Raw genomic sequence first — 106176 nt, 5'->3', positions numbered from 1 at the left:
GCAAGCCGTCGCTCGGCTTGACCCGCCGCCGTGCGCTTCATCGCGCAGCTTGAGGTATGCAATCTTGTCGTGTATTTAATTCCGTTTGCATCCCTAGCGTTCAAGGTTCTGCAAACGCAAAAAGGCCAGACATCCGCCTGGCCTTCTCAACTTCTTATGCCTGCCACGCCAGTACATCCGTGGTCGCGGCTAGCTGAAGATTAGGCGGCCTGCAGCTGGCCGGCGGACATCTTGCCCGACTTGTTGTCGCGTTCCAGCTCGAAGGAGATCTTCTGGCCTTCGACGAGATCGCGCATACCGGCGCGTTCGACGGCCGAGATGTGGACGAAGACGTCCGCGCCGCCGTTGTCAGGCTGAATGAAGCCGAAGCCCTTGGTGGAATTGAACCATTTTACTGTGCCGGTGGTCATGACGAACCCTTTCATAGCAACATTGTGTTCCGTCGAACGACGCCCGACGGTTGTTTCGACTTTTGAGAGGGGGAAGTTCGTCCAGAGGCGCGAGGCGCCATAAACAAATATCGGCAAACAAAGTATCGATGAGCCTTGATACACGCCCGGCCGTCTCGCGTCAACTTTTTGTTTGTGTTCTTTTTGTGTGCGTCCTTTGGTTGTGTTTGTCGGCGGGGCACTTCTACGGCGAGGTTTTGGCCGTCCGGCGTGCCCGGCAGGGCGCGCGCGTCTCTGCGGAGATTGAGGCGGCCGGGAATGCCGCGGATGCACGGTCATGTGCCGTAGGCCGATAGCCTCTCATCCGCCTGCCGGCACCTTCTCCCCGTGAACGGGGAGAAGGGACAAGCGGCACCGCCGCGGCCATCCCCTCTCCCCGTTTACGGGGAGAGGGTCAGGGTGAGGGGCAAGGGCGTGCTCCGTATGCGGAAGAGAACCCTCTTGTTTCCTGTTTCATGAAAGGTGCGAACGGCAAGAAGGCCAGGAAGCCTTACCGCTTCAGGCTTCCCAAAATCCCCCGCACGATGGCGCGGCCGACCGAGGTGGCGACCGAGCGGGCGGCACTCTTCATCGCCGCCTCGATCACCGTTTCGCGCTGATAGCCCGAAGTCCGGCGCGTCGTGGGCTTCGCCGTGCGGTCGTCCTCTTCCTTGTCGCCGAAGCCCGGCAGCGACCAGCGGCCGGCGGCCGAATCCTTTTCCTCGCCGCGGGCCTCGCGTTCCTCTTCGGCGCGCCTTGCGGCCTCGGCCTCGGCCGCCTTCTGCTCGCGGGCCGCCAGGATCTCATAGGCCGATTCCCGGTCGAGATCCTTGTCATACACCCCGGCGACCGGGCTCACATTGATCACCGCGCGGCGCTCGGCCTCGCTGATCGGCCCGGGGCGGCTGGCCGGCGGGCGCACCAGCGTGCGCTCGACGATCGAGGGAATGCCCTTGGCCTGCAGCGTCGAGACCAGCGCCTCGCCGGTGCCGAGCATGGTGATCGCGGTCTCGCAGTCGAAGGCCGGGTTGGGGCGAAACGTGGTCGCCGCCGTCTTCACCGCCTTCTGCTCGCGCGGCGTATAGGCGCGGAGCGCATGCTGGATGCGGTTGCCCATCTGCGCCAGCACGGTGTCGGGCACGTCGAGCGGGTTCTGCGTGACGAAATAGACGCCGACGCCCTTGGAACGGATGAGGCGCACGACCTGCTCGATGCGCTCGATCAGCACTTTTGGCGCGTCGTTGAACAAAAGATGCGCTTCGTCGAAGAAGAAGACCAGCTTCGGCTTGTCCGGATCGCCCACCTCCGGCAGTTCCTCGAACAGCTCCGACAGCAGCCACAGAAGGAAGGTCGAATAGAGCCGCGGGTTCATCATCAGCTTGTCGGCGGCCAGCACCGAGATCGCCCCGCGCCCGTCATTGGTGGTGCGCATGATGTCGGTGACGGCGAGCGCCGGTTCGCCGAAGAAATGTTCCGCGCCCTGCTGTTCCAGCACCAGAAGCCCGCGCTGCAGCGAGCCGACCGAGGACTTGGAGATGAGGCCGAACTGGTTGGACAGCTCGCCCGCATGCTCGCCCATGTAGTTCAGCAGCGCCTGCAGGTCTTTCAGGTCGAGCAGCGGCAGGCCGCCCTGGTCGGCGATCTTGAAGGCGATGTTCAGGACACCCTCCTGCGCCTCCGAAGCATCCATCAGCCGCGACAGCAAAAGCGGGCCCATCTCGGCGACGGTGGTGCGCACGCGGTGGCCCTGCTCGCCGTAGAGATCCCAGAAGATCACCGGGAATTCCTGGTAGGCGAAATCGTCAAAACCGATCTGCTTGGCGCGCTGGTCGACCCAGTCCTTCGGCTGTCCCATCGCGGCGATGCCGGAGAGATCGCCCTTGATGTCGGCGCAGAACACCGGCACGCCGGCATTGGAAAAGCTCTCGGCGAGCACCTGCAGCGTCACCGTCTTGCCGGTGCCGGTGGCGCCGGTGACGATGCCGTGGCGGTTGCCGTATTTGAGGTCGAGATATTCGCCCTTGTTGAGGCTGTCGTCGGGATTGCGGCTGGTACCGATATAGAGCTTTCCGTCTTCGAGCATGCGCCTCGTTCCCGTCCCATGTTTCGGCGACCGGGCCGATCGGCAAATTGCGCGCGCCCCGTCATTCCCTGAATCGTCACCTTGCTGTTATAAGGATAGTGTGAAACATCGACAACAGCCTGCGGGCCGCGCGACCCGCGTCGGGCTTGGGCCATTCGGCCGCGGACAAATTCGGCCGGCGGCGGCCTTGGCCGCTTGAGTTCAGCGAAAACTTGAATTACGTTGACGTTAACGTCAATTTCACGCCAGGAGGCTCATCATGAACGAACTCGTAACCCGCATCGCCGACAAGGTCGGCATCGAACCGGCCCTCGCTGAAAAGTCCGTCGGTATGATGCTGGGCTTCCTGCAGCGCGAAGCGGCCGACGGCCCGGTCGCCAGGATGATCGAATCCGTGCCCGGCGCGCTCGACCTCGTCGCCAAGTACAATGGCGAAGGCGAAGGCAAGGGCCTGCTCGGCGGCCTGATGAGCGCGCTCGGCGGCGGCGGCATCATGGGTCTCGGCCAGCAGCTGATGGCCCAGGGCCTCGGCATGGGCGAAATCTCCAAGCTCGCCAAGGAAACCATGGCCGCTGCCCGCGAATATGCCGGCGACGAAGTCGTCGACGAAGTCGTCGCCTCGGTCCCGGGGTTGTCGCAGTTCGTCTGAGACGGGCGGAAGGATTGGATTTGAAGAAGCCGCCGGAGTGATCCGGCGGTTTTTTTGTGCGTGGGGGGGAGTGGACGCCGCAATGGCGTCGTTCAATGAATATGGCTTGTCTGATTGGCGCCCTTGGCTCGATCATCAAACATGATGTAGATGGATTCCGGAAAATGATGGATTTCGACAAGCGTCTCACTTCAGTTCCGCCGGGCTGGAACGACCGTCTGCATTTTTTCAAGTACATGAGCGCGGCTACCGCTAAAATCGTCCTTGAAAATCGCACATTGAGGTGGTCCGCGCCGAAAAAATTGAACGATCCATTCGATATTCAGTTCAACATGGAGATAAGGGCCGCCCCACACGAAGTGAAGGAAAAGGCCCTTGATCTTCTCTGGCAGGTTCACGATGGGAGGCTTGAACCTAGCCTTGATAATCCTTTGGGGGCCGTTTTTGGCCTTCTTCGCCAATACAACATTCCTTTGTCTAAGGAAGACATTGTAAAAGAGTTTGGGGCGGCGTTTGATGAAGGTTTCGATCGAATGCTGGCAAAGCTTCCAGAAGTCCATGAGGAGGCCGCACGCATTGTCGAAGACAACAAGATACTTTGCCTTACAACCCGTCCACATAACCACCTTATGTGGTCGCATTACGCAGACGCACATCAAGGCGTAGTCCTGAGATTTAGATCCATACCCGCTCTCAACGCGCCGTATGGAATGGCTAAGCCGGTTCAATACGTTGACGAAATTCCGCCTTTGCTGGATGAAGAGCAATTGGCAAAGTTGTTTGCGGGGGTCTTTTCACTTCAGGATGCAGGAATACTAGACCGAACGATCTATACAAAGTCACGGCACTGGGAGTACGAGGAGGAATGGAGGATCAGCGCCGGTGCAGGAAGAAACCCTGGAGCGCAATTTGAAGATTGTCCATTTGGCAAAAACGAGCTTGACGGCGTTATTTTCGGACTGAGAACGAGCGCGGAGGATCGCGCGCAGATACTTGCGTTGGCCGCCGAATACCCAAATGTTGAGATGATGCAGATCCAACGGGAGGCATCGAGTTTCAAATTGCAGGTTTCGCAATTGGCCTAATCTGTATTCGTCAGGCGTTCGCTGTGACGGATTTTGCCTGCAAGAAAGTGGCGACGGTGGACTGGTTCACAAGCTGAGGAGGGTGCGGAAAGTGGCAAACGATTGCCAAGGAATAACGTGTTTTTTTGACAGCGCGAGTATCGGTGCATTTTCTTCAGTAGTGACAGCATTTGCTACAATTGCGCTGCTCTATGTGACTCGGGTCCTCGCACAAGAAACGAAAGTCCTTTCACGAGCAACGTCGCAAGCACATGTCACAGCTACCATCGAGCCAAATGCTTGGGGCGTGACATATGTTGATATCTTCGTGACGAACTCGGGAAATGCCGTCGCATACGACATCCAACTCCAATTTGACCCGCCTTTGCCTCATTCCCAGGGCCATCGGCGGGACCTATCGGCACCGTTGCATCGCATCAGCATCCTTAAGCCAGGACAGACCCTGCAAAGTAACCTCGCCGCCTTCTCGGACGTGAGCAAGCAAGAGTACTTAGTCAGTATCAGTTGGAAGGGAAATCCTAAAGATACCAAACGAGAAACCTTTTCGTACCAGCTGTCAATGCGTGACTATGAAGGCGTCTCATATCTGGGGGCAAGAAGCCCTGCCGTTATGATGGCGGAGCAGATTAAGAAAATTCGAGAGGACTGGAAAGGCGTCCCATCGGGTCATAGCAGGATAAAGGTCGATGCATTTTCACGCCAGGAGCGCGATGAGGAAGCACGAGCACAAGCAGAGTGGATCGAGCAGGTTAGACGAGAGAGCGAGGGAACAGACGGATCCGATGGCCCTTAACGCCAAAGCTTCAGGTTTACGCGTAAGGTAAGGGGGTCTCGTACGGTGGGAGGTTCATCTGGCTTCCAAAGAACATAAGCCACAAAGGCTTTCACTACCGCCGTCGGCCGGTGCAAGAACTGTTCGGCGTGCTGCTCCAAACCGCCACCCTTCAAGCCCTCCGGTCCGCACCTTTCGGCCGCCCAACCCGCACCGCCGCCGCGTCCAGCTTTTCGCGCCACGGGGCTACGCTGACGTCAGGCGCGTCGTCCTGATCCTGCCACGCGTTCGGTTGAGGTTTGCTCTTCTCGGTCATCGGCGTCTCCCACTCCCAACACCAGAATGACAACCTTCGCCGTCGCAATCAAGGCCCTCAATCCCCCTCCGGCGCAGACGCCCCACACCCCTCCAGCCTCCCGCTCCCTCTCGCCGCTCAGCGCGGGCGGGGCAGGCAAGTGGCGAGGAAGCCTGCGACGTCGGTGACCGCGCGGTTGTTGCGCAGGTCGGCGTGATAGGTGACGAAGGCGTCGCGGTCGATGTGCTGGGCCGCGTCGCCGAGCGGGCAGAGTCCGTAGAGTTCGCCGAGGAATTCCGGCAGGGCGGCGATCCCGAGGCCGGCGGCCGCGGCCGCGCATTGCACGCCGAGATCATTGGTCGTGAGCACGATCTCCCGCGCGCCGGCAATGCCCTTCATCCAGTGCTGTTGCGGCGTGTCTCTCAGCGTCTCGTCGAAGGCGATGAAGCCATGGTCTTCCGGCGCGCGGCCTTCGGCATAGGATCGCGCCGCATAGAGCCGGTAACGCATCGTGCCCGCCTTGCGGATCACCAGCGTCGGATCGGTGGGCCGGCTGAGCCTGAGTGCCACGTCCGCCTCGCGCCGGACCAGAGAGACATGGCGCGCCTCGGCCAGCAGCCTAAAGCGGATCTGCGGATGCTCGGCCTGGAAGGCCGGTATGCGGGGCGTGACGAGCGTGAGCGCGATCATCGGCGGGGCGCTGACGGATACCTCGACCATCCGCGCCGCATCGGCCGGTATCGTGCCGCGTTCGAGGGCGAACACTTCCGCCTCCATGCGCCGGGCGTGGTCGGCGATGCGTGTGCCCTCGGCCGTCAGCAGGTAGCGGCGTGGCCGGCGATCAACCAGCCGTGCGTTGACGCGCGCCTCGAGCGCCGCGATCCGCCGCGCCACGGTCGCATGGTCGACCTTCAGCCGCCGCGCCGCCGCCGAAAGCGAGCCCTCGTCGGCCAGGGCCACGAAGAAGCGCAGGTCGTCCCAATCCAGCATCGTGCATTTCCGCGCAATTGATGTGCTCTATTGGGGAATAGCGCGCATCTGGCCCGTCAGGCAAGAGATCGTCATCGACAGGAGACAGACAGGAGCCTGACACAATGACCGATCGACCATCATCGCCCGCCCGCCTGCGGCGCATCGTTCGCCTGACCATGGCCGAAGGCCGGGGCGGCGAGGCACGCCTGGCCCTGCTTGAACTGCGCAAGGCCACCCTCCCGGAGCCGGGCTGCGCGGAGTTCGAATTCTTTCAATCCCTGGCGGACGAGCGCGCCTTCGTGTTGATCGAGGACTTCGCCGACGAGGCGGCGCTGGCGCTGCATATGGAACAGCCCCATACCCGCGCCTTTTTCGCCCTCGGCCTGCTCCAGAGCGCAGAGCCGGTTGCGAAGGAGTGGCTCGCATGACGCACATTTCCCCCGCAGCTCCCGGCGCTCGCAAGGCGCGTCCGTTCAGGCTTTCCAGGCTCCCGGCGAAAAGCCGTTTCGTCGTCACGCCGATGATCCTATCGTTCCTGATGTCCGGCGTCGTCGCCTCGATCGCCACCATCCGCGCGCTGGGGCTCGCGCCGGATCTCGCATCCAGCATCCTGAAGGCCTGGGCCATGTCCTATGTGGTGGCTTTCCCCTCCGCCCTGGTGGTCATGCCGATCGTCCGCTGGATCGTCGATCGCCTGGTCGAGGCGCCGCAGGCAAAGGGCTGACCGGCACGTTCATCGAGGGAGCCGCCGCAGAGAGCCGGCGGCTCGCTTGTGCGGCGGCCCCCTCAATCCCACGCCGGCGCCAGATGCCCCGGGTTGACGATCCGCCCGTCCGGCCTCGCGAGCGCCGAAATGGCGTCCATTTCCTCGGCGTCGAGCGAGAAGTCGAAGACGGCGAAATTTTCCGCGAGCCGGCTTTCGGTCGCGGTCTTGGTCAGCGCCGCCACGCTCTGCTGCTGGATGAGCCAGCGTAAGCCCACCTGGGCCGCCGTCTTGCCGTGGCGCGCGCCGATGTCCTGCAGCAGTTCGTCCTTCGGCACGCGGCCGTCGGCCATGGCGTAATAGGCCGTCACCGACAGGCCGTAGGAGCGGGCGGCGATCAGCACCGCGGTCTGGTCGAGATAGGGATGATATTCGATCTGGTTGGTGACGATCGGCGCCTTCGACAGGCGCACGGCCTCGCCCATCAGCGCGCAATTATAGTTGGACACGCCGATATGGCGCACCTTGCCGGCATCGACCAGCGCGTTCAAGCCCTCGATCTGTTCCTCGAGCGGCACCGGGCTTTTCGGCCAGTGCAGGAGCAGCAGGTCGACGTGGTCGGTCTCCAGCTTCTTCAGGCTCTCGTCGACCGAGGGTCCCATGGCGCCTCGGGAAAACTTGTCGACCCACACCTTGGTGGTGAGGAAGATGTCGCCGCGCGCGAGCCCTGAGCGGGCGATCGCCTCGCCGACCGCGGCCTCGTTGCCGTAGATCTGCGCGGTGTCGATATGGCGAAAGCCGGTCTTCAGGGCGAGCGGCAGGATCCTGAGCACGTCGGCGGCGGGCATGCGGAAGGTGCCGAAGCCGAGCGCCGGGATATGCGCGCCGTTGGCGGTGACATATTTCATGGGAGAACTCCTTTTCTGCGCTGGCGCGGCGGCGGGGCCCGGGGCCGCGGCTCGATCGATACCCCTCTAACATGACCCTTTTGCCGCCCGCTGCAAGCCGGCGGATCGTCACGCCGGTCGATTGCCGCCGCCGGCCTTGGCTGCTAGCGTGGCCTCGCAAAAACGAGGCACCCATGCGCAGCACCAAGGTCATCCACGTCGTCAATTGCCATGCCGAAGGGGAGGTGGGCGACGTCATCGTCGGCGGCGTCGCGCCCCCGCCGGGCGAAACCCTGTGGGAGCAGTCGCGCTTCATCGCCAGCGACCAGACCTTGCGCAATTTCGTGCTGAACGAGCCGCGCGGCGGCGTCTTTCGCCATGTGAACCTGCTGGTGCCGGCCAGGGATCCGCGCGCCCAGATGGGTTGGATCATCATGGAGCCGGAAGACACGCCGCCCATGTCCGGCTCCAATTCCATCTGCGTCGCCACCGTGCTGCTGGACTCAGGCATCCTGCCGATGACCGAGCCGGTGACGAAACTGGTGCTCGAGGCGCCGGGCGGCGTGGTGGAAGTGACCGCCCAGTGCCGCAACGGCAAGGCCGAGCGCATCACGGTGCGCAACCTGCCGTCCTTTGCCGATCGGCTCGGCGCCGTGATCGAGGTGGAAGGGGTGGGCACGCTCACCGTCGACACCGCCTTCGGCGGCGACAGTTTCGTCATTGCCGACGGACGCGCCCTTGGCTTCTCGATCGCCCCCGACGAGGCGCGCGACATCGCCGTCATGGGCATGAAGATCACCGACGCCGCCAACCGGCAGCTCGGCTTTTCCCATCCCGATCCCGATCGCAACTGGAACCACATCTCGTTCTGTCAGATCACCGCGCCAGTGGTGATGGAAAACGGGGTGGCGACCGGGGCCAATGCGGTGGCCATCAAGCCCGGCAAGATCGACCGCTCGCCGACCGGCACCGGCTGTTCGGCCCGCATGGCCGTGCTCCATGCCCGGGGCGAACTGAAGGTCGGCGACCGCTTCGTCGGCCGCTCGATCATGGGCTCCGAATTCCATTGCGCCATCGAGGCGGACACCGAGATCGGCGGCCGGCCGGCGATCGTGCCGACCATTTCCGGCCGCGCCTGGATCACCGGCACCCAGCAGCTGATGCTCGATCCGGACGATCCGTGGCCGGCCGGCTACCGCCTGTCGGACACCTGGCCGAAGCTTTGAAAGTTGAACCCGAAACGGGAGGCATGGACATGACGAAGCAAGAACGGCCGGCCTGCATTGCCCATTGGCGTGAGGTCGAGGGGCCGGACGATGGGCACTACGACGGTGACGACGAACTGATGGCGATCGGCGCGCCGCTGGCCCGCCGCTTTGGCCTGACCCGGCTCGGCATCCATCACGAGCGCCTGCCGCCCGGCCGCCGCACCTCCTATCCCCATGCCGAAAGCGCCGAGGAGGAGTTCGTCTATGTGCTGACCGGCACGCCGGATGTCTGGCTCGACGGCGCGCTGCACCGGCTGAAACCCGGCGATGCCGTCGGCTTCCCGGCCGGCACCGGCCAGTGCCACAGCTTTCTCAACAATACCGACGAAGAGGTGACGCTGCTGGTGGTCGGCGAAACGGCCAAGCCGGAAAACCGCATCTACTATCCGAAGAACCGCGACCTCGAGACGAAGCGCCGCGACTGGTGGCACGACTGGCCGGAGCGACAGATCGGCGACCATGACGGGCTGTCCGATGCGCGAAGGGCCGAGCGGGCGAAGCAAAAGGACGACTGACGGGCCGCGGGCCCTGCCGGACCGTTCGAGGTGCGCGGGTTCGGGCGTCCACCCTCAGTCGCGGATGACGATCCCGGCCTCGATCGCCGCGGCGATGAAAGCCTTGCGCGCATCCTCGTCCTTCTTCTTGCCGGCGACTACGTCCATGCAGACGAGCAGCGCCTTGTCGAGCGCCGGGCCGTCCTCGGTCGGCCAGTCCTCGATCATCGCCCAGGAGGCGGCTTCGGTGCTGTCGATCGTCACGTCCTCGCCCTCTTCGCCGAGCGCGAGGGTGACGGGCTGTGTCCAGGGCTTGCTCATCGGCGGAAGCTTTCAAAAATTCGGTTGGCGTCGGCGCGCCGTCATGGGTCGGGATTGCCTTCTAGCGAAGTTACGCCTTCACCGCCACGACAAACAGACGGGGAAACCGAAGCAGCACCCGCCCGTCGGCCATCGGCGGATAGGCTTTTTTGAGGCGGGCGGTGTAGTCGGCGAGGAAGGCCGGCGCATGCTCATCGCCCGCGCCGTCGAGATAGGGGCGAAGGCCGGTGCCCTTCACCCATTCGACGATCGCCTCGGCATCGGCCATCGGATGGTAGTAGACCGTGTGCCAGACATCGACGCGCGCGGCCTTCGGCGACAGCCGTTCGAGATAGGCGGCGGGCGAGGAGAGGCGCGCGCGTCGCAGCCTGCCGCCGGCAAAGGCCGGCGCCCAGGGACCGGCGGCCCCGGTCTCCTCCATCAGGAGATGCGTCGGCTCGTCGAGATTGTCGGGCATCTGCACGGCCAGCACCCCGCCCGGCGCCAGATGGTCGATCAGGCTCTCCATCAGCGACAGATGATCCGGCAGCCATTGCAGCACCGCATTGGCATAGAGCAGATCGGCCGGCGCCTCGGGCCGCCAGGTGGAAAGGTCGGCCTTCACGAAAGGCGTGCCCGGCAGGCGCGCCCGCGCCTTGTCCAGCATGTCGACATCGCTGTCGAGGCCGGTGACCGCCCCCGTGCCGAAGCGCGCGATCAGCAGTTCGGTCGAATTGCCCGGCCCGCAACCGAGATCGTAGACACGCTCTGCGGTTTGAAGCGGCACCTGCGCCAGGAGGTCGCGCGCCGGCCGTGTCCGCTCTTCCTCGAATTTCAGATATTGCGTCGCCGACCAGGCCATGGCGCGGTCCTTCGTCAGAGGCTTTCGAGACTCCGCAGGATCAGGTCTGGACCGTGATCGGCATATTCGTCGGGCAGGTCGAGACGGTTGATCCACACCGTGCGGAAGCCGAATTTCTGCGCGCCGGCCACGTCCCAGCGGTTCGACGACTGGAAGGACACCGCATCCGGATAGAGCCGATAGGCGGTCGTCACCATGTCGTAGACTTGCGGCGCGGTCTTGTAGGCGCGGATGTCGTCGACGGAGAACACGTCGTCGAGGATCACGTCGAGCGCCGCATTCTTCACCGCCGCCTTCAGCATGTCCGGCGAGCCGTTGGAGAGGATGGCCAGTTTCGCGCCGCGGCTCTTCAGATCCTTCAGCACGGCCGGCACTTCCGGATAGCAGTCGAGCGTCCAGTAGGCGGAAAGCAAATCGGCGCGCAGGCTCCGCTCGACGCTGGGGAAGCGCGCGAGCGTGTAGTCCAGCGCCTCTTCGGTCAGCTGCCAGAAGTCGCGATAGCTGCCCATCAGCGTGCGCACCCAGGAGTATTCCAGCTGCTTGGCGCGCCACATCTCGGAAAAGCGCTGATGCTCGGCCCCCGCCCGCTCGGCATGGCGGCGCACCGCCGCATGCACGTCGAACAGCGTGCCATAGGCATCAAAGACATAAGCTGCGGTGGACATCGCGCCTCCCTTAATCGCATTCCCCGCAGTGATAGGACGCGGGCGGCGGCGCGGCAAGGGCGCCCTTCGGCTCGGTTCAGCGCGCCTGCGCCTCTTCGGCCCTGAGCCCCGCCACGTCGTGGTCGATCTCGGTCAGCGCCCGGTCGAGATGGCCCTCGAACACCAGCGTCGCCTCTTCCGGCACGATGGTGATCTGAGGCTGGCCGTAGATGCGCACATGCAGCGATTGCGACAGCCCTTCGTCGAGGCCGCGGCGTAAGAGGTCGATGTAACGCGTGCCGTGGCCGGTGATGACGATCGGCATGTTCTCGTAGAGGCTCAGGACCCGCGAAAGCCCCTGGCCGAGCGCCAGGCCCGCCTGGCGGAAGGCATATTCCGACATCCTGTGTCCCTGCCGCGCGCGGGCGGCGATCTTGTCCATTTCGGCCAGCGGCACGAACTTCGCCGGGATCGTGTCGGGCGGCACTTCGAAGGCGGTCCGGAGGATGCCGTAGAAGCCGGCCGAGGCCTCGACGCAGCCGATCGAGCCGCAGCGACAGAGCTTGCCATCGGAGGCGTTGAGCATATGGCCGAAGTTCGGGGCGCTGACCTCCAACTCGCCCGAATGCCCGCGCCGGGCGATGCCGAGCCCGATCGAATGGCCGAGCGACAGGGTGGCGAGCGCATGGAACGGCCGGTCCTCATCCTTGTCGGCGCGAAGACCCAGCGCATGGGCGACCAGCAGCGTCTCGTTGTTGAGGCGGATGCGGGTCTGCGGCGAAACCGCAAGCGCGGTGGAAAAATCGATCTCCTCGCGGCCGAACACCGGCGACCAGAGGAGGCGCGATCCGCCGGCATCGACCATGCCCTTGGAACTGATCGACACCGCGGCGATACGCTCGGGCGAAAGCCGCGAGCGGCTCGCCATGCGCGTCAGCGCGTCGCGGAAGCCGGCGATGAAACCCTGGCCCGAAGCGGCGACATGGTCGCGTGGCTCCTCGAACCGGTCGATCAGCGTGCCGGTATAATCGGCCAGCGAATATTGAACGCTGTCGGACGAGATGCGTGCGGCGATCAGATAGCTGAAATCGCGCCTGCGCCCGAACAGTACGCGCGGCCGTCCGCGCCCGCCGGTGGCCGGCTGCTCGTGCCGTTCCAGCGCGCCGATTCGCTCCAGATCGGCGGTGATCGCCGAGACGGTGGCCGAGGCAAGTCCGGTGGCGGCAGCGATGTCGGTATGGGCAAGGGACCCCTGGCGGCGAAGGGCGGACAGCACCAGCGCGCTGTTTTGCTGACGCACCATTTCGGTGCTCGATTTCGTCAGCATGGCAGGCGTCCGTTCATCGTGGTCCTTCTCGATATGCCCTTCACAAAGATCACCGGATTGGCAGCTTTGCAAGCCGCGAGGAGCCATGTTGACAGCCCCGGATTCTTCTGACATTTATTTTCTCGACTGTCGAGAAAAACCATCGGCCACTCGGTCGGGGCAAGGCAGTATTCTTCGACGGGCCGCTTTAGGGGGTGAACGGGAGGTTCGCCGGCGTGCCGCGTCTTTCAAAGGGAGGCTTTTATGAAATCCGTCTTGAAGCTGATGGCGTGCGCCGCCGTCATCACCAGCCTGCATACCGTCGCCAACGCCAAGGACCTCGTGGTCGGCGTGTCCTGGTCGAACTTCCAGGAAGAGCGCTGGAAGACCGACGAAGCCGCCATCAAGGCAGCGCTCGAGGCCTCCGGCGACAAGTATATTTCCGCCGACGCCCAGTCCTCCGCCGCCAAGCAGCTGACCGACGTCGAGAGCCTGATCGCTCAGGGCGCCAATGCCATCATCGTTCTGGCCCAGGACAGCGAAGCCATCGGCCCGGCGATCGAAAAGGCTGCCGCCGAAGGCATCCCGGTCGTCGGCTATGACCGCCTGATCGAAAACCCGGCCGCCTTCTACATCACCTTCGACAACAAGGAAGTCGGCCGCATGCAGGCCCGCGAAGTGTTTAAGGCCAAGCCGGAAGGCAATTATGTCTTCATCAAGGGCTCGTCCTCCGACCCGAACGCGGACTTCCTGTTCGCGGGCCAGATGGAAGTGCTGAAGGAAGCGGTCGACGCCGGCAAGATCAAGAATGTCGGCGAAGCCTATACCGACGGCTGGAAGCCGGAAAATGCCCAGAAGAACATGGAGCAGTTCCTGACCGCCAACGACAACAAAGTCGACGCGGTCGTCGCCTCGAACGACGGCACCGCCGGCGGCGTGGTCGCGGCGCTCACCGCGCAGGGCCTTGCCGGCTCCGTTCCGGTCTCTGGCCAGGATGCGGACTTTGCGGCGCTGAACCGCGTTGCGCTCGGCACCCAGACCGTATCCGTCTGGAAGGACAGCCGTGAACTCGGCAAGCGTGCAGCCGAAATCGCCGTCGAACTCGCCGGCGGCAAGAAGCTGAACGAGATCGAAGGCGTGACCACCTTTGCCGGCGGTCCGAAGGGCGTCGAAATGCAGTCGGTCTTCCTCGCACCGCTGCCGATCACCAAGGACAACCTGAACGTCGTCATCGATGCCGGCTGGATCACCAAGGAAGCCGCCTGCCAGGGCGTCCCCGCGGGTTCCGTCGCAGCCTGCAATTGACACAGGCCTGACCTGACGGCCTCATGAACCTTGATGCGTCGCGACCCGGACAGGGTCGCGGCGTCTCTTCGGATCGGAGGGAGGCCCGGCCGCCATTGCCGCACATGCTGCGGCGGCGCGCCATCGCAAGGGATTACGAAAAGTGGGAGAACGGCACGGCATGGCCGATATCACGAATACCACGCAGGCCGCGCGCGCCGGCGCGGGCGAAAACCCGGTAAAGCGCTTTTTCCGCGCCACCGAGATCGACACCCGCCTGCTCGGCATGATCGGCGCCATGCTGATCATCTGGATCGGCTTCAACATCATTTCCGGCGGTCTGTTCCTGACCCCGCGCAACCTGTGGAACCTGTCGGTGCAGACCGCTTCCGTCGCCGTCATGGCGACCGGCATGGTGCTCGTCATCGTCACCCGCAACATCGACCTCTCGGTCGGTTCGGTGCTCGGTTTCGTCGGCATGTTCATGGGCGTGCTGCAGGCCGAACTCCTGCCGCAGATCCTCGGCTTCGACCATCCGCTGACCTGGGTCATCGCGCTTGCCGCCGGCCTCGTCCTCGGCGCGTCGATCGGCGCGCTGCACGGCGTCATCATCGCCTTCCTCAACGTTCCGTCCTTCATCGTCACGCTCGGCGGCCTGCTGGTCTGGCGCGGCGCCACATGGTTCGTCACCTCGGGCCGCACGGTCGCCCCGATGGATGCCACCTTCCGCCTGATGGGCGGCGGCACCGACGGCTCGATCGGCGCGACCGCCAGCTGGATCGTCGGCGTCATCGCCTGCCTCGCCATCGTCGCGACGCTCGTCAATTCGCGCAAGCAGCGCCGCCGCTTCGGCTTTCCGCTGCGCCCGCTCTGGGCCGAATATTTCCTCACCGGCGTCAGCTGCTTCCTGGTCCTGGCGACCGTCTATGTCTTCAACAACTACCCCTGGCCGGTGGCGATCGCCCGCAAGTTCGCCGATGCCAACGGCATTGCCTGGCCCGATGGTGGCCTGTTTATCTCGCACGGCATCGCCATTCCGGTGCTGATCGCCATTGGCGTCGGCATCGTCATGACCTTCATCTCGACCCGCCTGCGCTTCGGCCGCTACGTCTTCGCCATCGGCGGCAATCCGGAGGCCGCCGAACTCGCCGGCATCAAGACCCGCTGGGTCACCGTCAAGATCTTCGCGCTGATGGGCATGCTCTGCGCCATCGCCGCCGCGATCTCCACCGCCCGCCTCAACGCCGCGACCAATGCGCAGGGCGAACTCGACGAACTCTACACCATCGCCGCGGCCGTCATCGGCGGCACCTCGCTCTCGGGCGGCATGGGCACGGTCGCCGGCGCCATGCTCGGCGCGCTCGTCATGCAGTCGCTGCAGTCGGGCATGGTGCTCGTCGGCATCGACACGCCGTTCCAGCGCATCGTCGTCGGCGTCGTTCTCGTCGTCGCCGTCTGGCTCGACACGATCTACCGCGCGCGGGCGAGATAAGAGGATTTCATCATGACTGACAAACGCACTCCGCTCGTGGAAATGAACAATGTTTCCATCTCGTTCGGCGGCATTCACGCGGTCGAGAACGCCTCGGTCGATCTCTATCCCGGCGAGGTCGTCGCCCTGCTCGGCCACAACGGCGCCGGCAAGTCGACGCTGATCAAGATCCTGTCGGGCGCCTATCGCCGCGACGCCGGCGAGATCCTGATCGACGGCGAACCGGCCGACATCAACAATCCGCGCGACGCCAAGAAATACGGCATCGAGACGATCTACCAGACGCTCGCCGTCGCCGACAATGTCGACGCCGCCGCCAATCTCTATCTCGGCCGGGAACTCCGCACCGCCTGGGGCACGCTCGACGATGTGGCGATGGAGGCGAAGGCCCGCGAGGTGATGGGACGGCTCAACCCCAACTTCCGCCGCTTCAAGGAGCCGGTGAAGGCCCTGTCCGGCGGCCAGCGCCAGTCGGTGGCGATCGCCCGCGCCATCCTGTTCGATGCCCGCATCCTGATCATGGACGAGCCGACGGCAGCGCTAGGCCCCCAGGAAACCGCCCAGGTCGGCGAACTGATCCAGCAGCTGAAGCGCGAAGGCATCGGCATCTTCCTGATCAGCCACGACATCCACGACGTCTTCGACCTCGCCGACCGCGTCTTCGTCATGAAGAACGGCAAGGTGGTCGGCCAGGCGCGGACGCAGGATGTCACCAAGGACGAAGTGCTCGGCATGATCATCCTCGGCAAATGCCCCCCGGGCGCGATCCCGGGTCCGGGGGCGATGCAGGTGGCGTGAGGTCTCCTCTCCCCTTGCGGGAGAGGAAGCAATTTCAGCATCTTAGCGTCAGCTAAGTGCTAGAAATTGCAGGTGAGGGGGTGTGTCTGCACCACTATGCCTTCCCCCTCACCAACAAAATCTACGACTTGGCTCCGCCAAGATCGTGTTTTTGTAACCTCTCCCACAAGGGGAGAGGTGGGGCGTGTGACTGGCTCGGCCCCCTCAGAACCGCGTGATCACGCTGATGCCGAGGTCAGTCGCCCGGTCCATGGCGACGAGTGCGGGCACGGCCTCTTCCAGTGAGATTTCCCGGCCGATCAGCCGTTTCGGGTCGAGCTTGCCGGCAGCCGTCATGCCGAGCATCGCGTCGTAGCGCCAGGCCTGCATGCCGTGGCTGCCGTAGATCTCCAGCTCGTGGCCGATCACCTGCGCCATCGGGATCTGCGGCGTCGCATGCGCGCCGAGCATCAGGCCGACCTGCACGTGGCGGCCGCGGCGGCGCAGATTCTGGATCGAGTTGAAGCAGGTGACGGGCGAGCCGAGCGCATCGATCGAGACATGGGCGCCGCCATTCGTGATCTCGCGCACCGCGCCGGCGACATCGTCGGTCTCGCGCGCGTTGATCGCGGCGACCGCCCCGAGCTTTCGGGCGAAGGCGAGCTTCTCCGCCGATATGTCGATCGCGATCGGATGGGCGCCAAGCGCTGCGGCGATCATGATCGCCGAGAGCCCGACGCCGCCGCAGCCGTGCACCGCCACCCATTCGCCGCCCTTGACCCGCGCCTGGTCGGCGACCGCGCGGAAGGAGGTGGCAAAGCGGCAGCCGAGGCTGGCGGCGGTGGCGAAATCCATCTCGTCCGGCAGGTGGACGAGGTTCTGGTCGGCATAGTCGATCGCCACGTATTCGGCGAACGAGCCCCAATGGGTGAAGCCCGGCTGGAACTGCGCCTCGCAGACCTGCTGGTTGCCGGAGCGGCATTCGCCGCAGCGGCCGCAGCCGGAGACGAAGGGCACGGTCACCCGGTCGCCGACCTTGTAGCGCATCACCCCGCGGCCGGTCGCAGCGATCACGCCGGCGAGCTCGTGCCCCGGCACATGCGGCAGGCGGATGTCGGGGTCGTGGCCCATCCAGCCGTGCCAGTCGCTGCGGCAGAGCCCGGACGCCTCGACCTTGATGACGACTCCGTTCTCCGTCGGCGTCGGGTCGGGTACGACCCGGATCTCCGGCGTCTTCTCGAAGGCCTCGTAGTACATGGCTCTCATCGGTCGTCTCCCACGCAGATTTGGCCGCAACCTACCGCAGGGTACGGCGATTGGGGTATGAGAATTTTTGATCGACTTATTCACCCCAGTGCTGCTTTTTCCGGATAAAGCGGAGGGAGCGAAATACAGGAAACGAGGAGAAGCCGATGGCTGTCGATACTTCCGCCCGCACCACCACCTGGACCTATGTCGATGGAGAATGGATCTCGGGCAATCCGCCGCTGATCGGCCCCGTCTCGCATGCCATGTGGCTGGGCTCGACCGTGTTCGACGGTGCGCGCTGGTTCGACGGCATCGCGCCGGATCTCGACGCCCACTGCCGCCGCGTCAACCGCTCGGCGGCCAATATGGGCATGAAGGCGACCGTTTCGGCCGAGGAGATCGAGCGGCTGACCTGGGAAGGCATCAAGAAGTTCGACGGCAGGACGGCAATCTACATCAAGCCGATGTACTGGGCCGAACACGGCCAGGCGGGCTCGGTCGTCGCCCCCGATCCGGCCTCGACCCGCTTTGCGCTCTGCCTGTTCGAGGCGCCGATGCACACCGCAAAACCGCATTCGCTGACGCTCTCGCCCTATCGCCGGCCAACCCCGGAATGCGCCATGACCGACGCCAAGACCGGCAGCCTCTACCCGAATTCCGGCCGCATGATCGTCGAGGCGCGTGCCCGCGGCTTCGACAACGCGCTGGTGCGCGACATGAACGGCAATATCGCCGAGACTGCCTCCTCGAACGTCTTCATGGTGAAGGACGGCGTGGTCTTCACGCCGGCCGCCAACCGCACCTTCCTCGCCGGCATCACCCGCGCCCGGGTGATCGGGCTTCTGCGCGAGGCGGGCTACGAGGTGCGCGAAGTCACGCTGTCGATCGAGGACTTCATGGACGCCGACGAGATCTTCACCTCGGGCAACTATTCCAAAGTCGCGCCGGTCAACAGGCTCGACAGCCGCGAACTGCAGGAGGGCCCGGTCGCCCGCAAGGCGCTGGAACTCTACATGGACTGGGCACGCAGCACCCGGGTCGGCTGACGCTCCGTCTGCCGACGTTCCCTTACAATACGATTGCCGGGTGTCGCGGCCTCTGTCGCGCACCTCTTCTCCCCAGCGGGGAGAAGTGCCGAGCGAATGCGAGGCGATGAGGGGGCCGAGTGCGCGGCCATCAAGTGGCTTCGCCCCCCTCATCCGGCGCTACGCGCCACCTTCTCCCCGACGGGGAGAAGAGTTCCCGCCACCTGCGCCTTCCCATCTCCCCACCTGCGGCGAAGCGCCTCTTTCCATAATAGTGAAATATTCATACATATGAAGGAACGTTGTTTCGCTGGAGGCCGCCATGGCCCTTATCACCGTTCTCGGCTCCGGTTTCGGGGCGCTCACCACCATCCGTGAACTGCGCCGCAACGGCGTCGAGGATGAAATCACGGTGATCTCGCCACGCGACGAGCTGCATTACCTGCCGAGCTCGATCTGGCTGCCGGCCGGCCTGCGCAAGGGCGCCGAGCTGAAGATCCCGCTGGCCAATTTCTTCGCGGAACATCGCGTGCGCCACGTCAAGGCCTCGGTCACCGGGCTTTCCGCCGATGGCCGGGTGGTGAAGACCGAGACCGCCGAGTTTCGCAACGACCAGCTGGTGATCGCCACCGGCGCACGCTTTATCCGCAAGCTGCCCGGCATCGAACATGCGCTGATCCCCTGCGAGGGGATCGCCGTCGGCGAGGAGATCGCCCGCCGGCTTGAGGCCATGACGGGCGGCACGATCGCCGTCGGTTTTGCCACCAACCCCAACGAACAGGGCGCCGTGCGCGGCGGGCCGATGTTCGAATTTCTCTTCATCATCGACAGCCTCTTGCGCCGCCAGGCAAGGCGCGAGCGCTTCAAGCTGATCTTCTTCAATCCGTCGCCGAGGCCCGGCCAGCGGCTCGGCGACAAGGCGGTCGACGGCCTGTTGCAGGAAATGGCCAGGCGCGGCATCGAGACGAGGCTTGGCCACAAGATGGTCCGGCTCGACGCCGACAAGGTGGTGACCGAGGGCGGCGAATTTGCCGCCGATCTGATCCTCTTCATGCCGGGCCTCACCGGCCCCGCATGGCTCGCCAATGCCGACCTGCCGCTGTCGCCGGGCGGCATGATCGCGGCCGATGAAAAATGCAGGGTCAAGGATCGTGACGGCGTCTGGGTGGTCGGCGACAGCGGCAGCTTTCCCGGCCCCGACTGGCTGCCGAAACAGGCGCACCAGGCCGACCTCCAGGCCAAGGCCGCGGCAAGGAACATCGCCGCGGTGCTGAAGGGCAGGGCGCCGGACACCGATTTCAAGGCGGAACTGATCTGCATCGTCGACATGCTCGACACGGCCATGCTGGTCTATCGCAGCGAGACGCGCAGCTTCCTCGGGCCGAAGATGAAGATCTTCCACTGGCTGAAGCGCTATTTCGAGCGCCATTACCTGCGCGTCTATCGTTAGTATCCTCAACGCGATTGCGGCTTGATCGGATGCCGCAGCCTCTCTATCTCTCGAAGGATCGTTTCCGATTTCCTCGAAGAAGGAAGGCCTCCCCTTGTCCGTTTTCGCCAATTTGCCGAAGCCCGCCGTCGCGCCGAAAAAGCCCGTCTCCGATACCCGCCACGGCATCACCCGCACCGACGACTATGCCTGGATGCGCGCCGAAAACTGGCAGGCCATGTTCAAGGACCCGACCCTGCTCGACGCGGAGCTGCGCCGCCATCTCGAGGCCGAGAACGCCTATATGGAAGCGGCCATGGCCGACACGAAAGAGCTGCGGAAACAGCTCTTCGCCGAGATGAAGGGCCGCATCAAGGAAGACGACAGTTCGATCCCGATGAAGGACGGCCCCTTCGCCTATGGCACCGCCTTCGTCACCGGCGGCGAGCAGCCGCGCTATTTCCGCATTCCCCGCGATGCCGACCACAAGGACGAGAGCCAGCGCCATCTGCTGCTCGACGGCGACAAGGAAGCCACCGGCAAGGACTATTTCCGCCTCGCCGGCATCGACCACACGACCGACCATGCCTTGGGTCTCTGGGGCTATGACGACAAGGGCTCTGAATACTTCACCCTGCGCATCCGCGATCTCTCGACCGGCGAGGATCTTCCCGACGTGATCGAGAACACCGGCGGCGGCGGCGCCTGGGCGCCGGACGGCAAGAGCTTCTTCTATACGCTGCAGGACGAGAACCACCGCCCCTCCAAGGTCTTCCACCACGTGGTCGGCCAGCCGCAATCGGAAGACCGGCTGGTCTACGAGGAGAAGGATCCGGGCTATTTCATGGGCGTCGGCGGTTCGCTGCTCGACGATTTCATCTATCTCGACATCCACGACCACGAGACCTCGGAATACCGCATCCTCTCGACCAAGGATTTGACCGCCGAGCCCATGCTGGTTGCCGAGCGGGTCGAGGGCATCGAATATTCGCTGACCGAGGGCGGCGACGTCTTCTACATCCTCACCAATGACGGCGACGCCAAGGACTTCAAGATCGTCGAAACCCCGGTGACGGCACCTGGCAAGGAAAACTGGAAGGAAGTGGTCGCCCACGTTCCGGGCCGCCTGATCCTCAACCACATGGCCTTCGCCCGCCATCTCATCTGGCTGCAGCGCCGCAACGGCCTGCCGGAAATCATGATCCGCGACCGGGTGAGCGGCGAGGAGCATTCGATCGCCTTTGCCGAGGAAGCCTATGCACTCGGCCTCCAGGGCGCTGCCGAATACGACACCGACGTCATCCGCTTCTCCTATTCGTCGATGACGACGCCCACCCAGCTCTTCGATTACAACATGGCGACCCGCGAGCGCGTTCTGCTGAAGACCCAGGAAGTGCCCTCGGGCCATAATCCCGACGACTATGTCACCCGCCGCGTCTTTGCGCCGTCCCATGACGGAGTGGACGTGCCCGTCACGCTGCTCTACCGCAAGGACACGCCCCTCGACGGCTCGGCCCCCTGCCTGCTTTATGGCTACGGCGCCTATGGCATCTCGATCGCCGCCGGCTTCAACACCAATTGCCTGTCGCTCGCCGACCGCGGCTTCGTCTATGCCATCGCCCATATCCGCGGCGGCAAGGACAAGGGTTTTGCATGGTACGAAGACGGCAAGATGGAAAAGAAGGAAAACACCTTCAAGGACTTCATCGCTGCCGCCGACCATCTGGTGAAGCAAGGCTTCACGTCTCACGACCGCATCATCGCCGAAGGCGGCTCGGCCGGCGGCATGCTGATGGGCGCGGTCGCCAACATGGCGCCGGAAAAATTCGCCGGCATCATCGCCGCCGTGCCCTTCGTCGATGTGCTGAACACCATGCTCGACGACACGCTGCCGCTCACCCCGCCGGAATGGGGCGAGTGGGGCAATCCGATCGAGTCGCTCGAGGAATACAACTGGATCGCCGCCTACAGCCCTTACGACAATGTCGGGCAAAAGCCCTATCCGCCGATCCTCGCACTCTCCGGCCTCACCGACCCGCGCGTGACCTATTGGGAACCGACCAAGTGGATCGCCAGGCTGCGCGAAAAGGCCCCCGACGCCGGCCCCTATCTGCTCAAGACCAACATGGCCGCCGGCCACGGCGGCAAGTCCGGCCGCTTCCAGCGCCTGGAGGAGATCGCCTTCGAATATGCGTTTGCGGTGAAGGTGGCGGGCAAGATGTGAGGGGGCGTTCGTTTCTCTGAGCCATTGCCCCTCCACCGTCTCGCGCTAAGTCTGTAACGGCGGCGGCGCGCCGCCTTCCGCCCGGAGAGGAGAGACGATGCCCGCCTATGTCGCCCTGATCCGCGCCGTCAATGTCGGCGGCACCGGGAAACTGCCGATGGCGGAGCTGAAGGCGCTCGCCGAAGGCCTCGGCTTCGCCGAGGTCTCCACCTATATCCAGTCCGGCAACCTGATCTTCCGCGACGGCGACGACCCGGCGGTGATCGCCGCGCGGCTCGACGCGGCGCTCGGCGCCCGCCTCGGCAAGGCCCCCGGCGTCTTCGTCCGCACGCCGGCGGAACTCAGGGCCGTCCTCGACGGCAATCCCTTCGCGGCAATGGCGCCGGAGCGCGTGCTCGTCAGCTTCTTCGGCGAGCCGCCCGGCGACGACGCCCTGCACGGTTTCCTCGCCCCCGACGGCGAGGAGGCGGTGGTGCGCGGCCGGGAAATCTACGTGTACTACCCGATCGGCTCCGGCCGCTCGAAGATCAAGCTCCCGGCGCTGAAGGCCGGCACCTCGCGCAACATCAACACCGTCGCCCGGCTCGCCGAAACTGCAGGCGGGATCGAGGGGAGGTGAGCGTCTTTGCCCGCATGGTGGTTCCAGCGGCTCGAAGAGATTGCGTCTGGATTTGCGTTGCGGTGAAGGTTGCGGACAAGATGTGAAAGGGGCGGAATGACATTCGCTGGAGAACGAGACTATCCGTACAGACGGCGGACGAAGGCGCACTACCGTCTCTGTAGACACGGGGGTGCAGCGAGAACGCTCTGAACGCACCGGAAATCTTGTTCCGTCATTTTTCTTGCACGCTATGGTGCTAAATAATATGTGCGTACAATCGAAAATTCGACGGGATACCCAATGGAAAGCAATCAGAGTTTCGTCATGGAATGTGATCGCGCCCCTCGCCTGAATGAGATGGCAGATTTCTTTTCTACGACAGCGGGCGGCAGATCAGGGGCCCCCTTGAAGATGCCGGACGTCGATCGCCGCCTTTTCCAAGGTGATCGATCCCTAGCAGAATTTATAGACGCGCATCGTCTCCTTTGGGGGAACTTTGATCCCCACTATTTCAGCAGCATCCCCTACCGCTTGGAGGAGGAGGCAAGGCTCGGCGATGCCATGTTCCGGTATGGAATGAACATCGCGCGACCCGATCAGCCGGCGAATTTCTATGTGTTGGGTTCAGCGGAAGGTACATTTGCCCGAACGCTCGCTCAGGCTGGCGGAGGCTGCATTCGAACACTCTCATGCAGTCCAAACAAAGAAAATGAAGAGAGTTTCTATTCCTATGGCGTGCCCCCATTTGCGGAGTTCTTTCTTGGCCCATTTCACCACCTGACCAAACAGGTCATTCGCGCGAGTGATCGTTTGCGACACTTTGACTCCGGATTTGACATCATTCTGGAAGACACCACCTTCCAGATGTACTCACCCAATCGATCCGCTCAGATTCAATTCGTCAAAGGGCACCTCAAGGACGATGGAATTATGATCTTCGTTGAGAAATTCCGCCAGGACGATGAGAACGAATATCTGCGGCGAGAGTTGCAGAAAGATTACGGCTATAAATCACGTTTTTTCACTTCGTCTGAAATCGAGAGCAAGAACGCCGCAATTCTCAAACGCATGAATCAGAACGAGAACACGATATCCGCGATGAGCGTCGCGCTGGCTGAGCATTTCAAGTATTCGTACATCACGTGGAATAGCGGAAATTTTTGCACAATTGCGGCGGGCAATAGCGCTCAAAACCTCTCCCGCTACATATCCTCTATGCTTCCCCCCTGTATTCCGAATGAGTATGTATATACGAGCACGCCTCTGTCACTTCTCCGTTCTGCTATCCCTGATCTGCAATTTCGAACCTACCAGACAAATGCCGCATGACATTCTCGGTTTGGATTTCGTTCGCACTATTGACAGCACTTCAGACCGCCAGCCCTGGGCCGGCGGTCTCACTGCTGATATCGACAGGTTTGCGAAGCGGTATTGCTGCCACCTTGGCGTTGATCCCCGGCATTTTCCTGGGGGATCTGGCTCTAATCGCCGTAGCATTTGCGTTGACCACCACGCTCTTCTCCGTTTCCGAAGCAGTCTTCGATGGAATTAGAATAATTGGGGGAGCTTACCTTCTATTCCTGGGTATCAAGACCATAGTCGGTGTTCGTTCTGCGTTGACGGAAAATGAGAAAGCAGAGGAATCGAGAAAGACTTTCAATCAGGGTTTTTTCACGTCCATCCTCAATCCTAAAGGTCTCTTGTATTTTTCAACATTTTTGCCGCAATTTATCTCACCTGAAGGATCGTATGATATTCAATTCGCCGTTCTCGGGGCGACCTTTTTGGTGGTCGGGCTGATCACCGATACATTTTACGCAGTTACTTCGTCATACGGGAGACGATATTTGACTCTTCCGATACGAGGAGGCCTGATCGTCGTTGCGGGCACTTCGCTGCTCCTGACCGGTGCTTACGTCTTTTTGAAATACTTTGAAATACTATGAGGGTAACATCCGGAGGCGTCGACCTGCGCTCCTGATGGTCCGAGTTAGAAACTAGTGTTGTCCATGTTCTGTCCCTGCCTGGGCCGGATTGCAGAATCATATGGGGTCGCTCGGTTGAGGCTGTTCACAGATGCGAGATCTACGTGTACTCCCCGATCGGCTCCGGCCGCTCGAAGATCAAGCTTCCGGCGCTGAAGGCCGGCACCTCGCGCAACATCAACACCGTCGCCCGGCTCGCCGAAACTGCAGGCGGGATCGAGGGGAGGTGAGGGTGGAGCGTGCGGTCGGCTTTGCCGGAACGGCGCCCCCTCAAGGACGGCCGTGCTGTATTGGACGACATATTCTCGAGCATGTCCGCAGATTTTCAAGAATACAGCCGGTTTTCAGGGCTTACTCTCTTCACCAGATGGCACTACCAGTATCTGCATATTGTCGTTCCTTTCGCCTTCTCGTGGATAGAGCTTTATGCGTACAAAGAACCGGGTACTCCTTCTGGGCTCCCTCGCGTCGGTCGTCATTTACCTGATCTGGCTCACGTTCTTTGCCTTTCCCGATGTCACGGTACGCTATCGCATCGATGCCGATTTCGAGGTCGATGGCAGTCCTGCCCGGGCATCTGCCGTCTGGGAGGTCATCTACAAGTCGCACCCGACCATGAAAGGCAGTTGGAAAGGCATCACAACTGACGTGCGGGCTGATGCCGCCATGGCCAGCTTGGCGAACGACCATCTTCTGCTCGTTAGCGTCGACAGCGATGACCTCAATTACTATCGTTATCAGATTAAAGACTGGAACTATGCCAACCTCATTCCGCTCAAGCTCCTCCATCTCGAACGGGCGGGCGATCGGGAGACCATCGACGCGCTGAGGAAGGCCGCCTCCGAGCGCCGGACAATGTCGTTCGGGCTGGAACTCTTGCCGAGACTCTGGATCCTGCCTGACCCCAAAGACCCTACGACGCTCTATGAACCAGAGGTCTGCGATCAACAGGCTCAGTGCCCAGTCAGAATTGTAGGAGGCACAATCACGTTCGTCAGAGACCGCCAATACACCGACATAACCTCAACCTTTCCATGGCTTGCAGTTCAGCAAGCCCTTTGGACCAAGGCGCAAATCGAAAAGGCCCCGGCAGGAACGAGGCATCCCGCAACGAACATGTTCACCAGGAGACTTTGATGATTTCTGTACAGGACGCCGCGCGCTCTGTACACGCGGCAGGGCGCTGAAGCCAAAGAACCGAGGAATCTCCCGGTGCGAGGTACCTGTCGGTTTCGCGACCCTCACCGATCTTGCATAATCCAGCATCAAGAACCAGCCGAGGGGAGAGGCCGGGCATGTCGACGATCATTCCACTTCTGGCGCTCGGCGCGGTCGTCGTGGTGCTCGTTGCCGCGATCCAGTCGATGCGCCGGCCGAAGGGGGCGTGGCGGTCGCCCTATCCGCTGATCGACGCCTCCGAGGAAGAGATGGCGCGCCGTGCGGCGGAGTTGCGTGACCGGCTCTCTCGCGCCCCTTTCGGCGAGGCGCGCGCAACGGCGCTGTGGCGCAAGCTAGCCTCGGGCGGCGAGGGCGAGGGGCTGATCGTCGAATTCCACCGCGACTTCTGCGGCCAGGGGCTGATCCGCCGCGCCGGCGGCGTCGTGCTCTGCGACGTCTTCGACGGCGGTGGACATACCGGCGATCCCATCGCCGGCTGGGATGACCAAACGGGCTTCGTCGCCTTCTTCGCGCGCCAGTCCGACTTCTCCTGCAGCGGTTGGGACGAGAGCCAACCGGTCTTCCACTCGGGCGATCCCTGGTATCGCAACAATCAGCGGATCACCGCGGCCGTCATCGATTCCTTTGTCGCCCGTGGCAGGCCGCCGGGCACCCCTTCTGCGCGCAAAATGTGATTTCCGTCACGAAGCAGCGTCACGGGCGGCGTGAATTGTCAAGCAGGCGAGGGGCGCAATTGCCCGGATGCTGCAGCGCGGCGCAAGCTTCGCGCAAGTTTCGATGGTTAATGAATGGTTAACGATTGGAACGAGAGTGTCTGCCATGCGGATCGATAGCGGCCTTAGCGGCTATTCATACCAGAGCCGGTACATACCGAGCGCGACGGAAAACGAAGACGCTTCGGCTGATGCCGCAACGGTCGCCAAGCCGCGCGGCAGCGGGAACAGCGCCTTCAGCAGCACGCTCCTGTCGTCCAACCTGGCAACGGCGCTGTGGATCGTCGAAGGCGGCCGCAAGGCGTCCGCAAGCCTCCAACCCGATCTCACCTCGGTTGCCGATGATGCAGCCGTTCCCTCGGTCGCCGAGAAGGTCGAAGCTCTCTACCGCGAATACGAACTGACAGGCGACGACGGCTGAGCGGCGAAGGCAGGTTTCGTCGGCATGAACAAGGGCGCCATGGGCGCCCTTTCTCGTTGTCGTCGCCAGGCTGGCGCGGCCGAAACCTCGTCTGTCAATGGGCGTGATCGTGATGATGGCTGCCGGCCGTGCGGTGGGCGTCGGCGCTGCACGACGTGCAGCCTTCCTCGGCCTTCCTGGCCAGAGCCTCCGCGCCGCCCGCCTTCCACTCGTGCCAGGACTGCCAGAGGATCTGGCCTGAGGAATTGAGGAACAGGCCGGCCATGATGAACGCGACGGCAAGGTCGGGCCAGGCGGTCGCCGTTCCCCAGACGCCGATGGCGGCGATCATGACGATGACATTGCCGATCGCGTCGTTGCGCGAGCACAGCCAGACCGAGCGCACATTGGCGTCGCCGTCCTTGTAGTTCATCAGGAGAAGGACGCTGGTGACATTGGCGGCCAGCGCCATGAAGCCGATCACGCCCATCACCGGCGCCTCAGGCATGCCGTCGTAGAATACCCGCCAGACGGTCGAGCCGAACACCCAGAGCCCCATCAGGAACAGGCTGATGCCCTTGGCGGCGGCGGCCGTGCTGCGCACCTTCAGCGACGCGCCGATCACGGCAAAGGAAATGCCGTAGGTCACGGCGTCGGCGAAGAAGTCGAGCGCGTCGGCCTGCAGCGCCTGTGAGCGGGCGAGCTGGCCCGCCGTCATCTCGACGAGGAACATGGCCGCGTTGATGGCGATCACCAGCCAGAGCCGGCGCTTGTAGGTGTCGGACATGCCGTCGAAGGGGGCGTGCTCGTGGCCGTGGCTGGCGCTCATTTGGTCTTTTCCTTTTCGTCTTGCTCTCGTTCGACGTCTTACCTAATCTCTATAGCGACTAGAGGTTCAAGGGGGTATTTCAGAAAATGTACGCGATCGGCGAACTTTCCCGCCGCGCCGGCGTCAAGGTGCCGACCATCCGTTATTACGAACAGATGGGGCTGATCGCCGCGCCGGACAGGTCGGAGGGCAACCAGCGGCGCTACGAGCGCGCCGATCTGGAGCGCCTGACCTTCATCCGCCATGCCCGCGATCTCGGCTTCCCGATCGAGGCGATCCGTGAGCTTCTGGCGCTGAGCCGCCATCCCGACGAACCCTGCGAACGCGCCGACCACATCGCCCGCGAGCAGCTGGTGGAGGTACGCGAGAAGATCGCCCGGCTGCAGAAGCTGGAGCACGAGCTGGACCGCATCGTGTCCCATTGCGGCAACCACACCGTCGGCGACTGCTATGTCATCCGGGCGCTGTCCGACCACGGCCTGTGCGACCACGAGCATTGAGGGGGGGAGAACCGATGCCGGTCATCAGGCAGCAGGACACGCCGCTGGAAGAAGGCAAGGCTCAAGGGATCAATGCCGAGCTCGGCGCCTATACGGCACGGCTCCTGTCTGACGCCGGCGGCCTCACCCAGTTCGGCGCCTTCGTCGAGACCCTGCCGCCCGGCTCCTTCTCCGCGCACAAACACTGGCACGAGCGGGAGGACGAATTCGTCTATGTTCTCTCCGGCACCGTCACGCTGAACGAGGGCGACAGGCTGACCGAGATGCGGCCCGGCGATGCCGCGACCTTCAAGGCCGGCGTTCCGGTCGGCCACCGGCTGGAAAATTGCTCCGACGCCGATGCCACCTATCTCGTGGTCGGCACCCGCTCGCCGGACGACGTGGTGCATTACACCGACAGGGATATTCTGCTCACCAAGGTGAACTTCGAAAAGACCCTGACTGACCGGGCCGGCAATCCGGTCAGCCGTTAGGCCAGCGGAAAACGGTCCTACAGCGTGTCCTTCTCCAGCAGTGTGAGACAGTCCTCGGCTCGGTTCAGCAGAGCCGTCTTCTTGCCCTCGTCCATCCGCCGCCAGCCGGCGAGGATATTGGCCATGCGATGATTGCCGCGGAGCTTGTCCTCGTTGACGGCGATGAAGCGCCAATAAAGCGAGTTGAACGGGCAGGCGTTTTCGCCGGTGCTGTCCTTCACGTCATAGGAACAGCCGCCGCAGAAATTGCTCATGCGGTCGATATATTTGCCGCTCGCCGCATAGGGTTTGCTGGCCATCAGCCCGCCGTCGGCGTAGAGCGCCATGCCCAGCGTATTGGGCAGCTCCACCCATTCATAGGCATCGGCATAGACGGCGAGATACCATTCGCAGACCGCCTCGACCGACAGCCCGGCGATGAGGGCGAAATTGCCGGTCACCATCAGCCGCTGGATATGATGGGAATAGGCATGCTCGATCGTGTCTTGAACGGCCGACGCCATGCAGCGCATCTTGGTCCCGCCGCTCCAGTAGAGGGCCGGCAAGAGACGATGCGCATCAAGCGCGTTGCGGCCGGCATAGTCGGGCATGAAGCGCCAGTAGATGCCGCGCACATATTCCCGCCAGCCGAGGATCTGGCGGATGAAGCCTTCGACTGCGTTGAGCGGCGCCGCGCCCTCGTGATAGGCGCGCTCGGCCCGGCGGATCACGTCGATCGGCAGGAGCAGGCCGGCATTGAGATAGGCGGCGATCATCGAGTGGAAGAGATACGGCTCGCCCACCACCATGGCGTCCTGCCAGTCGCCGAAGGACGGCAGGATCTCGGTGACGAACTGCTCGAACTCAGCCTCGGCCTCTCTCGCCGTCACCGCGAAATGAAAGGGCCGCAACCGGCCGATGTGATCGGAAAATCGCGCCTCGACCAGGTCCAGGACCTCGCTGGTGATCGCATCATGCCGCCATGAAAGGCGTCGCGGGCCTTTCAGCCCCTTGGGCGGCGACTTGCGGTTTTCCTTGTCGAAGTTCCACTGCCCGCCCTCAGGCTGGTCGCCTCGCATCAGCACGCCGAAATGCCGGCGCATGTCGCGGTAGAAATATTCCATGCGCAGTTCCCGGCGGCGATCGGCCCAGCGCCCGAAGCCGGCGCGCGTGATGAGGAAACGGTCGTCCTCGCGAATCTCGACCGGCACGCCGAGCTTCCCCTGCCACCCGCGCATCTCCTCCATCAGCCGGTATTCGCCGGGCTCGGTGACCACCAGACCCTCCGCGCCGGTTTCGGCCAGCGCCTGTTCCACTTCGCCCAGCAGCGACTGTCCGTTGTCCGGGTCGTCCAGCCTGACGTAGCGCACGGCAAATCCGCGCTCCCGCAATTCCTCGGCGAAGTGCCGCATCGCGGAAAACAGGAAGGCGATCTTCTTCTGATGGTGGCGCACATAGCTCGCCTCCGCCATGACCTCGGCCATCAGCACGATCGAGCCCTGCGGGCTGGCGTCCCGCAGGGCGGAGAGGGAATCGGAAAGCTGGTCGCCGAGAACGAGGTGAAGCAGGGTCATGAACGGGAAACGTCATGCGCGTTCAGCCGGATCACTCCGCCTTGACAATCGATTGAAATCGGCGCATTGAAGCCGCCATGATCATCGCACGCGCACCCATCTCCTGCACGTATTTTTGGGCCTACCGGTAACCGGCGGCTCGACAGATCATCATGTCAACAGGCCGCCGTCAGGCGGCCTTGTTGTTTTCCAGGACAAAAGCTCTCCCTGACGGCGCAAACGAAAAAGGGAAGCGAATATGACCGAAGATACCGATATCACCCTGCCGCGACCGCCCGTCGTGGTCATCCGCGCTGCCAAACCCCATGACCTGCCCGAACTGAACGGCATGATCGCGGCGCTCGCCCTGCACCATGGCGACGCCTCGGCGATGACGCCGGAAAAGCTCGAGCGCGATCTGTTCGGCCCGCTGCCGTGGATCACCGCGCTGGTCGCCGACGGTGGCGAGGGCCTGATCGGCTACGCCATCCTCGTGCCGCTCTACAGGGCCGAGGAAGGCAAGCGCGGCATGGACCTGCATCATCTCTACGTGCGCGACGGCCAGCGCGGCAACGGCATCGGCCAGCACCTCGTCGCCCGCGCGCGGGAGCTTGCCCGCCAGTCGGGTTGCGACTACCTTTCGGTCAGTGCCGCGACCGGCAATTTCGCCGCCCATCGCTTCTACGAACACATGGATTTCGTGCCGCGTCCGGTCACCGGCATGCGCTACATGCAGGCACTGTCCTGAGCGCGACCGCGCTTGGCTTTTTCGTTTCCAAGGAGAATTGCCCATGCCCCGCATCGCCGTCGCCCTGCAATCCGATTTCGCCGACTGGGAGCCCGCGCTCCTGATGGCCGCCGCCCGCTATTATCTCGGCTGTGAGGTACTGACCGCCTCGCCGGACGGCCAGCCCGTCGTCTCGATGGGCGGCCTCAAGGTCACGCCGGACATCGGCTTTGCCGAGATCGACCCTCAGCGCTTCGATGCCCTGGTGATCCCCGGCGGCTATGCCTGGGAAAAGGGCCAGGCCTTCGATTTCACCGAACTGGCAAGGGGTTTCCGGGCCGAGAACAAGGTCGTCGCCGGCATCTGCGCTGCGGCGAGCGCCCTTGCCGCCACCGGTGTGCTCGACGATGTCGCCCATACCGGCAATTCACTCGCCTCGCACGGCAAGTATCCCGGCTATCACGGGGCGGACCACTATCGCGACCAGCCGCAGGCCGTCTCCGACAGGGGCATCGTCACCGCACCCGGATCGGCGCCCGATACCTTTGCGACCGAGGTGCTGAAGGCGCTCGACCTGTGGACGCCGGAGGCCGAAACCGAACTCTCGGCCTTTGCCGCCGAGCACCGCTGATCTCGGGTCTCAAGGCTTCAGCGCCCGGCGGATGTCGCGGCTGTTGAGATTGAAGGCCTGGCCGGCGGCCGGACCGCGCGCCGCTTTTGCGGCAGCGGCCGCGTCAAAGGCGGCGTGATGGCTGGAAAACCACGCGAGGCAGTCTTCGACGCTCGGCGTGGGATTTTCGGTCAGGCTGCGAAAGGCGAGCCGGTGGACGAAGCATCGGCTGCCGGACGGCCGATGGAAAAAGACCAGCGCATCGAGATCGATGCGCCAGTCGAATTCGGGGCAGGGGGTGCCTGCCATGGGGCCTCAGGCTTCGAAACGGCGGCGCAGGTGGCCGCTGAGCGAACCGAGCAGCGCCCAGAACAGAAGGCTGGTCAGCGTGGCGATGACGACGAAGCGGTGCGACATCGCCTCCGGTGCCAGAGCCTGTTCGCCCTCCGCCGGAACCGGTGCGCCGATGACGTGCGGGAAGGCGATCAGCACGATGGCCAAGGCCGCAGCCCAGGGCTTGCGCTGGAAGAACAGCAGCGCCAGACCGGCCGCCGTCGACAGCGCCGTTCCCACCCACCAGACCTGACGCTCGAAGAGCGGTGCGGCGGGCGTTCCCGGAAGTTCCGGATGCAGGCCGAAGCCCGGTGCGAGCATCACCACGACGAAGCCGCACAGGCCCCAGATGAGGCCGCTCCGCCAGTCGCTGTGGCGGCCGGAGATCTGCATCAGCCCGTTCAGCACCAGCGCGAAGCCGATGGCCGTCAGGATGTTGGCGGCGAGCGTATAGGCGGTGCGTTCGATGCCGTCGGCGGGTGCCCAGGCATCGGCGCTGTGATGGTCGTGCGCTTCGGTGGCGGCTGCGTCATGGTCGTGGGCAATACCCGCGTCATGATCATGGGCCGCGCCGGGCCCGGGGCTCACGGCCGTTTCCCCGGTTTCATAGACTTCGGCCGCCAGGATGAGCGGCGTCGTTCCAAGAAATTGCGCGAGTGTCACCACCGTCCCGACGATCAGCCCGACCAGCACCGAAGTGAAGACGAGCGAGCGAAAGAGAGACATGGGTGCTCCCCTCAATGGCAGGGGAAGGCGTTGGCGTGGCGCGCGTCGTGGGCGGCGTTGTGCACCACTTCCATCGGCGAAAAACCGACGAAGCCGACGACGAAGAGGCCGAAGAAGACGCTGAGCAGCGCCGGCGCGATGCGGCCGGCGACGGACGAGGTGGATGCGGTGATGGTGTTGACGGACATGGTTCCCTCCGAACAAGTGGCGATGGATATCGACGGCCGGAGGAGGAGAAAACGGGGACAAAGGGACGGCTGCGGATCGACGATCCAGGCCGCGCAATCTCCCTGTCTTCCGGACAACCCCGCCCGGCAGGCGACGACAGATGATGGCAGGTCTCCTGGCTTGCGGGTCATGACACCTTGGACAGCCTTCCCGGATCGTCTCCAGTGGCCATGTCGTCCAGGCGTTCGCCGCTCACAGTTGCGGGGGCAGCCACGAATCGAGCCCCGTCAGGGTCGTCCCTATCGTGTTCCCTATTAATCCCCGAAGCGCCGCTTCTGGGGAACCATCGCGGACACTATCGCGGCGGCGGACGGCCATGTCAATAACGGCGGACGGATCGCGGCGGGAGAATTCGTCGTCCTGGCCGCTGCCGGCTCAGTGCCGGACCGGCGGATGCTGCGACCATTGCTGCAGCGTCGTCTTGATCAGCACCAGGGCGGCCTGCTGCGCATGATCGCGCTCGCGCGGATCGACGATATTGGAAAGCCGCTTCTCGAAGGCCTGCACCGTCTCGTCCACCCAGCGATGCAGGGCGGGATCCGGATAACTGTCGAGCAGCGAGCGGAGCGCGCTTTCCATTCGCCGGCGTTCGATGCTCATGCTGCAGTCCTTGACTGTTGTGACGAAACGCACTCTGGCGGGGCAGGCTTGCGCGATGCTGGAGGGGGCGGGGGGAGCTACAGTTCTGCCGGCCACAATCTGGCCAGGAAACGCCTAAGCGGTTTCCTCTGCCGCCTTGGAGAGCGCTTCCTCGGCCCATTGATTGAGGCTCTTGCCGGAGAGTTCGGCTGCCTTTGCGGCGCGCGCATGCACGTCGGGATCAACGCGAAACATCATCTTACCGGAATAGGACTTGTGAGGCTCGCGTCCGAGCGTGCGGCACGTCTCGACATAGTCGTCCACGGCCTCGTGGAAGGCCCGCTTGAGTTCGTCGACGCTCTCGCCGTGAAATCCGACGACATCGGCGATGCCGGCGATGTTGCCGAAGAAGATCTCATCCTCTGCGTCGAAGGCGATGCGAGCCGAGAAACCCTTGTAGGTCATCACATTCATGGTCTCACTCCAAGGTCTTCGAGGAAGCGTCGTGCATCGCGTATCTGGTAGCGCTTCGCTTCTTTTTCCGGGTGTGGCCGATGGAAGAAGGCCAGGCGTCCGTCCTTTTCGAACCGAACGCGGGACCCGTTGCCTTCGATCACCACACATCCCAGCGCGATCAACAGGCTTTCGACGTCCGCCCAGGCGATGGAGCCTGACACCGGATCGTTGAAGATCGAATGCAGCGTCTTCCTCTGCCGACTGTTCATCAACAAACCTTAAATCATGCTAGCGCTTTCTGCAATCACATCGCGAGCAGATCGGCCTTTAGATTGGCGACCCCCGCCCCTCATCCGCCTGCCGGCACCTTCTGCCCGTTTTGATGGGGAGAAGGTCAGGGTGAGGGGCAAAGCCCCACAGTTTGGCCCCACTAGGCTCGCCGTGAAGGGCGCAACCTGTATGCCCAACGCTCACTTCACCGCCGGCACGGCCTTCAGATAGGCGGCGATCGCCTCGCGGTCGGTGGCGGAAAGCTCGGCCAGGTTCTTCTGCACCTCGACCATCGCGCCGCCGACGCTGTCGAAGTCGGGGGTGAAGCCGGTCTCGAGATAGGAGGCGATGTCGCCTCGCGACCAGGCGCCGATGCTCTTCGAGCCGGGGGTGATGTTGGGGATGGTGCCCTGACCTTCCGGGTTCGGCCCGCCGGCCAGCCACTGGCCGGCCTTGAAACCGCCGAGCATGTCGCGCGGCGTATGGCATTCGCCGCAATGGCCGGGGCCCTCGACCAGATACTGGCCGAGCTTGACCTGGTCGTCGGCATTGGCGAGTTCGACGCGCGGTGCATCGGTGAAATAGAGGAATTTCCAGCCACCGAGCGAAAGCCGGATGTTGAACGGGAAGGGCAGTTCGTGTGCGGGCGCTACCGCCTCGCTCGCCGGCAGCGTCTTCATGAAGCCGTAAAGGTCGTTGATGTCCTTCGGCGCCATGCGGGCATAGGAGCCGTAGGGGAAGGACGGATAGAGATGCTCGCCGTCGCGGCCGACCCCGCGCGTCATCGCATCACCGAATTCAGCCAGCGTCCAGGCGCCGATGCCGGCGGTCGGAGAGGAAGAGATGTTCGGCGCATGGAACGTGCCGAACGGGCTCTTGAGCGGCGCGCCGCCGGACAGCACGAGCCGGGCATCGCCCTCGGACTTTGCCGCCGCATGGCAACTGGTGCAACCGCCGGCAAAGAAGATGCGCCGGCCGTTTTCGAGGTCCGGCTGGCCGAGATCGGCCCAGACGGAAGCGTCCTGGCGCTCAGGTGCGGTGACAATGAGGAAGCCCGCGCCGCCGACCATGCCGAGCGCCACCAGCGCGCCCAGTCGTTTCAGCCATTTCGATGCCATGGCGGCCTCCAACCTCGATGTCTTCTGCTTGCGGATACGCGGCGCCGGCTGTCCTCACGGCAAATGCGAGGGGCCGGCGCCGGTGGATCGTCCCGTCGGTCTTACTTCTTCAGGCGGTAGGTCTCGTGACAGCTCGAGCAGGCCGCGCCGACGGCCTTCATCACGGCGCCGGTGCTGGCCTCGTCGGTCGGCATGGCGGCGAGCTGGGCTTCGGCCACCTTGGTCAGTTCCGCGGCCTTGGCCTTGAAGTCATCCATGTTTTCCCAGATCTTCGGGCTCGCTTCGGAGTCCATGCCGACTTCCGAGCCGGCCGGGAAATGGTTGGGGAAGTCCTTGCCGGCTTCGGCCATGGTGGTGAGCGAAGCCTTGACGACCTCCGCGTCGAAGGGCTTTTCGCCCTTGACGATCGCGCCGATGGCGCCCATCGCGCCGCCGACCTTCTTCATCATCTCCTGGCGCACGACCTGCGGCTCGTCGGCGGCGATCGCGGCGGTCAGGCCCAGTCCGGTGACGATGGCGGCAGCCAGGACAAGTTTGAGCTTCATCGGGTATCTCCATTATGGCGTGCCGGGCGGACCGGCGGTTGGATGGCAAGAATGCGCCCGAGGATGTTTGCAAAATTGTGCGACAGGAATGAAGTCACATTCAGGTGAAGTTGCGGCCTTCGTCCAATTATTTGATAAACATCACGAATTGCCGGGTTTGTCGGGTTCAGGCTTTGGCCAGCCCGTGCCACAGCGTGAGCGCGGCTGCGGCGATCAGGAGCCCGCCCGCCGCCCGTCCGACCCAGATCGTCGCCGTCGGATTGCCGGTGAGCGTCGCCCGCGCCCGGTCGGCGGCGAGCGCCACGCCGCCATAGACGAGCGCCTGCGTGACGATGGTCATCAATCCCAGAACCAGCCCCTGCAGCCAGATCGGCCCGTAAACGGGCTTCAGGAACTGCGGATAGACGGCAATGACGAACAGATAGGCCTTGGGGTTCAACAGGCAGGTGGCGACGGCGCGGCGGAAGGTCTGCCACAGCGCGCCCTTGTCCATCCGCTCGACCGTATCGACGGTGATCGCGCTTCTGACCAGCGTCCAGCCGATCCAGATCATGTAGAGCGCGCCGGCGATCAGGATCGGGGTGAAGAGTTTTGGCGCAAGCGCCAGCAAAAGCCCGGTGCCGAGCGTGCCGTAGAGCGTGTGCACCACGCCGCCCGTCATCATGCCGGAGGTGGCGACCAGCCCGGCGCGCCGTCCGCCCGAAAGCGAGCTCACCAGGACATAGAGCATGTCCATGCCGGGAACGATGATGATGCCGGCGATCAGCACCACGAAAAGCCAGAGATTGTCGGCATAGCTCATGTCAGTATCCTTCGTCGTCGTGAAAGGTGGTGGCGCATTTTCTCGCGGAAAATCAGCCGGTATGATCTTTCCTTAAGCAAGGCCAACTGACATGCTTGTGTCAGTAGCGTTTCCGGCGGGAGGCAAATATGCGCAAGGCGTCGCGGCTCTTCGAGATCATCCAGATCCTCCGGCTGTCGCGCCGCGTCGTTACCGCTGCCGAGATCGCCGAGCAGCTTGAGGTGACGCCGCGCTCGATCTATCGCGACATCGCGGCCCTCCAGGCCATGCGCGTGCCGATCGAGGGCGAGCGCGGGCTGGGCTACATCCTGCGGCCCGGCTTCGACCTGCCGCCGCTGATGTTTTCGGTGGAGGAGACCGAGGCGATCGTGCTCGGTCTGGCACTTCTGGAGCGCACCGCCGATACCGGGCTGAAACAGGCGGCCCGGCGGGTCAATGCCAAGATCGCCGCGGCCGTGCCGGAGCCGCTGCGCCAGGTGCTGCAAGGCAATGCGCTGCAGGCCTGGGGCTCGGTCGCGCCGGCGCCGGAAGGGGTTGATCTCGCCATGGTGCGCGCCGCCATCCGCGACGAGCGCAAGCTGCTGATCGACTATCGCGATGAACTGGCCAATGCGACGGAGCGCACGGTGCGGCCGCTGGCGCTGGTCTATTATTCGGCTACCGCCGTCATCGTCGCCTGGTGCGAGCTGCGTAAGGCGATCCGCAACTTCCGCGCCGACCGGGTCGAGGACTGCCAGCCGCTCGAGGATTTCTTCCTGGGCGAAGGCAATGCCTTGCGCGAACTCTGGACCGCCGGCTGGACGGGCAGCACCGTCGCCGCGCCCGCCCAATAAGCATGGTGCCTGCAGTGGTCGGTGCGCAAACACGGGATCGTTGTGATGTCGCGCGGTCGGGCGTGCTGAGCGCGCCGGGATCGCGCGTCCTAGAGGGCGAGAACCCGGCTCTCCTCGCGGCCGAAGCCGGTGATCTCCATGCGGTCAGCATGGACCGCGACCATGGCGAAGGCGTTCTCCTCGGCGGTGTCGACCATGCCCTTGATGTTGACGAAGTGCGTGCCGTTCAGCCGGCCGTAATTGCCGGCATGGTTATGGCCGCAGAAATAGCCGATGGCGGCGGGCGAGTCGGCGATCAGCGCCGAAACCTCTTCCGCGCCCCACAGATTGTGGTCGCTTTCCGGATAGAGCGGATAGTGCCCGAACACGATCGCTCGCTCGCCGGCTTCTTCTGCGAGGTTCAGCCGTTCGCCCAGCCACCCGACCTGCGTAGCACTCATGCCGGCGTTCCAAGCCTGCGCATTGGCCGCACCTGTTGCGGTGAGCAAGGTCAGCCGCTCGGCCGCCTCGACCCGGCGTGGATCGTCGAGCGGCGGGGCAAACAGCGAGACCTCGTTGCCATCGGTGATGATCAGCCTGACCCCGTTGACGGCAAAGTCATGGTAGGGCGCCGGCATGCCGAGCCGGGCGTGCACGTCCGCCAGCCGGTCGGCGGCGACGGCAAAATCGTGATTGCCGGGCAGGAAATGATGCGGATGGCGCAGCGTCTCGTAGAGCGCCAGCACGCGGTCGAAATTCTCCCAGTCCCGGTCGATCACGTCGCCGAGCGTCACGACGAAATCGAGATCCTCGCCATTGAACCGCGCGATCGCCGCCTCGAGCTTGCCGAGGCTTTGCCCATAGTGGCGGTCGAGCCGCGTGTTCGGCGCGATCGGCGCATATTGCGGATCGGCGATCAGGCCGAAGCGGAGAAGGGGGGAGGACTGCTGGGAGGGCATTGTCGACACGTCGTGAAAGGGATGGCCGGACATAGGTGCTGGCCGTGACAGTCGTGTGACAGCGGATGGAACGCTCTTCTCCCTTGGTGGGAGAAGAAGCGAAATCGAGGGCTTAGCCGCAGGCTAAACCTCAGATTTCGCAGATGAGGGGGAAGGGCGGCGCGCTCGGATCATCTGGCTCCGTCATCCTCGGGCTTGACCCGAGGATCCATGACGCGCCGAGCGTCGGCACACAATAAGGGATCGGGTGCTGCTCTTGCAGCCCTGACGCAACCGGGCTGGATTTATACGCGCTCCGTGTCAGGTCCTATCGGAAAAGCTCTGAATGCGTGCCGGCTCGCGTGAAGACGACAAGATTCTGTTTTTCGTCGAGCGTGTAGATCAAGAGGAAATCGCCGCCAATGTGACACTTATGGTGATCTGCCCACTCCCCGGTCAGCGCGTGGTCTTTCCATTCCGCTGGCAGGGGTGCGTCGTTCGCAACCAGAAGGCCCATGACCTCCTTCAATTTGACCATGTCGTAGCGCCCGGAATCGTTAAGACTTTTCCAGTCTCTGACGAATTGCTTCGTGTGGTCCGAGCAGCGAGGAAGCGAAGCCCGCTTCGATGAAGCCGGCTTGCTTTTGCCTTGCTTAGGACGCACGGTTTCCAGCCTCGATTGAACCGATCAGTTCTTCGGCGGTGCCGAAACGATTCCGGCGCGCGGCTTTGATGGCGCGCGCTTCCTCGATCGCGGCGACAGTCTCCGCATTCGGTCGGGTCAGTTCAATCGGGAGAGCCTTTTCGCGGGCGATCCTCGTCAGCATCATGCGCATCACATCGGAGACAGTCAGCCCGAGGCTGTCGAGCACTTCGGTCGCATCATCCTTCAATGCGGCATCAATCCGTGCCCGGACATAAGCATTTGCTGCCATTATGGACATCCTTCTTTTCTTGAGAAAGATGTAGCTCAATTGGGCATCAATTTCAAGGCAGTCCCGGAGCGAAGGGCTTCTCCGCCGCGAGCGGGCCGCGGAGCAATTCTCGTCAGATCACCCTAACCGCATAGACTTCGCCACCCGCGAGCGGCAGCAGGCGGTTGGCCATTTCGGCCTTCAGCTCCTCGTGGCGGGCGATTTCCTCAGGCGTCTTGTCGGCCTTGGCGCCGAGCATGACGAATTCCTCGCGCACATGGCCCGGCTTGATCACCGCCTCGACCGTCCTGCCGCGATAGCTGAAGCGGAAGACGTAAGGGCCCGGCGGATCGTTGATCACGTGCGTGCCGCCGATCGACTTGTCGACGACAAGCCGCCCCTCGGTCAGCGCGCGGGTGACCATTTCCAGCGCATCGCGGCCGCCGGGGCCGGAAAAGGCGGTGAGGATGGTCACCTCGCGCCGCTCCAGCGGCGTATCCGACAGCAGCGGAAAGGCCGCCTGCATGGCTTTGAGCCCATGCGCGACGCCGCCGGGGAAACCGCCGCCGTGATAGGCGTTGATGCTGTCGAAGGTGAAGCTGATGGGGTGTCCGTTGTCGAGGACGGTGATCTCGTTAGACATGGGCATAGGCCTTCAGATTGGGAACGAATCGGTCGAGGAAGCGCGTCGTCGCCGGCATGAAATGCGAGCCGTGATGGAACATCGGATCGAGCGAGGAGAGGATCATGGTGCCCGGCGTCGAGACCCTGTCCTCGTAGAGGATCGGCCGGCCTTCGCCATCGCGGGCGAGAACGGTGGCGCCATCCGGCGGCACGAACCAGCCGTGCAGGTGCCAGGTGACCTCTCTGTCGCCGATGCCCTGCATCAACGGATGCTTTGCCGCCGCTTCCGCGACCCTGACGCCGAGATCGGCCGACGGATCGAGCCACCACCACCAGTTCGTCTCCGTCTCGGTGAAGTCCACAGCCGGCAGCCAGAGGTCCGACCGGCTCTCGCCGAGCGCGACGACGGTGCCGCCGGCGTCGAGATGGCGGGCGACGACGTCCTTCTGCGCGATCATGCGCCGCGCCGGCGTGCGGCACGGCACCCAGAGAATGTCGTCCGGGCGCAGCACCTGGCCCAACTGTTCCGGTCTGCAGATCACGTCGAACGCCTGCGTATAGCGCGGGCCTTCGAGGCTGCGGATATGGTAATAGGTGCCCGACGAGGGGGCGACGATGCGGCGGCCGGAGCGGGTCGAGGTGCGATGGCCGCCATAGGTCTCTGGCTGCGAAAGGGGCAGAACCTCCGCCGGCTTGGCCTGGCTTGCCGGCCAGGGGTCGAAGCACAGCGCGCCATTAGCCCAGGCGAGGATGCGGGCGGAAAGCTCCGGCGCCAGCCCCCATTCCAGCCCCATGCCGGCGAGATCGTTGCCGGAATGAGAAAAGATCCGCCCGCCCTTAGGCCGCGCCCAGACCCAGTCGACCGGGACCCTGGCAGCGCCGAGACCGTTGACGGCGACGGCACCCTCGGGCAGCGGGTTGCAGCCGCGGCCGTAAAAGCCGGCGACACCCTTGTTGGTCTCCAGCTTGTTGAGATCGATGCCGTCGTAGATCGGGTGTGGATTGACCGCGGACAGGTCGAAGTCCGGGCGCTTCGGCTCGGCGATCGGCCGGTACTGCCCCATGCCGTCGATCAGCGGCCGTACCATGTGGCCGTTGAAGAACCAGCGCCCGCCGCGGTCGAGAAAGGCTTCGAGTGCCGGCTTGAGCGCGAGCATGGCGTCCTGGTCGAGCTGCTGGCCGGTGATCAGGCCGCCATGCGCGCCCAGGATCTCCGCCGTGAGGTCGCACTGCTTGACCATCACGGCCTCGCCGCGCGCGGCGGCCTCGACGATGCCCGGCGAAGCTTTGCCATAGGCGGATTTCACATAGATCGTGCTCATGCCGCCTCTGTTCCGGAAAAAGCGGGCAGGATCGCCCGGCGCGTGCCACCCGTGGGTCCCTTGACCTCGACCCAGCGCATCGGCACGCCGTAGAGTTCGGAGAGGCTGTCGGGCTCGATCATCTGCGAGACCGGGCCATGGATCTCGCGGCCGCCCGGCATCATCAGCAGCACGTCGTCGGCGGCCGCCAGCGCGTGGTTGGGGTCGTGGGTGGTGAAGATGATGGCGAAGTCACGGCGAAGCCTCAGCGTATCCAGCAGTTCCAACGTTTTCGCCTGGTTGCCGAGGTCGAGCGCCGAGGTCGGCTCGTCGAACACCAGCACCGGCGATCCGGTGGCGAGCGCCCGGGCGATCAGCACCATCTGCCGCTGGCCGCCCGACATGCGGTCGTAGCGGAGGTTGGCGAGCCCGCAGGCGCCGACCTGCACGAGGGCTGCTTCGGCCGCCTCGCGGTCGGCGGCCGACGGCTGGCCGAACAGGCCGAGCCGCACCGCGCGCCCCATGACGACGACATCGAGGCCGGAGAGCTTGGCCTGCGAGGCGCCGTGCTGCGGCACATAGCCGGCGACCTTCGGCGCGTGCCGCGTGCCCGAAGCGAGCGGCTGGAAGCCGAGGAGCGCCCGCAACAGCGTGGTCTTGCCGCGGCCGTTCGGGCCGAGGATCGCCATGGAGCGGCCGACCGGCACGGAAAAGCTGATATCCTTGAACAGCGTGCGGGATCCGAAGGCGACGGATGCCCTGTCGAGGCCGATCATGGGCGGTTCGCCTCCTTGAAATGCTTGCGCAAGAGCACGGCAAAGACCGGCGCGCCGATCAGCGCGGTCAGCACGCCGAGCGGGATTTCGGCCGCCGTCAGCGTGCGCGCCAGCGTGTCGATGAAGGTGAGATAGGCGGCGCCAATGATCGCCGAGGCGGGGATCAGCGCGCGGTGGTCCTCGCCGACGAGAATGCGCGCGGCATGCGGCACGACAAGCCCGATCCAGCCGACGATGCCGGCGACCGCGACCGAGGTTCCGGTCATCAGCGAAATGGCGATGAAGACGTACCAGCGTTCGCGGTCGGGATTGACGCCCAGCGACCGCGCCTCGCTGTCTTCGAGCGCCAGAAGGTTCAGCCGGTAGCGCAGGGCAAAGACGATGACGAGGCCGATCGCCATGCCCGGAACGGCAAGCCAGAGCCTGGCCCAGGTGGCGGTGGCAAACGAGCCCATCAGCCAGTAGACGATGGCCGGCAGCGAGGTGTTCGGATCGGCGATGAACTGGATGATCGACACCAGCGCCCCGAACAGCGCGCCGATCACCATGCCCGACAGGATGACGGTGATGACTTCCGTGCGGCCGTTGATGCGGGCAAGCGCGCCGACGAGGATCAGCGCCGACAGGCCGAAGACGAAGGCGAGCCCCAGAAGCACCACGCCGGAATAGCCGAACAGCAGCGCCATCGCGCCCCCGAAGGCCGCGCCCTGACTGATGCCGAGCACCTGCGGCGAGACCAGCGGATTGCGGAACACGCCCTGAAGGGCCGCCCCGCCGACGGCGAGTGCTGCGCCTGAAAGCGCGGCGAGCAGCACGCGCGGCAGGCGCACCAGAAGCACGATGCGCTCGTCCATCTGCGCCGGCGCGAGGCCGGGGTTCATCGCCCCGGCCATCAGGATGTCGATGATGCGCGGCACGCTGACGGAATAGCGGCCGGCGCCGATGGCAAACAGCATGGCGGCCACCAGCGCGATGAGGAGGGCGCCGAACACGCCGATCCGCATCACCGAGACGTCGCGCCGAACCGGCTCCGCCACCACCGCGCTCATCACTTGGCCTTGAACTGGGCGTAGTTCGTGGCGTCGCCCTGCATCTGCGTCCACAGGATGCCGTCGATGTCGTCTTCGCCGAGGTCGTAATTGTAGAGCGCCTTGTAGGCCTTCTTCATCTCGGCCCGCAGGTCATAGGCGAAGACGTCCGGATGCAGCAGATTGGCGAGCCACATCCAGGTCAGCGGACTTTCCTGGCTCGGCGGGTCCCAGCGATAGCCGCCGAGCGGCATCTTGTAGACTCGTCTGTCCTGCGCGGCCTTGGTCAGCGACAGGATCGGATCATTGTAGATCCGGTCGATGCCGAGCTTGGCTTCGAAGCTGTTCAGCAGGATGACGTCCGGGTTCCATTCGGCGATCTGCTCGGGGCTGATCGTCGTGCCGTTGCCCTCGACGGAGGCCGAGGCATTCACCCCGCCGACCAGTTCGATGTACCAGGCATTGTAGTTGCCCTTGTTGCCCGAGGCGGTCAGGTTCTCCATGGCGCGGCCGAGATAGAGCACCTTCGGGCGCTTGTCGGCCGCAATGGCCTTGGCCTTCTCCGCCATCTCCTTGGCGACCGTGTCGCGCCAGCCGTTGATCGCCGCGGCCCGTTCCGGCTTGCCCATCGCGGTTGCGACCATCTCGTGGTAATAGCGGGTCTTCTCTTCCGTGCCGTAGGAAATGAGCGCGACGTTGAGCCCGGCATTGCTGATCGGGTCGACGAGATCGGCGCCATAATCGGCCCACTGGATCACCAGTTCCGGATTGGTCGCCGCCAGTTCCTCGACATTCGGGATGAAGTTCGGCGCGGTGACGTCGGAGGGAATGTCCTTGGCTTCCGGGAAGATCTTGCCGAGCACCCCTTCGACGATCGCCGACTTGGCGGTCGGGTTCATGCCGACCAGCTTGCCGGTGCCACCGTCCATGGCGATGATGGTCGAGGCCATCGGGATCGGGATCGAGGCGATGCGCTCGGCCGCCTTCGGCAGCGTGACGGTGCGGCCGGCCTGGTCGGTGAGGGTGATCGGATCGGCGAGTGCTGCGCCGGCAAGGCCGAGAACGGCTGCCAGGCTGAGGGGAAGACGATGAAGCATCATCGGGCCTTTCGCAAAGTGGAGTAAAAATGTCCTAATTCGATGCGCTCAGATCGCAAACATGAGCATTGTTGTCAAGATACAGCCGGGATGAAGAGCCCTGTGAATTTGTGGGTATCGGCGTCACGGCCTTTCGGCCCGCCCGGTCCGGGCTTCTGTCGTTTGACGATGGACGGGGCGGAAAAATCGCCTATGAAGGCGCTCTCACAAATTGACTTTTCGCAACAGGTCTTCCGCCATGATCGTCCGCGACCGCCCGAGCCTTCTCGTCCTGTTCTTCATCCTGCGCGGATCCGTCCTGCCGATGATCTTCCCGCAGGTGCTGTTCGTGCTGATCCTGTCGGCCTTCGTCGTGTGGGGGCACAATTTCTGGCCGGTGCTGGTGCCCGGCTTCAACAGCGCGCCGCTGGCGCTGGTCGGCATCGCGCTGTCGATCTTCCTCGGCTTCCGCAACAATGCCTGTTACGACCGCTGGTGGGAGGCGCGCAAGGATTGGGGCCTGCTGATCGTCGCCTCGCGCTGCCTGGCGCGCCAGTCGATGATCCTCGAGGGCAGGGGAGATACGGACGAGCCGGCGCCGCGCCGCCGGCTGGTCGAGCTGACGATCGCCTATGCCTATGCGCTGCTCATGCACCTGCGCTCGGGCGGCGACCAGGCCCGCATCCTCGCCCGGCTCGCGCCGGACCGGCACGAGGCATTCATCGAAAGCCGCAACCGGCCGGATTTCGTCCTGCGCGAAATGGGGGCGCTGCTCGCCGGACTGAAGGGCCGCGGTCGCCTCAGCGACATCGAGTTTAGCCTGCTGGATGCCACCATCGGGCAGATGTCGGGCGTGCTGTCAGCCTGCGAACGCATCCGGCTGACCCCCGTACCCTTCGGCTATACGCTGCTGCTGCATCGCACGGCCTATATCTTCTGCTTCCTTCTGCCCTTCGGCTTTGCCGACATGCTGGGCTGGCTCACTCCGTTCGCCACCGCGCTCGTCGCCTACACCTTCTTCGGCTTGGATGCGCTCGGCAACGAACTGGAGGAGCCCTTCGGCGACCTGCCCAACGACCTGCCGATCGGGGCGCTCGCCGAGACCATCGAGATCAACATGCGCGAGGCGCTCGGCGAGCGCGACCTGCCGCCGCTGCCGGAAGCCAGGGACTACATCCTGATGTGACGCCGCGCCGGGCGCCATTCGTTTGAAAGCGTTAATACAGGTTTTCCTGATGCGTTTATGATTGCTAAACGCATCACTGCTACATCTGGCGGGGTCTGAATGGATCCGGTTGCGATCCCGCGTGGCATGAGGGCTGGTTCAGGACACGGTGCTTTCGATTGTCCGTCACCCTGTGGAACGCCCATGACCCTCGTGCCTCATCACGGCCGCCAGGCAGTAGCAGCGATCTTCGCATCGGACGCCGACACCGTCGAGCTTGCGCCGGAGGCGATCCGCGACGCGACCGCGCGCACCTTCGCGCCGATCATCCGCGGCTTCCTCGTCCCGGTCTTCATCTTCTATCTGTTCATCAGCGTTGCGCATGTCGTGCTTCGCGCCCCTGCGGACGGCGCCCTGCTGTTTTCCCTGTCGGCATCGACGGCGGCGGTCGCCTTTTTCTTCCGCAAGTCGCTGCGGCTCAAGGATGTGAGTTTCTTTCGGCTGGAACTGATCGGCGCGGTCGTGCTGATGCTGATCTACCTGAACACCTGCGCCGTGCTCTACGTCGATTTCCACCCGGCGAACCTGCTCTATTTCCTGCTGTTGATGATGCTGGCCTCCACGGTCGGGATCAGCATCCGCGTGGTCGCGGGGGTGAGTGCGATCACCCTGGCCACGATGTTGGCGCTCGCCTATGCGCTGGGCCGCGAGACCTTCTTCTACTATTCCTTCGTCAGCATCGCCGGGGCCTTCAGCGCGGTCGGCCTGGCCATACTGATGCGCGGCGCGATCCTGAAGGCGGTGCGTTCGCGCCTGCTCGCGGAGCAACTGCGGGAACGCGCCGAACGGCAGGCCGATTTCGACGCCCTGAGCGGCCTGCCCAACCGCCGCAGCTACTTCGCCAATCTGGAACAGATGATAGCGGCGCCGGGCGCGAGCGTTTACGTCGGCATCATCGACCTCGACGGCTTCAAGCCCGTCAACGATCTCTACGGCCACGCGGTTGGCGACGACCTGCTGGTCGAGGTGGCCGCCCGCATTCGCAACACCTGTCCGCCCGCCTATCTTGTCGCGCGCCTCGGCGGCGACGAGTTCGCGCTGGGCATCGATCGGCCGCTTTCGCACGACAGCTTGACCCATCTCGGCGCCGCCCTCTGCGAGGCGCTGCGCCGGCCCTTCACCATTTCCGGCATTTCGATCGCCATTTCCGGATCGATCGGCTTTGCCCATTTTCCTTCGAACGGCACCACGGCGCGCGAGATCTATGAGCGGGCCGACCACGCCCTTTATTGCGCCAAGCGCGCGACCCGGGGCGACGTGGTGATCTTCACCGATCGCCACGAGGCCGAGATGACCGATTACGGCCTGATCGAGCAGACGCTGCGCAATGCCGACCTGGTGAAGGAACTCTACCTCGATTTCCAGCCGCAGTTCGACATCCTCGCGCAGCGCACCTCCGGCTTCGAAGCGCTGGCCCGCTGGGCCAGCCCGGCGCTCGGCACGGTCAATCCGGGCCTGTTCATCGCCGCCGCCGAGCGCACCGGCATGATCGAGCGCGTCACCGGCATCCTCCTGCAGAAGGCGCTCGCCGCCGCGGTCACGTGGCCGTCCGACATCTCGCTCTCGTTCAATCTCTCGCCGGTCGATCTCGTCTCGCCCCGCTCGATCGCCAATGTCACGCGCATCGTGCGCGAAAGCGGCATCTCTCCCGAACGCCTGACTTTCGAGATCACCGAAACCATGGTGATGAGCGACTTCGAATGCGCACGCGAATCGCTGGTGGCGCTGGCGGACATGGGCTGCCGCATCGCGCTCGACGACTTCGGCTCCGGCTATTCGAGCTTTGCCTACATCCACCGCTTCCCGCTGCACCGGATCAAGGCCGACCGCTGCTTCGTCACGCAATTGGCGGACGACAGCGCGTCGGGCTTCGGCATCCTGCTCGCCATTGCCGAACTCTGCGCCAATCTCGGGCTGGAATGCCTGGCCGAGGGGGTGGAGACGGAGGAGGAGATGCGCCTGGTCCGGCAGGCCGGGGTCCGCTTCGTCCAGGGCTATCTCTACGGTCGGCCGGTGAATGCCGCGGCCGCCGCCGCCCACGCCGCGGCCCAGCATGACCAGACTGCCCTGTCGGCCACCGGCTGAGCAGGAGCCGGGCGCGCGCCAAACCGTTGCCGATGCCGGCTATGGCCGGCGACGCCGCTTCACTTCGTCGCGAAGCAAGCGGGCCTTTTCACTGCCCGCCTCGAACAGGAAGGGTCTTGCGCAGGGTGCCTGCAGCAAGGTCAATGTGCCGGGTTCAGGCGCCGGACCGACCACGGCGGATGGGCCGCGCAGCGGAGGCGTACCCGACTGCGGGTTTCTGAGAGCGATGACATAGGGGCCAGGCGCCAGGCTGTCGGGCTCTGCGAAGGTGGAATTGTCCCAGGTCGCGACAAGCGTATCCGGCGCCTCGCCGTACAGCACTTCCTCGACCTCGATCCGGAAGCGGGCATAGTCGGAGAGGAAGCGCGTTTGATCCCCGGACCTCTTCCAGAATTCCGGGTCCCGGGCGATATCAGCCTTGCGGCGCGCACGGACCACGGGATCGAGCACGAGGCGGTAGTCCGTAATCCTCCCGACGACCACGACGTCGGCATGACGCACGTCCTCGATATGCAGCGGAACGGAAACGATGCAGGCCTCCACCGCTGTGCCCGAACCGGAGAACAGCAAGGCGATCGCGGAGAGGAACAGGGGAAACCGCACGAGACACTCCGTTGCTGCAAGGCCTGCAGTCAGCCTAGGGTCCTGATCGCGCCATGGCAATGGTCCGGGCGAGCGTACACCGCAGGGTTGCGGCTTTGTCTCGCGCCGGGCAGGCGACGGCCGGCGCACCGAGGCGGCGCGCCGGATGTCTTTCGGGCCGGTCAGTCGTCGAACTTGACGGCCTTCAGCTTGTCGATGCCGAGCACCTGCAGCGCCAGCTTCTCGTAGAAGGGTTCAGCCATGCCGCTCTTGATCTTGTGCAGGAAGTATTTCTCGAAGCCGATCTTGGCGGCATGCACCCACTTGCCCTGCGACGACCAGTTGACGTTGCGCGGCGGGATCTGCGGCTGGGCCACGAAGGCGATGCCCCCGTCGCCGAAATCGGCGAGGCACACCGCGTTCCAGGTGCCCTCGGCATTCGGCTTTTCGCCGCGCACCAGCTTGGCGATGTTCTTGGCGGTCGCCGTCACCATGCTCTCGATCATGAAGCCGGTCTTCGGCACGCCGACGGGAACCGGCGTCTTGCCGGTGGGTGCGATCGCCACGCAGACGCCGACGGCGAACACGTTCGGATACTTGCCGTTCTGCTGGTGCCGGTCGACCAGGATGAAGCCGCGCGGATTGGTCAGCCCCTCGATGTCGCGCACCGCCTCGACCCCGCGAAACGCCGGCAGCATCATCGTATAGGTGGATGCAACCTCGTGGATGGTCTTGGTCGAGCCGTCCTCGTTGACCTCCTCGACCGTCACCTTGTCGGCCTCGAATTTCTGGACCTTGGAATTGCAGATCCACTTGATGTGCTTGGAGCGCATCGCGCTTTCCAAGAGGCCCTTGGTGTCGCCGACCCCGTCGAGGCCGAGATGGCCGATATAGGGTTCGGAGGTGACGAAGGTCATCGGCACCTTGTCGCGCACCTTGGCGTCGCGCAGCGCCTTTTCCAGGATGAAGGCGAATTCATAGGCCGGGCCGTAGCACGACGCGCCCTGCACCGCGCCGATCACCACCGGACCCGGCTTGGCGACCAGCTTGTCGAAGGCGCCCTTGGCCGACAGCGCATGGTCGATATGGCAGACCGACTGGGTATTGGCCTCAGGGCCGAAGCCGGGGATCTCGTCGAAGGCGAGCTCCGGGCCGGTGGCGATGACCAGATAGTCATAGTCGACGAACGTGCCGTCCGTGAGCTCGATGCGGTTGTCGGCGGCATGCAGGCGCTTGGCGCCCTGCGGATAAAGGCCGATGTCGCGCTTCTTGCAGGCCGGCTCGAGATCGACCTCGATGCTGGCGCGGTCGCGCCAGCCGACGGCCACCCACGGGTTGGACGGGACGAAGGAATATTTCGAGCCTTTATTGATGATGCTGATCCGGTCGCCTTGCGACAGATTGTCTCTCAATTCGTAGGCCATGATGGTGCCGCCAAGACCGGCACCGAGAACGACGACATGCGCCATGAAGCAACCTCCCATTTGCTGCAGAAAAATATATATTAAACAGTATATACGAAGCTTCGTAGATGTAATTTGATCTTGGTCAATTCCGGCGAAAAAAATATGCCCCGCGGTGGGGTGGGGCCAGTGGGTTCGAAACGGGCTTCTAAAGGGGAGTGGCGGGGCGTCGCGCCTAGCCGGGAAGCTTCGGCTGGATACGGCTCTGCGGCAGCATCTCGCTGGCAATCGTCATGGCGATCAGCGACAGCGGCACGGCGAGCACTGCGCCGACCGCGCCCCACATCCAGGTCCAGAAAACAATGGCGACGAAGACCATGAACGGGTTGATCTCCAGCCGGCGCCCCATGACCGCCGGCGTCACCAGGTTCTCCATGATCGCGTGCACGGTAAAGAAGGCGAGGGCGGGCGCCAGCGCCACCAGCAGCCCGTCATGGGTCAGCAGGCCCGAGACCGCCAGCGCCAGGGTCATCAGCGCGATGCCGAGATAGGGCACGAAGCTCGAGAGAAAAGCGAACAGGCCCCAGAGCCCCGGCATCGGCAGCCCGCCGGCCCAGGCGATCACCGTCATCACCACGCCGGCTGCGGCATAGAGCAGGGTTGCTGTGGCGAAGTAGAAGCCGAGCGCCTGTTCGATCGAATTGAGGATGCGGATCGCCGAAAGGCGCCGGGCGCGGTCGTTGAAGGCGATGATCAGGGCGCGGCGCAGCGCCAGCCGGCTGCCGAGGAAGAACACCAGCGCGCCGAAGAAGATCAGGCCCTGCACCAGCGCCGGCGTGACGCGGGTCGCAAGCGTCGAAAGCACGGTGCCCATGTTCTCGATCAGCGCTTCGGGGGTCAGCGGGCCGGAGCGGAAGGTCGCGGCGGTGACGTTCAGCCACTCGAAGCGCTCCAGATAGGGCAGCATGCGCTCGATCGCGCGCTCGAGCGTCGCCGGTGCCTCGGCCGCCAGTCCGGCGAGCGGCGTCGCCAGCGTGTTGATGATGAAGAACAGGAGAAAGGCGAAGAGCGAGGTGAGGATCACGGCGGTCGCCATGGGCGGAATCCCGAGCTTGCCCAGCCGGTCGGCCGCGACCCCGAGGATCAGCCCGACGACGATGGCGAGCGTGATCGGCATCAGCACGCTGGCCGTCAGATAGACGGCGGCGACGGCGAGGATGAGGAAGATCCCGATCACCGCCCAGATCAATACCAGGTCGAGCGCTGTCTTGCGCACCTTGATCCGGTGGGGCGTCTTGCGGCGCGCGCGCTCGGCGGCCCAGGCGGCGTTCTCCATCGCCTCTCGGCCGTTTCCCGGTCCGTGCGCCCTGTCGTTCATTTCGAAAATCCCCGATACATCTGCGCCACAACGCGGCACGCGGCGGAGTGTTCCATCGGGGAGGAGGGCTGTGGTCTGCGAAGCGCCCGCCGTGCCCCGGCCGGCCGCTCCGCGCGGCCCTCCACGGCGACCGGGGATGCGGCCGAAGCCGGCATCCCCGGCGGTCCTCAATCCACGTCGATCACCAGCTTACCTTCCGAGCCGCGGGTCTCGATCAGGTCGTGTGCCTCGGCGGCGGTCGACAGGTCGAAGATCCTCGGATCGAGCTTCGGAATCAGCTGGCCGGCCTCGGCGAGCCTGGTCGCCTCGCGCAGGATCGCGCCGTGATGCGCGCGGCCTTCGCCAGTCAACAGCGGCAGGAGCGTGAAGACGCCGGAATAGGTCGCCGCCTTGAAGGACAGCGGTGCCAGCGCATGCGTACCCCAGCCGAGGCTGCTGACCACATGGCCGAAGCGCTTCACCGCCCTGAACGCCGCATCGAGCGAGGCGCCGCCGACCGTGTCGTAGACGACGTCGAAACCCCGTCCGCCGGTATGTTTCGCCACATAGGCCTCGACCTCCTGGGAGGCATAGTCGATCGGCACGGCGCCGAGGCTTCTGAGATAGTCGGCCTTGCCGGCGGCATCGACGCCGTAGACGGTCGCGCCGAAGGCCCGGGCGATCCGCACGGCGATGTGTCCCACCCCGCCGCCCGCCCCGAGCACGAGTACCGTCTGGCCGGCCTTGACGCCGACGCGGTCGACGAGGCCTTCCCAGGCAGTGATGAAGATCAGCGGCAGGGCGGCCGCCTCGCGCAGGCTGAGCGTTGCGGGCTTCACGGCCAGAAGCCGGGCGTCGACGGCGGCATACTGGGCCAGCGATCCCTGGTGGCCGCCGACCCCGCCGGTCATGCCATAGACCTCTTCGCCGCGGCGAAAGCCGGTGACGCCCGGCCCGGTCTCCTCCACCGTGCCGGCCAGGTCGATGCCGAGGATCGTGGGCAGCGGCTGGCGGGCATGCGCCGCCTGGCCGGCGCGGATCTTCGTGTCGAGCGGGTTCACGCCGCTCGCCCGGATGCGCACGAGCACCTGGCCCGGGCCCGCCACCGGCCGGGCGACTTCGGTCAGGCGGAAGGGGCCGCCATGGGTTTCGAGAACAAGCGCCGTCATATGGGTCATTGCCATCACTCCTTTGGATTTGCGATGGGCAAAGAGTGCGGCCGAACACATTGAATGGAAATCATAGAGATGGCATGATCTTCATGCAGTTTTGTATGGGGATCCCATGACGCCGGAATGGAGCGATTTTCGTATCTTCCTCGCCATCGCCCGGGAGGGCACGCTCGGCGCCGGCGCCCGCCGGCTCGGGCTGACGCAGCCGACCATGGGCCGGCGGCTGAAGGCGCTGGAAGGCGCGCTCGGCACGGTGCTGTTCCAGAGAACCGCCGACGGTTTCGTCCTGACCGACGAGGGCCGGCTGCTTCTCTCCCATGCCGAACGCATGGAGGAGGAGGCGATCGCCGTCGAGCGGGGCCTCGCCGGGACTGCGAAGGAGCTTGACGGGCTGGTCCGGATCTCGAGTTCGGACTGGTTCGGGGTCCATGTCCTTTCGCCGCTCTTGGCCGGCTTCTCGCAGCGGCATCCGAAGGTGGTGGTCGAACTGCTGACGGATTCGCGCCTGCTGAACCTCTCGCGGCGCGAGGCCGATCTCGTCTTCCGCATCCGCCCGTTCACCGAGCCGGACGTCGTCTCCCGCAAGTTCATGCATGTCGACTATGCACTCTACGTGCCGGCGCATTGTTCCGATCCGGCAATCGGCGATGGCGCGGGCCTGAGCCTTGTGACGATGGACGAGGCCTTCGGCGGCATGCCGGACGTCGCCTGGCTCAGCGAAACCTTCCCCAATGCCGTCGTTGCCCTGCGCAGCAACAGCCGCGACGTGCAGGCAAGACTCTGCGCCGGCGGGGCCGGCATGGCGGTCCTGCCGGTGCCGCTCGGCGACAGCACGCCCGGCATCCGCCGCGTCGCCCTGCCGTCGCCCCCGCCCGGCCGCGACACCTGGCTCGGCTACCACCGCGACATGCGCCGGCTGCCGAGGCTGCGCGCCCTCATCGACCACCTGATCGCTGCGGGCTGAATGCGGGAGGGGGTCTGCCCCTTACGCCGCCCTGAGCGTCAGCCCGATCCCCCAGGGGTCCTTCAGCGCATGGCCTTCCGCCGTGCGCTCGACCGGGATCTCCAGGCTCTCCAGCGTGACAAGCGCCGTGTCGAGCGCCGTCTGGTCGTTGAAGGTCAGCGAATAGTCGGAGAGGCCCGACATCGCCCCTTCGCGGGCCGTGGCGCCGCGGCTGTTCCAGATATTGGCGGCGATGTGGTGGTGATAGGTGCCGGCGCCGAAGAAGCTGGCGCCCGGATACGTCGCCATCTTCTTGAGGCCGAGCACGCCTTCGTAGAAGCGGTCTGCCTCCGGGATGTTGCCCACCTGCAGATGCATGTGGCCGATCGCCGCCCTGTCGCTCATGCCGCCCCAGGCGGTCTTCGGCGCGCTGTCGTAGAGCCCCTGCAGGTCGAGGCCAAGCGTCGCCATCTCCACCGTGCCGTCGGCGCGGAAATCCCACTCTTCCGGCGCACGGTCGCGATAGACCTCGATGCCGTTGCCCTCCGGGTCGCTCAGGTAGATCGCCTCGGAGACCAGATGGTCGGAGGCGCCGTCGAGCCGCACGCCGCGCGCCACGGCATGGGCCAGCCAGTGGCCGAGCTCGGTGCGGTCGGGCATGAGGAAGGCGGTGTGGAACAGGCCGGCGGCATTGCGCGGCGCCGGCCGCACGTCGGCGCGGGTCGTCAGCGTCAGGAGCGGGCGGTCGCCGGCCCCCAGCACCACACCGCTCATGCCCTGCTCGATCACGCTGAGGCCGAGCATGGTCTCGTAGAACTGCCGCACCCGTTCGATGTCGGAGACCACCAGATGGGCGGTGCCGACATGGATCGGCCGGGTCAGCGCGAAGCTCTGCGCCGTATCTGTCTTGCCGTTGGAATTCGTCATCGTGGCTCCTGTGGCCGGGCGGGCCGGTGTCGCGCCGGCAGCGAGGCTGGCGCCGAGCGCGAGCATGGTGCGGCGGCTGATCCGGGTCATCGTCGGTCCTTGTGGTTTTCTGTCTTCGAGACCAGAATATGGGCCGTTCGCATCGTTCACGAAAGATCGTATCCTGGAGATGTATCGTTCGCTGATCGTTGACGGTCGGTGCCGCAAAAATTGATCCTGATCAATGCGGCGCGCTCGCCGAGGATCAATTGTGAGGCCATGGATCAGGGAGGCGGGTCCGCAGAGACCGCGTCACAAGGAGAGCAAGATGTACAAGAAAATCGTGGTTCCGGTCGATTGCGGCGCGCTCGACAAGGGCGAGAAGATCCTGCGCAAGGCCGCCCAGCTGCTCGATGCCGGCGGCGAGATCATCCTGATGACGGTGATCGAGGACATGCCGGGCTATATCACCATCGAACTGCCGGTGAACGCCGTCGAGGACGCCATCAAGGACGGCAAGGCCAGGCTGGTCGAGTTGAAGGAAAAGACCGGGATTGCCGCCCGCGTCGAGCTGCGTACCGGCGCACCGGCCCGCGAGATTCTTGCCGCCGCCAACGAGCACGGCGCCGACCTCATCCTGGTCGCCTCGCATATCCCGGACCTCGGCAATTACCTGATCGGCGCCACCGCCGACCGCGTCGTGCGCCATGCCAAGTGCTCGGTTCTCGTTGACCGCTGAGCCGGCGTGGACCACACTGCAGGGTCAGACAGAAGAAACAACGAGGATACACCCCGGATGAACACTGAAAAATACGAGCAGATCCTCAGGGATCGCCAGCGCGAGCTTTTCGCCCGTCTGCACAAGATCAATGCCGACATCGCCACCGGCCGCGACGCAGACAGCGAAGAGCAGGCGACCGAGGCGGAGAACGACGAGGTGCTCGACGAACTCGGCGAAGTCGGCGAGAAGGAGCTGAAGGCGATCGACGCGGCCCTCGACCGCATCACCAAGGGCACCTATGGCACCTGCGCCAAATGCGGCCAGCCGATCTCCGAGGCGCGGCTGGCGGCCGTGCCCTACGCCCCGCTCTGCCAGGAATGCGCCACCGGTCTCTGACCGCCCGACACACAGGTCTTGGCCCCCTTTCCGGATGCGGAGAGGGGGCTTTTTGCTGCTCGGACTTCGGCTTGCTGCATCAATAGGTGACCCTATTGACACGTGACAAAAGAGTCACCTATTCTCCGGTTCATGGACGACATCTTCGATGCCCTGGCGCATCCCATTCGACGCGGAATCCTGGACCGTCTGCGGCAACGCGACGGCCAGACGCTGAGCGAGCTTGAGCGCGATCAGCCGGTGACCCGCTTCGGCGTGATGAAGCATCTCGGCGTGCTGGAAGGCGCCCATCTCATCGTGACCCGCAAGGTCGGACGGGAAAAGCTGCATTATCTCAATCCGCTGCCCCTGCAGGACGTGGCGGACCGCTGGATCTCGCGCTTTGCCGCCCCCTTCGCCCGCACGCTGAGCGATCTTGCAAGCGTCGCCGAAGGAAGGAACGATAAGATGAGCAATGCCGCGCCGAAACATGTCTGGGAAACCTATATCCGCGCCACGCCCGACGCGGTCTGGGCGATCCTCACCGACGACGAGAAGACGCCGCTCTGGCAGCATTTCAACATGACGTCGCGCACCGAATGGCGAAAGGACGGGGCGATCACCTTCTTCGTCGGCGACACGCCGATGATCGTCGGCAAGGTGCTGGAGATCGAGCCTCCGCATCGTTTCGTCCATTCCTTCAGTGCGCAGTGGTCGCCCGATGTCGCCGTCGATCCGGCCTCGCGCGTCACCTGGAGCCTCGAGCCGGTCGGCGAGGGCGCCTGCAAGCTGATCCTCACCCACGACGATTTCGGCGGCGACACGGCGACCAGCCGCGCGGTCGGCGGCGGCTGGCCGGAGGCGCTGTCGCGTCTGAAGACGCTCGCCGAGACCGGCGAACCCTTCTACATCGCCGCACCCGGCCGCTGAGCCTTTGCCAAGGGAGCAAGACGCATGGTTCTACCTGTCCACACGATGCAGTATGCTGCAATCCTCGCCCTGATCTTCGTCGCCCTGTCGCTCTGGGTCTCCATGGGGCGGGCGAAGATGCGGGTGCACCACGGCGATGGCGGTCACGTCGCGCTCAATCGCCGCATCCGCACCCACGCCAACTTCGCCGAATACGTGCCCTTCGCGCTGCTGCTGATCGGCCTTGGCGAAATGGCGGGCGTGGGCGGCACGACCGTTCAGGCCCTGCTGGCCGTGCTGGTCGCCGCCCGTCTCGCCCATCCCCTCGGCATGACCGCGCCGGAAGGATCGGTCCGGCAATATGCGCTGCGGGCTCCGGCCATGCTCGCCACCTGGGCCGTCATCGCGGTGGCGGCCGTCCTGCTAATGGTCCGCTGATGGGCCTTCGGACGGCGGGTTATTGTTCCGCCCGATTGCCCCGCCGCGGGGAATTGGATAAACATCGTCCCTTACGGATCGCGCTGCAGCATTGCGGCGGTTGAAGGCGGAGTGCGACACATGGCGATTGCAGATGCGGCCGGCCAGACGGCACGGTGGAAGGATGCAGCCCCCGGTTCCGACGATGAGGACATCATTCCCCGCGACATCCGATTCGGCATCCTGGAAAACCCCACCCGCCACTGGCTCGGCGGCGATTTCCATAAGACGGCCCTGATCGACGGCCTTTCCATCTTCCTGCCGGAAGGCGAGCGCTACTTCATCCGCTCGCTGAAATATTACGCGCCGAAGCTCAAGGACAAGCATCTCGCCGACGAGATCAACGGCTATTCGGTGCAGGAGGCTTTTCACACCCGCGAGCACGAGGACTACAACCGCGCGCTGGCCAAGCTCGGTTATGACGTCGAGGCGATGGAAGCGCCGGTGATCAAGACGCTGCGCTCCGACAAGATCCCGATCTTCCGCCTCGCCGTCACCTGCGCCATTGAGCACCTGACCGCGACGCTGTCGTCGGTGACGCTGCGCAATCCGCAATTCCTCGACGATGCCTCGCCCGCCTATCGCCGCCTGTGGATGTGGCATGCGCTGGAGGAACTGGAACACAAGGCGGTGGCGCTCGACGTCTTCGACGCGGCGACGACGAAATATTCCCCCTTCAAGCGCTACATGCTGCGCACCATGGCCTTCAACGCGGTGGCCTGGACCTTCCTCAAGATCGTGCTGGCCAATCTGGTGCGCTTTGCCCGGACCGACGGCGTCAAGACCGGCCCGCGCTTCTGGGCGCGCCTTGTCTGGGTGCTGTTCGGCAATCCCGGCTACTGGCGCAAATGCGCGCCGCTGGTGCTGAAATATTACCTGCCGGGCTTCAACCCGGTGAACAAGGACGACCACGACCTGATCCGCAAGGGCCGCGCCTGGCTCTATGATGAATTCATGGCGCTGGAGGCCGCCCAATCCGCCCCCACGGCCGCCCCGGCCGCCGAGTGAAAGAGCCCCGATGAGCAGCCGCCTGTTTTCCAACGTCCTCGACGTTGCCACCCTCGGCAAGTTTCCGCGCACCCAGAAATGGGTCTGGCGGCGCATCTACAACATGCTGTCGCGCTTCTGGGGCGACAAGGACTGGCGCTTCATGAACTACGGCTACGTGCCGAGCGGCGCGCCGTTTGCGCTGAAAGCCGAGGACGAGGCCGAGCGCGCCTTCATCGGTCTCTACCAGCAGGCGGTCGAGGGCCTTCCCGTCGAGGGCGCCCGCGTGCTGGAAGTGGGCTCCGGCCGCGGCGGCGGCTCGCGCTACATCGCCCGCTATTACGCGCCTGCGGCCGTCACCGGCCTCGACTATTCGCCGGAAACCGTGCGCCGGGCGCAGAAGCTCAATGCCGACACGCCGGCGCTGTCCTTCGTCCAGGGCGACGCCGAAAACCTGCCTTTTCCCGAGGCCTCCTTCGACATCGTCGTCAACATCGAATCCTCGCACTGCTACGGCGACGTGCCGGCCTTTGCCCGCGAGGTCGCCCGCGTGCTGAAACCCGGCGGCATCTTCACCTTCGCCGACATGCGCCCGAAGAGCCAGCTTGCGACCCTCGACGACCAGCTCGGCGCGCCCGGCCTGGAACTCATCGACAAGCGCAACATCTCTGAAAACGTCGTCGCCGCCTTGAACGCGGCCGAAGCCCGCAAGCAGGCCCGCATCGGCAAGGCCTTCCTGCTGCGCCGCTTCATGACCGAATTCTCCGGCTCCAAGGGCTCGGTGCTCTACAAGGCACTGACGGGCGGCAGCGTGGTCTATCAGGCGAGACGGTATCGGAAGACGGGGTGAGGGGACCGGCTTGCGCCAGGAGCGGACGTTCGCGTCGGCTTGAATGAAGTGCTGATTTGAGGCCGTGGAACGAACCCGCTGCGCGGGAGGGCGTCTACGGCTGAGGTAGAGGGCGCTGGCTGGAGATTGCGCCTGGATTGAACGTCTTCCGGCAAGGGCAGAGCATGACGGGCTTCTTTAACAAAGGAGCCTGATCATGCAGTACCCCCAACCCGACACACCCATCAGCCCGCTGCGCCAGCGGTTGATCGACGACATGAACATGCGACGTTTCTCACGCGAAACGCAGCGCAACTATCTTCGCGACATCGGACGCCTGGCGACCTTCCTCGGGCGGTCACCAGACACGGCGACCGCCGACGATCTGCGCCGGTTCCAGATCGAGCAGCAGAACGATGGCGTTCCCGTTCCGACGATGAACAGCATCGTGTCGGCGTTACGCTTCCTCTTCACCCAGACCCTCGACCGCCCGGACCTGGCGCGCAGGCTCGTCCGGCTGGCGCATCCTCGGAATCTGCCTGTGGTGCTGAGCCGCGACGAGGTTGCCCGGTTGCTCAATGCCACCACCTGCCTCAAGCACCAGGCAGCATTGTCGGTCGCCTATGGCGCCGGCCTCCGTGTTGCGGAGGTGTCGATGCTGAAGGTCGCCGACGTCGACAGCGAGCGGATGCTGCTGCGCGTCGAGCGTGGCAAGGGCGGGCGCTATCGCAATGCCATGCTTTCGGAGGACCTGCTCACCCTGCTGCGCCAGTGGTGGAAGGTGGGGCGGCAGCAGGGTGTGATGCATCGCGACGGCTGGTTATTCCCCGGCCAAAACGCAATGAAGCCGATCAGCACGCGGCAGCTCTATCGCATCGTCGTTGAGGCGGCCCAGGCCGCCGACATCGCCAAGCGGGTCGGGCCGCATACGTTGCGCCATAGCTTCGCCACCCACCTGCTGGAGGACGGCACGGACATTCGGATCATCCAGGTCCTTCTCGGACACGCAAAACTCAACAACACCGCCCTCTACGCAAAGGTGGCGACCAGGACGGTCCGCACAGTTACGAGTCCGCTCGACACGCTCGGTCTGTTCAAGCCGGAAGAGGCCTTCCCCGACGGTTGAGCCTTGCGTGCCTCGATCGAGGTCGCCGACATCTTCCGTGCTGCCGGGGCGGCGTACCGGCGCGCCCATGCAGGGCACCTGAGCCTGCAGCAACTGAAGGTGATGTCGGCGGTTGAGAACTGCCGCACTGCAGCGCTGGGCGGTCACGTCGAGGCCTGCGAGGACTGCGGCCAGTGGCGGATCGCCTACAACTCCTGCCGCAATCGGCACTGCCCAAAGTGCCAGGGCGCGGCGGCACGGACATGGCTTGCCGAACGCGAGGCCGATCTGCTTCCAGTCGGCTACTTCCACGTCGTGTTCACGCTGCCGGCCGAGGTCGCCGACATAGCGTTCCAGAACAAAGCGCTCGTCTACGACCTGCTGTTCAAGGCGGCGTCGGAGACGATGCTGACCATCGCGGCCGATCGCAAGCATCTCGGCGCGCGCATCGGCATCACCGCCGTGCTCCACACCTGGGGATCGGCGATGACGCACCATCCGCATGTGCACATGATCGTGCCTGGCGGTGGCATCGCGCCGGACGGTAGCCGATGGATATCATCGCGCCCGGCTTTCCTGCTTCCTGTACGCGTACTCGGCAAACTGTTTCGACGGCTGTTCCTTGCCCGGCTGGTCGCTCTGCACGATGCCGGGCGGCTCTGCTTCTTTGGCGCACTTGCTCATCTCGCCGAGCGGCAGACATTCTTGCGGCATCTATCGCCGGTCCGAAAGAAACGCTGGGTGGTCTATGCCAAAGCGCCGTTCGCAGGGCCGGAGGCAGTGCTCGCCTACCTGTCCCGCTACACCCACCGGGTCGCAATCTCGAACCGCCGCCTGATCACCTTCGACGAGACTGGCGTCACCTTCCGCTACAAGGACTACCGCCGCGACGTCTGCGACCGACAGCAGATCATGACGCTCGCGGTCGATGAGTTCATCCGCCGCTTCCTGCTCCATGTCTTGCCGCGCGGCTTCCATCGTATCCGGCATTACGGCCTGCTCGCCGGCTCAGCCCGCAAGACCAGCCTCGTGCTCGCTCGCGAACTGCTGCACGTCGCCGTACCGGCCGATGACGACACACCAGGCGAACCGGATGACTTCCGCCCGCCATGCCTCTGCTGCGGCGGACGAATGATCGTCATCGAGGTGTTTGAACGCTGGAGGCAGCCGCGAGGACCACCGGATGCGACGGCGACGAACCGGGAGACAGCTTCATGACCCGGCATGGCATGGTCCAGGCTTCAGCCGCAGGCGCCTCGCCTCCGGCAACCGACCCACGCGCATTCATGGTGATTATCGCCGCCGACAGGGTCGCGACGAGCCGGGCGCCGGGCCGGCTATACCGCGCGGATGCGCAACGAAGCGGCCTGTCCGCATCCATCACCCCACTCTCTGGCTGCGGTCGCGCCACCGCAGACATCAGCCGTAGATCGAAATCTCCATAGCCTCCGACTGTGGTCCGCGGGTTCCTTCCTCGGGGACTTTCGTACGCCTGCCGGCGCCCGAAACTCTTCACGGGAGCAGACTGGTGGGTTTGCAGCACCATCGTCTTAAAAGCTGACATCCGCCGGCGTCGAGCTTGGCCGCCAAGGAGCGCCCGGAGACGGCGCTTGCCTCACAATAGCGTCAAGATCGGTTACACAGTCACCACGATCTTTCCGAACTGCTCGTTGGATTCCAGAAAGCGATGCGCCTCCACTATTTGGTCAAATCGAAAGGTCCTGGCGATGATTGGCCGAAGGGAACCGGCGGTCAGACCTTCGAGAATGAATTGCTTGGCCGCCGCCAGACGTAAGGGATGATTTACAATCTCATGAACGAGATACCCGCGAACCGTCAGTGTTTTGCTGAGAACAGTAAAGAGCGGGAGTGGCGATGGCTCATTACTTAGGCCACCATACGTTATTAGGATGCCTCCCTTGGACATGGCGGAGGTTAACGGCTCCAGGATAGGACCACCAACCGAGTCGAACACCACCCGGACTCCCGCCGACCCAACGATATCGGTTAACCGGGAGGCCAGATCCTCTTCGGCGGAAGCAATGACATACGCGGCGCCGACTTCGATCAAGGCGGCCTTCTTTTTGGATGTCCGTGTAACAGCAATTGCAGTCGCCCCGACCATGTTGGCTAACTGGATTGCGGCAATGCCGACGCTGCTTGATGCCGCGGTAATGACGGCGAAGTCTCCAGCACAAAGCTTGGAGATGTCGATTAGGGCGCCGTAGGCGGTGAGGTACTGCATCCAAACGGATGCCGCAGTCTCCCAGTCGAGCGAGGGTGGGTGCTTGACGATATGTCCCGCCGGGAATGTCGCGAGCTCACCATAGGCGGGCCAACGAACCATTGAGATGGGCGGTATGACGCTGACCACATCGCCAGGTTCAAAGCCTTCCGTGCCGAGGCCCACGGCTTCGACCATCCCCGCTGCCTCAAGGCCGAGACCAGAAGGAAGCGGTGGGTTCTCGATGTAAGTGCCCGAACGAAGCAATGCTTCAGCACGATTAAGGCCAAGGGCTTTGACCCGAATCTGAACCTCGCCCGGTCCGGGCTGCGCTATATCCGCGGTCTCAATGCGCAAGACCTCGGGACCACCATGTTCATAAAAGCGAACTACACGTGCCATCAGCTGACTCCTAAGCAGTTGAACGGAATAAGCTATGACGGTCATTCGACATCTGATAAATGGCAGATAAAGAAGATCAATCCAAACCAATAGTTTCGAATGATGGATCGCCTGACCAGCATGGCAGTGTTCGTAAAAGCTGTTGAATTGGGTTCGTTCATCGCGGCGGCAGCAGCGCTCGATCTTTCAGGGCCGATGGTCGGCAAACATGTTCAATGCCTCGAAGACCGCCTTGGAACCAGGCTTCTTAACCGAACCACCCGCCGACAGAGCCTCACAGAGTTCGGCAAGACCTACTACGAACACTGCCGCGCAGTTCTGATGGAAGTTGAGGCCGTCGATGCACTTGCAGCAGATCAAGTATCAGAGCCACGTGGAAGCTTGCGAGTGACCATGCCAGTGCATTTTGGCAGGCGTTGCGTGGCTCCGATCCTGTTGAATCTTGCTCGGCGGTATTCTGCTCTGAACCTGGACCTGTCCTTTAACGATCGCTTTGTCGATCTTGCTGAGGGCAATTACGATCTAGCAATACGAACCGGCGAACTCGAAGATAGGGCTGGAATCATTTCTCGCCTTGTTGCGCGCCAGCAAATGGTGGTTTGTGCGTCACCTTCGTATCTTGATGCCTACGGAAAGCCAAAGCAGACCGAGGACCTGAACTATCACCAAGCGCTCGTATATCACCGCTCAGGTGGCGTTGCGCCTTGGCTTTTTCCGCGCAGTGATCTACCCGCCATACGTATTGCACCGCCCCACCGACTGCGGTTCGACGATCTTGATGCGATCGCCGATGCAGCAGTTGCCGCCATGGGAATTGCTTGGCTACCCTATTGGCTGGTACGAGATCGAATCGACGCTGGCGCCTTGAAGTTGTTGTTGCCGCGTGAACAGAGCTTCCTTTACGATTGTTCTGTGCTGTGGTTGCACACGCCACATATGCCGCGAAAAGTCCGCGTAGCGATCGACGTGCTCGCTGCTACGCTCCCTCAGCTCATGTCAGCCCCATCGCCGTAATGACCGATCAAGACCTCGGATTTGCCGAACGCGTTCATGCCGCTCAGTGGGCGTTCGACTGGATCATGACGAATGACGGCAACGAGGGTCTGACCAATGGTCTTTGGGCGACAACAATGAGGGCGCAAAGCAGATCGAATTCTGGGAGAGGCTCTCGCAGCGAAAAGGCGCGGCCCCACAAGGCGCAGGGCCGTTCCCCTTCAGATTTCAGTCCGCTCGGCCAGTTCCAGTGCATCCTCAATGTCGACGCCGAGATACCTGACTGTGTTCTCAATCTTGGTATGGCCAAGAAGGATCTGGATCGCTCGAAGGTTACCAGTGGCCTTGTAGATCATGGCAGCCTTCGTTCGCCGGAGGGAATGCGTGCCGTAATCCTCCCGACGCAGCCCAATCGCAGTAACCCACTCATCGACCAGTCGGGCGTATTGCCGAGTGCTGAGATGATCGGTGTGGTCTACTCGACTGGGAAAGGCATAGTCATCGACTGTTCCTCCCCTTCGCTGAAGCCAAGCAAGCAGACTAGCCCTGACCTCGGTCGTAATCTCGAACTGCACAGGGCGTCCAGTCTTCTGCTGGACGACCATCGCGCGAGTTCGAATTTCGTGGCCCGTGACGAGGGTCCCGATTTTGATTTTTACCAAATCGCAGCCGCGGAGCTTGCTGTCGATGGCAAGATCGAACAGCGCACGATCTCGCATCCTTCCCTCTCGGTCGAGAAAGAAGCGCACGGCCCAAATCTGGCGCTGCTTCAGGGGCTTCTTGACGCCGACTTGTTTGCCGGCGTTCCAAGCCGGTCGACTTAGTGCGGCAGGATCATAGCGTGAAATACCCATTTCTAGTTCTCCTCTGGCCACCATTGGCCAGATGGAGAACGCGCAGCTCTAGGTTCTATGGAGGGGCCGACTACGTCCCGTCCATGCCGTTTCCACCCAGATCGTCGGGTCATCGCCGCCTGCTGCGACTCACCACGGCAAGTCTCTGTCCGCGCCAAAATACCCGCCGGTTGGACCGTTGTCATCAATCAGCGCTAGTTTGACGGGCGCAACAGCGCCCTGCTCGACTGCCTGAAAACCCTGATGCCCATTGAGATCAGTCGCAGTGAAACCCGGATCGGCGGAGTTGACCAGAATGCCCAGCGGCTTGAGTTCTGCAGCAAGCTGCGCAGTCAACATGTTGAGCGCCGCCTTGGAAGCGTTGTAACCGATCAGTTTATGTCCGGCAAAAGGCCATTCGGGGTCCCTGTTATAGGTTATCGATCCCAGCTCGCTGGAAACGTTGACAATGCGCCCGGATTTGGACTTCTTGAGAAGTGGCAGAAAGGCTTGCGTGACGGCAAGTGTGCCAAAGAAGTTCGTCTCGAACGTCTGTCGCACAGCCTCAACGCTTGCCGTTTCCGGTGGTCCATCCTCCTGGCGGGCGATGCCGGCATTATTGACCAGAATATCGAGGCAACCGAACTTCTGTTCGAATATGGCGGCAGCTTCAGCGATGTTGGCGAGATCATCGAGGTCGATGCAAAGGGTGTCCGCCTCAAGCCCTTCCCAACGCAGGGAGCGGGCTGCATCCTCACCCTTCTCTCGATCGCGGGCACCTAATACGACCTGAAGACCTGCTTTGGCGAGTTGTCGGGAGATGGCGAAACCGATCCCTTTGTTGGCGCCGGTGACGAGTGCGACCCGCCGGCGAGAGGTGAGTGCTTGAGGATTGAGAGTCATGATCTTTCCTTCCGTTGCATGATCAAGTAGCCTGAAAATATGAGGGATCATTCAGGTTTGGAATTCGCATATGCCCTGCACGGTGAGGGTCCCGGAAGACCGCGCAAAATACCGGTTCAGTCCCGTTCAGAGGCCACTGTGGACGCGATTTGCGAAGGAGCCATTCAGATTCTGGTCGAGGCTGGGCCGCGGTACCTGACGACGACCCGAGTAGCCGAATGCGCCGGCGTGTCGGTGGGCACTCTTTACCAGTACTTCGCCAATATCGATGGCTTGATGGTCGCCATTCTGGAGCGCCACCTGGGCAAGGTCATCGAAGCGGTCGTGCGGATCTGCGCAAGACAGCGAGGTCAGCCACTTCTGACAATGGCTCAGGCGCTGGTCGATGGCTTTGTCGATGCCAAATTTGAACGGCTCGACGTAACGCAGGCCCTTTATGCCGTCGCCTATGACCTGAAAGGCCTCGAACTGATCGACCAGATGTCTGAGAGGTCCGTCGGCGCCATTCGGGACATGCTGAAGACCGCGTCTGATGTTGTCGTTGATGCGCCCGATCGGATCGCGGCCGTTCTCCACGCGACGCTGGCGGGAACAGTGCAGATCGTGTTGAACAAAGGCCCTCACTCACCGGACATCAATGAATTGCGTCATCACATGCGCCATCTTGTGACGGGCTATTTTGGCTCGCTTTTCCCGCAGGTGAAAACCGGGCCAACCTGACCCGCGACGGCTCAAGCGCTTGGCATCCGCGTGCGGGCACGTCCCGGTCACCGGCGGTAGAGGATCATCCCTCCGTGATGCAAAACGCCGTTGATGAAGTCTCCGTCCGCAGTGAAACCGGTGTCGTCCCAGTATTCGATGTGCGTTCCTGTCACCAGGTAGCGGCCTTCATAGGCCCGCTCTCTTGTGCCACGCGCTTCGACATATCTGTTGTTCGGCAGCAATTCGTGTCGGACCCGGCCGTCCTGCGTGACCCATAAGCCGACATAGGGATGTGAATTCTGCACGTTTGGCTCCACTTCTAATGGGGATTGAGTCACAAGGGCTGCGGCGACCAAGGCCGAAAGCAAATTCTGCATGACTTGTTTCCTGGTTTGGGTGCATCAGGACATGACGGTCGAGGGCGTATGGCTTCTCGGGGCCGCCTTAGTTGCTCGATGCAGTTGGCCTGATGGTGATCTCTGTCGTGTCGACATTCGTAGGCGCTTCGATGAGTTGTCGGACTGCGCGGGCGATGTCTGCGGGCTGAAGGGAGACTGCGCGGTAGGCGTCCATTGCTGCCATCGTCTGCTCATGTGTTATGGTCGACGCCAGTTCACTCTCAACGACTCCAGGGTTGACGCAGGTCACCCGAACGCACTTGCTTTCCTGACGCAAGCCGTCGGAAATGGCTCGAACCGCAAATTTCGTGGCACAATAAACAGCAGCCGTCGGCACGACCGAAAGAGCGCCGATGGACCCGATGTTGATGATCTGCCCTTCCCCTTGCGCCTCCATGACCGGCAATACAGCGCCGATACCCCAAAGCACGCCCTTGATATTTACGTCGACCATACGCTCCCACTCGTCCTGCATGCCGGCAGCAAGCGGAGACAAAGGCATGATCCCGGCATTGTTCACGAGGACATCGATGCGGCCCCACAAGGAGAGTGCAGCCGCAGCGAAGGCAGCGACGGACAGGCGGTCGGTAACATCGAGGGCTCTGGTCTCGGCCACGCCACCGGAGCTGCGTATTTCAGCGGCAATTTTCTCGATCCGCTCGCATCGGCGCGCGCCCAAGAGGACCTTCGCGCCGCTTGCACCGAGTTCCCTTGCTATCCCTTCACCGATCCCACTGGAAGCTCCGGTTATCAAAACTGTCTTTCCCATCTGCCGCTCCTTTTCAGGACTGAATGGCTCGTTTGCATGGCTAATGTGGACTCTTCTAACCTGCTCGTGTAGCCACTCAATCATGAACTGGATGATTAGCAGAGCTGAACAATCATGACCGACCTTAACCTTCTGCCTCTGTTCCTCGCCGTTGCTGAAGAACATAACTTTCGCGCGGCAGCAGACCGCCTCGGGGTGACCCGATCCGCCGTCAGCCAAGGGATTCGCCGCTTGGAAGACATTCACGGTACGGCCCTGGTGATGCGAACTACGCGATCCGTTCGATTGACAGAAGCGGGCGAGCGGCTGCGAGAAGCGCTGTCTTCCCCACTGTCGGAAATTGCAACTGCGCTTGAAGCGATAGGCGCTGAGAGCAGGCCCAGTGGGACCCTGAGGATTGCAGTGACCTCGATCGCCGAAGCATTCCTTTCCGGACCACTCCTTGCCACATTCGCCGCGGAAAACCCTGGGGTGACTGTCGACATCACCGTGACGGACGAAGAGGGCGACATCATCTCGGCCGGTTATGATGCTGGCGTCAGACTGGGAGAGGTGATCGAGCAGGACATGATCACTGTCGCGATCGGCGGCGAGCAACGCGAGGCTATCACTGCTGCTCCCTCTTACCTCGAACTCCACGGGACTCCGCTGCATCCAAGGGAACTGATCCACCACCGCTGCATTGGATGGCGTCCGGCACCCAATGTTGCGCCCTACCGATGGGAATTTGTGGACGGTGGCGTTCCGTTCAGCCTCGCAATCGAACCCCGGATCACCACAAACGATCTGCGTCTAATGCTGCGGACCGCCATTGCGGGCGGCGGGATAACCCTCGCTTTGGAAGAGAATATACAGCCATACGTAAAGACAGGAGTGCTTGTGCCGCTACTGGGCGACTTTCTTCCCGCGTTTCCAGGCTTTTACCTTTACTTCCCACAGCGAAGGAACATGGCACCAAAACTGAGGGCGCTCATCGATCACGTCAAACGCTGGAAGTGACGTGCGAGCTCTTTTGCCTTCCATGGCGTCAGTTTATGCGGGATTTGAAACGCAAGAGAAGCGGGGCGGCATCGAAACCACCCCGCTGTGCAGGCCTGAATGTCTGGGTTTGTCTGGTGGCACATCCTGCTTAGAGACTGCCAGATGCACAGTATTTCGGCCGCAGGCTTAGTGCTGCAAGCGTTTTCCAAGGATCGGCTCGATCGTTTCCGGTTCAACGATCCAGGCGTAGTTCAGCTCGTGCTTGATCTTCCAGGTGCCCTCGACACAGGACCAGCCCAGTTGAGAGCGCGTATCGAAGGCGACCACCTTGCCTTCCAGCGGCTCAATGCGACCGACAAAACCGATAGCGGACGATGCGGTATCCCGGCCAACCACGGCGTGGTTTGCGTCCGTCATACCATGGCGGATTGATCGAGACGCGTTCACGTGACCTTCCCAGTTGGCTCCATAAACGGAGGCATCAGTGAAGAGTTGAGTGTCGCCAGGGGCGAAGTTGTCCCAGAACACGCCCTGGGGATTTTCCAGATCGTAGAATTTTGACATCTCCTTGGAGAACACGAAAGCCGGGTCACCTTCGTGCCGCTCCCATCCTTGCATGATCCACTCCTCGTGCAGAGCCAGCGGTGCATCTGGACCTTCCTGAGGGCAAGCGGCATCAACCTGCGCCAGCACCGGAGTTGCAAATGCTCCGGCGGCGAACGCTGCGATCAGACACTTGGTGATTTTCATCTCAGTTTCCTTTCCTGTTTGAATGAACAGTCAGGAAGATACGCCCCTGCATTGGCTCTCGGTAGCCGATCAATTCTCGCCACCCCGGTTAGCTGGGCTGGACAATGGGAGGCTGTCGCGGCTGAGATTGCGTTGCCAGACGAAGAAGGCCTGCGGCTTGCCGGCGGCCGCTCAGCCAAAGCCGGCAATCGGTGGCTGTTCAGCGGTATCTTCTGTCCGGGCTAAGCTGAGGCCTCGCAACACGGATCGTTAAGGACATCAATGACCGCTTTTGGGAAGGTCCGAAAACTGTCCGACGTCCGAGATGAGGGCGCAAGCCTGCCACACATCCGTAAATTGCGGCACGTCCGCTTCTGCTGGCAACCGGAAGTCGCCACGTTCCCGCTTGCCCCCCATCACCCCATCTTCAACAACGCCCCGATCGTGCCGCCCACCAGCAGCACGATGCCGATGAGAAACGTCAGCGCGGCTCCCGGCCCGCGTTTCTTGGCGTCGGCATAATATTCCGAGGCGTAGAGCACGCGCGACGCCGTCCAGCACAGGCCGAGCAGGCCGGCGATCGCGTCGGAGACATAGTAGCCGAACAGCCAGAGCGAGGGCAGGAACAGCACCAGCTGTTCGACGGTATTCTGCTGCACGCGAAAGATCCGCTCGAAATCGGCATTGCCGGTGGTCTTCGGCGCCTCGACGCCGAACAGCTGGCGGGCGCGGGCGACCTTCAGCAGGAACCAGACATAGGCGATCAGCGCCGAAAAGGTGGCAAGGACGGTAAAGCGCATCGGAGAATTCCTTGAGGGCAAACAGCAATGGCCGGCAATGGCGCGATGCTAGGTGAAGGCCGCCCGACGTGCAAGACGACCGCGCAAGGCAAGCGGGCGGGCCGCCACCGCCGCCCTATATTCGCCACGCCGGCCCTTGAAGATGACGGCAAATTTGCACATGATATGCAGGATCGCCGAGACGATCTCTTCCAAGGGTTTTCGACCGACATGACCGACCAGTTCCGCTTCGGGCGGCCCTACGATTTCCATGAACTGGTGGCCGATGGCATCGTCCACGGCATCGGCGTGGTCTTCGCGCTGATCGGTGCCACCGCGCTGATCTTCTATGCGACGGTCTGGACGAGCTATGCGGAAATGGCCGCCGCCTGGATCTACGGCCTCGGCCTCGTCATCGCGCTGGCCGTATCGTTCACCTACAATATGTGGCCGCATTCGCGCACCAAATGGATTTTGCGCCGGTTCGACCATTCGGCGATCTTCGTGCTGATCGCCGCCACCTACACGCCCTTCCTGGTCAAGGGCGCGCAGGACTGGACGATCTTCGCCCTTCTGATCGGCATCTGGCTGACCGCCTTTGTCGGCATCACGCTCAAATGCCGCTATCCCGGCCGCTACGACCGGCTGGCCATCCTGCTTTATCTCGCCATGGGCTGGAGCGGCGCGCTGGCGCTGGGGCCGATCTCGCAGACCCTGCCGAGCATCACCCTGCTTCTGATCATCATCGGCGGCTGCATCTATTCGGCCGGCGTGGTCTTTCATGTCTGGGAACGCCTGCGCTTCCAGAACGCCATCTGGCACGGTTTCGTCGTCACCGCCGCCGCCGTCCATTATTCGGCCGTCGTCACCGCCATCGGCCACTGAACGGCGCCTTTCCCGGGACGCGGCCTCAGCCGGCCTTTGCGAGCACCACCGCATAGCGGCAGGGCCTGTCGCTCTCGTTCCTGAAGCAGCAGTCGGTCGGCGGCCCGAGCGCCAGGCAGTCGCCGTCGTTGAGTCGATGGATCGTCTCGCCCTCGACGAAGGTGAGGGCGCCCTCGATCACCCAGACCAGCTGGCGCAGAAAGGCGAAGGCGGCCGCGCCATAGGGCACCTCCGCCCCCGGCGGCAGCTCGACCTCGACGATCTCGAGCGGCAGGTCGATGATGGGCGAGACATGGCGTCGTCGGTAGCCGGTCGCCGGATCGGTCCAGACCGGCTGCTCGCCGCGCCGCAGCAGGCGCTGTCCGGAGGCTTCCGCCCGCGCGACGAGCGTCGAAACGCTGAGCGACAGCGCGCCGGCAAGCTTGCCGAGGAGGGCGGCCGTCGGACTGCTCTCGCCGCGCTCCACCTTGTGGATCATCGCCCGGGAGACGCCGGCGCGTTCGGCGAGTTCCGAGAGTGACCAGCCGCGCGAAAGCCGTTCCGCACGGATTCTCTCCCCTAGACAGTGATCGAGCGTGTCTGATATCTTAGACATGAAATTCAATATATTGGATAGATGACCATGACGCAACCGATTCTGATCCGCGACGCGACCGAGGCCGACCTCGCCGCGATCCGCGACATCTACAACCACGCCGTCGAACATACGACGGCGATCTGGAACGAGGTGCTGATCGACGTCGACAACCGCCGCGCCTGGCTGGAGCTGCGCCGCGCCAAGGGCTTTCCGGTGCTGGTGGCCGAGCGGGCCGGCCAGGTGGCGGGCTATGCTTCCTATGGCGACTGGCGGGCCTTCGACGGCTATCGCCACACGGTCGAGCACTCCGTCTATGTCGACAAGGACTGCCGCGGGGCGGGCATAGGCAAGCGCCTGATGCAGGCCCTGATCGACCATGCGCGCGGCAACGACAAGCATGTGATGATCGCCGCCATCGAGGCTGAGAACCAGCCTTCGATCGCGCTGCACGAGCGCCTCGGCTTCCGTCTGGTCGGCATCCACCGGGAGGTAGGCATCAAGTTCGGGCGCTGGCTCGATCTGGCGATGATGGAATTGATGCTCTGAGGCCGTCGAGGCGGTCGAAGCCGGCGGTCTCGGGCGGCTCGTCATGGCGGCGCAGCGCCGGCGGCTTTCCCTTGTTCTTGCGGTAGTGAATCTGCGCCAGCACCAGCAGCGCCGGCAGCGTCGCCGGCCACAGCAGGCAGGCGACCAGGCCGACAATCCGCCCGCCGTCCCAGCGGTTGCCGTTGGCCATGCCCTCCACGAAGGTCACCCCCATGAAGAGCGAAGCCGGCAAAAGCCAGAGCGCAAGCGTCAAAAGGACCATATGAAAAGACCGGTCAAAGGAATCAAATCGTTTCAACTGTAACTCAAGGGGAAGGTTCTTCATAACCCCGGGTTTTAACTGGTCCGGGTGCCGGACGTCTCCGGCAAAGCGCCCCGCGTGCGGCGGTACCGACGCGGCGATCGAGCCGGCCATCGGCGCCGGGCTCAGCTCTCCCAATCCTCCAGCCTGAGATCCGGCACGCGCCGGAATTCGCGCCGATTGCGCGTCACCAGCGCGGCTGCTCCGCGCGTTCCTCCCGTACCGCCGCGACGAAATCCGCGTCCAGCGGGCCGGAAACCTCCCTCGACCAGTCCCATACCACGGCCCGTTGTCTCCCCTCAGATTGCCGCGACGGCCTTCCGGAGCATGTCGCGCACCTCGCCCGCCACCAATTTCAGTCGGTCGTTCGGGATCGCTTCCATCGAGGCTTGCGGGTCGATGGCACTGACCATGACGGAATTCCCGCCGGTCCGGCGCACGATGACGTTGCAGGGCAGCATGGCGCCCACCTTCGGCTCCATGCCGATCGCCTGATGCGCCATTTTCGGATTGCAGGCGCCCAGGATCAGGTAGTCTTCGATATCCTGGTCGATCTTCTTCTTCAGCGTCGCCTTGACGTCGATCTCGGTCAAGACGCCGAAACCGTTGGCGGCGAGCGCTGCGCGGGTCCTTTCGACGACGTTGTCGAAATCCGTGCCCTCGAACGTCCTGTCGATCGTGTAGCTCATGTGCCGTTCTCCTCTTTTCGCGGCCATCTTGCGTTCGGTCCGCGCCTTGCCGCAAGGCTGTGCGGTCCGTCCCTCCAGTGGACACGCCAAACCCGGCTTCCGTGTGGCGCGGTCCGGATCGTCGCGATCCGGGAGGGACAAGATGCGCGCAGCCGCGGCGGGACCTGCGGCAGACCGGCCCCTCGACGGCCTGTCCCACGCGGTTTGCGTCCACGTCTCACTCGATCCGCGTGCGCACCATCTCGCCGCGAATGGTGATCGCCGGTTTGGCGCCCGGCGTGTTGGGCAGCGCGCTGTCGACATAGGAGGCGACCGCCTCGACCAGATAGCTGACCGGCGTCGGCACCAGGAATTTCACCGAGGCGTCCAGCATCCGCCCGGCGATGGCGATGGTTTCGTCCTGCATCACCCGGTCATAGGTGAGCCGGGCGCGGAGCGCCGCACCCGAGATCGAGACGTCCGTAGCATGGCCCTCGAAGGAGAGGTCGCCGGCATCGCTGCGGATATCGATCGCCGAGAAGTCGCCGGCAAGCCGGGCGCGCGCGGCCTTCTGGTCGATCACCACGGCGGCCTCGGGCTTCAGATTGGCGGAAAGCTCCATGGTGCAGTCCGACCAGTCGAAGAAGCGTGCGGGCCGGCCGACGTCGACGATCAGCGTATCGCCGTCGATGCGCATGCTGCCCTGGGCCGGGCAGCCACCGGAGAACCATCCGGAATGCCACACGGCGCCCCAGCCGCGCCGCTCGCCCTTCATCTCCGCGACCAGAGGAGCGTCCGCCCGGGCGGTGATGACGATGTCGCTCGCCGACCCTTCGACCCGAATCCGGGCAACATGGCTGAGGTCGATCGGCCCCGCCACGCTGTCGCGGGTGGCGATGAAGGCGACGGCGGCGTCGAGCACGCCGAGCGTCAGAATGGTACCGGCGATGGAAAGAAGGATAGTGCGGGTCTTCATGGGGGTGCTCCGGGTGTTGGATGACGATGGCGCAATCCGACACCGGCACACGGTTACCCGCGACCTTGAACGCGTTTCAGGTCGACCTCGAACGCGCTTGCGGTCATGGTGGCGCAAAGTCCTCAACCGTCCCCGGCCGAACCTCGCCCATGATCTTCATTCCGCTGTCCTTCGCCGTATCGCTGTTTCTCGTCGCCTTCCTGCTGCGGCTGTCGCTCCAGGGGCGCGAGAGCCTGGTGCGCAATCACCTGTTCGTCCTGCTGATCGCGCTCTATGCGGCGCAGACCACGCTGGTCGGCCTGCGCTGGGGCTATGGCATGACGGCGGTCCTTCCGCTTCTGTCGCTGCTGGCGACCGCCATCCCGCCGCTCACCTATCTCGCCTTTCGCGACCTCGCCCGCGAAGAGGGCGCCGGACTGTCGCTGGCCGACTGGCCGCATCTTCTGCCGACCGCCGCCCTCGTCGTCCTGCATTTCGTCTGGCGCGACCCAATCGACCTTCTGATCATCGCCGAGTTCCTGGCCTATGGATTGCGGCTGCTCTGGCTGGCCCGGCTGGGGCCGGACGGTCTCGTCGCCGCGCGCCTCGACGGCACGCTGCGGTCCCACCGCTCGCTGCTGCTTTCGGCCTTCACGCTGGTCGCCTCGGCCTTCACCGATATCGCCATCAGCCTCGATCTCCTGTGGGGCGAGGGGCGCCATTCGGCCCTGATGGTCTCGGCCGCCACCACCTTGATCCTGCTGCTGCTCGGCATTGCCGCCGTGGTGGCCGGCGCGGAGGAGGGGGACGGGGAAGGAGAGGGCAGCGGGGATGGCGGTGCCGAAGCGGACCAGCGCGCATCGCCCGCCGCGTCGGTCTCGCCCGCGCTTGCGTCTGAGCCCATGTCCGGCGAGCACGAGGCGGTCGCGGCAAGCCTCGACCGGCTGATGACCGAGCGCCGGCTCTATGGCGATACCGGCCTCAATCTCGGCAAGCTGGCGCGGCGCCTCGGCCTGCCGGCGCGGGCCGTCTCGCAGGCGGTCAACCGCGTCTACGGCATGAGCGTTTCGCAATATGTCAACAATTTCCGGGTGGCCGAGGCCTGCCGGCTTCTGACGCAGACCGACATGCCGGTGACCCGCATCGTCTTCGAGGCGGGCTTCATGACCAAGTCCAATTTCAACCGGGAATTCCTGCGGGTGACGGGGGCGAGCCCGACCGCCTTCCGGGCGGCGCACCACGCGGCCGCGTCAGTGCCCGCGCCCGCAGGCTGAATGCCCGAGGGGCCTTTGGAGCCTCACGGGGGGCGTGGCCCTCAGGCCGTCGGGATCTCTTCCGTCACCACATCGAACCGGGCCAGCAGCGCCGGGCCGAACGCGGTCGACAGCGCCACGTCGGTGGCGTCGCGGCCCGTCGCCATCAGGATGCGGCCGATGCGCGGCCTGTTGTGGCGGGCATCGACCGTGTGCCAGTGGCCGCCGAGATAGACCTCCATCCATGCGCTGAAATCCATCGGATTGCCGTCGGGCGGCACGCCTATGTCGCCGAGGTAGCCGGTGCAGTAGCGTGCCGGGATGTTCATGCAGCGGCAGAGCGTGATGGCGAGATGGGCAAAGTCGCGGCAGACCCCGGTGCGGGCGATGAAGCCGTCATGGGCCGAGCGCTTCGAATCCGCCTTCATGTAGTCGAACTTGATGTGGTTGTGGACGAAGGTAAGGATCGCCTGCACCCGCGGCCAGCCGAGCGGGGTGTCGGAGAAGGTCGCCCAGGCGAAATCGGCGAGGCGATCGGTGTCGCAATAACGGCTGCCGAGCAGGAAGACCAGGACGTCGTTCGGCAGGTCCTTGATGTCGTGCTGGAAGGCGCCCTCCGGCAGCACGTCGGGCTGGCCGTTGTCGTAGATCTCGAACTGCGTGGAAATGGTGGTGAGCCCGGCCGGCGCAGTGATCCGGCTGCAGGCATTGCCGAAGCCGTCGATATAGTCGCGCGCCTCGATCGGCCGGTCGAAGCTCAGCACCTGCTCGGTCAGGAGGTCGGGCCGGCGCGACGGGTGGATGTTGAGAACGAGCAGCATCGCGGTATCGCGCTCGCACTGATAGCCAATCTGGAAGCCGGCACGTATCTTCATCGCTAATCCTTCGGGGCAAAGCCTGTTCGCCGGGGCGCCGGCATCGGGTGAACGCGCTGGGGCAGTCAGTGTTCCGGGCCGTCCGCTCAGGACGGCTTTTCCCGGGCGTCGTCGGATGTGACGTTGACCTGCACGGTCAGCGACTTGAAATCGGAGGCGCGGCCGTCATAGCTGCCCGACAGCGGAACGGCCTGGCGCGGATCGCGCGCCACGCCCACGCGGATCAGGTCGCGATTGCCGACGATGCCGTTGGTCGGGTCGAACTCCACCCAGCCGGCGCCCGGCACATAGATCTGGCACCAGGCATGGGTCGAGCCGCCGCCGAGCGTGGTCGAGCCGTCCCGGGTGGGCACGTAGATGTAGCCGGTGACGAAGCGGGCCGCGAGGCCGAGCGACCGGGCCGCCTCCATCATCAGCAGGGCGAAATCGCGGCAGGTTCCGCTCTTCAGCTCGAGCGTCTCGAGCGGCGTCTGCACCCCGTGTTCGGAGCGGCGCACATAGGCGAAGCTGTCGTGGATCATGTAGCACAGGCTCATCAGCAGGCTGGTGGTGCGTGTCGGCCGGCCGCTGTGCAGGGACTGCCGGGCAAACGCGCCGACCAGGTCACCCGGATCGGGATAGTGGCGGGCGATGGTCGGCGAAAGATCGGGCAGTTCTTCGGGATCGTAGGCAAACGGATAATCGACGGCGGTCTCGTCGATGGGAAAATCGAGCGCCGCGTGCGGCGTGTGGTCGAGCCGGATATTGCTTTCGAAGCGAAGCGTGCGGGTCGGCGTGGAAAAGCTCAAGAGCGCGACGCAGTTGCCGAAGGGGTCGTGGATCCAGCGGATCTGCTCGTGCGGCGGCTCCACCACGAGGCTGACACTGAGCAGCGTCTGGTCGAAACTGTCGCGCGGACGGAACATCATCCGGTGCTCGCCGAGCTTCACAGGCCGCTTGTACTGATAGTCCGTGATGTGGCGAACCGAGAATATGGTCACGATGTTTCCCGCCCCCGGCAAGCCGGGGGAATGTATCCTGCGCTCGAACCATGCCTCACCGGAGGGATCGGCTGGCCGAGCGCAGCATTGGGTTGGGATCAGAGCCGGCCGGTAAGAACCAGGATCAGAAGGATGATCAGCACGACGCCGAGCACGCCGACGCCGCCGTGGCCGAAGCCGTAGCCATAGCCGCCGAAGCGACCGCTAAAGCCACCGAGCAGGGCAATGATGAGGATGATGATGAGAATTGTTCCGAGCGACATGCACTTGATCTCCGTTGCTATTCGCGAAGGCCTGCGCATTTGCGCATCAGGCCAAGAGTTTGATCGATGACGGCACGGCGTGGAAGCCAAGATCAGCCTCCAGCCCTATTAAGTACAGGGGCAGGAGCCACTTGTACAGTTGTTGAAACGATTCCGCGTGCAACGAAGAGGCGAAAGGCTCGGGCCTTGACGCTGCTGCAAGATCGTCGCCGGAAGGCCGAACCGACCGGCGCGCATTGCAGGTCAGGTCGATTCTTTCTAGTCTAGGCCCTTGTTCCGGAGGAGCCCATCATGGCGCAATCGCACACCCATCTCTGGCCCGGCGTTCCGCTGGCGCTCGGATCGGCCATACTCTTCGGGCTTTCCGCGCCGCTGTCGAAACTGCTGGTCGGCGCGATCGATCCCTGGCTGCTGGCCGGCATCCTCTATCTGGGGGCAGGGGCGGGGCTCGGACTGCTCCATGCGGGCCGCGCCGTGCTTGGCCTGCCCAATGCGGAAGCGCCGCTGAAGCGGGCTGATCTGCCCTGGCTTGCCGCCGTCGTTGCCTTCGGCGGCGTGCTCGGCCCGCTCTTCCTCATGCTCGGCCTGTCGCTCACCTCCGCCTCGTCCGCCTCGCTGCTGCTCAATCTCGAGGGGCTGGCCACCATGGCGATCGCCTGGCTGGTCTTTCGCGAAAACGTCGACCGGCGCCTGCTGCTCGGCGCCGCCGCGATCCTCGCCGGCGCCGTATTGCTGTCATGGAACGGTTCGGGCCTCAGTCTCGATGCGGGCGGCCTCTTCGTCGCCGCCGCCTGCCTCTGCTGGGGCATCGACAACAACCTGACCCGCAAGCTCTCCTCTGCCGATCCGGTGCAGATCGCCATGATCAAGGGTTTGGTCGCCGGCTGCACCAATCTGGCGCTGGCGCTCGCCTTCGGCGCCGCCTGGCCGGGCGTCGCCCTTTTGGGCTCCGGCGCCGTCGTCGGCTTCCTCGGCATCGGCGTCAGCCTGGTCATGTTCATGCTGGGGCTTCGCCATCTCGGCACGGCCCGCACGGGCGCCTACTTCTCGCTCGCCCCGTTCATCGGCGCCGTGCTGGCCGTGGTGATCTTCCGCGAGGCGGTGACGCTGCAACTGGTTCTCTCCGGCCTGCTGATGGCGCTCGGCCTCTGGCTGCATCTGAGCGAACGCCACGAGCACGAGCACAGCCACGACATGCTGGAACACGACCATGTCCATGTGCATGATGAGCACCATCGCCACGGCCACGACGGCCCGGTCACCGAGCCGCACTCCCACTGGCACCGCCACGAACCCTTAAGCCACAAGCACCCGCACTATCCCGACCTGCACCACGGCCACAGCCACGGGTGACAGGTCGCGAAAGACGGATGAGTCAGGCCTCCGGCTCTTCCCCATGCTGGGCAAAGGGCAGGTCGCGCATCCGCCCGAGGGCGAAGACGACAGCGGTCATGCCTGCGGCGACAAGCCCCAGATCCTGCGGCACGCCGAGCAAGAAGGCGGCCGTCCCACCGATGGCGGACCAGAGCAAGGGGATGGGCAGAAGCCAGCGCACCACCGCCCATCGCCCGAGCAGCAGGAGGCCGATGGTGAAGATCGTCGTCGGGCAGGGGGCGGTGCCGAGCAGCGGCATGGCCGGATAGCGATGCCCGGCAATCATTCCCCAGAGCGGGTACAGGACAATCGCAAAGACGATGAGCAGCAGGCCCGCGGCCGTCCGGCCGTCTCGTCGCATGGCGAAATTGACCTCCGTACCCCGCACCGCGAAGACCGCCAGGCAGACCGCCTGCGCCACGAAAAAGGCGGCAAACAGGTAGGCTGCAGGGTTGATCGCCGAAAAGAACAGCCCGTGATAGCCGATGCCGTTGACCGCCCACATGGCGGCAAGGACCACGAGTATGACCCGATCGGTGATCGGGCTGCGCCGCACGAGGAGGTAGAGGCACAGCAGCGCCGCCGCGCAGGCGATCACCTGCGCCGGCCAGAGCGCCGCATTGTATTGCACGAAGACGGCGAAGAAGTCTGCGCGACTGAAGGGCATGAGGATCTCCCGCGACCATGCGCCCGCAGTCTATATCAGGATCCCCCTTGCGCCATCGGACCCTTGGCGGAAAGGCCTGATCAGCCGCCGATGAACTGGAAATAGACCCAGGCGAGGCCGAAGGCGGCGATCACGCCGAGCACGATCAACGCGGTGCGCAGCCCCGGATTCGGCTTCTTCGGCTCGGGCGCCTTCGGCGGCTTCTTGAATTCGACGACATTGCTCATGCAAAACTCCTGATCCGTCTTTGCCCGGACTTTAGCCGCAAGGAGATTGAGAAAGTCCTGATGGGGGAGCATGCGGCCGGCGCGGACAAACCCCGTACCTCCTTTGCCCTCGGGCCGGGACTTGCCCCTCACCCTGACCCTCTCCCCGTGAACGGGGAGAGGGGACGGTCCCGGCGGTACCTCCTGGTCCCTTCTCCCCGTTCACGGGGAGAAGGTGCCGGCAGGCGGATGAGGGGCAGTGATGTCGACCTGCCGGTCAGAATGCACCCGCCGAGCCTGGAGTTACCCCCCTCTGCCCAGCTGGGCATCTCCCCCTCAAGGGGGGAGATCGGACTGCGGACCGATCTTCGCCACTCTCAGGTTTGGATCTGGCGTGTCGGCTCTGGTGCCCCACGCAGCCCCACCATTCAACGATACAAGAGCCTCGCGGAGCCTTGGCGATGCCGATCGGCCGAGCGGGCGCGTCTCGCCGATCTCCCCCCTTGAGGGGGAGATGCCCGGCAGGGCAGAGGGGGTATCTCCGACCCGGAACCTTAAGCCTTTTCCGGGCCAATACGCCCCGCTCACTCCACCCGTTCGAACACCATCGAATGCCCGTTGATGCAGTAGCGCAGGCCGGTCGGCTTCGGGCCGTCGGGGAAGACGTGGCCGAGGTGGCCGCCGCAGGTGGCGCAGCGGATTTCGGTGCGGACCATGCCGAGCGAGGCGTCGCGGTGCTCGGTCACGGCGCCGGGCATCACCGGCTCGAAATAGCTCGGCCAGCCGCAGCCGGCGTCGAACTTGGTGTCGGAATAGAACAGCGGCGTCTCGCAGGCGGCGCAGCGATAGAGGCCCTTTTCGAAATTGTCCCAATAGGGGCCGGTGAACGGCCGCTCGGTGCCGTGCTCGCGCAGGATGCGGTATTGCTCCGCCGTCAGCTGCTCGCGCCACTCGGCATCGGTCTTCTCGATCTTCGCTCCGGCGGTCCCGGACATGGTCGTATCGGTCATCAAAATCACTCCGATTGTCTCAGCGCCATAGATAGGGTGGCTGGGGCCGCACGGCAATTGCCGGCATGCGGGCGGCCTGTTGCGTATCCCGCGACCTATCGCCTGTGGCCGATGCCGCCCGGGCTCGAAACGGGCGCCGCGCACATGCGGGCGAGGCAAGGTGCGGGAAGGGCGCCAGACCGGTGCGCGTTCATCGGAAAACGTTGACAAACGCCGATGTGAACTGGCTTTTTTCCGTTTTTCCTTGAGAGGCGGCGCGCTTTGTCCTAACACCATGCCCACTTTCGGCCTCGTTTCGACGCGGGGTGGAACACTGCGCTCACAAGGATACGGAATGTTGGAAGACGCCGCCGCTGTGACATTGATGGCCATGCTCCTGCCCTTTGCCGGCGCGCTTCTTGCTCCCTTCCTGACCGCCCGTCTCGGCCACAACGCCGCCTGGCTTCTGGCGCTGGTCCCGGCCTTCGCCTTCGTCCATTTCGCCGGCTTCCTGCCGGAGATTGCTGCCGGCGAGGTCGTCACCGGCGGTTATGTCTGGGTGCCGAGCCTCAACCTTTCCTTCTCCTGGTTCCTCGACGGCCTGTCGCTCACCTTCGCGCTTTTGATCACCGGCATCGGCACGCTGATCGTGCTCTATTCCGGCGGCTACATGAAGGGCCATGCCCAGCAGGGCCGGTTCTTCTCCTTCATCCTGATGTTCATGGGCTCGATGCTCGGCGTCGTGGTGTCCGACAGCTTCCTGATGCTCTTCGTCTTCTGGGAACTGACCTCGATCACCTCCTTCCTGCTGATCGGCTTCGACCACTCGCGCGAAGCCTCGCGCCGCGCCGCGCTCCAGGCCCTGGTCGTCACCGGCGGGGGAGGGCTGCTGCTGCTCGCCGGCCTGATCTTCATCTGGAACATGACGGGCCTGACCCAGCTGTCGCTGCTTTTGCATTCCGGCGAACTGCTGCGCGAAAGCCCCTTCTATGCGGCCGCGCTCTTCCTCGTGCTCGGCGGCGCCTTCACCAAGTCGGCGCAGTTCCCGTTCCATTTCTGGCTGCCCAACGCCATGGAGGCGCCGACGCCGGTCTCGGCCTATCTGCACTCGGCGACCATGGTGAAGGCCGGCGTCTATCTGCTGATGCGGCTCAATCCGGTGATGGGCGACACGCCCGCCTGGGAAATCCTGCTGCCCTTCTTCGGCGGCATCACGCTTCTGGTCGGCGCCGTGCTCGCCATCCGCCAGAGCGATCTGAAGCTGATGCTCGCCTATACGACGGTCGCCTCGCTCGGGCTTCTGGTCATGCTGACCGGCTTCGGCTCGCCCTATGCCATCGAGGCGGCGGTTCTCTACCTCGTCGCCCATTCGCTGTTCAAGGGCGCGCTGTTCATGGTCGCCGGCATCATCGACCACGAGGCCGGCACCCGCGACGTCACCAAGCTCGGCGGCCTCAGATCCGCCATGCCGATCACCTTCGTCGCCGCGCTCTTCGCCGCGATCTCCATGGCCGGCCTGCCGCCCTTCTTCGGTTTCCTCGCCAAGGAGGAGATCTATGCAGCGCTCGCCGGCCCCGATCCGCGTTCGGTCGTCTTCACCATCGTCGCCATTATCGGCAATGCGCTGATGTTCGTCATCGCCTTTGCCGTGGCGCTCAAACCCTTCCTCGGGGCCAAGGTCGAGACGCCGAAGCACGCCCATGAAGGCCCGGTCCTGCTCTGGCTCGGGCCGCTGGTGCTGTCGCTGCTCGGCCTTGCCGCGGCCCTGTTCTCTGCGGTCGCCCATGCCTATGTCACCTCGCCGATGGCGAGCGCCGTAGCGGGCGAGGCCGCGACCGTGACGATCAGCCTCGTGCCGCATATCGGCCTGCCGCTCGCACTTTCGCTGCTGACCGTGGTGCTCGGCATCCTCGTCTTCCTCGGCCTCGACCGCGCCCGCTCAGCCGTGACCCGCCTGCTCGACGTGCTGGGCCCCGGCCCCGATCGCGGCTTCGACCATTTCATCGCCGGGCTGGTGCGTCTTTCCTGGCGCGTGACGAAGGTGATCCAGAACGGCCGGCTCGAGGTCTATGTGACGGTCACCTTCCTGCTGCTCGCCTTCGTGCTGCTGGTGCCGCCGGTGCTGAACGGCGAACTGCCCGAAATGCCGGCCTGGCCCTCCGACGTGCGTTTCCATGAACTGGCCTTCTTCGTCATCGCCGTGGTCGGGCTGATCGCCGTGCTCGCCGCCCGGGACCGCCTGACGGCCATCGTCTCGCTCGGCATCCAGGGCTTTGCCGTCGCCGTCATCTTCCTGCTCTTCGGCGCGCCGGACCTGTCCTTCACCCAGTTCATGGTCGAGACGCTGTCGGTCGTCATCCTGGCGCTGGTCATGACCCGGCTCCGCCTCTCGCCGAGTGACCACCGCACCTTCGGCGAGTTCCTGCTCGACGCGGCGATCGCCATCGCCGGCGGCCTCGGCTTCGCGCTGTTGCTGCTCAAGTCCACCCAGGCGCCGTTCAGCACCACGCTGACCGATTTCTTCAACGCCTATTCCAAGGTCATCGCCCACGGCGCCAATGTGGTGAACGTCATCATCGTCGACTTCCGCGGCACGGATACGCTGGGTGAAATCTCGGTGGTGATGATCACCGGCCTCGCCATCCTGGCGCTGATCCGCATTCGGGTGGTTTCGGTCGCCGCAGCCCAGACCCCGGTCGCGAGACTCGAGGGCCGCAATGCCGAGAAGGAGCTGCGCAAATGAACACGCTGATCTTCCGCACGGTCGCGCCCTTCCTCACCGCGCTGATGCTGCTGTTTTCGATCTTCGTCCTGCTGCGCGGCCATAACGAGCCGGGCGGCGGCTTCATCGGCGGGCTGATCGCCGCCTCCGCCTTCGCCATCTACGGTATCGCCTTCGGCGTGCAGGCCGTGCGCCGGGCGCTGTGGTTCCATCCGATGTCGATCGCCGGCGCCGGCCTCCTGCTCGCCACCCTGTCCGGCCTGCTCTCGGCGATCTTCGGCCTGCCCTTCATGACCGGGCTCTGGGTCTATCCCGAGTTCTTCGGCGTCGAGGTGCCGCTCGCCACCGTCATGTCCTTCGACCTCGGCGTCTATCTCGTCGTGGTGGGCGCCATCACCTCGATCGCGCTGGCGCTCGAAGAAAGGGAGAGCGACTGATGGAAGCGCTGTTTTCCGGCCTCGTCGGCATCTTCTTCGCCGCCGCCCTCTATCTGATGATGTCGAAGCACATCGTCCGCGTGCTGCTCGGCATCGTCATCCTCGGCAATGCCGTCAACCTGCTGCTCTTCACCACCGGCCGCCTGACGCGCGAGGTCCCGCCGATCATCGCCGCGGGCTCCGACACGCTGTCGGCCGGCGCCGCCAATCCGCTGCCGCAGGCCCTCATCCTGACCGCCATCGTCATTTCCTTCTCCTTCTTCTGCTTCCTGCTGGTGCTTACCTACCGCGCCTACCAGGACCTCGGGACCGACGACACCGGCGAGATGCGCGTCGCCGAACCGAAGGGCGAGCCCCTGCCGCCGATGGGATATTGAGCGCATGATGATGTCGTCGACGATTGCCCCTCACCCTAACCCTCTCCCCGCAGGCGGGGAGAGGGAACGTGCCCCCTTGCCGCCCGTTGCTCGCCGCATCCTCCTTCGCGGACCGCTCAGCCTTTTTCACACGCGACGTGACCGGGGGCAGGGCCTTCGCCGCTCGTCCCTTCTCCCCGTCAGAACGGGGAGAAGGTGCCGGCAGGCGGATGAGGGGCAGCGACACAGGCCGCAACAAGAGGCCTCTTCCTAATGGCCACCTCTTCCCCCCTCGACCTCTCTCTTGCCCTAGTCATGGGAGCGTCCTCGGCCGGCCAGTGGCTGACCAGCCTGCCGGTGGCGATCGGGCTTGGCGGCGGCGCCGTGCTGATGATGCTGCGCCATTCGACGCGCGCCCATCCGTTCATCGCCATTCCAGGCCTCGCCCTCATGGTGCTTGTCGACATGCTGCTGCTCGGCCGCGTCGTGCTCTACGGTCCGGTGACGATGATGATGGGCCGCTGGCTGCCGCCCTTCGGCATCGCCTTTACCGTCGACCTCACCGGCGCGCTGCTGGCGCTCGCCGCCGCCATCGTGGCCCTGGCCGGCAGCATCTATGCGCTCGGCGACATCAGCCAGAGCGGCCGGCGCTACGGCTTCTATCCCTTCCTCATGGTGCTGATGGCCGGCGTCTCGGGCGCCTTCCTGACCGGCGACATCTTCAACCTCTATGTCTGGTTCGAAGTGCTGCTGATCTCGTCCTTCGGCCTGCTGATCCTCGGCTCCGAGCGCGAGCAGATCGACGGGGCGCTGAAATATGCCGTGCTGAACCTGATCGGCACGACGCTCTTCCTCGTCGCCGTCGGCTATCTCTATGCCATCTTCGGCACGCTCAACATGGCCGACATCGCCAAGAAGGCCGGGGAACTGCGCGAGACCGCGCCGCTGATGACGCTGGGCGCGCTCTTCGTCTTCGCCTTCGGCATGAAGGCCGCCGCCTTCCCGGTCAATTTCTGGCTGCCGGCCTCCTACCACACGCCGCGCATCGTCGTCTCGGCGCTGTTTGCCGGCCTGCTCACCAAGGTCGGCGTCTATGCCCTGCTGCGCACCATGGTCATGCTGCTGCCGGTCGAGCGCGAGGCCCTGAGCCTCGTCATCGCCATTGCCGCGGCGCTCACCATGGTGCTCGGCGCCATGGGCGCGCTTGCCCAGTCCGACATCCGCCGCTTCCTCGGCTTCGTCGTCGTCTCCGGCATCGGCTACATGCTGGCGGGCGCGGCGATCGCCGGAACGGCGGGGCTGTCGGCGGCAATCTTCTATGCCCTGCATTCGATCGTGCTGATGACCGCGCTCTATCTTCTGGCGGGCGAGGCGGCGCGGCGCGGCGGCTCCTATCGTCTCGAAAGCCTGTCCGGCCTCTGGGCCGCCGCGCCCGCCTTTGCCGGCCTGTCGCTCGCCCTATTCTTCGCCGGCTCCGGCCTGCCACCGTTCTCCGGCTTCTGGCCCAAGGCCATGCTGGTCAAGGCCTCGCTCGACATCGGCGCCTGGTGGCTGGCCGGCGCCATCCTGGTCTCCGGCTTCCTCACCACCATCGCCTTTGGCCGCCTCTTCCTGCTCGCCTACTGGCGTCCCGCGCCGATGGTTATTGGTAAAGGTGGAGAAGCGGCAATCCAAACCGCCGCGCCCCGCGCCAGCCGTTCCGCCATGCTGCCGATCCTGGCGCTGACCGCGCTGGTCGTCTGGTTCGGCCTCTTTCCCGAGCCGCTGATCGACCTCAGCCAGCGGGCGGCGATCGGGCTTGCCGATCCCGCCGCCTATCTCCAGTCCGTCTTTCCGGTGGGAGGCCAGCCATGATCCTCTATGCCATCAACCTGCTCATGGCGATCGTCTGGGCGGCGATCACCGGCAGCGCCTCGCTGCACAACCTGATCTTCGGCTTCGTGCTGTCGACGCTCACGCTCGGCCTGATCCGCGAACAGATCAACGGCACAGGCTATATCCGCCGCGTGGTGAAGATCGCCGCGCTTGCCTGGCTGTTCTTCGTCGAACTGGCAAAATCGGCCTGGAAGGTCGCGGTCATGGTGGTGAGCCCGAGGCTCGACATCGAGCCGGGCATCTTCGCCTTTCCGCTGACGGTGACGCGCGACTTCGAGATCACCCTTCTCGCCAATCTCATCACGCTCACCCCCGGCACGCTGTCGGTCGACGTCTCCGACGACAAGAAGACGCTCTACGTGCACGCCATCGACTGCGCCGACCCGGAAGGGGCGCGCCGCGACATCGCCGAAGGCTTCGAGCGCAAGATCCGGGAGGCCTTCGCATGATCGCGCCGGAAAGCATCATCCAGGCCGCCTGCAACTTCGCCCTCGTCGTGCTCGGCATCGCCTTCTTCCTCACCGTCTACCGGGTGGTGAGGGGGCCGACGCTGCCCGACCGGGTGCTGTCGCTCGACATGCTGGTCGGCATCGCCATCGGCTTCATCGCCGTCATCGCCATCCGCACCGGCTATACGCTCTATATCGACATCGCCATCTCGCTCGGCCTGGTCGGCTTCCTCGCGACCGTCGCCTTTGCCCGCTTCATCCTGGCGCGCGGCCTGGTGGGTGAGCGGCCGCTGGAAGACGGTCCGGTGCTGCGCACCGAAAAGAGCAAGGGGAAGGGCGGCAAGAAGGCGAAGGCCGCGACTGCAGCGGCCGCCAAGGGCAAGACCGGCGGTTCGGCCGGGGGAGGGCGAAAGAAATGATCGCTTACGGCATTGCCCTCTTCACCGCACTTTTGATCGTCGTCGGCGCACTCTTCGCGCTGGTCGCCGCCATCGGCATCAACCGTCTGCCGGACCTCTACACTCGCATGCATGCGGCCTCCAAGGCGGGCACGGTCGGCTCCGGCCTCATGCTGCTCGCCGTTGGCCTGCATGCCGGCGACCTTGCCACCTTCAGCCGGGCGATCGCCGGCTTCTTTTTCTTCATCCTGACCGCGCCCGTCTCGGCCCACCTGCTCGCCAAGGCGGCGCATCAGGTGGGTTACAGGCTCTCGCCTGTCTCGGTTCTCGACGAATTGAAGGGCAAGGACGGTTCGGTGCCCTGAGTCGCCCCGGCAAGTACATCTGAGCTGGAACCCCTGATTTCCCGGCATTCTGCGGGCATTTCGCAGTTGCAGCAAGTCATGTCCGTGTCTTCGCCGAACTAAAGAAGGACGCGGCACCCCATATTTGGGGAAAAATATTACGTGGATTTTTGACGGATTGATGATAACGAGTTGATTGAGCACTGATGCTGGAGACTTGGTTTCTCTCGCGCCCAGATCCCGATCGAAAGTTGTATTTGCAACTGGTTCAATGTCTCGGGGTTCGGTCGGGAGGAGGTGGGAATACAGCATCTGCCGGAACAAATTCCAGAGCGTACTGCCGGGATCTAGGGGTGGATCCCAAGTCGGCGACGACAAGGCTGGCGCAATGGCCTTTGTTCCTTGGCTTTTTCGATTGGTGCCGGCCGTTCAGCCGGTGCCTGGCAAGCACATTGGAACAGGAGTCTCGAAATGACAGAAATCGTCAACGGCGCCGGCCATGACCTGCTGGTCGAACTGACCGCAGACATCGTCGCAGCCTATGTCAGCCATCATGTAGTACCGGTCGGCGACCTCGCCGGCCTTATCTCCGATGTACATTCGGCCTTGAGCAACACCTCTTCGCCGGCCCCGGTCGTCTCCGTGGTGGAAAAGCAGAAGCCGGCCGTCGCCGTGCGCAAGTCCGTGCAGGACGACCACATCGTCTGTCTCGAATGCGGCGGTGCCTTCAAGTCGCTGAAGCGTCACCTGATGACCCACCACAATCTCGGCCCGGAAGAATACCGCGACAAGTGGGACCTGCCGATGGATTACCCGATGGTCGCGCCGGCCTATGCCGAAGCGCGCTCGCGCCTCGCCAAGGAAATGGGTCTCGGCCAGCGCCGCAAGCGCACCAAGTGAACAACACCTGACGCCGCGCGATCCATGGCGCGGTCGATGTCAGTCACGCAGAACCGGGCCTTGCGCCCGGTTTTTTGTTGGGGAGAAGCCCGTCGGCCCGTTCCGCACCGATGGCACGGCCACGCGGAACCACTCCGTCTCGCCTCTGAGGCATGAGGAAATAAATCCCAATTATATACTTGACGTACCAAGGTGCAAAATGGATACTGATTCGCGAGAGGCCGGCATTGACAATGCCATCCGCACCGTAGCGAGGATGCTTTCGGAGTGGGTGGACGGTGATGGTGAGCTAACTACTGATTTTGCTTCTAGAATTGTTGTTGCTGTTTCTGAGCGTATCCGTGAGCCGAACGGCTCCAACCCAACAATTGAGAAGCGAGTTCAGCAGCTTCGTCGTTTTGGCGCAAGATCGCGTCAACCGTGACGGTTACTGGCTTTTGTTCGAAGTCACCGGATGAGTGGATTAGGCGGATAAGAGAGGCTTCTCCTGTGCCAGCCGCATGATTCACGACCGCGCCGTGGATGATATCGTGCCGGAACTCGGAAGCCTTTAGGACCCTATCGAGCAAGGTTTGATAGTACCCTTTTGCTTCGTCGCTCATCGGAAGTGAGCGGAAGTGGTTGCGCAAGTATTTGACTTTGACCTTGAGCATCCTTGGGCGTTCTGGCTCATTGACCAAGTGCTGTAGATTGACGTGGATGAAATCGACCATAGTATCGATGCCTAGTTCCAGAAGGCCCCACGTCACTACCAAGCGGCCGATGGACGCGAACAACGCTTCATCACGCAGATTGGAATGTTCATCCATGCCAGACACCGAAAAGCAGGTTGATGAAAACAAGGGCGACGACGTTTTGAAGCGTATGCTCAAGACGCCGCCGGACCCGAAAACCACTCCCAAGCCTAAGCCTGGGAAGGGTAAGGAGGAACATAGTAACGATTGACCGGTTACGGTTACTGATCGTTGCAGGGAGTTTTCGTATGTCTTCTGAGGTCAGTTTCGATACCTTCACGCAAGGACAAGTGCCCGGGGACGTGGAGGGTGCAGAAGTGAGTGGCCCCGGCGGCTCGAATGCGCTCCCACTTATGGTGAAGCACCAAGCGCGCGGTGAGACGGTCGTGGAAGCTTTCTGTTTCACCGATATATACCGCATCCCAGTTCCAATTCGCGGCGAGCTTGCACGCGATGTAGACGCCGGGCCTGTGGAGATAGACAGTGCCGATGGGGTGGAGTTGAAACGCATAGGTAGCGCTACTTTGGCCTCTCCAATGAACAATGGTTGGGGATGCCTGGTCCGCTACAAAGCGTTTCGGTAGTTCCGGAAGTCTAGCCATATAAAAAAGTCCTTATGTGTTGCCAAAGGACGACTTGACCACTCTTCCGGGAGGATTACAGTCTGAATTGCGTTCATATCGAGCCGTCCAATGGCTTGGTTACGTTGACGGCGGCGAACTTCCGATTCGCCGCCGTCACCATTGGAACGTCTTTAAGTTGAAAAGCGCAAGTGTGCTTGCGTGCTACACCCGCTATTCACAGGCGCTTCTTGTTCTTTCTTCGCACACGCTGGAGCTTTCGAGCCTTCTGTTTAAGCGTAAGCGGCTTCGTCAAACCGCCGATAGGTGAGGCGCTTGCCACGGGCTCCAGCAATAAGCTGTTCGGCGCGTTCTGCATCTGAGATTTTCAGAGCGGTGCGGCGGCTATAACGGAAGTCAAATTCGGCAAGGTAACGGTGAAGGGGAGCTTCGCCGCAATGCTGGAATACGCCAACCATACCGCGCTTGAAGACAGAGAAAACGCCTTCAATCGTATTGGAGTGGATGACCACATCGCCCTCACGGCGGGCATATTCCTTCGCTGAATGCTTTGTCGTCTTGTGGGCTGCGTATTCCTTGCCAACAGCCGTGTAGAGCTTGCTTTCGTCCGTATAGAGGTTGGTATCGCGGGACACGTTGGTAACGAGAACTTCGCGCACGCTGTCCTTCGTCGCATTGTTCATGTGGAACATGCGGGATTTGCCGCCGCGCTCGACCAGACCGACAACGGTACGCTTTGCAGCCGGTCCACCCTTGCCGCGCTTCGTTGCCTTGGGGTTGGGCTTCCAGTCGTCTTTCTTGCCAATATAGGTTTCGTCGGCTTCAACGGTCTTTCCTTCGCCGCCAAGCGGGCCGGAGGACTTCACGTCTTCCTTCATGGCCTCACGAATGCGATGCGCCATGAACCAAGCGGTCTTGTAGGTGACGCCAAGCATACGGTGGAGCTGGTGGGCTGAAATGCCCTTCTTCGATGCTGCCATAAGGTGAGCGGCCAGAACCCACTTGTTCAGGGCGATCTTGGAACGCTCGAACACGGTACCAACGGTCACGGTGAAGGGATCGCGGCAAGCGTTACACTTGTAGACGCCTGGGCGAGTGGACTTGCCGGTGAGCTTGGTAATGGTCGTGGTGTCACAGTTGCCGCAATGGGGGCAAATGGGACCGTTCGGCCAGTGGATGGCCTCCAGATGCTCGCGGGCCTTGTTGGCATCGGTGTAGATTTCGTTGGTGATGTCAAACATGGCTGAGCCCCTTCGTTGGATTGTTTGTACAAAATCCATCGTGGTACGTCATATATATATAGTGGGAAATAAATCCCATAAATATCTAGTGCTCAGAACAGATAACAAAACAAAAACAATCAAACATCGAAAACTTGCGCTTTCCAACATCCCCGTCTCCTCGTTAGGGTGTATGAATTAATTCCTATCTATCGGGAGTGATCATATGCCATTCGAGACAGCCAATTCCCCCGTTCCGGACCCGGCGAGCGCAGCGCCCGGCCCCGCCGTCGTCCGTTCTTCGGCCGCGTCCTCCGGGCTCAGCGAACGCCGCATCGTCTGCATGGTGGTGCGCCAGCTGACCGCCGAGCTCCTCGGCGTCGTCGGCGATCGGGCCGAGGTGCGCCGGGCGCGGCGCCGCGCCAGCTGCCATGTCCGCCAGATCTCCATGTATGTCTGCCATGTCGCGCTCTCCATGCCCTATGGCGAGATCGCCGAGGCCTTCGGGGTCGATCGCACCACGGTCAGCCATGCCTGCCACGTCGTCGAGGATCGCCGCGACGATGCCGCCTTCGACACCTTCGTCAGCACCGTCGAGCGGCTGGCCGAGGCAGTCTGCATGATCGCCGGGAGGCCGGCATGAGGGCAAGGCGGACAGCGCCCGCCGAGCGACGGCTGCTCCTGCGGCTGTTGCGGCTCGCCCTGCGCGGCCCGCTCGAGGTTTCGGCCGGCGCGGGTGGCGGGTTCTGCCTCAAGGGTGCCGACACCGCGATCGCCGACGTGCCGGCGGGCCTGCTGCGCGAGGCGGTGGCGCGCGGCCTGATCGTGCGCGACGGCCTGAAGATCCGGGCGGGCGAGGGCACGGTCACCTATCTGCGCCGCGCCATGGCCGAGCCGGGGGATGAAGCCTTTCTCGAGCAGCACCGCGACATGGCGGTGGAGACGCTGGTGGAGGAGGGTAAGCGCCGCCCGGTGCGGCGAAACCTCGCCGAATCGCCGCTTTCCGGCCTTGCCCGGCTGAAGGACCGTTCGGGCGCCGCCTACTACGGTGCCGACGCGATCGCCGCCGGCGAGCGGCTGGCCGCAGACTTCGAGCGAGCCGGCTTGCAGCCGCGCATCACCGCCGCCTGGGAGCCGCGCCTCGCCAGCCGGGTCAGGGGCACAGCCCCCGCCGCAGTCGAGATCGCCGATTCGGCGCTCACTGCCCGCGCCCGGGTCAATGCGGCGGTCGAGGCGATGGGGCCGGAACTGTCCGGCGTGGCGCTCGACGTCTGCTGCTTCATGAAGGGACTGGAAACGGTCGAGCGCGAGCGGCAGTGGCCGGCCCGCTCCGCCAAGCTGATGCTGCGCACCGCGCTGATGGCGCTCGCCCGCCACTATGCTCCCCCGCCGCCGCCGGATCACGGCCGTCGCCGGCATCATTGGGGAGCCGAAGGTTTCCGCCCGGAAATCGGCTGACGGGACCGGGCCGGTCCACGGGGAGGGCCGGCCGCATCGACATAAGGTGCGGATGTCTCGCCGGTATCGCAAAAGCGGGGCCGTGATCCGGCATCAATGGATGTGTTTCAATCTCATTATATGCTAAAGAAACTATAGGTGCTGCCGGGCGAGCGAATCGTGCCTGCGGTCGCAAGTTGCGGTGCGCCGACGCCCATTCACTCCGCACACTGCCGAAAGATTTCCATGCGGTTTAGAACTCGATCCAACGCCCCAGGCCCGTCGCTGGAGTTCCTGATGATGGGTTTCGTCGTGGTCAGCGCGTTCATCGGGCTTGTCATGGCCTATGTGCTGATCAATGAGCGCGGCAGCGCCTATGAGAGGGCGCGGCTGACGAATGCTGTCGAGACGCGCATGCACGGTGTCCAGACGGCGGTGGCGCAGTCCCTCAACCGCGAGTGGCGAAATCTCCTGGCGGTCCGCGACCAGTTGGCTGTGCGCCGCCCCGAGGACCTGCAATTGCAGCTGGACGCGCTCGTCGGCCAGGGCGAGGTGGTCTCCTGGGCCGGCTATGCGCAGAGCGACGGCACGGTCGTGGCCGCGTCGAACGGACTCCTTGTCGGGGCGAGCGTCGAGGCGCGTCCGTGGTTCCAGGGCGGTTTGAAGGGCATGTTCGCCGGGGATGCGCATGATGCTCTCCTGCTCGCACAGAAGCTGCCGCAGCCGGCGGACGGCACGTCGCTGCGATTCCTCGATTTCGCGGCCCCTGTCCGGGATGCCGACGGGTCGACGATCGGCGTGCTGGCGCTGCATCTCAATCTCGCCTGGGCCCAGCGCCTGCTCGACGAATTGGCCCGGTCGATGGATCTGGATATCTTCGTCGTCGGCGCCCACGGTTCCGTCGTCGCCACCTCCACCGGCGCGCAGCCGGAGACCCTCGATCTTCCCAGCTTCCGCATGGCCCGTTCCGGTGCCTCCGGCTCCGGGGTCGAAACCTGGCCGGATGGCCACACCTATTTCACCACCACCGTTCCGGAGCTCGCCTATGCCGACCTGCCGCGGTTCGGCTGGAACATGGTGGGCCGGATCGACGGCGAATCCGCCGCCTTGCCCGCGCGGGCCGTGTCGAGGGACCTGCTCCTGCGCCTTCTCGGCTTTGCATTGATCCTGCTTCTGCTCACCCTGCTGTTCATCATCGCCTTCATCCGGCCGTTCGCCGCGCTTGCCCGCAATGCGGTGGAGATCGCCGAGGGCAAGGACGTCTATCCCCTGGAAAGCCACAGGACCCGGGAACTCGGCATGATCGGCGCGGCGCTGGCGCATCTGCAGTCCGCCGCGCATCACCACGACCACCTCGAACACGGGGACCATGGGAACCATGGCGCGCACGGGGATCGCCGGATCACCGATGTCCCAGACGAGACAGCGCCGCTGCCAACACGGCGGACAGGCGGGTGGAGGTGACGCTCGGCACCGAGCCTTGCGTATAGAGCCGCCGCAGCAGCGCCTCGTACTGATGGGTGTCGAGCTCCAGCGACAGCACGGCGCCGTCATTGGTGGCCTGTAGCACGAAGGCCTTCATCTCTCCCATATCGCGCAGCTTCAGTTCGATTTCTTCGCCCGGCTTGAGCCGGACGCCGCGAATGCGCGCCGTCCCTTCGGTCAGGTCCGTCAGCCAGACGCGCTTCAGCCGGCCGTGGGCGAGAATGACGCAGCGCTCCGGATGATCGGCCAGATGCTGCTCGACCCTCGGCAGTTCGACGCAGACCACCAGCGTCACGCTGAGGATCAGAAGGTTGTAGAGGGTCCAGGACAGAATGATGAACTTGCCCTCGCCGGCATCGTTGAAGGCGAAGTCGTCGAAGGCGATGCCGATGACCAGGCCGAGGATCGTCAGGACAAGCAAAGCGAGAAAGGGCGCCATCATGCGCCACTGGATGACGACCTTCGTCCGGTCGCCGCCCTTGGCGGTGACGCTGAAGGGATGTCCCCTCGGGCGGAAGAGACCGACGATCGCGGCGCGGGTGATCGGGATCGCGCCCAGCAATTGGCTGACGTCGTTGACGACGGGGACGATCAGGCCGGAGGAGACGAAATTCAGGGCGAAGAGCACCCATAGATAATAGGGCGCGAAGTGGATGATGACATCCGGCACGCTCGCGTCGATGACGATCACGTTGAAGAACCAGTAGAGCAGGGGAAAGGTAATGCTCACGATGCGGAACGAAAAGGTCGTCCACCAGAACAGCACCGAATCGATGACGCTCCAGCGATCGCGCAGCCTCAGGCGGTTTCCGGCGAGGGGGCCGACGCGGCTGCGGGCGATCTGCATCAGGCCGAGGCACCACCGCGCGCGCTGCGTGACATATTCCTTCAAGCCCTCCGGCGCCAGGCCTTCGGTCAGTGCCTCGTTCAGGTAGACCGTCCTGTATCCCGCTTCCTGGAGGACGAGGGTCAGCATGAAGTCCTCGGTCACGCTTTCGGTGGGAAAACCCCCGACCGTCTCGATCGCCTGCCAGCGGACGATGGAGGAGGTGCCGCAGCAGAACGCGATGCCCCAGGCGTCGCGACTCGGTTGCAGGTGATCGAAGAAGAAGCGCTGCTCGTCGGGATAGGACCGGCTGAGACCGAGATTGTGCTGGATCGGATCGGGATTGAAGAAATGCTGCGGCGTCTGGACGAGGCCGACGCCGGGATCGTGAAAGAGCGCCAGCGCCCGGGAGATGAAATCGGCATGGGGCACGAAATCGGCATCGAGCACCGCGATGAAATCCGGGGGGCGGGGATCGGCCGCGAGAACGCCGAGCGCGTGATTGATGTTGCCCGCCTTGGAGCCCTTGTTGTCCGGCCGCCGCAGGTAGCGGACCTGCTGGGACCGGCAAAAGTCGCGCAGCCAGTCGCGCCGCCCGTCGTCGAGCACCAGGACCTCGCAGTTCGGGTGATGGCTTGCCTTGGCGCCGACGATGGTCCGCTCGAGCACGTCCCGCTCCTCGTTATAGGTGGCGATCAGGATCGCCACTTTCGGCGGATGCGGATCCCACCAGGCAAGATTGCGGTCCGCCTCCTGTGAGCGCGACCTTGTGCGGCTGAGAATGGCGAAGGCGCTGAGCGAGGAGAGCCCGGCGGCGGCCTCGGAGGCGAAGAAGGACCAACTGAAGAGACAGTGCCAGGTCAGGCCGAACGGGGCGAGCGTCTCCGTCGCGCGCCACCACAGATAACGGAGCGTGAGCAGGCCCGCGAGCGCGAACAGCCCGATCCTGTGCCATCTGTTGGCAGGGTCCAGCACTTCGTCGAGCACGAGGGCCATGCCGAGGAACAGCAGCGCCAGCATCACCGCGGACTGCAGCTCGCTGCCGTAGAGCAGTCTCTCCATGGTCAAGTCCAGAGCCGCCGGAGCCAGTCCAGCGGCCGGTTCTCGAGGAACACCCGCCCGGTGCGGCCGATCAGGCAGCGCAGGCTCTCGTCGTCGCGCAGGGCCGGCACGTCCAGGGTCACGTCGAAACGTCCGAGGTGCCGTTCGCTCGGGGCGATCGCCAGATTCTCGTAGACCGAGGCCGCCCCGGAGCCGGCGAGGCGGGTGACGGTCCCCTGCAGCAGGCGGCTGCTGCCGTTCATCCGGAAGGAGGCGGAACTGCCGAGCCGGATGCCGTTGAACACCCGTTCCGTCACCGACAGGGTGACGACGGCGGAATCGCAGTCGACCAGCCGCAGCAGGTTCTGTCCGCGCTGGACCGTCTCGCCCGAGATCGCCAGATAGTCCCAGACAAGACCGGAGACATTGGCTTCGAGGGTCGCGGAGGTCAGGAGATTGACGCGCAGCCGCTCGGTGCGGATGCGGGCCTCCAAGGCATTGAAGATTGCCGATTGCGCCTCGGCATTCGCTTCGATCTCGGCCTTGCGCGCCTGAAGCTCCGAGATCCTCTGCCCGGAGGCGGGGGTGTCGTTATAGCCGTCGCCGAGAAGGATGCCGCGCTCGGCGGCCGCCAGATTGATGCGGGCGACGCGACTGGTTTCCTCGGCGTTTCGCAGGTCGAGCGCCGCCACCTCTTCGGCCGACTGCGCCTCGTCGAGTGATTCGCCTGTCCTTATCCCCTGCTTGCTCAGCCGTCTGGAACGCTCGAGGCCGAGCCGGGCATAGCGCAGCCGGGCTTCGGCGGCGGCGCTGCTGGCTTCCGCGCTCTGCACCAGGGCGCGCAATTGCGCGATCCTCTCCTTGCGATGGGCGCTGGCCTGCGCGCGCAGGTCTTCGATCGCATCCTGGAGCGACCTTCGGGTCTGGGCCAACCTGTCGATCTCCGCCAGGACCTTGGCTCTCTCCTGGATGAGATCCGAAAGCCCGATATTGTCGACGAGCGGATCCGAGAGTGCCCCGAGCGCGTCGCCCTTGCTGATGCGCGCCCCCACCGGGCGGGCCACGAGACGGACGGTGCCGGCGATCGGTGCGCGGATGGAGGAGAGCCTCGCATTGACGAAGGCGTCCGCACTGACACCCGCCGTCTGCTCCCGGAAGATGACGAACACGGCGAGGATGATGAAGCCAAGCCCGGCGAAGATCTTGATCGCCTTCATCTCGAGCCCGGCTCCGCGGGCTGCCCGGATGTCGGACGGGACACGGCGGAAGGGCGTTGATGCGTATGCGCATCGCCCATGCCCCTGACGGCCAAGACATGGCCTTCGAGATTTCGGCCCATCATGGACTCCTGTGTTGTGGCGAGGAGAATCCTACCACGACACATCCGAGCGTCAGAGATACGCTGCAACTGAGGGTTAATATGGGCTTAACGGTTTCGATCGAACAGGCGGCCGTTTCCGTCGATCGACGAGGGTCGTCGGCGTTCGGCGACACCGGCGTCTGCGCCGCCGCAACCACCCGTTTTCAGGGCTTTCGGCGGGTAGGGGCGTGGCGGCGCATTGCGCCGCCTGTACCGTCACACCAGGTGGCGCGCGGCTTCCTCGCGGATGCGCTGGATCATCGAGCGCAGGCCGTTGGCGCGCTGGGCCGAAAGATGCTCGATCAGTCCGAGCCGGGAAAAGAGCTCGATGGCGTCGAAGGCGACGATCTCCGAAGCGCGCTTGCCGGAATAGGCGGCGAGCACGATGGCGACGAGCCCGCGCACGATATGGGCGTCCGAATCGCCGGTGAAGTCGATCACCGGATCGGGGCCCTGATGCGGATGGGTGGAAAGCCAGACCTGGCTGGCGCAGCCCTTGACCTTGTTCTCGGCCGTTCTCTCCGCCTCCGGCAGGTCCGGCAGCGCCTTGCCGAGCTCCATCACGTAACGCATCCGGTCTTCCCAGTCGTCCAGGAAGGCAAAATCCTCGGTCATCTGCGCAAGCGTCGTCATGGGGCGTCATATCCGGTTTCTGCAATCGTTTCCGGTATAGGCGATCCCGTTGGCCATTTGAACCTTTGCCGGCGGCGAAAAGTGCCGGGAAAAAGAAAAGCCGCGAGGACAAGGGGTTCCTCGCGGCTCGGCAGTAGGCCGAAGTTTCCTGTGGGACAGGCAGACAGGCAACCGAGCACCAGGCCGCCGAGGCGGACAGAGGGTGCTCCGATGCAAGCGGTGTTCCAGGGCCGGCGCGCGGCCCTGCGGAATTTCATGGGGCGCCGCGCCGTGCCTTGCGGCTTGAGAGGGCGGTGCCGGCCTCGGTCTCCTTAGGGCTTCGGCGGCGTATAGGGTTTCGGGCCGTTGCCGGTCTTCGGCTTGGGCTGCGGCACGACCGTGCCGGTGGTGACGACGTCGGTTGCGGGCTCTGCCTTTACAGGCGCGGCATCCGCCGTCAGTGACGGGCGGGCGGGCTTGTTCTCGGCCGACGCCTCGTCGCCGTCGTCGGAAAACTGGCTGTCGAGGATCTGGTAGGCGACGAGCGCCCCTTCGCGGGCCCGCTCTCCCAGCGCCTGAAAAGTCTCGGCGCCCTTTTCGCAGACGTCCGGCTTTTCGGTGCAGATGGCGGAGAGATACTGATAGGCATCCGTTGCCGCCGCGATCGCGTCGCCCATTTCAAGGCGCGGTCCGCCGGCGGTGTCTTCCTGAGGCTGGCTGCTGAAGAACGACAGCACCACCAGCGTCATCGAGCACCAGAAAGCTCCTTTGATCAGAAACCACATCGTCTTCACCAATCCCGTTTTGCCCGTCCCAATCCCGTTCTTCCGGTCATTGTCGGGTCGTGCCGGGTTGTCTCCCGGACTTGTGAGGGCAAGCTACCGGCGGGGTGCAAAGATCGCTTTGCAAAACCCGCTCGGATTTGTCTCAAATTTGAACGAACGGCGCGTCAGCGGCCGCTCGTTTGGCATTTCCTTCAAACTTTAGGGACTGGCGTTAAGCATAATTGTGGCGGCGGCCCGGCAATCCACCGCTTCTTGGCCCGGGGCTTCGACACAAATCTTAACGCAATCGGGAAAACACAGACAAATCCGCCGCTTACGCCCCATTAACCACGTTCGACAAAGCCCGGCGGAAGTGTCCCAAACTGGGCCCTCGGCGGCCTTTCCGGGGCTCCGGAAGGCCTTGCCTTATCTTTTCCTTAAGCGCATCGGCCCTAAGGTCGGGCTCTCGAAATCGAACCGTTTCGCGGATTTTGGCGTGCAAGTATTGCGTAACATGGCTGACAGGGCGAAAGCGATTCTCGATCGCGCGGCCGACCGCTGCCTGGCGTCGAATGGCGGCAGAGAACCGGCCGATCCGCGCGAGATCGCGGTGCTGCGCCACCTCGCCGCCGGCTTTGCCGTGATGCTGTTGGCCGTTCCACTGGCGCTCTCCTTCTATTATGGCCCGGCCGTGGCACTGCCGCTCGGCTTTGCCGCCGTCGTCTCGCTCTTTCTTCTCTGCGCCGTCGCGCTGATCGCCCTTCGCCGCGCCACCTATCCGGCCGCCGCGAATGATGGCGCCGACGCTGAAATCCGCTCGCCCTTCGATGTCTGCCCGGGCCTCCTGCTCGGTCTCGACACCGCCGGCAATGTGCGCGAGGCCGGCGGCCGCGACCGCGAGATGTTCCTGTCCTTCCTGCGCGATCCCTTCGGCCGTCCGTTCGCCGAACAGGTCCATGTCTCCGACCGCATCGCCTTCGTCCAGGCGCTCGACGAACTGCGCCAGGGTGCCGATGCCGTGGTCATCGACCTGCGCCTCGACCGCCCGGTGATCGGCATCGACCAGGCCCAGTTCATGAACGTGCGCATGGACATGACCGCCACGCGCCACCCCGACGGCGAGCTGGCCTTCGTCCATGCCCAGTTGCTCGACATCGCCGGCGAAATGTCGATCCGCAACGTCGTACTGGAAAAGGAAGACGAGGCCGTCGCCGCCCACGAGGCGAAGTCGCGCTTCCTCGCCGCCGTCAGCCACGAGCTGCGCACGCCGCTCAATGCCATTCTCGGCTTCTCCGACATCCTCGCCGGCGAATATTTCGGCAAGCTCGAAAACGACCGCCAGCGCGAATATGTCCAGCTCATCCGCCAGTCCGGCGCCCATCTGCTCTCGGTCGTCAACGCCATGCTCGACATGTCGAAGATCGAGGCCGGCCGCTACGAGCTGATGCTCGAGCATTTCGTCATCGGCGAGGCCGTGTCCGAATGCGAGCAGATGCTGTCGCTGCAGGCCGCCAGCAAGGGCGTCACGCTGACCAGCCGCATCGCCCGCGGGCTCGGCGAGGTGGTCGCCGACGAACGCGCCGTGCGCCAGGTCTTGATCAATCTCGTCGGCAATGCCATCAAGTTCACCGAAGCGGGCGGCTCGGTCATCATCGATGCCAGCCGCGACGGGCGCGACCTGAAGATCGTTGTCTCCGACACCGGCATCGGCATCGCGCCGGAAAAGATGGCCCTGATCGGCCGGCCCTTCACCCAGGTCCACAGCGACCTGAACCGCGCCTACGAAGGCTCCGGCCTCGGCCTGTCGCTGGTCAAGGGCTTGACGGCGCTGCATGGCGGGACTTTCCTGATGGAAAGCATGCCGGGCGTGGGCACCGTCGTGACCGTCCGCCTGCCGGCCGATGGCTCGGGCGCCGGCGCGGAGGCCGCAGACGAGCACAATACGGTCGAGTTTCCGCCGCGGTTGAAAGCCATGGACAGGCCGGTCGCGATGGAGAGCGAAAGAAAGACTGGGTATGACGAAGCCAAAGCGAAAATCGCCTGAGAAGAAGAAGGCCCCCCCGCGGGTGGCCGGCCTTCTGCTCGCCGGCGCCGGCGCGCTGGCACGCCTCGTCGGCCGTCATCCGCGGCCGGTGGGCGGCCTTGCGGCCTTTTCCGTCGCCTTCGGTTTCATCGCCGCCAATGCCCTGTGGTACCAGCCGGGCCAGCATCCCTCGCCGATCTTCTCGACCCGCGACACCAGCGATTTCAACGCGCTCGCCGGCGTCACCCGCAATGCCAGGCTCGAGCAGGACCCGGCCACCGTCACCACCTTCAAGATCGAGCGCGAGGATGCCGGCGCTCCGGCTTCCGTTTCGCCGGCCGGCGAGCAGGCCGCGACCGCCCCACCCGCGACCGATGTGGCGACCACGACGGCCGCCACAGACACCGTCGCCGTGCCCGACAATGCCGCCCTCGTGGTGTCCGTGCAGAGCGAGCTTGCCAGGCTCGGCCTCTATGACGGCGTCGCCGACGGCGTGATCGGCCCGCGCACCGAGGCCGCCATCGCCGTCTTCCAGCGCTCGATCGGGGTGGAGGCGAACGGCCTCGTCAGCCCGGAACTGCTCTCCGCCCTCAAGGTCGACAGCCGCGTCACCGCCGCCGTGCCGAAGAGCCGCCCGGCCGAGGATCTGAGCGCCCCCGCCGCGGTCGCCGACCCGGTCGCCGCCGCCATCCGCAATGCCTCCAAGGTCGTCGTCACCGCGCCGACCAAGCCGCAGGGCACGCGCAATGCCCTCCGCCCCGCCGTCGCACCGCCGGCCGCCCTTCCGGTCTCGCTGCGCGGCACGGCGCAAGATGCGGCGCTGATCATGGAAATCCAGCGCGGCCTTGCCAACATCGCCTATACCGATGTCAGCGTCGACGGCGTCGCCGGCGAACAGACCCGCGCCGCCATCCGCCGCTTCGAGCGCCACTACCGCCTGCCGGAAACCGGCGAGCCGAGCGAGACCGTGCTGAAGAAACTCCGCGACATCGGGGCGCTGTGAGGCCCCGGACGCGGCCCGCCGCGCGCCGGCCTTATCGTTAATCCGCAATAGACTACATTTGCGATTCCTTAACCGTGTTGCGTCACAATCGCGCATTCCCGGGAGAGGAACTGCAATGAGTGCACAGACCAGCCTGGCATCGCCAGAGGAATTCATCGAAGAGCCGCCCGCCGAAGAGCCGGCCGAGGCGCAGGCGCGTGGCGCCGACGCCGAAACCCTGCGCCGGATCGTCAGCAAGCTCGCCGACGAGGCCTCGACACTCGGCATCGACCTCGTCGACATCGCCGGCGCCATCCAGGACGTCGCCGCCATGTCGAAGCGCCACGCCTCGACCTTCGACCAGGTGACCCGCACCGCGCTCTCCATCGCCGAAACCAACAAGACCGTCGCCTCGTCGCTGCGCGCCACCGACGAGACCGCCGTCGAGGCCCGCCGCATGCTGGGCGAATCCTCCGCGCGGCTCTCCGGCGCGGTCGGCAAGATCGACCTGATGGTCGCCGCCTCCCAGGAAATCTCGACCGAGATCGGCTCCTTCTCGATCTCGCTTGGCAATGTCGACAAGGTCGCCGAGGAGATCGGCTCGATCGCCCGCCAGACCAATCTTCTGGCGCTGAACGCCGCGATCGAGGCCGCCCGCGCCGGCGAGGCGGGCAAGGGCTTCGCCGTGGTCGCCGCCGAAATCCGCGCGCTCTCGCTGCAGACCTCGCAGGCCACCGGCTCGATCCAGCAGACGCTGAACGAGATCCGCGGCAAGATCGGCCGCCTGTCGGAGGCCGGCCGCGGCGCCAGCGAAAGCGCGCTCGACGTGCGCGAGACCTCGCAGGCGATGAACAGCTCGTTCGGCTCGATGGAACAGGTCATCACCCGCATCCTCGACGGCTCCTCCGTCATGGCCCGCACCACCGACACCGTCGACCAGCAATGCGCCGAATTCGTCGGCACGCTCAACGTCATGGCCGGCGAGGTGCTGGAGTCCGACACCGCCCTGCAGAATGCCGCAACCCGCGTCGACCGCGTCGTCGCGCTCTCCGAAACGCTGATCCAGCTCACCGCCTCGGCCGGCATCGAGACCGCCGACAGCCCGTGGATCAACGCCGCCCGCGATGTCGCGGCGCAGATCTCCGCCACCTTCCAGCGCGCCGTCGACGGCGGCCGCATCGGTTTGAACGCCCTGTTCGACCGCAATTACCGGCCGATCCCCGGCACCGACCCGGTGCAGATGATGGCGGCGTTTACCGAATTCACCGACCAGGCCCTGCCGGGCATTCTCGAGCCGGTGCTGACGCTCTCCGACCGCATCGGCTTCTGCGCCGCGGTCGACACCAACGGCTACCTGCCGACCCACAACAAGAAATTCTCCGCCCCCCAGCGCCCCGGCGATTCGGTGTGGAACACCGCCAACTGCCGCAACCGCCGCATCTTCGCCGATCGCGTCGGGCTGGCCGCCGGGCGCTCCACCGCGCCCTTCCTCGTCCAGACCTATAGGCGCGACATGGGCGGCGGCAATTTCGTCGTGATGAAGGACATTTCCGCCCCGATCACCGTCGGCGGCCGCCACTGGGGCGGCCTGCGCCTGGCGATCCGCGTCTGACATCGCCCGCCATCGGCGCCCGGCGCTTCGCCGTCCGCCGATCCTCACCATGCCCTTGGCCGACGCCGCGCGAATAGGCCCGGCGCCGGCCGTCTGCCGCATGGCAGGGCAGTGGGGCAGGGGACCAGCGCCGCGCAACCGCCTTGGTCCGGCCACGATCTGTAAAGATTGCATTCAGCTTTTTCCGGTAAGTTTCCGTTAGCAATTCGCGCGCCCGCCCAAAGCGGCGCGCAGACTGCCGTCCCTGTTGTCTTGCGTTTCGGGTTCAAAATGCGTTTTTCGGCTGCACCAGCACTTCTCCTTGCCTGCCTGACCGTGGCCGGCTGCGTCTCCGGTTCTGAGCCGGAAAGCGTCCTGGACGGCATATCGCCGCAGCAGACGAGTTCGGTCACGCCGACGCCCTCCGGCCCCGTGCCCTCGGCCGCGATCGGCAAGAGCGGCCGGCTCGCTCCCATGGCAGCCCAGCAATCCGCCCCCGACGCCCTGCTGCAGGCGGCAGCCACCCCATCAGCGCCGCTTGCCGCGCCGTCCGCCCCGCTCGCCGCCGCAGCCCCGCACGAGCTCGCCTGGGCCGGCCAGGTGCCTGAGCCCGCGGTCTTCGCGCCGGCGCAGGAAACGCTCGGCATGGCCGTGCCGAACGAGCGCCCGGTCGCAGCCCTGATGACACCCGAGCCGCCGCTCGCCGCCGCTCCGTCGCAAAAGACGTCGCGCGTCTACAGCCGCCAGTTCCGCGACGCCAAGCCGATCAATTTCGGCAAGCAGTCGCCGAAGAAGCTCGCCGTGCACGGCGTCGACGTGTCGCGCTGGCAGGGCGACATCGACTGGGCGAAGCTCCGCACCCAAGGCGCCAACTTCGCCTATATCAAGGCGACCGACGGCGGCGACCATCTCGACCCGATGTTCAAGAAGAACTGGCGGCGCGCCAGGGAAGCCGGCATCAAGCGCGGCGCCTACCACTTCTTCTACTGGTGCCGCACGGCGGGCGAACAGGCCGACTGGTTCATCCGCAACGTGCCGCGCGAGGCGGGCGCCCTGCCGCCGGTCATCGACGTCGAATACAATGGCGAATCCAGCTGCAAGCGCCGCCTGTCGCGCGCCAAGGTGCTGGAAAAGATGCGGGTCTTCATGGACAAGCTGGAGCGCCACTACGGCCAGCGCCCGATCATCTACACCGCGCCCGATTTCTACCGCGACAACCTCAAGGGCGAGTTCTTGGACTACCCCTTCTGGCTCCGCTCCGTCGCCGCCCACCCCTCCAAGGTCTATCCCGGCCGCAAATGGCTCTTCTGGCAATATTCCGGCTCCGGCCTGTCGCACGGCGTCAACGAGAAGATCGATTTGAACGTCTTCCACGGCTCGGAAGGTGAGTGGCACAACTGGGTGCAGGCGCGGCCGAGCTGAGTTGGGGGAGGGAGAATCGTTTCTTTGCACGATGTGAATGGTGGCAGGGTGAGGCTCACCAGCTTCCATAGTTGACTTTTGTGGCAAGAAACGGCCACTCTCCGCGCCGGGTCGGGCCTTTAAGAAAGCATTGGATCCAAAGCCGCAAAGTCAATCGGGATGCATGCCGGGAGATCCTAAGTCGCTTGCTCGTTGTTGATGAAATCTCCGCGTGCGGCTTTCTCGTTGATGTCGCTAAATAGGTGGTCCCGAAAATCTTCGACACCCAAATGTTGCTTTGTGAAAAGCTTGTATGCTTCAAGCGCTAGGTCTTTGTTTAGCCGCTTGGCTCCGTCCACTCCCGCTTTAATTTCTCTTTGAAATACTCCTGCGTGGGTGGATATCGGATCTAGACCAGCCTTGTATCTGCGTGGGACAATTTGATCGTATATGCAGAATGACTGGTGGTCGCTCGCGTCCTTAATGCTCCGGATTTCTTTCGCCAGTGCGCTGCACAAGGCTCTGACCCGTCGAAAAGGCGAGTCGGGCTTTGATCCCAAGTTTTCCTCAGCCATACCAACGAAGTCATCGTTTGAACCAATGGATCGCATCACGCTCAAGCCCGTGGCGAACAGTTTCTCAAACGGCTGCTTAGATATGAGGTCTGTAGTCGGGTCGTAGTCGCGAGGAGAAACTAGCAGACGAAACAAGGTCTCCTCGTTGGCCACCGGCCCGGGGGAGTTGAAGCCCATCGAATAGACTTCACACTGGCAATTGGGGCAGATACCCTCCAGTTTCTTGGCGAGACTTTCGTCTAAGTATTCCTCAGCTAGGAGGCGCCTGCATTCTTCGCAGTCCACGAAGTTAGCTCACAGCAAAACGAGCGAGAAATTCCACCACAACTGGATCATCTGGCTTTCCAGCACACATTTGCGACGGCAGATTATCCGCTTTCCAGTAGCATTCGATCTGATTATCTGGGCTGAAAGTTATTTCCGCAAACACATCCTTTTGCGTTCCGTGGAACTCAATGACTGCCAATCCTTCATCATTGAGGGTAGCTAGAGCAGGAAGTTCAAAGGTGTGGCGCCCAATAAACGCAATTGCGTAATCAACGCTCATCTGCTGCGCTGCACGCGCACCTTCTCCGTCATGGTTATCACGCAAACGCCGGAGCATTCGAAATCTTGCCTTGATATGTTCGCGGCGCGCACCCAGACGAACTACGCGACGCTCGGAAAAGGCATCACTTAATGTGGCGGTGTCATCACTACTTGAAGTGCCGCTTTCGTCAGTCGCATTTCTGTGTGCGATTCCGTACGCAGATCGGATATCTGACACACTCTCAGGTGCAACGCTTCCATAGGGAATACACCAGGCAGAATCTGTTACCAATCGCCCCGTCGCGAACATGGTCAATCCTTCAAATAAATCTGCTTTGCCGCGTCGTCGCTGAGAATGTCAGCGAGGGCATTTTTCAACTCAAGGTGTTCTTCTTCAATGTCGGAAGAAAGCAACTGCAAGTCAAGTGCTACAGCGTTTTCTGCGCCTCCTGGATAACGATTCTCGCGTGCGGTCATAATGTTCACCCAGCGCTTGACCTCTCCGGTGTCGTTCTCCTCATCCACGGCGTCCACGTTGATTTGAAGCAGACGGTTCGCTGCGGTCAACCTTGGAAAGAACATACCTGTGTGTGAGTGCCACAGCTCACTCTTGTCCATTATGTGGGGAGAGAGAAACTCACTTCCATTTCTTAGCAGGCTTCTAGGTACGGCCTCGGCCGCCGGGCCGTCAAAATAAAAACGGTCCTGGTATTCGATACGAATAGAGCTGACTGCAATAATTCCGCTAAGAGCGTCAATGCAGCCTCCAATTATGTCAATTATTCTATCTTTTTGCCAGGTCCAGGAGATGTAATCCCAAGTCCGGTAAACAATAGAGTTTTCTTCGATCTGTACTTGTTCGCTTGGCATGCGACCTAAGACGTTTCCATTCTCGCTCTCAACATATGCCGAGAACAGCACCCCGCCAGATGTAATCTGCTTAGGAGGTAGAGGAATGCCTCTCTCGATTTTAAACTCATATGCTGTATTGGTTTGTTGACGATCCAGAAAGCCGTGCCGCTCCGCTTGCCCGCCGACTATGCCCAGAGCCTTTCGAAAAAGCGGCGCGGGAATTGGTTCGACAAATTTGATTGCCAATGCCATCACATTTATCGCGTGGTTTTCATGCAGTGGAAACCAACGGCCTACCATTTTCACCTCGCCCTTACCGATCTTGCCATCTTGTGCTTATTCAAAGCATTTGCAGATGCGAATTCCTGTGTCCTTGCTCGTCCTTCAAGAGCTTATCAATTAAGCATACAACACCGCGTCAACAAGGGCATGCAGGTTCACCAATTTTTTCTTCAGCGCGCCTAAGGATGTCGTCCGGAGCATGAAAAGTCCAGCGGCCATCACCCCACACCCGTCTTCCCCCCGTCATACCCCATCCCCATATAGAACCCCATCGTCCGTTTTCGCGGGCCGCGCCCTTGACGGCGGGGCCTCGTGGAAACATTGGTGGTGGCGGATCCGGTTGCGCTAAAAAGTGCTGCCGGGCCGGTGCAGCAAGGGGAGTGTCGGGGTGCAGTCTTTGAAGGGCAAGGGAAGTGACGGCGTGAGCAGGGCGGAGCCGTCCGGTCCGCCGGAGGACGAGCGCGCCTCGCTGGTCGGCCCGATGGCCGCGGCGCGCTGGCTGCTGGTCTTCGTGCTCTTGGCCGGCGTCTATTTCTTCCACGGCTTTCTCGTGCCGGGGCTGGCGGCGCTGGTCATCGGCTTTGCCTCCTGGCCGATTTACCGGCGGCTTCTCGCCGCCGTCAACGGCAACCGCACGCTCGGCGCCACGCTCGCCATCCTGCTCGTCATCTCCTTCATCGTCGTGCCGATCTCGCTGGCCGCCGCCTATGCCGTGCAGGAGGTGAAGATCTGGGCCGTCTGGGCGATCGAGGCCAATGCCGCCGGCGCGCC

Annotated in this window: 119 protein-coding genes, 1 pseudogene and 1 riboswitch (1 of these 121 running past the window's edge); of the genes and pseudogenes, 60 read left to right on the top strand and 60 right to left on the bottom strand. The window is 63.9% G+C overall.

Annotated elements, in window-relative coordinates; all coding sequences use genetic code 11:
- Positions 1–200: 200 nt before the first annotated feature.
- Both AC07Y0_RS13115 and AC07Y0_RS13110 read right to left on the bottom strand, forming a co-directional pair.
- Positions 201–425, bottom strand: a complete 225-nt coding sequence (locus tag AC07Y0_RS13115) for a cold-shock protein (RefSeq protein ID WP_084638528.1) — start codon at positions 423–425, stop codon at positions 201–203.
- Positions 426–939: 514 nt separating this feature from the next.
- Positions 940–2511 carry a helicase HerA-like C-terminal domain-containing protein gene (locus AC07Y0_RS13110; RefSeq protein ID WP_498677894.1) on the bottom strand — a complete coding sequence of 524 codons (1572 nt, stop codon included), beginning with the start codon at positions 2509–2511 and terminating at the stop codon, positions 940–942.
- A gap of 259 nt (positions 2512–2770) precedes the next feature.
- Here AC07Y0_RS13110 and AC07Y0_RS13105 point away from each other — a divergent pair, with 259 nt between their 5' ends.
- From AC07Y0_RS13105 to AC07Y0_RS13095, 3 genes are all read left to right on the top strand, one after another.
- The gene (locus AC07Y0_RS13105) at positions 2771–3160 is read left to right on the top strand and encodes a hypothetical protein (RefSeq protein ID WP_498677889.1); all 390 of its coding nucleotides are present in this window, start codon (positions 2771–2773) and stop codon (positions 3158–3160) included.
- A 164-nt stretch (positions 3161–3324) separates the two neighbouring features.
- Positions 3325–4245, top strand: coding sequence for a DUF2971 domain-containing protein (locus tag AC07Y0_RS13100; RefSeq protein ID WP_498677887.1), 921 nt, complete (start codon positions 3325–3327; stop codon positions 4243–4245).
- 91 nt (positions 4246–4336) lie between these two features.
- Positions 4337–5038 carry a DUF8453 domain-containing protein gene (locus tag AC07Y0_RS13095; protein WP_498677883.1) on the top strand — a complete coding sequence of 234 codons (702 nt, stop codon included), beginning with the start codon at positions 4337–4339 and terminating at the stop codon, positions 5036–5038.
- 151 nt (positions 5039–5189) lie between these two features.
- Here the strand turns inward: AC07Y0_RS13095 and AC07Y0_RS13090 are convergent, their stop codons facing one another.
- Together AC07Y0_RS13090 and AC07Y0_RS13085 are read right to left on the bottom strand one after the other, a co-directional pair.
- Positions 5190–5333, bottom strand: a complete 144-nt coding sequence (locus AC07Y0_RS13090) for a hypothetical protein (RefSeq protein ID WP_498677882.1) — start codon at positions 5331–5333, stop codon at positions 5190–5192.
- 117 nt (positions 5334–5450) lie between these two features.
- On the bottom strand, positions 5451–6302 hold the full coding sequence (locus AC07Y0_RS13085; RefSeq protein ID WP_498677880.1) for a LysR family transcriptional regulator: 852 nt from the start codon (positions 6300–6302) through the stop codon (positions 5451–5453).
- 104 nt (positions 6303–6406) lie between these two features.
- Here AC07Y0_RS13085 and AC07Y0_RS13080 point away from each other — a divergent pair, with 104 nt between their 5' ends.
- Positions 6407–6712: a putative quinol monooxygenase gene (locus AC07Y0_RS13080; RefSeq protein WP_498677879.1), complete on the top strand. Its 306-nt coding sequence runs from the start codon at positions 6407–6409 to the stop codon at positions 6710–6712.
- A complete protein-coding gene (locus tag AC07Y0_RS13075) occupies positions 6709–7008 on the top strand; it encodes a DUF2798 domain-containing protein (RefSeq protein ID WP_498677878.1) in 300 nt (99 codons plus the stop codon). Before AC07Y0_RS13080 ends, AC07Y0_RS13075 begins: the two co-directional genes overlap by 4 nt.
- A gap of 62 nt (positions 7009–7070) precedes the next feature.
- Here AC07Y0_RS13075 and AC07Y0_RS13070 read toward each other — a convergent pair whose 3' ends face one another.
- Entirely contained in the window at positions 7071–7895 is an 825-nt protein-coding gene (locus AC07Y0_RS13070) for an aldo/keto reductase (protein WP_498677876.1), read from the bottom strand.
- Between the two features lie 173 nt (positions 7896–8068).
- On the opposite strand from AC07Y0_RS13070, the gene AC07Y0_RS13065 reads away from it, so the two are divergent.
- A complete protein-coding gene (locus tag AC07Y0_RS13065; protein WP_498677874.1) occupies positions 8069–9100 on the top strand; it encodes a trans-3-hydroxy-L-proline dehydratase in 1032 nt (343 codons plus the stop codon).
- A gap of 29 nt (positions 9101–9129) precedes the next feature.
- Complete coding sequence (locus tag AC07Y0_RS13060; protein WP_498677871.1) at positions 9130–9657, top strand: cupin domain-containing protein; 528 nt, start codon at positions 9130–9132, stop codon at positions 9655–9657.
- Positions 9658–9711: 54 nt separating this feature from the next.
- On the opposite strand, the gene AC07Y0_RS13055 is transcribed toward AC07Y0_RS13060, so the two are convergent.
- From AC07Y0_RS13055 to AC07Y0_RS13040, 4 genes are all read right to left on the bottom strand, one after another.
- On the bottom strand, positions 9712–9957 hold the full coding sequence (locus AC07Y0_RS13055; RefSeq protein WP_498677868.1) for a DUF982 domain-containing protein: 246 nt from the start codon (positions 9955–9957) through the stop codon (positions 9712–9714).
- A gap of 70 nt (positions 9958–10027) precedes the next feature.
- Entirely contained in the window at positions 10028–10798 is a 771-nt protein-coding gene (tam, locus tag AC07Y0_RS13050; RefSeq protein WP_498677865.1) for a trans-aconitate 2-methyltransferase, read from the bottom strand.
- Between the two features lie 14 nt (positions 10799–10812).
- Positions 10813–11463: a haloacid dehalogenase type II gene (locus tag AC07Y0_RS13045; RefSeq protein ID WP_498677863.1), complete on the bottom strand. Its 651-nt coding sequence runs from the start codon at positions 11461–11463 to the stop codon at positions 10813–10815.
- A gap of 76 nt (positions 11464–11539) precedes the next feature.
- Positions 11540–12769, bottom strand: a complete 1230-nt coding sequence (locus AC07Y0_RS13040) for an ROK family protein (protein WP_498677861.1) — start codon at positions 12767–12769, stop codon at positions 11540–11542.
- A 243-nt stretch (positions 12770–13012) separates the two neighbouring features.
- Here AC07Y0_RS13040 and xylF point away from each other — a divergent pair, with 243 nt between their 5' ends.
- The 3 genes from xylF to AC07Y0_RS13025 all read left to right on the top strand — a co-directional run bounded on the left by xylF (position 13013) and on the right by AC07Y0_RS13025 (position 16322).
- Positions 13013–14053, top strand: coding sequence for a D-xylose ABC transporter substrate-binding protein (gene xylF / locus AC07Y0_RS13035; protein ID WP_498677859.1), 1041 nt, complete (start codon positions 13013–13015; stop codon positions 14051–14053).
- Between the two features lie 160 nt (positions 14054–14213).
- Complete coding sequence (locus AC07Y0_RS13030) at positions 14214–15524, top strand: sugar ABC transporter permease (RefSeq protein ID WP_498677857.1); 1311 nt, start codon at positions 14214–14216, stop codon at positions 15522–15524.
- Positions 15525–15536: 12 nt separating this feature from the next.
- Positions 15537–16322: an ATP-binding cassette domain-containing protein gene (locus AC07Y0_RS13025; protein WP_498677856.1), complete on the top strand. Its 786-nt coding sequence runs from the start codon at positions 15537–15539 to the stop codon at positions 16320–16322.
- 204 nt (positions 16323–16526) lie between these two features.
- Here AC07Y0_RS13025 and AC07Y0_RS13020 read toward each other — a convergent pair whose 3' ends face one another.
- On the bottom strand, positions 16527–17567 hold the full coding sequence (locus AC07Y0_RS13020) for a zinc-dependent alcohol dehydrogenase family protein (RefSeq protein ID WP_498677853.1): 1041 nt from the start codon (positions 17565–17567) through the stop codon (positions 16527–16529).
- 146 nt (positions 17568–17713) lie between these two features.
- Between AC07Y0_RS13020 and AC07Y0_RS13015 the strand changes: the two genes are divergently transcribed.
- The 10 genes and pseudogenes from AC07Y0_RS13015 to AC07Y0_RS12970 all read left to right on the top strand — a co-directional run bounded on the left by AC07Y0_RS13015 (position 17714) and on the right by AC07Y0_RS12970 (position 27126).
- A complete protein-coding gene (locus AC07Y0_RS13015) occupies positions 17714–18595 on the top strand; it encodes a branched-chain amino acid aminotransferase (RefSeq protein WP_498677850.1) in 882 nt (293 codons plus the stop codon).
- 301 nt (positions 18596–18896) lie between these two features.
- Complete coding sequence (locus AC07Y0_RS13010; protein WP_498677848.1) at positions 18897–20024, top strand: NAD(P)/FAD-dependent oxidoreductase; 1128 nt, start codon at positions 18897–18899, stop codon at positions 20022–20024.
- A gap of 94 nt (positions 20025–20118) precedes the next feature.
- Positions 20119–22227: a S9 family peptidase gene (locus AC07Y0_RS13005; RefSeq protein WP_498677846.1), complete on the top strand. Its 2109-nt coding sequence runs from the start codon at positions 20119–20121 to the stop codon at positions 22225–22227.
- A gap of 97 nt (positions 22228–22324) precedes the next feature.
- Positions 22325–22846: a DUF1697 domain-containing protein gene (locus tag AC07Y0_RS13000; protein WP_498677844.1), complete on the top strand. Its 522-nt coding sequence runs from the start codon at positions 22325–22327 to the stop codon at positions 22844–22846.
- Positions 22847–23128: 282 nt separating this feature from the next.
- Positions 23129–24157: a class I SAM-dependent methyltransferase gene (locus AC07Y0_RS12995; protein WP_498677843.1), complete on the top strand. Its 1029-nt coding sequence runs from the start codon at positions 23129–23131 to the stop codon at positions 24155–24157.
- Complete coding sequence (locus tag AC07Y0_RS12990) at positions 24154–24774, top strand: LysE family translocator (protein WP_498677842.1); 621 nt, start codon at positions 24154–24156, stop codon at positions 24772–24774. The genes AC07Y0_RS12995 and AC07Y0_RS12990 overlap by 4 nt, the downstream gene beginning before the upstream one ends.
- Before the next feature lie 134 nt (positions 24775–24908).
- Positions 24909–25043: pseudogene (locus tag AC07Y0_RS12985) on the top strand (DUF1697 domain-containing protein); the annotation flags it as partial.
- Positions 25044–25239: 196 nt separating this feature from the next.
- Positions 25240–25950, top strand: coding sequence for a hypothetical protein (locus AC07Y0_RS12980; RefSeq protein ID WP_498677839.1), 711 nt, complete (start codon positions 25240–25242; stop codon positions 25948–25950).
- A gap of 158 nt (positions 25951–26108) precedes the next feature.
- Entirely contained in the window at positions 26109–26666 is a 558-nt protein-coding gene (locus AC07Y0_RS12975) for a hypothetical protein (protein WP_498677837.1), read from the top strand.
- 145 nt (positions 26667–26811) lie between these two features.
- Positions 26812–27126, top strand: coding sequence for a hypothetical protein (locus AC07Y0_RS12970; protein WP_498677835.1), 315 nt, complete (start codon positions 26812–26814; stop codon positions 27124–27126).
- Between the two features lie 94 nt (positions 27127–27220).
- Here the strand turns inward: AC07Y0_RS12970 and AC07Y0_RS12965 are convergent, their stop codons facing one another.
- Positions 27221–27934, bottom strand: coding sequence for a cation efflux transmembrane domain-containing protein (locus AC07Y0_RS12965; RefSeq protein WP_498677833.1), 714 nt, complete (start codon positions 27932–27934; stop codon positions 27221–27223).
- An 86-nt stretch (positions 27935–28020) separates the two neighbouring features.
- Between AC07Y0_RS12965 and AC07Y0_RS12960 the strand changes: the two genes are divergently transcribed.
- The gene (locus AC07Y0_RS12960; protein WP_498677831.1) at positions 28021–28434 is read left to right on the top strand and encodes a MerR family transcriptional regulator; all 414 of its coding nucleotides are present in this window, start codon (positions 28021–28023) and stop codon (positions 28432–28434) included.
- 14 nt (positions 28435–28448) lie between these two features.
- Entirely contained in the window at positions 28449–28907 is a 459-nt protein-coding gene (locus tag AC07Y0_RS12955) for a cupin domain-containing protein (RefSeq protein WP_498677829.1), read from the top strand.
- A gap of 17 nt (positions 28908–28924) precedes the next feature.
- On the opposite strand, the gene AC07Y0_RS12950 is transcribed toward AC07Y0_RS12955, so the two are convergent.
- Positions 28925–30460: a cryptochrome/photolyase family protein gene (locus AC07Y0_RS12950; protein ID WP_498677826.1), complete on the bottom strand. Its 1536-nt coding sequence runs from the start codon at positions 30458–30460 to the stop codon at positions 28925–28927.
- A gap of 238 nt (positions 30461–30698) precedes the next feature.
- On the opposite strand from AC07Y0_RS12950, the gene AC07Y0_RS12945 reads away from it, so the two are divergent.
- Positions 30699–31187, top strand: coding sequence for a GNAT family N-acetyltransferase (locus tag AC07Y0_RS12945; protein WP_498677825.1), 489 nt, complete (start codon positions 30699–30701; stop codon positions 31185–31187).
- A 43-nt stretch (positions 31188–31230) separates the two neighbouring features.
- Positions 31231–31797, top strand: a complete 567-nt coding sequence (locus tag AC07Y0_RS12940; protein ID WP_498677823.1) for a DJ-1/PfpI family protein — start codon at positions 31231–31233, stop codon at positions 31795–31797.
- 9 nt (positions 31798–31806) lie between these two features.
- Here the strand turns inward: AC07Y0_RS12940 and AC07Y0_RS12935 are convergent, their stop codons facing one another.
- From AC07Y0_RS12935 to AC07Y0_RS12895, 9 genes are all read right to left on the bottom strand, one after another.
- On the bottom strand, positions 31807–32085 hold the full coding sequence (locus tag AC07Y0_RS12935) for a hypothetical protein (RefSeq protein WP_498677821.1): 279 nt from the start codon (positions 32083–32085) through the stop codon (positions 31807–31809).
- A gap of 6 nt (positions 32086–32091) precedes the next feature.
- Entirely contained in the window at positions 32092–32835 is a 744-nt protein-coding gene (locus AC07Y0_RS12930; protein WP_498677819.1) for a CbtA family protein, read from the bottom strand.
- An 11-nt stretch (positions 32836–32846) separates the two neighbouring features.
- Positions 32847–33023 carry a CbtB domain-containing protein gene (locus AC07Y0_RS12925; RefSeq protein ID WP_498677817.1) on the bottom strand — a complete coding sequence of 59 codons (177 nt, stop codon included), beginning with the start codon at positions 33021–33023 and terminating at the stop codon, positions 32847–32849.
- A gap of 128 nt (positions 33024–33151) precedes the next feature.
- Positions 33152–33366, bottom strand: a riboswitch (cobalamin riboswitch).
- Positions 33367–33438: 72 nt separating this feature from the next.
- Entirely contained in the window at positions 33439–33663 is a 225-nt protein-coding gene (locus AC07Y0_RS12920) for a hypothetical protein (RefSeq protein ID WP_498677815.1), read from the bottom strand.
- Between the two features lie 114 nt (positions 33664–33777).
- Entirely contained in the window at positions 33778–34116 is a 339-nt protein-coding gene (locus tag AC07Y0_RS12915) for a type II toxin-antitoxin system HicB family antitoxin (RefSeq protein ID WP_498677813.1), read from the bottom strand.
- Complete coding sequence (locus tag AC07Y0_RS12910) at positions 34113–34367, bottom strand: type II toxin-antitoxin system HicA family toxin (RefSeq protein ID WP_498677809.1); 255 nt, start codon at positions 34365–34367, stop codon at positions 34113–34115. The genes AC07Y0_RS12915 and AC07Y0_RS12910 overlap by 4 nt, the downstream gene beginning before the upstream one ends.
- 201 nt (positions 34368–34568) lie before the next feature.
- Positions 34569–35486, bottom strand: coding sequence for a c-type cytochrome (locus AC07Y0_RS12905; protein WP_498677805.1), 918 nt, complete (start codon positions 35484–35486; stop codon positions 34569–34571).
- A 101-nt stretch (positions 35487–35587) separates the two neighbouring features.
- Positions 35588–36031 carry a c-type cytochrome gene (locus AC07Y0_RS12900; RefSeq protein WP_498677803.1) on the bottom strand — a complete coding sequence of 148 codons (444 nt, stop codon included), beginning with the start codon at positions 36029–36031 and terminating at the stop codon, positions 35588–35590.
- A 166-nt stretch (positions 36032–36197) separates the two neighbouring features.
- Positions 36198–36833, bottom strand: a complete 636-nt coding sequence (locus AC07Y0_RS12895) for a LysE family translocator (RefSeq protein WP_498677802.1) — start codon at positions 36831–36833, stop codon at positions 36198–36200.
- A 128-nt stretch (positions 36834–36961) separates the two neighbouring features.
- Between AC07Y0_RS12895 and AC07Y0_RS12890 the strand changes: the two genes are divergently transcribed.
- Entirely contained in the window at positions 36962–37666 is a 705-nt protein-coding gene (locus AC07Y0_RS12890; RefSeq protein WP_498677800.1) for a helix-turn-helix transcriptional regulator, read from the top strand.
- An 89-nt stretch (positions 37667–37755) separates the two neighbouring features.
- Here the strand turns inward: AC07Y0_RS12890 and AC07Y0_RS12885 are convergent, their stop codons facing one another.
- The 8 genes from AC07Y0_RS12885 to AC07Y0_RS12850 form a co-directional block, all read right to left on the bottom strand.
- Positions 37756–38604, bottom strand: coding sequence for a metallophosphoesterase (locus tag AC07Y0_RS12885; protein WP_498677798.1), 849 nt, complete (start codon positions 38602–38604; stop codon positions 37756–37758).
- Between the two features lie 307 nt (positions 38605–38911).
- Positions 38912–39247, bottom strand: a complete 336-nt coding sequence (locus tag AC07Y0_RS12880; RefSeq protein ID WP_498677797.1) for a type II toxin-antitoxin system YafQ family toxin — start codon at positions 39245–39247, stop codon at positions 38912–38914.
- On the bottom strand, positions 39237–39518 hold the full coding sequence (locus AC07Y0_RS12875; protein ID WP_498680235.1) for a type II toxin-antitoxin system RelB/DinJ family antitoxin: 282 nt from the start codon (positions 39516–39518) through the stop codon (positions 39237–39239). Before AC07Y0_RS12875 ends, AC07Y0_RS12880 begins: the two co-directional genes overlap by 11 nt.
- 112 nt (positions 39519–39630) lie before the next feature.
- Positions 39631–40140 (bottom strand): hypothetical protein, encoded by a 510-nt coding sequence (locus AC07Y0_RS12870; protein WP_498677795.1) that lies wholly within the window; start codon positions 40138–40140, stop codon positions 39631–39633.
- The gene (locus AC07Y0_RS12865; protein WP_498677794.1) at positions 40133–41443 is read right to left on the bottom strand and encodes a hypothetical protein; all 1311 of its coding nucleotides are present in this window, start codon (positions 41441–41443) and stop codon (positions 40133–40135) included. The genes AC07Y0_RS12870 and AC07Y0_RS12865 overlap by 8 nt, the downstream gene beginning before the upstream one ends.
- On the bottom strand, positions 41440–42198 hold the full coding sequence (locus AC07Y0_RS12860; RefSeq protein ID WP_498677793.1) for an ABC transporter ATP-binding protein: 759 nt from the start codon (positions 42196–42198) through the stop codon (positions 41440–41442). Before AC07Y0_RS12860 ends, AC07Y0_RS12865 begins: the two co-directional genes overlap by 4 nt.
- Positions 42195–43247, bottom strand: coding sequence for a FecCD family ABC transporter permease (locus AC07Y0_RS12855; RefSeq protein WP_498677791.1), 1053 nt, complete (start codon positions 43245–43247; stop codon positions 42195–42197). The genes AC07Y0_RS12860 and AC07Y0_RS12855 overlap by 4 nt, the downstream gene beginning before the upstream one ends.
- Positions 43247–44323, bottom strand: coding sequence for an ABC transporter substrate-binding protein (locus AC07Y0_RS12850; protein WP_498680234.1), 1077 nt, complete (start codon positions 44321–44323; stop codon positions 43247–43249). The genes AC07Y0_RS12855 and AC07Y0_RS12850 overlap by 1 nt, the downstream gene beginning before the upstream one ends.
- Positions 44324–44561: 238 nt before the next feature.
- On the opposite strand from AC07Y0_RS12850, the gene AC07Y0_RS12845 reads away from it, so the two are divergent.
- Together AC07Y0_RS12845 and AC07Y0_RS12840 are read left to right on the top strand one after the other, a co-directional pair.
- The gene (locus tag AC07Y0_RS12845; RefSeq protein WP_498677790.1) at positions 44562–45488 is read left to right on the top strand and encodes a bestrophin family protein; all 927 of its coding nucleotides are present in this window, start codon (positions 44562–44564) and stop codon (positions 45486–45488) included.
- A gap of 183 nt (positions 45489–45671) precedes the next feature.
- Positions 45672–47612: a putative bifunctional diguanylate cyclase/phosphodiesterase gene (locus AC07Y0_RS12840; protein WP_498677787.1), complete on the top strand. Its 1941-nt coding sequence runs from the start codon at positions 45672–45674 to the stop codon at positions 47610–47612.
- A 39-nt stretch (positions 47613–47651) separates the two neighbouring features.
- On the opposite strand, the gene AC07Y0_RS12835 is transcribed toward AC07Y0_RS12840, so the two are convergent.
- The 4 genes from AC07Y0_RS12835 to AC07Y0_RS12820 all read right to left on the bottom strand — a co-directional run bounded on the left by AC07Y0_RS12835 (position 47652) and on the right by AC07Y0_RS12820 (position 52132).
- A complete protein-coding gene (locus tag AC07Y0_RS12835) occupies positions 47652–48215 on the bottom strand; it encodes a hypothetical protein (RefSeq protein ID WP_498677784.1) in 564 nt (187 codons plus the stop codon).
- Positions 48216–48376: 161 nt separating this feature from the next.
- Complete coding sequence (locus AC07Y0_RS12830) at positions 48377–49663, bottom strand: NAD(P)/FAD-dependent oxidoreductase (protein ID WP_498677782.1); 1287 nt, start codon at positions 49661–49663, stop codon at positions 48377–48379.
- Between the two features lie 169 nt (positions 49664–49832).
- Positions 49833–50975 (bottom strand): AI-2E family transporter, encoded by a 1143-nt coding sequence (locus AC07Y0_RS12825; RefSeq protein WP_498677781.1) that lies wholly within the window; start codon positions 50973–50975, stop codon positions 49833–49835.
- Between the two features lie 167 nt (positions 50976–51142).
- Positions 51143–52132 carry a zinc-dependent alcohol dehydrogenase family protein gene (locus AC07Y0_RS12820; RefSeq protein WP_498677779.1) on the bottom strand — a complete coding sequence of 330 codons (990 nt, stop codon included), beginning with the start codon at positions 52130–52132 and terminating at the stop codon, positions 51143–51145.
- A gap of 106 nt (positions 52133–52238) precedes the next feature.
- Here AC07Y0_RS12820 and AC07Y0_RS12815 point away from each other — a divergent pair, with 106 nt between their 5' ends.
- A complete protein-coding gene (locus tag AC07Y0_RS12815) occupies positions 52239–53090 on the top strand; it encodes a LysR family transcriptional regulator (RefSeq protein WP_498677777.1) in 852 nt (283 codons plus the stop codon).
- 21 nt (positions 53091–53111) lie between these two features.
- Here AC07Y0_RS12815 and AC07Y0_RS12810 read toward each other — a convergent pair whose 3' ends face one another.
- Positions 53112–54077 carry a VOC family protein gene (locus AC07Y0_RS12810; RefSeq protein WP_498680233.1) on the bottom strand — a complete coding sequence of 322 codons (966 nt, stop codon included), beginning with the start codon at positions 54075–54077 and terminating at the stop codon, positions 53112–53114.
- Between the two features lie 226 nt (positions 54078–54303).
- Here AC07Y0_RS12810 and AC07Y0_RS12805 point away from each other — a divergent pair, with 226 nt between their 5' ends.
- The 8 genes from AC07Y0_RS12805 to AC07Y0_RS12770 all read left to right on the top strand — a co-directional run bounded on the left by AC07Y0_RS12805 (position 54304) and on the right by AC07Y0_RS12770 (position 60596).
- Positions 54304–54714, top strand: a complete 411-nt coding sequence (locus tag AC07Y0_RS12805; RefSeq protein WP_498677775.1) for a universal stress protein — start codon at positions 54304–54306, stop codon at positions 54712–54714.
- A gap of 57 nt (positions 54715–54771) precedes the next feature.
- Positions 54772–55092 carry a TraR/DksA family transcriptional regulator gene (locus AC07Y0_RS12800; protein WP_498677773.1) on the top strand — a complete coding sequence of 107 codons (321 nt, stop codon included), beginning with the start codon at positions 54772–54774 and terminating at the stop codon, positions 55090–55092.
- A gap of 132 nt (positions 55093–55224) precedes the next feature.
- Entirely contained in the window at positions 55225–56001 is a 777-nt protein-coding gene (locus AC07Y0_RS12795; RefSeq protein WP_028738348.1) for an ArsR/SmtB family transcription factor, read from the top strand.
- 24 nt (positions 56002–56025) lie between these two features.
- Positions 56026–56418: an MAPEG family protein gene (locus AC07Y0_RS12790; protein ID WP_498677769.1), complete on the top strand. Its 393-nt coding sequence runs from the start codon at positions 56026–56028 to the stop codon at positions 56416–56418.
- A 120-nt stretch (positions 56419–56538) separates the two neighbouring features.
- Positions 56539–57465, top strand: coding sequence for a metal-dependent hydrolase (locus AC07Y0_RS12785; protein ID WP_498677768.1), 927 nt, complete (start codon positions 56539–56541; stop codon positions 57463–57465).
- 10 nt (positions 57466–57475) lie between these two features.
- Positions 57476–58294 carry a class I SAM-dependent methyltransferase gene (locus AC07Y0_RS12780; protein ID WP_498677766.1) on the top strand — a complete coding sequence of 273 codons (819 nt, stop codon included), beginning with the start codon at positions 57476–57478 and terminating at the stop codon, positions 58292–58294.
- Positions 58295–58490: 196 nt separating this feature from the next.
- A complete protein-coding gene (locus AC07Y0_RS12775) occupies positions 58491–59399 on the top strand; it encodes a tyrosine-type recombinase/integrase (RefSeq protein ID WP_498675149.1) in 909 nt (302 codons plus the stop codon).
- A 3-nt stretch (positions 59400–59402) separates the two neighbouring features.
- Positions 59403–60596 (top strand): IS91 family transposase, encoded by a 1194-nt coding sequence (locus AC07Y0_RS12770; RefSeq protein WP_498675150.1) that lies wholly within the window; start codon positions 59403–59405, stop codon positions 60594–60596.
- A 418-nt stretch (positions 60597–61014) separates the two neighbouring features.
- On the opposite strand, the gene AC07Y0_RS12765 is transcribed toward AC07Y0_RS12770, so the two are convergent.
- Positions 61015–62004 carry a zinc-dependent alcohol dehydrogenase family protein gene (locus AC07Y0_RS12765; RefSeq protein WP_498677765.1) on the bottom strand — a complete coding sequence of 330 codons (990 nt, stop codon included), beginning with the start codon at positions 62002–62004 and terminating at the stop codon, positions 61015–61017.
- A 102-nt stretch (positions 62005–62106) separates the two neighbouring features.
- Here AC07Y0_RS12765 and AC07Y0_RS12760 point away from each other — a divergent pair, with 102 nt between their 5' ends.
- Positions 62107–63018, top strand: a complete 912-nt coding sequence (locus AC07Y0_RS12760) for a LysR family transcriptional regulator (protein ID WP_498680232.1) — start codon at positions 62107–62109, stop codon at positions 63016–63018.
- A 200-nt stretch (positions 63019–63218) separates the two neighbouring features.
- On the opposite strand, the gene AC07Y0_RS12755 is transcribed toward AC07Y0_RS12760, so the two are convergent.
- Positions 63219–63851, bottom strand: coding sequence for a tyrosine-type recombinase/integrase (locus AC07Y0_RS12755; protein WP_498677763.1), 633 nt, complete (start codon positions 63849–63851; stop codon positions 63219–63221).
- A gap of 129 nt (positions 63852–63980) precedes the next feature.
- Complete coding sequence (locus AC07Y0_RS12750; protein ID WP_498677760.1) at positions 63981–64733, bottom strand: SDR family oxidoreductase; 753 nt, start codon at positions 64731–64733, stop codon at positions 63981–63983.
- A 138-nt stretch (positions 64734–64871) separates the two neighbouring features.
- Between AC07Y0_RS12750 and AC07Y0_RS12745 the strand changes: the two genes are divergently transcribed.
- On the top strand, positions 64872–65453 hold the full coding sequence (locus AC07Y0_RS12745) for a TetR/AcrR family transcriptional regulator (RefSeq protein WP_498677758.1): 582 nt from the start codon (positions 64872–64874) through the stop codon (positions 65451–65453).
- 47 nt (positions 65454–65500) lie between these two features.
- Here the strand turns inward: AC07Y0_RS12745 and AC07Y0_RS12740 are convergent, their stop codons facing one another.
- Positions 65501–65812 carry an Atu4866 domain-containing protein gene (locus AC07Y0_RS12740; RefSeq protein ID WP_498677756.1) on the bottom strand — a complete coding sequence of 104 codons (312 nt, stop codon included), beginning with the start codon at positions 65810–65812 and terminating at the stop codon, positions 65501–65503.
- Between the two features lie 67 nt (positions 65813–65879).
- Positions 65880–66602 (bottom strand): SDR family oxidoreductase, encoded by a 723-nt coding sequence (locus AC07Y0_RS12735; protein ID WP_498677753.1) that lies wholly within the window; start codon positions 66600–66602, stop codon positions 65880–65882.
- 111 nt (positions 66603–66713) lie between these two features.
- Between AC07Y0_RS12735 and AC07Y0_RS12730 the strand changes: the two genes are divergently transcribed.
- Positions 66714–67601, top strand: coding sequence for a LysR family transcriptional regulator (locus AC07Y0_RS12730; RefSeq protein ID WP_498680231.1), 888 nt, complete (start codon positions 66714–66716; stop codon positions 67599–67601).
- 168 nt (positions 67602–67769) lie between these two features.
- On the opposite strand, the gene AC07Y0_RS12725 is transcribed toward AC07Y0_RS12730, so the two are convergent.
- Positions 67770–68333 carry a hypothetical protein gene (locus AC07Y0_RS12725; RefSeq protein ID WP_498677751.1) on the bottom strand — a complete coding sequence of 188 codons (564 nt, stop codon included), beginning with the start codon at positions 68331–68333 and terminating at the stop codon, positions 67770–67772.
- A gap of 395 nt (positions 68334–68728) precedes the next feature.
- Positions 68729–69112 (bottom strand): MAPEG family protein, encoded by a 384-nt coding sequence (locus AC07Y0_RS12720; protein ID WP_498677749.1) that lies wholly within the window; start codon positions 69110–69112, stop codon positions 68729–68731.
- 210 nt (positions 69113–69322) lie between these two features.
- Between AC07Y0_RS12720 and trhA the strand changes: the two genes are divergently transcribed.
- Positions 69323–69976, top strand: a complete 654-nt coding sequence (gene trhA / locus AC07Y0_RS12715; protein ID WP_498677747.1) for a PAQR family membrane homeostasis protein TrhA — start codon at positions 69323–69325, stop codon at positions 69974–69976.
- A 25-nt stretch (positions 69977–70001) separates the two neighbouring features.
- On the opposite strand, the gene AC07Y0_RS12710 is transcribed toward trhA, so the two are convergent.
- Positions 70002–70571 (bottom strand): helix-turn-helix domain-containing protein, encoded by a 570-nt coding sequence (locus AC07Y0_RS12710; protein ID WP_498677745.1) that lies wholly within the window; start codon positions 70569–70571, stop codon positions 70002–70004.
- Between the two features lie 27 nt (positions 70572–70598).
- On the opposite strand from AC07Y0_RS12710, the gene AC07Y0_RS12705 reads away from it, so the two are divergent.
- On the top strand, positions 70599–71099 hold the full coding sequence (locus tag AC07Y0_RS12705; protein WP_498677743.1) for a GNAT family N-acetyltransferase: 501 nt from the start codon (positions 70599–70601) through the stop codon (positions 71097–71099).
- Here the strand turns inward: AC07Y0_RS12705 and AC07Y0_RS12700 are convergent.
- The 3 genes from AC07Y0_RS12700 to AC07Y0_RS12690 all read right to left on the bottom strand — a co-directional run bounded on the left by AC07Y0_RS12700 (position 71050) and on the right by AC07Y0_RS12690 (position 73044).
- Positions 71050–71538: a hypothetical protein gene (locus AC07Y0_RS12700; protein WP_498677741.1), complete on the bottom strand. Its 489-nt coding sequence runs from the start codon at positions 71536–71538 to the stop codon at positions 71050–71052. The genes AC07Y0_RS12705 and AC07Y0_RS12700 overlap by 50 nt on opposite strands.
- A 161-nt stretch (positions 71539–71699) precedes the next feature.
- Positions 71700–72089 carry a DUF302 domain-containing protein gene (locus AC07Y0_RS12695; protein ID WP_498677739.1) on the bottom strand — a complete coding sequence of 130 codons (390 nt, stop codon included), beginning with the start codon at positions 72087–72089 and terminating at the stop codon, positions 71700–71702.
- A 217-nt stretch (positions 72090–72306) separates the two neighbouring features.
- Positions 72307–73044 (bottom strand): hypothetical protein, encoded by a 738-nt coding sequence (locus tag AC07Y0_RS12690; protein ID WP_498677736.1) that lies wholly within the window; start codon positions 73042–73044, stop codon positions 72307–72309.
- Between the two features lie 149 nt (positions 73045–73193).
- Here AC07Y0_RS12690 and AC07Y0_RS12685 point away from each other — a divergent pair, with 149 nt between their 5' ends.
- The gene (locus AC07Y0_RS12685; protein WP_498677735.1) at positions 73194–74297 is read left to right on the top strand and encodes a helix-turn-helix domain-containing protein; all 1104 of its coding nucleotides are present in this window, start codon (positions 73194–73196) and stop codon (positions 74295–74297) included.
- A 41-nt stretch (positions 74298–74338) separates the two neighbouring features.
- On the opposite strand, the gene AC07Y0_RS12680 is transcribed toward AC07Y0_RS12685, so the two are convergent.
- From AC07Y0_RS12680 to AC07Y0_RS12670, 3 genes are all read right to left on the bottom strand, one after another.
- The gene (locus tag AC07Y0_RS12680) at positions 74339–75151 is read right to left on the bottom strand and encodes a transglutaminase-like domain-containing protein (RefSeq protein ID WP_498677733.1); all 813 of its coding nucleotides are present in this window, start codon (positions 75149–75151) and stop codon (positions 74339–74341) included.
- An 86-nt stretch (positions 75152–75237) separates the two neighbouring features.
- A complete protein-coding gene (locus AC07Y0_RS12675; protein WP_498677731.1) occupies positions 75238–76131 on the bottom strand; it encodes a transglutaminase family protein in 894 nt (297 codons plus the stop codon).
- A 98-nt stretch (positions 76132–76229) separates the two neighbouring features.
- Positions 76230–76394: a DUF3309 family protein gene (locus AC07Y0_RS12670; RefSeq protein WP_454287721.1), complete on the bottom strand. Its 165-nt coding sequence runs from the start codon at positions 76392–76394 to the stop codon at positions 76230–76232.
- Positions 76395–76685: 291 nt separating this feature from the next.
- Here AC07Y0_RS12670 and AC07Y0_RS12665 point away from each other — a divergent pair, with 291 nt between their 5' ends.
- Positions 76686–77747 (top strand): DMT family transporter, encoded by a 1062-nt coding sequence (locus AC07Y0_RS12665; protein WP_498677729.1) that lies wholly within the window; start codon positions 76686–76688, stop codon positions 77745–77747.
- Positions 77748–77769: 22 nt separating this feature from the next.
- Here AC07Y0_RS12665 and AC07Y0_RS12660 read toward each other — a convergent pair whose 3' ends face one another.
- The 3 genes from AC07Y0_RS12660 to msrB all read right to left on the bottom strand — a co-directional run bounded on the left by AC07Y0_RS12660 (position 77770) and on the right by msrB (position 79636).
- On the bottom strand, positions 77770–78435 hold the full coding sequence (locus tag AC07Y0_RS12660; protein WP_498677727.1) for a DUF6064 family protein: 666 nt from the start codon (positions 78433–78435) through the stop codon (positions 77770–77772).
- Between the two features lie 80 nt (positions 78436–78515).
- Complete coding sequence (locus AC07Y0_RS12655; protein ID WP_498677726.1) at positions 78516–78662, bottom strand: hypothetical protein; 147 nt, start codon at positions 78660–78662, stop codon at positions 78516–78518.
- 563 nt (positions 78663–79225) lie between these two features.
- Positions 79226–79636: a peptide-methionine (R)-S-oxide reductase MsrB gene (msrB, locus tag AC07Y0_RS12650; protein ID WP_498680230.1), complete on the bottom strand. Its 411-nt coding sequence runs from the start codon at positions 79634–79636 to the stop codon at positions 79226–79228.
- A 349-nt stretch (positions 79637–79985) separates the two neighbouring features.
- Here msrB and AC07Y0_RS12645 point away from each other — a divergent pair, with 349 nt between their 5' ends.
- The 8 genes from AC07Y0_RS12645 to AC07Y0_RS12610 all read left to right on the top strand — a co-directional run bounded on the left by AC07Y0_RS12645 (position 79986) and on the right by AC07Y0_RS12610 (position 87111).
- Positions 79986–82373, top strand: a complete 2388-nt coding sequence (locus AC07Y0_RS12645) for a putative monovalent cation/H+ antiporter subunit A (protein WP_498677725.1) — start codon at positions 79986–79988, stop codon at positions 82371–82373.
- On the top strand, positions 82370–82789 hold the full coding sequence (locus tag AC07Y0_RS12640; RefSeq protein ID WP_498677724.1) for a Na+/H+ antiporter subunit B: 420 nt from the start codon (positions 82370–82372) through the stop codon (positions 82787–82789). Before AC07Y0_RS12645 ends, AC07Y0_RS12640 begins: the two co-directional genes overlap by 4 nt.
- The gene (locus AC07Y0_RS12635; RefSeq protein WP_498677722.1) at positions 82789–83166 is read left to right on the top strand and encodes a Na+/H+ antiporter subunit C; all 378 of its coding nucleotides are present in this window, start codon (positions 82789–82791) and stop codon (positions 83164–83166) included. Before AC07Y0_RS12640 ends, AC07Y0_RS12635 begins: the two co-directional genes overlap by 1 nt.
- A 252-nt stretch (positions 83167–83418) precedes the next feature.
- Positions 83419–84999, top strand: coding sequence for a Na+/H+ antiporter subunit D (locus tag AC07Y0_RS12630; RefSeq protein WP_498677720.1), 1581 nt, complete (start codon positions 83419–83421; stop codon positions 84997–84999).
- Positions 84996–85469, top strand: a complete 474-nt coding sequence (locus tag AC07Y0_RS12625) for a Na+/H+ antiporter subunit E (RefSeq protein ID WP_498677718.1) — start codon at positions 84996–84998, stop codon at positions 85467–85469. Before AC07Y0_RS12630 ends, AC07Y0_RS12625 begins: the two co-directional genes overlap by 4 nt.
- On the top strand, positions 85466–85888 hold the full coding sequence (locus tag AC07Y0_RS12620) for a cation:proton antiporter (RefSeq protein ID WP_498677716.1): 423 nt from the start codon (positions 85466–85468) through the stop codon (positions 85886–85888). Before AC07Y0_RS12625 ends, AC07Y0_RS12620 begins: the two co-directional genes overlap by 4 nt.
- Positions 85885–86232: a monovalent cation/H(+) antiporter subunit G gene (gene mnhG / locus AC07Y0_RS12615; RefSeq protein ID WP_498677714.1), complete on the top strand. Its 348-nt coding sequence runs from the start codon at positions 85885–85887 to the stop codon at positions 86230–86232. The genes AC07Y0_RS12620 and mnhG overlap by 4 nt, the downstream gene beginning before the upstream one ends.
- 450 nt (positions 86233–86682) lie before the next feature.
- Complete coding sequence (locus tag AC07Y0_RS12610) at positions 86683–87111, top strand: Ros/MucR family transcriptional regulator (RefSeq protein ID WP_498677713.1); 429 nt, start codon at positions 86683–86685, stop codon at positions 87109–87111.
- A 308-nt stretch (positions 87112–87419) separates the two neighbouring features.
- Here AC07Y0_RS12610 and AC07Y0_RS12605 read toward each other — a convergent pair whose 3' ends face one another.
- On the bottom strand, positions 87420–87920 hold the full coding sequence (locus tag AC07Y0_RS12605; protein WP_498677711.1) for a hypothetical protein: 501 nt from the start codon (positions 87918–87920) through the stop codon (positions 87420–87422).
- Between AC07Y0_RS12605 and AC07Y0_RS12600 the strand changes: the two genes are divergently transcribed.
- Entirely contained in the window at positions 87919–88056 is a 138-nt protein-coding gene (locus AC07Y0_RS12600) for a hypothetical protein (protein ID WP_498677710.1), read from the top strand. The genes AC07Y0_RS12605 and AC07Y0_RS12600 overlap by 2 nt on opposite strands.
- A 642-nt stretch (positions 88057–88698) precedes the next feature.
- Here AC07Y0_RS12600 and AC07Y0_RS12595 read toward each other — a convergent pair.
- Positions 88699–89667, bottom strand: coding sequence for an IS1595 family transposase (locus AC07Y0_RS12595; protein ID WP_498677708.1), 969 nt, complete (start codon positions 89665–89667; stop codon positions 88699–88701).
- 205 nt (positions 89668–89872) lie between these two features.
- Between AC07Y0_RS12595 and AC07Y0_RS12590 the strand changes: the two genes are divergently transcribed.
- From AC07Y0_RS12590 to AC07Y0_RS12580, 3 genes are all read left to right on the top strand, one after another.
- On the top strand, positions 89873–90289 hold the full coding sequence (locus tag AC07Y0_RS12590) for a helix-turn-helix domain-containing protein (protein WP_498677707.1): 417 nt from the start codon (positions 89873–89875) through the stop codon (positions 90287–90289).
- Positions 90286–91104 carry a DUF6456 domain-containing protein gene (locus AC07Y0_RS12585; RefSeq protein ID WP_498677705.1) on the top strand — a complete coding sequence of 273 codons (819 nt, stop codon included), beginning with the start codon at positions 90286–90288 and terminating at the stop codon, positions 91102–91104. The genes AC07Y0_RS12590 and AC07Y0_RS12585 overlap by 4 nt, the downstream gene beginning before the upstream one ends.
- Positions 91105–91380: 276 nt before the next feature.
- Positions 91381–92547 (top strand): cache domain-containing protein, encoded by a 1167-nt coding sequence (locus tag AC07Y0_RS12580; RefSeq protein WP_498677703.1) that lies wholly within the window; start codon positions 91381–91383, stop codon positions 92545–92547.
- Here AC07Y0_RS12580 and AC07Y0_RS12575 read toward each other — a convergent pair.
- The 4 genes from AC07Y0_RS12575 to AC07Y0_RS12560 form a co-directional block, all read right to left on the bottom strand.
- Positions 92486–94456 carry a glycosyltransferase family 2 protein gene (locus AC07Y0_RS12575; protein WP_498677701.1) on the bottom strand — a complete coding sequence of 657 codons (1971 nt, stop codon included), beginning with the start codon at positions 94454–94456 and terminating at the stop codon, positions 92486–92488. The genes AC07Y0_RS12580 and AC07Y0_RS12575 overlap by 62 nt on opposite strands.
- A 2-nt stretch (positions 94457–94458) precedes the next feature.
- Positions 94459–95652 (bottom strand): HlyD family secretion protein, encoded by a 1194-nt coding sequence (locus AC07Y0_RS12570; RefSeq protein WP_498677699.1) that lies wholly within the window; start codon positions 95650–95652, stop codon positions 94459–94461.
- 359 nt (positions 95653–96011) lie between these two features.
- Entirely contained in the window at positions 96012–96428 is a 417-nt protein-coding gene (locus AC07Y0_RS12565) for a SufE family protein (RefSeq protein ID WP_498677696.1), read from the bottom strand.
- Positions 96429–96739: 311 nt separating this feature from the next.
- Complete coding sequence (locus AC07Y0_RS12560) at positions 96740–97192, bottom strand: DUF5330 domain-containing protein (protein ID WP_498677694.1); 453 nt, start codon at positions 97190–97192, stop codon at positions 96740–96742.
- 493 nt (positions 97193–97685) lie between these two features.
- On the opposite strand from AC07Y0_RS12560, the gene AC07Y0_RS12555 reads away from it, so the two are divergent.
- The 4 genes from AC07Y0_RS12555 to AC07Y0_RS12540 all read left to right on the top strand — a co-directional run bounded on the left by AC07Y0_RS12555 (position 97686) and on the right by AC07Y0_RS12540 (position 103189).
- Complete coding sequence (locus AC07Y0_RS12555) at positions 97686–99215, top strand: sensor histidine kinase (RefSeq protein WP_498677691.1); 1530 nt, start codon at positions 97686–97688, stop codon at positions 99213–99215.
- Complete coding sequence (locus tag AC07Y0_RS12550) at positions 99187–100197, top strand: peptidoglycan-binding domain-containing protein (RefSeq protein ID WP_498677690.1); 1011 nt, start codon at positions 99187–99189, stop codon at positions 100195–100197. The genes AC07Y0_RS12555 and AC07Y0_RS12550 overlap by 29 nt, the downstream gene beginning before the upstream one ends.
- 115 nt (positions 100198–100312) lie before the next feature.
- Positions 100313–101788 (top strand): methyl-accepting chemotaxis protein, encoded by a 1476-nt coding sequence (locus AC07Y0_RS12545; RefSeq protein ID WP_498677688.1) that lies wholly within the window; start codon positions 100313–100315, stop codon positions 101786–101788.
- 270 nt (positions 101789–102058) lie between these two features.
- Positions 102059–103189: a glycoside hydrolase family 25 protein gene (locus AC07Y0_RS12540; protein WP_498677686.1), complete on the top strand. Its 1131-nt coding sequence runs from the start codon at positions 102059–102061 to the stop codon at positions 103187–103189.
- A 176-nt stretch (positions 103190–103365) separates the two neighbouring features.
- Here the strand turns inward: AC07Y0_RS12540 and AC07Y0_RS12535 are convergent, their stop codons facing one another.
- From AC07Y0_RS12535 to AC07Y0_RS12525, 3 genes are all read right to left on the bottom strand, one after another.
- Positions 103366–103920, bottom strand: a complete 555-nt coding sequence (locus AC07Y0_RS12535; protein ID WP_498677683.1) for a hypothetical protein — start codon at positions 103918–103920, stop codon at positions 103366–103368.
- Between the two features lie 112 nt (positions 103921–104032).
- Positions 104033–104581, bottom strand: a complete 549-nt coding sequence (locus AC07Y0_RS12530; RefSeq protein WP_498677679.1) for a hypothetical protein — start codon at positions 104579–104581, stop codon at positions 104033–104035.
- 2 nt (positions 104582–104583) lie between these two features.
- A complete protein-coding gene (locus AC07Y0_RS12525; RefSeq protein WP_498677677.1) occupies positions 104584–105423 on the bottom strand; it encodes a hypothetical protein in 840 nt (279 codons plus the stop codon).
- A 403-nt stretch (positions 105424–105826) separates the two neighbouring features.
- On the opposite strand from AC07Y0_RS12525, the gene AC07Y0_RS12520 reads away from it, so the two are divergent.
- Positions 105827–106176 carry the 5' end (the start) of an AI-2E family transporter gene (locus AC07Y0_RS12520; RefSeq protein ID WP_498680229.1) on the top strand. 874 nt of this gene lie beyond the right edge of the window, so only the first 350 of its 1224 coding nucleotides appear in the window; it begins with the start codon at positions 105827–105829; its stop codon lies beyond the right edge, outside the window.

It is taken from the genome of Allorhizobium sp. GW101-3B10, from assembly GCF_059424725.1.
Note: the sequence above shows the minus strand (reverse complement) of the source record. Positions and strands in the feature narration are given on the sequence as shown.

Excerpts from the sequence above, each read along its gene's own strand:
- AC07Y0_RS13115 (WP_084638528.1), bottom strand. The coding sequence starts at position 425 with ATGAAAGGGTTCGTCATGACCACCGGCACAGTAAAATGGTTCAATTCC.
- AC07Y0_RS13110 (WP_498677894.1), bottom strand. The coding sequence starts at position 2,511 with ATGCTCGAAGACGGAAAGCTCTATATCGGTACCAGCCGCAATCCCGAC.
- AC07Y0_RS13105 (WP_498677889.1), top strand. The coding sequence starts at position 2,771 with ATGAACGAACTCGTAACCCGCATCGCCGACAAGGTCGGCATCGAACCG.
- AC07Y0_RS13100 (WP_498677887.1), top strand. The coding sequence starts at position 3,325 with ATGATGGATTTCGACAAGCGTCTCACTTCAGTTCCGCCGGGCTGGAAC.
- AC07Y0_RS13090 (WP_498677882.1), bottom strand. The coding sequence starts at position 5,333 with ATGACCGAGAAGAGCAAACCTCAACCGAACGCGTGGCAGGATCAGGAC.
- AC07Y0_RS13085 (WP_498677880.1), bottom strand. The coding sequence starts at position 6,302 with ATGCTGGATTGGGACGACCTGCGCTTCTTCGTGGCCCTGGCCGACGAG.
- AC07Y0_RS13080 (WP_498677879.1), top strand. The coding sequence starts at position 6,407 with ATGACCGATCGACCATCATCGCCCGCCCGCCTGCGGCGCATCGTTCGC.
- AC07Y0_RS13075 (WP_498677878.1), top strand. The coding sequence starts at position 6,709 with ATGACGCACATTTCCCCCGCAGCTCCCGGCGCTCGCAAGGCGCGTCCG.
- AC07Y0_RS13070 (WP_498677876.1), bottom strand. The coding sequence starts at position 7,895 with ATGAAATATGTCACCGCCAACGGCGCGCATATCCCGGCGCTCGGCTTC.
- AC07Y0_RS13065 (WP_498677874.1), top strand. The coding sequence starts at position 8,069 with ATGCGCAGCACCAAGGTCATCCACGTCGTCAATTGCCATGCCGAAGGG.
- AC07Y0_RS13060 (WP_498677871.1), top strand. The coding sequence starts at position 9,130 with ATGACGAAGCAAGAACGGCCGGCCTGCATTGCCCATTGGCGTGAGGTC.
- AC07Y0_RS13055 (WP_498677868.1), bottom strand. The coding sequence starts at position 9,957 with ATGAGCAAGCCCTGGACACAGCCCGTCACCCTCGCGCTCGGCGAAGAG.
- tam (WP_498677865.1), bottom strand. The coding sequence starts at position 10,798 with ATGGCCTGGTCGGCGACGCAATATCTGAAATTCGAGGAAGAGCGGACA.
- AC07Y0_RS13045 (WP_498677863.1), bottom strand. The coding sequence starts at position 11,463 with ATGTCCACCGCAGCTTATGTCTTTGATGCCTATGGCACGCTGTTCGAC.
- AC07Y0_RS13040 (WP_498677861.1), bottom strand. The coding sequence starts at position 12,769 with ATGCTGACGAAATCGAGCACCGAAATGGTGCGTCAGCAAAACAGCGCG.
- xylF (WP_498677859.1), top strand. The coding sequence starts at position 13,013 with ATGAAATCCGTCTTGAAGCTGATGGCGTGCGCCGCCGTCATCACCAGC.
- AC07Y0_RS13030 (WP_498677857.1), top strand. The coding sequence starts at position 14,214 with ATGGCCGATATCACGAATACCACGCAGGCCGCGCGCGCCGGCGCGGGC.
- AC07Y0_RS13025 (WP_498677856.1), top strand. The coding sequence starts at position 15,537 with ATGACTGACAAACGCACTCCGCTCGTGGAAATGAACAATGTTTCCATC.
- AC07Y0_RS13020 (WP_498677853.1), bottom strand. The coding sequence starts at position 17,567 with ATGAGAGCCATGTACTACGAGGCCTTCGAGAAGACGCCGGAGATCCGG.
- AC07Y0_RS13015 (WP_498677850.1), top strand. The coding sequence starts at position 17,714 with ATGGCTGTCGATACTTCCGCCCGCACCACCACCTGGACCTATGTCGAT.
- AC07Y0_RS13010 (WP_498677848.1), top strand. The coding sequence starts at position 18,897 with ATGGCCCTTATCACCGTTCTCGGCTCCGGTTTCGGGGCGCTCACCACC.
- AC07Y0_RS13000 (WP_498677844.1), top strand. The coding sequence starts at position 22,325 with ATGCCCGCCTATGTCGCCCTGATCCGCGCCGTCAATGTCGGCGGCACC.
- AC07Y0_RS12995 (WP_498677843.1), top strand. The coding sequence starts at position 23,129 with ATGGAAAGCAATCAGAGTTTCGTCATGGAATGTGATCGCGCCCCTCGC.
- AC07Y0_RS12990 (WP_498677842.1), top strand. The coding sequence starts at position 24,154 with ATGACATTCTCGGTTTGGATTTCGTTCGCACTATTGACAGCACTTCAG.
- AC07Y0_RS12980 (WP_498677839.1), top strand. The coding sequence starts at position 25,240 with ATGCGTACAAAGAACCGGGTACTCCTTCTGGGCTCCCTCGCGTCGGTC.
- AC07Y0_RS12975 (WP_498677837.1), top strand. The coding sequence starts at position 26,109 with ATGTCGACGATCATTCCACTTCTGGCGCTCGGCGCGGTCGTCGTGGTG.
- AC07Y0_RS12970 (WP_498677835.1), top strand. The coding sequence starts at position 26,812 with ATGCGGATCGATAGCGGCCTTAGCGGCTATTCATACCAGAGCCGGTAC.
- AC07Y0_RS12965 (WP_498677833.1), bottom strand. The coding sequence starts at position 27,934 with ATGAGCGCCAGCCACGGCCACGAGCACGCCCCCTTCGACGGCATGTCC.
- AC07Y0_RS12960 (WP_498677831.1), top strand. The coding sequence starts at position 28,021 with ATGTACGCGATCGGCGAACTTTCCCGCCGCGCCGGCGTCAAGGTGCCG.
- AC07Y0_RS12955 (WP_498677829.1), top strand. The coding sequence starts at position 28,449 with ATGCCGGTCATCAGGCAGCAGGACACGCCGCTGGAAGAAGGCAAGGCT.
- AC07Y0_RS12950 (WP_498677826.1), bottom strand. The coding sequence starts at position 30,460 with ATGACCCTGCTTCACCTCGTTCTCGGCGACCAGCTTTCCGATTCCCTC.
- AC07Y0_RS12945 (WP_498677825.1), top strand. The coding sequence starts at position 30,699 with ATGACCGAAGATACCGATATCACCCTGCCGCGACCGCCCGTCGTGGTC.
- AC07Y0_RS12940 (WP_498677823.1), top strand. The coding sequence starts at position 31,231 with ATGCCCCGCATCGCCGTCGCCCTGCAATCCGATTTCGCCGACTGGGAG.
- AC07Y0_RS12935 (WP_498677821.1), bottom strand. The coding sequence starts at position 32,085 with ATGGCAGGCACCCCCTGCCCCGAATTCGACTGGCGCATCGATCTCGAT.
- AC07Y0_RS12930 (WP_498677819.1), bottom strand. The coding sequence starts at position 32,835 with ATGTCTCTCTTTCGCTCGCTCGTCTTCACTTCGGTGCTGGTCGGGCTG.
- AC07Y0_RS12925 (WP_498677817.1), bottom strand. The coding sequence starts at position 33,023 with ATGTCCGTCAACACCATCACCGCATCCACCTCGTCCGTCGCCGGCCGC.
- AC07Y0_RS12920 (WP_498677815.1), bottom strand. The coding sequence starts at position 33,663 with ATGAGCATCGAACGCCGGCGAATGGAAAGCGCGCTCCGCTCGCTGCTC.
- AC07Y0_RS12915 (WP_498677813.1), bottom strand. The coding sequence starts at position 34,116 with ATGAATGTGATGACCTACAAGGGTTTCTCGGCTCGCATCGCCTTCGAC.
- AC07Y0_RS12910 (WP_498677809.1), bottom strand. The coding sequence starts at position 34,367 with ATGAACAGTCGGCAGAGGAAGACGCTGCATTCGATCTTCAACGATCCG.
- AC07Y0_RS12905 (WP_498677805.1), bottom strand. The coding sequence starts at position 35,486 with ATGGCATCGAAATGGCTGAAACGACTGGGCGCGCTGGTGGCGCTCGGC.
- AC07Y0_RS12900 (WP_498677803.1), bottom strand. The coding sequence starts at position 36,031 with ATGAAGCTCAAACTTGTCCTGGCTGCCGCCATCGTCACCGGACTGGGC.
- AC07Y0_RS12895 (WP_498677802.1), bottom strand. The coding sequence starts at position 36,833 with ATGAGCTATGCCGACAATCTCTGGCTTTTCGTGGTGCTGATCGCCGGC.
- AC07Y0_RS12890 (WP_498677800.1), top strand. The coding sequence starts at position 36,962 with ATGCGCAAGGCGTCGCGGCTCTTCGAGATCATCCAGATCCTCCGGCTG.
- AC07Y0_RS12885 (WP_498677798.1), bottom strand. The coding sequence starts at position 38,604 with ATGCCCTCCCAGCAGTCCTCCCCCCTTCTCCGCTTCGGCCTGATCGCC.
- AC07Y0_RS12875 (WP_498680235.1), bottom strand. The coding sequence starts at position 39,518 with ATGGCAGCAAATGCTTATGTCCGGGCACGGATTGATGCCGCATTGAAG.
- AC07Y0_RS12870 (WP_498677795.1), bottom strand. The coding sequence starts at position 40,140 with ATGTCTAACGAGATCACCGTCCTCGACAACGGACACCCCATCAGCTTC.
- AC07Y0_RS12865 (WP_498677794.1), bottom strand. The coding sequence starts at position 41,443 with ATGAGCACGATCTATGTGAAATCCGCCTATGGCAAAGCTTCGCCGGGC.
- AC07Y0_RS12860 (WP_498677793.1), bottom strand. The coding sequence starts at position 42,198 with ATGATCGGCCTCGACAGGGCATCCGTCGCCTTCGGATCCCGCACGCTG.
- AC07Y0_RS12855 (WP_498677791.1), bottom strand. The coding sequence starts at position 43,247 with ATGAGCGCGGTGGTGGCGGAGCCGGTTCGGCGCGACGTCTCGGTGATG.
- AC07Y0_RS12850 (WP_498680234.1), bottom strand. The coding sequence starts at position 44,323 with ATGCTTCATCGTCTTCCCCTCAGCCTGGCAGCCGTTCTCGGCCTTGCC.
- AC07Y0_RS12845 (WP_498677790.1), top strand. The coding sequence starts at position 44,562 with ATGATCGTCCGCGACCGCCCGAGCCTTCTCGTCCTGTTCTTCATCCTG.
- AC07Y0_RS12840 (WP_498677787.1), top strand. The coding sequence starts at position 45,672 with ATGACCCTCGTGCCTCATCACGGCCGCCAGGCAGTAGCAGCGATCTTC.
- AC07Y0_RS12830 (WP_498677782.1), bottom strand. The coding sequence starts at position 49,663 with ATGGCGCATGTCGTCGTTCTCGGTGCCGGTCTTGGCGGCACCATCATG.
- AC07Y0_RS12825 (WP_498677781.1), bottom strand. The coding sequence starts at position 50,975 with ATGAACGACAGGGCGCACGGACCGGGAAACGGCCGAGAGGCGATGGAG.
- AC07Y0_RS12820 (WP_498677779.1), bottom strand. The coding sequence starts at position 52,132 with ATGACCCATATGACGGCGCTTGTTCTCGAAACCCATGGCGGCCCCTTC.
- AC07Y0_RS12815 (WP_498677777.1), top strand. The coding sequence starts at position 52,239 with ATGACGCCGGAATGGAGCGATTTTCGTATCTTCCTCGCCATCGCCCGG.
- AC07Y0_RS12805 (WP_498677775.1), top strand. The coding sequence starts at position 54,304 with ATGTACAAGAAAATCGTGGTTCCGGTCGATTGCGGCGCGCTCGACAAG.
- AC07Y0_RS12800 (WP_498677773.1), top strand. The coding sequence starts at position 54,772 with ATGAACACTGAAAAATACGAGCAGATCCTCAGGGATCGCCAGCGCGAG.
- AC07Y0_RS12795 (WP_028738348.1), top strand. The coding sequence starts at position 55,225 with ATGGACGACATCTTCGATGCCCTGGCGCATCCCATTCGACGCGGAATC.
- AC07Y0_RS12790 (WP_498677769.1), top strand. The coding sequence starts at position 56,026 with ATGGTTCTACCTGTCCACACGATGCAGTATGCTGCAATCCTCGCCCTG.
- AC07Y0_RS12785 (WP_498677768.1), top strand. The coding sequence starts at position 56,539 with ATGGCGATTGCAGATGCGGCCGGCCAGACGGCACGGTGGAAGGATGCA.
- AC07Y0_RS12780 (WP_498677766.1), top strand. The coding sequence starts at position 57,476 with ATGAGCAGCCGCCTGTTTTCCAACGTCCTCGACGTTGCCACCCTCGGC.
- AC07Y0_RS12775 (WP_498675149.1), top strand. The coding sequence starts at position 58,491 with ATGCAGTACCCCCAACCCGACACACCCATCAGCCCGCTGCGCCAGCGG.
- AC07Y0_RS12765 (WP_498677765.1), bottom strand. The coding sequence starts at position 62,004 with ATGGCACGTGTAGTTCGCTTTTATGAACATGGTGGTCCCGAGGTCTTG.
- AC07Y0_RS12760 (WP_498680232.1), top strand. The coding sequence starts at position 62,107 with ATGGATCGCCTGACCAGCATGGCAGTGTTCGTAAAAGCTGTTGAATTG.
- AC07Y0_RS12755 (WP_498677763.1), bottom strand. The coding sequence starts at position 63,851 with ATGGGTATTTCACGCTATGATCCTGCCGCACTAAGTCGACCGGCTTGG.
- AC07Y0_RS12750 (WP_498677760.1), bottom strand. The coding sequence starts at position 64,733 with ATGACTCTCAATCCTCAAGCACTCACCTCTCGCCGGCGGGTCGCACTC.
- AC07Y0_RS12740 (WP_498677756.1), bottom strand. The coding sequence starts at position 65,812 with ATGCAGAATTTGCTTTCGGCCTTGGTCGCCGCAGCCCTTGTGACTCAA.
- AC07Y0_RS12735 (WP_498677753.1), bottom strand. The coding sequence starts at position 66,602 with ATGGGAAAGACAGTTTTGATAACCGGAGCTTCCAGTGGGATCGGTGAA.
- AC07Y0_RS12725 (WP_498677751.1), bottom strand. The coding sequence starts at position 68,333 with ATGAAAATCACCAAGTGTCTGATCGCAGCGTTCGCCGCCGGAGCATTT.
- AC07Y0_RS12720 (WP_498677749.1), bottom strand. The coding sequence starts at position 69,112 with ATGCGCTTTACCGTCCTTGCCACCTTTTCGGCGCTGATCGCCTATGTC.
- trhA (WP_498677747.1), top strand. The coding sequence starts at position 69,323 with ATGACCGACCAGTTCCGCTTCGGGCGGCCCTACGATTTCCATGAACTG.
- AC07Y0_RS12710 (WP_498677745.1), bottom strand. The coding sequence starts at position 70,571 with ATGTCTAAGATATCAGACACGCTCGATCACTGTCTAGGGGAGAGAATC.
- AC07Y0_RS12705 (WP_498677743.1), top strand. The coding sequence starts at position 70,599 with ATGACGCAACCGATTCTGATCCGCGACGCGACCGAGGCCGACCTCGCC.
- AC07Y0_RS12695 (WP_498677739.1), bottom strand. The coding sequence starts at position 72,089 with ATGAGCTACACGATCGACAGGACGTTCGAGGGCACGGATTTCGACAAC.
- AC07Y0_RS12690 (WP_498677736.1), bottom strand. The coding sequence starts at position 73,044 with ATGAAGACCCGCACTATCCTTCTTTCCATCGCCGGTACCATTCTGACG.
- AC07Y0_RS12685 (WP_498677735.1), top strand. The coding sequence starts at position 73,194 with ATGATCTTCATTCCGCTGTCCTTCGCCGTATCGCTGTTTCTCGTCGCC.
- AC07Y0_RS12680 (WP_498677733.1), bottom strand. The coding sequence starts at position 75,151 with ATGAAGATACGTGCCGGCTTCCAGATTGGCTATCAGTGCGAGCGCGAT.
- AC07Y0_RS12670 (WP_454287721.1), bottom strand. The coding sequence starts at position 76,394 with ATGTCGCTCGGAACAATTCTCATCATCATCCTCATCATTGCCCTGCTC.
- AC07Y0_RS12665 (WP_498677729.1), top strand. The coding sequence starts at position 76,686 with ATGGCGCAATCGCACACCCATCTCTGGCCCGGCGTTCCGCTGGCGCTC.
- AC07Y0_RS12660 (WP_498677727.1), bottom strand. The coding sequence starts at position 78,435 with ATGCCCTTCAGTCGCGCAGACTTCTTCGCCGTCTTCGTGCAATACAAT.
- AC07Y0_RS12655 (WP_498677726.1), bottom strand. The coding sequence starts at position 78,662 with ATGAGCAATGTCGTCGAATTCAAGAAGCCGCCGAAGGCGCCCGAGCCG.
- msrB (WP_498680230.1), bottom strand. The coding sequence starts at position 79,636 with ATGTCCGGGACCGCCGGAGCGAAGATCGAGAAGACCGATGCCGAGTGG.
- AC07Y0_RS12645 (WP_498677725.1), top strand. The coding sequence starts at position 79,986 with ATGTTGGAAGACGCCGCCGCTGTGACATTGATGGCCATGCTCCTGCCC.
- AC07Y0_RS12640 (WP_498677724.1), top strand. The coding sequence starts at position 82,370 with ATGAACACGCTGATCTTCCGCACGGTCGCGCCCTTCCTCACCGCGCTG.
- AC07Y0_RS12635 (WP_498677722.1), top strand. The coding sequence starts at position 82,789 with ATGGAAGCGCTGTTTTCCGGCCTCGTCGGCATCTTCTTCGCCGCCGCC.
- AC07Y0_RS12630 (WP_498677720.1), top strand. The coding sequence starts at position 83,419 with ATGGCCACCTCTTCCCCCCTCGACCTCTCTCTTGCCCTAGTCATGGGA.
- AC07Y0_RS12625 (WP_498677718.1), top strand. The coding sequence starts at position 84,996 with ATGATCCTCTATGCCATCAACCTGCTCATGGCGATCGTCTGGGCGGCG.
- AC07Y0_RS12620 (WP_498677716.1), top strand. The coding sequence starts at position 85,466 with ATGATCGCGCCGGAAAGCATCATCCAGGCCGCCTGCAACTTCGCCCTC.
- mnhG (WP_498677714.1), top strand. The coding sequence starts at position 85,885 with ATGATCGCTTACGGCATTGCCCTCTTCACCGCACTTTTGATCGTCGTC.
- AC07Y0_RS12610 (WP_498677713.1), top strand. The coding sequence starts at position 86,683 with ATGACAGAAATCGTCAACGGCGCCGGCCATGACCTGCTGGTCGAACTG.
- AC07Y0_RS12600 (WP_498677710.1), top strand. The coding sequence starts at position 87,919 with ATGCCAGACACCGAAAAGCAGGTTGATGAAAACAAGGGCGACGACGTT.
- AC07Y0_RS12605 (WP_498677711.1), bottom strand. The coding sequence starts at position 87,920 with ATGGATGAACATTCCAATCTGCGTGATGAAGCGTTGTTCGCGTCCATC.
- AC07Y0_RS12595 (WP_498677708.1), bottom strand. The coding sequence starts at position 89,667 with ATGTTTGACATCACCAACGAAATCTACACCGATGCCAACAAGGCCCGC.
- AC07Y0_RS12590 (WP_498677707.1), top strand. The coding sequence starts at position 89,873 with ATGCCATTCGAGACAGCCAATTCCCCCGTTCCGGACCCGGCGAGCGCA.
- AC07Y0_RS12585 (WP_498677705.1), top strand. The coding sequence starts at position 90,286 with ATGAGGGCAAGGCGGACAGCGCCCGCCGAGCGACGGCTGCTCCTGCGG.
- AC07Y0_RS12580 (WP_498677703.1), top strand. The coding sequence starts at position 91,381 with ATGATGGGTTTCGTCGTGGTCAGCGCGTTCATCGGGCTTGTCATGGCC.
- AC07Y0_RS12575 (WP_498677701.1), bottom strand. The coding sequence starts at position 94,456 with ATGGAGAGACTGCTCTACGGCAGCGAGCTGCAGTCCGCGGTGATGCTG.
- AC07Y0_RS12570 (WP_498677699.1), bottom strand. The coding sequence starts at position 95,652 with ATGAAGGCGATCAAGATCTTCGCCGGGCTTGGCTTCATCATCCTCGCC.
- AC07Y0_RS12565 (WP_498677696.1), bottom strand. The coding sequence starts at position 96,428 with ATGACGACGCTTGCGCAGATGACCGAGGATTTTGCCTTCCTGGACGAC.
- AC07Y0_RS12560 (WP_498677694.1), bottom strand. The coding sequence starts at position 97,192 with ATGTGGTTTCTGATCAAAGGAGCTTTCTGGTGCTCGATGACGCTGGTG.
- AC07Y0_RS12555 (WP_498677691.1), top strand. The coding sequence starts at position 97,686 with ATGGCTGACAGGGCGAAAGCGATTCTCGATCGCGCGGCCGACCGCTGC.
- AC07Y0_RS12550 (WP_498677690.1), top strand. The coding sequence starts at position 99,187 with ATGACGAAGCCAAAGCGAAAATCGCCTGAGAAGAAGAAGGCCCCCCCG.
- AC07Y0_RS12545 (WP_498677688.1), top strand. The coding sequence starts at position 100,313 with ATGAGTGCACAGACCAGCCTGGCATCGCCAGAGGAATTCATCGAAGAG.
- AC07Y0_RS12540 (WP_498677686.1), top strand. The coding sequence starts at position 102,059 with ATGCGTTTTTCGGCTGCACCAGCACTTCTCCTTGCCTGCCTGACCGTG.
- AC07Y0_RS12535 (WP_498677683.1), bottom strand. The coding sequence starts at position 103,920 with ATGGGCTTCAACTCCCCCGGGCCGGTGGCCAACGAGGAGACCTTGTTT.
- AC07Y0_RS12530 (WP_498677679.1), bottom strand. The coding sequence starts at position 104,581 with ATGTTCGCGACGGGGCGATTGGTAACAGATTCTGCCTGGTGTATTCCC.
- AC07Y0_RS12525 (WP_498677677.1), bottom strand. The coding sequence starts at position 105,423 with ATGGTAGGCCGTTGGTTTCCACTGCATGAAAACCACGCGATAAATGTG.